We start from the raw sequence: 112,429 nt of genomic DNA on the forward strand, positions 1-112,429 counted from the left end.
CACCAGCAACATCCAACGCACCCAAGCCCTTGACCCATGGCTCAACCACTACAACAATGAACGCATCCACACCAGCACCGGAACAACACCCATCAACCGAGTGTCACCAACGTGATGGCCAGGTACAGTTAGGATCCGAAGTCGACGTCCGCGGTGGCGGTGACGGCTGCAATGCGGCCGGGTGCCCGCTGGAACTGCCAATACAGGTTGGTGTGGGCAATGACCTGCTCCACGGGAGGCGCGCCCCAGTCGGTCTTGTCGCCGGCCGTGTGGGCATCCCCCACCAGCGTGACGTCGTAGCCGCGGGTGAAGGCGCCATGGATCGTGGAGCGGATGCAGGCATCGGATTCCGCGCCTGCCACGATGAGCCGGCCCACGCCGGCGCCTGCCAGCACGTCCTCCAGCTCAGTATCCTCGAAGGAGTCGCCGTACGTCTTGTGGATGAGCGGTTCGGTGTCCAGCCGGAGAAGTTCCGGGACGTATTCCCAGCCCTTGCTTCCTTTTTCCAGGCCGGCGTCGGAGTGCTGGACCCAGACCACCTGCGTGCCGGCGGCACGCGCCTGCTCCACCAGCGAGGCGATGTTGGCAATGACAGGGCCTGGTTGCGGAGCCTCCGCCATGACATCGTTTTGGACATCCACCACAACGAGGGCGGATTTTGTTCGGCCGTGAAGTGTTGTCATGCGGTTCATCTCCTGCGGGTGCGCTGTGGATCTACCGCAAATCACACTACGCCACTGCCGGTGGGCGCAAAACACCCGCCGGGAACCGAAGTTCCGGGCGGGTGTTGTGGCGGCCTACTTCTTGCCGGGCTTGTTCTGGTTGATCGGCAGCGGCGGCACCGTGGTCTGGCGGTTGGCCGTCATGTCGATTCCGAAGTCCTTGGCGAAGACCAGGCGCGTGTTCTTGTAGATGCCGGGGTGGTTTTCATCCATTTCGAAGACCCGGGCCCCGCGCAGGCGGTTGCGGTCGGCACCGGGCAGGCCGTAGGCACCGAAGCCGCTGCCGGGCGCGTAGCCCAGCTGGACGCCGTAGTAGTTGCCCACATAGGTGTTGACGTGGTCGTGGCCCACGAAGTAGCCCTTCACGTCGCCGCGCTCCAGGAAGGCGTTGAACAGGCCGGAGTTGATGGGGCCGGGGCATTCGTCTTCGTTGCGTTCGCCCACGATGCCGTGGCGGGTGACGGCTCGGGCGTGGTCGGCGCTGGTGCGCGAGTCAATGCTGGCGAACCACATGTTGCGGTGTTCGTGGAGGGCAATGTGGCCCCACATGAGCGAAGGCACCTTCTTGCCGTACTTCTTCTCTGTGGCCAAAGACTGTTCGCGGTACCAGCTGACCTGGTCCATGCGGACCCAGTCCCAGCCCGGGTAGCCGGAGAAGCCCTGGCCGTCGATGGCCGAAGGGGCGTAGCGGCCGGTGTCAATGAGCCAAAGGCCGAACGCCGGGTCCTTGCCGTTGGACTTCGAGGACTGGACCAGCAGCTGGGTGTTGGAGGTTCCGGTCAGTCCGGGGATGTTGTCGGCATTGACGTTGAAAGTGTAGGCCTGCAGGAAGTCCAGCATCTTGGCCTCGGTCATGCCGGTCGCCGCCACGGAGTCCTCGTCGTGGTTGCCGAACGTCACGGCCCACGGGATGCTGCGGCTTTCCATGGGGGCCACCACGTGGTTCAGTGCCTGCTTGACCTCCAGCTCATTCACGCAGCCGCCGTTGATGACGTCGCCGTTGATGACCACAAAGTCGGGCTTCTCCGAATCCAGGGTGCGTTCCATGAGCTCAATGGTGCGGCGGTCCGTCTGCTCGTCGTCCTGGGTGTCGTTGAACTGGACCACCTTGAATGTGCCGTCGGCCCGGAAAGCCAGTGTGGGCTTGGGCGCCTTTGCTCCCGGTGCGGCATTGCCGGCCGTGCCCGCAGCCACGGTCAGGCCCAGCGCACCCAGTGTCCCGGCTGCTGCCAGTGCTGCCCTGCGGCTGAGCTTGCCCGTGATGATGTTCTCGTTCATTGCTGCCTTTCCTTGCAGCGGCCCCTTGCGGGCCGCGATCCTCCATGAGGTTAGGGAGCGCATCTGGCCAGCGGGGCAATGCATGGGAACAGACAGGAAAACTGTTGGCTAACGGGCGGCTACCCGTCGCCGCCGTGGAGGTGGGCCCGGCCGCCGTCGTGGTTCAGGATGCTGAGGATCTCCACGGGGCCCTCGTGGGCGCAGATGGCGTGCGGGACCATGGTGGAGAACTCGGCCACCTCGCCCGGGTGGACCAGGATGGTCCGCTCCCCCAGTTCCAGCCGGGCAATGCCGGACAGCACAGTGAACCAGTCGCGGCCGGGGTGGGTGCCGGGCTGCTGCGGGCGGTCAGGGGTGATGCGCAGCTTGGCAACCGTCTTGCCGTACAGGCCGTCTTCACTGGAGAGGATCCAGGTCGTCAGGCCCGGCGAATGTCCGGGCTGGGGACGGATGACGACGTCTTCGTCGCCCGCCGTTTCGACCAGCGCGTCCAGCGTGGTGCCGAAGGCACGTGCAATGGGCACCAGCTGGTCCAGCGCTATCCGGCGGTGGCCAGTCTCAATGCGGCTGAGCGTCGAGGGGCTGAGGTTGCACCGTGTGGCCAGGCTGTCGAGGGACCAGCCGCGTGCCACGCGCAGGGTGCGGATGCGCTGGCGAATTACGGCGTCAACATCGGATTCTTGCGTCATGCGCAATAGTCTATGCGCGTGACGCTACAAGTCGATACCGTGTAAGCATGACTGCACACGGACATGACCACGGACACTCACACGGCAAGCACGGCGGCCACGGGCACGGCGGCCACAGCCACTCACACACGAGCGACGCGGAACTGGCGGAAATGCTGGACCTGGACGCACTCATCCTGGGTTCGTACCTGGAGGAAGCCACCGCATGGACCGCTGAGTTGGCCCCGGCACCGGCCAGCATCATTGATGTTGGTGCCGGCTCGGGCGCAGGCACGCTGGCACTGGCCCGCCGATTCCCTGCTGCAAAGGTCACTGCACTGGACAGGTCCCCCGGCATGCTGGCCCAGACGCTGGCTTCCGCAGAGGCCGCTGGCGTTGCTGCGCGGGTGGCCACACTCGAGGCGGACCTGAATGAGGCATGGCCTGCGAGCGCATCGGCAGATCTCATGTGGGCGTCATCGTCCCTGCATGAGCTGGCAGATCCCGAGCGCACCATGGCGGAGATGTTCGCCGCGTTGAATCCGGGTGGCTTGCTCATGGTCGTTGAAATGGACAGCCTGCCCAGCTTCCTGCCCGAGTCGCTGCCTGGGGGCGGTGCCATTGAACCCGGCCTGGAGGCGCGCCTGCACAAGGCCCTTGCCGGCAGTGGCTGGAACCAATACCCCGAATGGACGGCAGGGCTGGAACGTGCCGGGTTCGCCGTCGAACGCCGCCACTTCCCCACCGAGGGAAGCGCGACGCCGGAACTCGCCGCCCGCTATGCCCGCACCTTCCTGCGCCGCATGGCTTCGGCGCTCGCAGGCACGGCAGCCCCCGCCGACCTGGCCTCTCTCGAGGTTCTCCTGGGTGACGGCCCGGACTCCCTGGAACGCCGCGCGGACTTGGTGGTGCGCGGACACCGGACGGCCTGGGCCGCCCGCAAGCCGTAGCTTCCCGTTCACAGGGAAGCGGGAGCCTGCGCGCTAGGCTGGCCCCATGTCTCCCCTACTCCAGGCCTTGACGCCAGAGGCCCTTCTCGGCGGACCGCGCGGCAGGCGACTGTGCCTGGAAGTCGCCAGCCGGTTGGCAGCGGATTCGCCCATGGTCGATGCGGCGAGAGCATTTGGCCATGCCCGGTTTTACGCAGCCAACGGGCTGGGCCGTGGTGAGTCAACGGTATATTTCAGCCCCACGGCGAAAGTTGAGCCGCCCCGGCCCACGGCTGCCGAGGTGGCTGCCCTGCTGGATGCAGTGCCCCTGTCCAGCCCCTCGGCGGACGCAGTCTTGCACTCATTGGTCGATACCGTAGGTGCAGCGCGCTATTGGCAGGAGCCGGACGGCGATGACGACCTCGCGGCCACGCCCGAGATGCGCCGGGCCCTCCAGTGCGTTGCCCGGGCGGTGGTGGATTCGCCCCACACACAGTGGTGGACTGCCCCCATTGCGGCGGACGCACAGTGGAGCGTTCAGTTCCTGGATGGAACGGGCCGTCCGTTGCCGAAGGGACGGCCTGCCGCACAGGCCTTCGTGCAGGGCCGGCTTGACGCGATCCTTGATGAATTCAATGCCGCCCGCGACCGCCCTGCCGACCCAGCCGCGAATTGGGGCGGAATCTGGTGGTCCCGCCCGGACGGTCTTTCAGGCAGCACACGTGCCATGCCGGGTTTGGGGCCCGTGGGGCTGTGGCTGGTTGAGGACGGCTTTGGCGAGCGGGAGGCTGTGGTGGAACAGCTGGCCCTGCCTCCCACGCTGCGCATCCATGAGATCGACTCCCCCGAGGCGTGGGCGCGGCTGTGCCGGGAGCATTCCCTGGACGTGACAGCATCCAGGCGCCACGACTGGTACAGCACCACGGGCCGCAATGGACCGTGGCTCATACCTGACTGGGCGCGCCTGCAGGAAGCGTACGACGGCGTCCACCTCACCATGGGCGGGTACCTGTCAACGGCGGGCCTTGCCATCCCGCTGGATGGCGGCTTTGCCACAGTATTGGCCGGATGGGAGCCCGACACCACGTATTGGCTGCGGGGCATGCCTCCGGTTGCAGGCACGCGGCAGCAGTGGGCGCAGGAGGGGAACAGCCAGTTTTGGCAGCATGCCTCGCCGGGGGTCGGCTCATGACCGAGCCTGCCAGCCACGGCTGGGCCCCTCGCGACACCGGATTCCGGTCCTTTACGGCAACTGCCCTGGTGGGGCGCGGGGACGAGGCCTGGAATCGTGCCTCCGCGGATGTCCTGCTCTGGAAGGTCAAGACCCGCAGCGGCTTCTGGGTGGAATCCACTGGCCCTGTGGAGTCCGGCCAGCGAACCACTGTAACGGTCAAGGCGCTTGGCGTCACAGTGGTGGAACCTGTGGAAGTGGTCTCGGTGGTTCAGGAAATCAATCGGGTGGGCTTTGCCTACCGCACGCTACCGGGCCATCCCGTCAGCGGCGAGGAGGCATTCATCGTGCACAGGGATGGTGAGAACGTGTGGCTGACACTGCGCTCCCTCACCCGTGCAGCCCCACAGCAACCGTGGCGTGCTCTCTTTCCCCTGCTGTTGGTGGCCCAGCGGATCGTGCGCAGGCGCTACCTGCGCTCGCTCCGCTGACGCCGCGGGGTAGCCATGGACAAGTTCGAATTTATATTCTAACGAGTCTCACCAGGGAGCCAATGACGTCGCCGGATCCAACGGACCGCGTCCGGCCAGCCAGGCCATGAACTCCCTGCGGGCACGTGGGGAGTCCAGCCGCCCGGCGGCGCTGGCAAGCAGGACCGGCAAGTCCCAGGCCACGTATTCCTCCGGCCAGTCGAGGTGGGAATAGCCCAGGCCCAGGTCCACATGGTGCATCTCCACTTCGCGAAGCCTGTGGGCCGGGCATCCGGCAGCACCGTAATCGCCGCCGCCGAGAAAATGCCCGTTGGGCCAGCTGGCTTCCCCGCATTGGTCCAGGAGCTCCTCGAGAGTCACCTGGCTGGCGTGCAGGTCGGCGATGATCTCCGCGGCAGCGCGCCCGGCGCCTTCCTCAATCTCCTGGCTGCGCTGCTCCTGGCCGTCACGGTACTTTGGCACGTCCTCGCCGCGCAACGCCCCGGCCAATCGCCGCGAATGGGCATCCGCGTTGCGGGCAAGGTGGGTCAGCACGTGGCCCACAGACCATCCCGGCAGACGGCTCGGGGCGCGCATGGCGCCGTCGTCCAGCCCTGCCACGCGCAGCAACAGGCGTTCCTGCGCCTCGCGGCACAGTTGGGAGGCCAAGTCCGGATCATTTTCCAGGTTCATGGAATCTCCACATCGGAGCCCACAAGGTGGCGGTTCCGCGATTCAATGAGCCGCTTCATGTACCGGGCCAAAAACATCTTCTCGGCAAGCAGCCCCAGCGGGCCCATCGGTGCCGCAAACTCGATGCGGTCCACCATGGTGGTGACTCCGCCGGACTCGCTGAATTCATGGACGTGCCGGAAGAACTTGAACGGGCCGCTGACTTGTTCATCCGTGAAGCTGTCGGGAGGCGCCATGCGGGAGATCCGGCTTGTCATGCGCAAGGGCAAACCGAAGTGCCACGCACGCCAGGTGACCTGTTCCCCCAGGGAAATGAGACCCGAGGTCACGCCCGCTATGGCCTGCTCGCGGGAGTTCGCCATGGATTCCCGGTGGGCGTCGATGCTGCGGGCAAGGTCAAACAGCCTGGCTTGCGGGGTGCTGGTCCGGGTGGTGCATTCAAAGGAGACGGCCATGGTCAGAGTATGCCAGTACAAGAACGGCTGCCGGAATTCCGCCAGCACAGCCAACCTTGCCGCTAGGGTCTAGTCATGGGATTCAAACCATGCATGGACGCCGCGGCCGCAGACTGGATCGCCACTTCAAGCGTGCCATGGGACAAGCTGGTGGGCTTTGGCCCGGCCGGGTTCGAATCCCATGGCAGGCTGCGCTTCATCCCCGATCCCGCCTATCCGGGCCAGGGTGAAAACGAGGCGGCACCAGGCTCCGGGCAACTATCCGAGACCGAACAGCTGGAAATCGCGCTCAGCATACTGTGCCGTCACACCACGACCCCGGACGAACTGTTCATGGCGTTCTGGGACGGATTCGGCTTCGCCATGCCGGCAGCCGGCTTCGATGTCCCCAACCGCTCCTACTTTCTCTACCGGGGCCGGGCATCAGCCGCAGGGGCGTGGGAAATTGCTCCCGAGGACCAGGCCGCGGGGCAGCGCTGGATGCCGGCGCCCGCATTTATCTGGCCTGCCGACCATGCATGGTGCCTGGCCAAGGATGTGGATCCGCATTGGGCCGGCATCGGCGCCAGTGGACATGCAGTGGCGGACCTCCTGGCGGAGGAGCGACTGGACGTGGTGGCCGCCAACCCGCTGGAACGCCAGCCCTGGTACAGCTAGATGTTGGCAGTTGGCCCAGTCTTGCATGGAACAACTGGCAGGATGGCCCCATGACCAACCACGACACCGAACTATTGCTGATGCCGGAAGTCCGCAATGCCCTGGAAACCCACGGCATTGACCATGAGGTGCTCCCCTGCCCCGACGAGCTCTCCGACACGGCTGCCTTTTGCGACCACTACGGCGTCCCGCTGAACCAGGCTGCCAACACCATCGTGGTGACGTCCAGGAAGACCGAGCCCGCTGTCCAGGCAATCTGCGTTGTGCTGGGCACCTCCCGCCTTGACGTCAACAAGAAGGTGCGCGAACTGCTCGGTGCCAAAAAGGCCTCCTTCGCCGACGCCGAACTGACAATGCAACTCACGGGCATGCAGATTGGCGGCGTCACCCCCTTCGGCGTGCGCTCCGGTGAATCCGGGGAGCTGCCCGTCTACGTGGACACCGCAGTGCTGGGCCAGGATCACGTCATCATGGGCGGCGGCAACCGCACCAGCAAGCTTCGGCTGGCGCCAACTGAACTGCGCAAGCTGCCCGGCGTCGTTGTGGTTGAGGGACTCGCCGCGCTGCGCGGGCCGGAACCGGCGTGATGTGTGGCCAGGCCCCGTGCGCTTCCTGAAGAACGACTAGCCGTCGTGGGCGGCCTGCAGGTCCGCAATCACGAGCCGGCGCATGCCCAGCATGGCCGCCATGGCACGCTGGGAGCCCTCGGCATCGGGCCCGTTGAGTACCTGGGTCAGCATGTTGGGCACAAGCTGCCAGGAGACGCCGAACCTGTCCTTCAGCCAGCCGCACTGGCTTTCCTCGCCGCCGTCGGCCGTGAGCGCGTCCCACTTTTCATCCAGTTCTTCCTGGGTGTCGAAGAAGAGCTCGAAGGAGATGGCCTCGGTGAACTTGAACTCGGGCCCGCCGTTCAGGCCCCTGAAGCTGCGCCCGTCCAGCTCGAAGGCGATGGTCAGGACGGAGCCGGGAACGCCTGGCCCGTCATCACCCCAGCGGGCAACCTCGCCAATGCTGGAGTTGGGGAACAGCCCCACATAAAAGTTGGCTGCTTCCTCTGCCTGGCCGTCAAACCACAGGCATGTTCCAATTCCTGACACGATGCACCACATCCTCTTGCTGGGACAGGCCAAGCACCTTGGCCTGTGAAGAATGCTAGATGGGCCGCGCGCCACCTAACAATGGTTACCGGCCGGTAGCTTGGCTGCCTCGGACAATCCTCCCCGTCAGCGGGGGCGTTTGCGGCGCCGGGCCCGGACGGAGTCCGAGCGCACAAGGTGCACCACAAAGCCACCCATGGCCAGGGCGCCGCCGCCAACAATGGCAACGGCGGGCGGCAGCGCCCCGAGGAGCGTGCGGCCGCCCGTGAGGGAAACCGTCCCGGCAAGGAACAGCAGGGCGCCGCCCCAGCCCAGGACGGCGATGGCGGTGCGGAACAGAAATTCGCGCATGGTGCCTACATCCTCTTCTTGACCTTGGCGGTGGCCGGTGCCGTCCACGGATCCTCGGGCCACGGGTGCTTGGGGTAGCGGCCGCGCATTTCGGCACGCACCTGGGAGTAGGGTCCGCTCCAGAAGGAGGCGAGGTCGTCGGTGACGGCCAGCGGCCGGCGGGCAGGTGACAGCAGGTGGAACAGCACGCGCACCCGGCCCTGGACCAGGAGGGGCGAATCGGCCAGCCCAAAGCACTCCTGGAGCTTGACGGCGGCAACGGGAGGGCCGCCGTCGTGCACGTCAGGGTAGTCGATGCGGATCTGCGAGCCGCTCGGGACGGCCAGTGTCTCCGGGGCCAGCTCGGCCAGCCGCGACGCCTCTGGCCACGGCAGCAGCCGCCGCAGCGGATCGGTCAGCGACAGGGCGGAGAGGGCCCGGCCGGCAGCCACAGACTCCAACTCCGGGCCCAGCCATTCGGGCAGCCGCTGCAGCAGCGCCGCATCGCCCACGTCCGGCCACGGCTCCCCCAGCTCGCGGTGCAGCAGCGCCATCCGCCGGCGCAGGGAATCCGCCGCTCCGGACCAGGGCAGCATGCCCATCCCGTCCTTGGCCAGCGCGGCGGCCACGGCGTCCCTGCCTTGCGCCGGTGTTGCCTTCACGGGCGTCGAGGCCAGGACAATGGCACCGAGCCGACGTTCCCGGCGCGCGGAAACCTTGCCGTTGGCAAACTGTGCGGCGACGGAGTCCTGTACAAGGTGCGCGGCAACAGTTTCCGCGGCGGATTGGCCCAGGGGTGCCGCGGCCCGGATCACCGCACCGGTTCCGGCGGCATCGCGGCCGTCGGCTCGTGCCACCTCGGCCACGGCCAACCATTCGTGCCCGGCCAGCAGGCTGCCGGCGGGAAGGCCGGCGCGGGTTCCCGAGGACAGCAGGTACTGTTGGCCCGCGGCGCCGGGCACGAGCCGGGCAACCCGGTCGGGGAAGGCAAGCCCGACGACGAACCCCACCACGTCCTCCGGCTCCACCGCGCCCCCGGCCGGACCGGAAGTTGAGGATTGCCGGGCAAGGTTTTCCAGCCGCCGCACTTCCTGCGACCAGCGGCGCGCTGCCGGGTCGCGGCCGGCACGCATGGCCTTGAGCAGGCCAGGGAGGTCGGCGCCGGTTGCCCTGGAGTCGCCGGAAACGAGGGCAACGATCTCAGCGGCCGCCTTGGCTCCCACGGAAGGCGCACCGTCCAGGAGTGCACGGGCCAGGCGGGGATCTGCGGGGACGGAGGCGAGCGTGCGCCCCAGGGCTGTGGCGTGCCCGGCGGCGTCAATCGCGCCCAGGCCGGACAGCACCTCGACTGCTGCGGCCATCGCCTGGGCCGGCGGCGGGTCCGGCAGCACGAGCCCGGCCCCTTCCGGGGAGCCCCAGCAGGCCAGGGTCAGGGCAGCCGAGCTGAGATCCGCCACGGCAATCTCGGGCATGGGGTGTGCCGGTGCCGCGGCAAAAGTCTTCTGGTCGTAACAGCGCACCACGGTGCCTGGCCCCAGGCGGGCGGCACGGCCGGCGCGCTGCTCGGCCGACGCCCGGGACGTGGACACCGTCACCAGGCCTGTCATGCCGCGGGCGGCGTCACGCCGGGGCTCGCGGGACAGGCCGGAGTCGATGACGAGCCGCACGCCCGGAACCGTCAGCGAGGACTCGGCCAGCGACGTGGAAACAATGATGCGGGGCGCGCCGCCGGGTTCGCGGGCCGAGACGGCGCGGTCCTGTTCGCGGGCCGGCACCTGGCCGTGCAGCTCCAACACCTCCACATTGTTTGTGGACGCGCGCAGCCGGGTGGCAATGTGCCCCACTTCCCAGGCGCCCGGGGCAAAGACGAGCGCGTCAACGCCGGGGTCTGCGGCCACAGCAACGGCCTGCGCCGCGGCAGCGGTGTCGGCAACGTGGTCAAGGAACGCCCGGGTGATGCCGCGCTGGTCGGTGCGGGCCACAGGGGCCGGCACCCACTTCACCTCAAGGGGGTGCAGCGCGGAGGGGCAGTCGACCACGGGCGCCGGGGACGCGCCGTCGTCCGAGCCCAGAAGCGACGCGAAGCGGGCGGCGTCCAGGGTGGCGGACATGGCGATGAGTGTGAGGTCGCTGCGGAGCTGGCGGACCTCGCCCAGCAGGCCCAGGAGGAGGTCGGTGTCGAGGCCGCGTTCGTGGACCTCGTCAAGCACGACGGCGGCCACCCCTTCCAGCCCCGGGTCGCGCAGGAGGCGGCGCAGCAGGATGCCGGGGGTCAGGAATTCGACGACAGTTTCCTGGCCGCTGTGGCTTTCGCCGCGCACCGTGTACCCCACAGTGGTGCCCAGCGGCGAGCCCGCAAGGGACGCGAGCCGGCGGGCGGCAGAGCGGACGGCCACGCGGCGCGGCTGGGTGACAAGGATCCGGTTGGCGGCAGTTGCCCCGAGCGCGTTGGCAACCAGGGGCGGGACCAGCGTGGTCTTGCCTGTGCCGGGCGGGGCCTGGACCACGGCGGCGGCACCGTCGGGTGCGGCGCGGCCAAGAATACCGGCCAGTTCAGGCAGGAACTGGGCAAAGACCAGCCCCTGCCCGAGCACGGCAAGGTTGAACGGGCCGCCGGGGAGGACGCCCGCGGGGTGATGGGACAAGCGGGTCAGCCGATCTGCAGTTCGCCCATGCTGTCCCAACCGCTGCCGTCCACCTTGCGGGAGACAATCTTGGGCGTGGCTGCCAGCACCGGGCGGATGGCGTCCAGGCCGGCCTTGAAGTGGTCGCTGGAGACGTGGGCACCGGCCGCGTCGTCGTCCAGGAAGGCCTCTACAAGGACGAATTCGTTGGGATCCTCGACGCTGCGCGACCAGTCGAACCACAGGTTGCCCGGCTCGGCGCGGGTGCCTTCGGTGAACTGGGCCACCCGTTCCATGAATGTTTCCGTGTATTCGGGCTTGACTGGGAATTTAACAACGATGAAGTACATGCCCACAACTCTATCGGAGGGCCCGGTGCCCGCTGCGTCTGCCGGGACCACCAACGGATTCCACCATGCGGCATTCGGGCCGGGGCGCTCGACGGCGGCCAGGCTGCCGCCCTACGCTGGGGATGGCCCGGGGCATCCCTCGCGGCCATGCCACTTTTGCCGTCCCGTGAGGATTCCCAGCCATGATCACCCGTGCCGATGTTGACCAGGCCGCCGCCCGGATTGAAGGGCGGGTTCGCCGAACCCCCGTGTTGAAACTGGATGCAGCGAACTCCCCCGGCGAAGTCTGGCTCAAGTGTGAGTTCATGCAGCTCACCGGGACGTTCAAGGCCAGGGGCGCCTTCAACCGCATCCTCGGCTGCCAGGAACGCGGTGAATTGGATCCGGCCGTGGGCATTGTGGTGGCCTCGGGCGGCAACGCCGGACTGGCCAATGCGCACGCCGCCACTGCCGCAGGGGTCCCTGCCACCGTGTTTGTCCCACTCAGTTCACCGCAGGTCAAGGTGGACAAGCTGCGCAAGGCCGGTGCCGCCGTCGTGCAGGAGGGCGCCGAATATGCCGATGCCTATGGGCTGGCCGTGGCCTACGCCGAGGAAAAGGGCGCCGTCTACTGCCACGCCTACGACCAGCCGGACATTGCGGCCGGGGCAGGAACCATTGGGCTGGAGCTCTTGGAACAGCTCGACGGCGTGGACACGGTCCTGGTGGCTGTTGGCGGCGGCGGGCTCATGGCCGGCGTGGCCGCAGCGCTTGAGGGGCATGCCACGGTGATTGCCGTGGAGCCGGAGAATGCGCCCAGCCTGCACGCTGCCCTGGCTGCGGGGGAACCCGTGGATGTAGCCATCTCCGGGATCGCGGCGGATTCCCTCGGTGCCCGGCGCATTGGCTCCATTGGCTTTGACGTGGCCGTGCGGACGGGCGTGCAGAGTGTCCTGGTCAGCGATGAAGCAATCGCTGCGGCCCGCACGTTCCTGTGGGAGAACTACCGGATCGTGCTGGAAAACGGCGCCGCCGCGGCCTACGCCGCCCTGCAGTGTGGTGCCTATGTGCCCCGCACGGATGAGCGCGTGGCGGTCATCCTGTGCGGGGCAAACACCGACCCTGCGGGGCTGTAGGCCGCGGCGGCGGCTCGCTAGCTCTTCGCTTCCTCGGAATCCAGTTCCGGGCGGAGCTGGTGGTTTGAGCCGTTGGTGCCCGTGGCCCCCGTGGCGGACTGTCCGGTCCCGGCACCTGACATCATGCCCTGCAACAGGCCAATGATGTCCAGTCCCGTGGAGTCCTTGATGAGCTGCGTGGTCTGCTGGACACCGTTGGAGACGTTCCTGCTCAGCTGGCTGGCGCCGTCGTTGGAGATGACTGTCATGTCCTTGATGGCCGCCATGGGGGCTGCCACCTCGCGGGCCATGGCCGGCAGGACCTCCAGGACCTTGCTGAGAATGGCGGCCTCATTGAACTTCTCGTAAGCCTCGGCCTGGGCTGCGATGCCGGCTGCCTCCGCGACACCCTTGGCCTCGGTGGATTCGGCCTGTGCCTGGCCCATGGACTTGATGACATTGGCGTCGGCCTGGCCGCGGGCCTGGACCACGGCGGCCTCGGCGTTGCCCCTGGCCGTGGCTGCCGCCGCGTCTGCCTCGGCGGCAACCCTGTCGCCCTCGGCAGTGAGCTTGCGCTTGGCGAGTTCCACTGTGGCCTCGATTTCCGCGGCCTCGGAGGCCCGGCGTCGTTCCTCGAGCTTGGCGTCTGCCTGCTGGATGAGGCGGTACTTCTCGGCGTCCGCGGGCTTGCGGACCTCGGTGTCAAGCTCGCGTTCACGCAACTCGGCGCGGCGCAGGGCCACCTGCTGGTCGCGGATGATGACCTGCTCGTTTTGTTCCGCAGCGGCCAGCGGACCGGCGGCATCTGCGCGGGCCTGGCGGGCGTCGGCTTCTTCCTTGAGTTCGGCGCGCTTGATGATCAGCTGCTGCTGGGCCAGCGCCACCTGCTCGTCGGCGAGGGCCTTGGCCTGCTCGGCCTCCTGGAGGAACTGGGCCTCGGCAATCTTGGCGTTCTTCTCGGCCAGGGCAGCCTCCGGGCGGCCCAGGTTGATGAGGTAGCCGGAATCATCGTCCACTGACTGGATCTGGAAGGTGTCAATCTCCAGGCCCTGGTTGTGCATGGAGTGCTCGGCCTCCTCCTTGACGCTCTTGGCGAAGGTGGCGCGGTCCTTGATGATGGACTCCACCGTCAGCGTTCCCACGATGGAGCGCAGTGAACCGGACAGGGTTTCCTGCGTGTAGTGGTCAATGGCGTCCTGCTGGTTCAGGAAGCGCTGGGCAGCCTTGCGCACGGAATCGGCGTCGCCGCCCACCTTCACCTGGGCCACGCCCGTGAGGTGCAGCTTGATGCCGTTCTGCGAGATGGCCTCGATCTTCAGGGCCACCTGGCGCGAGGCGAGGGACAGCGGGTACGCGCGCTGCGTGAATGGGTTGATGAAGATCCGGCCGAACACCACGCGCTGGCTGTTGGGGTCCGGCTGGGACTTGTTGTCCTTGGAGGAGATGACCAGGGCCTGGTCGGGGCTGGCTATGTGCAGGGCCATGCGGGAGATGACGGCCACGATGATGACCAGCACCACCAGGACCCCCAACCCGACGAAGAGGGGTATGAGTTGCAAGAGTGACAAGGAGAGACCTTTCATTTGTGTCGGCAGTCCGTTGGCTGTCCGGCCTGCCTCCTGACAACGATCCTACGGAAGCCCCGTGGAATATCCACATGATGGAGTAACCTCGCGGCGTTTTGGCCCGTGGCCGGCAGCCGGGCGGTAGCCTGAGTTCCCTGGATCAGCGCGGCGGCACCCGGATGGGCGCTCAGTGAGGCAAGGACAGGTTATGGCTGATACAACCGAGGCAACAATCGTGCTGGAGGGCGACTAGCCTGTCTTCATCATCATCTTCCTGGTGCCGGCACTCATAACCATCTCGGTGCTGAGCCTGGAGAACGGCATCCAGCGCAGAAAGCTTGTGGTGGCACCCGGCGCCAACCAGGAATTGCGCCAGCGCGGCAGGCTGTTTATTTACACGGCCCTGATCCTGGGCGTCCTGACCCTGCTGGTCAACTACGTCCTGGGGATCACGGCCAGCATGGCCGCCGCGCACATTGAGGAGGTCCATGACCCCGTCAGCCTGCTGTCGCTGCCCGGGATCGGGTTCACTGTGCTGATCCTGATCATCTATGTGGCCGCCATCCTGGTCATCGCGGCACTTTACCTGCGGAATGAACGCATAGAGCTTCCCGAGTTACTTGCAGACCTGCACGATGCCAGAAAGTACGGCGCCCTGGACAGCCCGCGCCAGATTGCCCACTACACGGCCGAACTCGAAGCCTTGTGCCGCAGGCGCGACGCCGCACGGGAGCGCCAACACACTTCCGGCGAGTTTGCCGCCCTGTTTACCGGGCAGGAATCGACGGCGCGTCCTGGCCCGCGTGAACAGCTCCGCCACCTGCGTGCCGATCCGCAGCAGCGTGCCCGCAGGCGCCACTTCCACCGGCGGATCCTGCTCAACTACCGGGTTGCGGCCGGGAAGTGGCTGCTGCTGCTGGCACTCACCGCCGCGGTGTCACTCTGGTGTGCGATCCAGGAATGGCTTGCGCCGCAGAATGGAACGGCAGATCCGGAACTGGCCGCCTTATGGGGCGTTGCCTTCATTTTGGCGGTGGCCGCCACGGCAGGCCAGTACCGCTGCGAGGTGGGCAAGTTGCTGTTGAGATCACGCAAGGAGTTCATTGCCAACCAGACCGAGGCCGAGTGCCGCGCCATCCTTGCCGATGCCGCCGTCGTGCCTGCAAATGCGAACGCCCGCGCCGCCGGGGATGGCGACACGGGCGTGCTGCTTCGGATCGGGCGTTGGGAAATGCGGCGCCGCCCCCGGGAAGGCTAGGGGGCCATGCCGGACTCGACCGGCACGTACTCCACGGCGTTCCTGCGGTGGATGTTCTTGGCGTGGCGGTCGAAGCCCTTGGCATCGAGGTTGTTGCCCAGCCGGTAGGCGGCAAGCGCGGCGTCGTATAGCCCGTTCATGCGCAGGCCGGTGTACTCGCCCACCGTACCGTCGTTGAACGTGATCTCGATGACCGTCCTGGCCGGGTAGTGCTGCTTCATGCGGACGTAGCCGTCGGCGTCTTGCTTTAGTTGGATCATTGTTCCGCCCTTAAAGTGTGTTGTGGATGGTGGCCGGTGCTACTGGAGGCGCTTGCGGACCATTTCGGAAACGGCCTTGCCGTCAAAGCGGCCGGCGATTTCCGCCGTTATGGGCTTCATGGCGATGCCCATCTGGCGCATGGACAGCTCACCCTGCTCGGCCTCGAGGGCCGTGATGATGCGGTCCACAATGGCCGCGGCCTCATCTGCGTCCAGCGGCTGGGGCAGGTACGCCTCGATGACCTCTGCCTCGGCAATTTCCGCGGCTGCGCGGTCGTTTTCGCCGGCCTCGGTGTAGATGGCGGCGGTGTCGCGGCGCTTGGCTGCTTCCTTCTGGAGCAGCGCGGTGACTTGGGCGTCGTCGAACTCAACGGGGGTCTTGCCGCCCTTTTCGCGTGTCTCAATCTCGCCGAGGACGTTGCGGACCGTGGTCAGCGCGGTCTTGTTGCCGGCCTTCATGTGCACGACGACGTCGTTCTTGAGTGTTTCCTTGAGCGTGGACATGTGCTCCCCTAAAAGTCTTGTGGTGGTGCCAGCCTTCCGGCCGCCAGTGGCAATTATCCCACCCCGTGGCACGCCTCCGGTGCGGGCTGCCCTTGCGCACTCCCCCGATTCGGCTAGGCTGGCGAAAAGGGGGTGCTTGGCCATGGCGAAGAAGCAATCGTGGTTGGTGCGGAGTGTGTGGATAGTGGCGGGGACTGGGGCGGCCGGCGGGGCGGTGTTCCTGCTGGCAACCGAACCCGGGGCATTGGCAGCATTCCTGGCGCTGGGGCTCGCGGTGGCCATTGCGGCCGGCGTCGCGGTCCGGCTGGTCCGGGCGCCCAAGGGCAGGAGGCTGCGGCAGGGATTTGGGCCGCTCGGCGACGCCGCGGAGCAGTACCAGCAGTTGCTGACTGGCCGCGAGCCGACCGCCGTGGTCATCGAGCGCGCATTTCCGGAGCACGACGACAAGGCCAGCAGCATCTAAGCGCCGAGACCGCAGCAATTGACGCTTTGGCGGCGCTAAACGACATCTGCTGCGGACTCGGCGCTTGCCGCTGATACCCCTGGAGGGTATTCTTTCCCTGTTGCCAGTGCAGCTGCCTGTCGCGGCCAGAATGAACCGACCGCCACCGCAGCTCGTCCCCCAACGCATCCTTCATCCCTTCCGCCCATGGAAGATGACATGCATTGGAGCGGACAGTGAGGCATTCGAACCCGGGACTGGCATTGCGCCGGGCCTCGTTGATGTTTGTGCTGTTGGGCATCATGGCAGGGATCCTGGGCATGCACGCGCTGGCCGCAGGTGGCATGCCGCCTGCGAGCGCAGGGAGTTCCCATTCCCAACATGACGGTTCCTCCCCCGACCTCGACCCTGATTGCTTGGCATTCGGGCAGGGCGGCCACGCCTCCATGCATGTGGGCTGCGACCCTGCGCCCCCTGCCCCCGGCCTGCAGCTTGGGTCCATTGACGGGCAAGGCGGGGCGGCGCCGGCTCACGCGGCTGCCTCCCCGGTTCCCCGAGACCGTGGCAGGATTCCCGCGGCGCCCACCCTTGAGCAACTTTCCGTGAACCGCAGATAAGACACCGGCCCCTCCAGCCCCGCGCTTTTGCGCCCCTGGCGGCACTGTGCCGCCGCACGCCACCATTTAGACGGAGAGTCCCATGCACAACAACAACCCCTTGAACCGCCGTGCTTTCCTTGGCCTGTCCCTGGCCGGCACCGCTGCGGCAGCCCTGGCCGCCTGCTCACCCGCCGCCCCGGATGCCGCGCGCATCCTGCCCGGAGATCCGCTCATCGCGGAATACGAGTCCCGGCGGGTCTCCTCCGGCAAGGTCGTCAACCAATCCCTGGATGCCGCGCCCGTCGCGGCCGCGCTCAACGGACGAGCCATCACGACGTGGGGCTACAACGGCGCCCTGCAGGCCCCCACCATCCGGGCCAGTGTGGGTGACCAGCTCAAGGCCACCATCAAGAACGGGCTCGGCGAGGCCACCAGCATCCACTGGCACGGCCTGGCCCTGCGCAACAACGCCGACGGCGTCCACGGCCTCACCGAGGACGGGACCCCAGCGGGAGGTGAACACCTCTACGATTTCAAGCTGCCGCACCCCGGCACCTACTGGTACCACTCGCATGTGGAGATGCAGCGTGAACGTGCCCTGTACGGCGCCCTCATCATCGAGGACCCCCAGGAACCCCTTGACTACCACAGGGACTGGGTCATTGTCCTGGACGACTGGATCGACGGCGTCGCCACCAAGGACGGCGCGGCAACCACCCCGGACGAGGTCATGAAGGAGCTGTCCGGCGGCATGGGCGGCATGGACCACGGCTCAATGGGACATGGAAGCACGGGAAGCGGCCCCATGCCCATGGGCAACACGCTCATGGGTGCTGTGAGCGAGTACCTGGGCGGGGATGCCGGCGACGTGGCCACGCCCTTTCACCTTTTCAACGGCGCCACCTCCGAGGACCCGGCTGTCTTTGTGGCAAAGGCCGGCGAGCGCATCCGCCTGCGCATCATCAACGCCGCAGGTGACACCGCCTACCGTGTTGGGCTGCCGGGACAGCGGATCACCCTGACCCACAGCGATGGCTTCCCGGTCAAGCATGAGGAGGTTGACGCCGTCGTGCTGGGCATGGGCGAACGCATTGACGCCCTGGTCACAGTCCAGGAGGGGACGACGCCGGTGCTGGCGCTCGCGGAGGGCAAGCGGCAGCTGGTCCACGGCCTCATCAGCACGGGGACGGGGACGGGGACGGGGACTCCCCCGCTGCCGGCGTCGCTGCCCATGGAGCTTGGCGGCACCGTGCTCGACGGCGGCAAGCTCACCGCAGATCCCGCCGTGGTGCTTGCCGCCAGGACGCCGGACCGGGTGCATGAAATGCGGCTCACGGGCGGCATGGAAAAGTACGACTGGGGCATCAATGGCCATCGCTTCGACATGGCCAAACCGTTCGAACGTACGTTCGATATTCGTGCGGGTGAGCGCGTGCAGCTGGCATTCATCAATGACACGGACATGTGGCACCCCATGCACCTGCACGGGCACACCTTCCAGATTGGCGAGGCAGGGGCACGCAAGGACGCAGTGATCGTGCGTCCCGGCGAAACTGTCACGGTGCAGTTCGACGCCGACAATCCGGGACAGTGGCTCACCCACTGCCACAACGCCTACCATGCGGAGCGAGGCATGATGGCGGTGGTTTCCTACATCGCCTAGGCGGCGGCGCTGGCGGGTGCGCGGACGCCCGTGCCCGCCAGCCGGCTGCGGCGTAGACTTTCCCCACCGCTTCCAAAAAGAAACCAGGTGGTCCTGATGCGGGTTGAAATCAGCGACAAATGGGTGCGTGCCATGGTGGACGGCACGGCCGTGGTGGACAGCCGGGCGCCCATGCTGTTCTGGGAGCCAGAGTTCCCCGTTCCCTCCTACGCCTTCGATCCGGCGGACGTCCGCACCGACCTCCTGACGCCGTCGACGGCGGGACCGGACGGGCCGCCGTCGTTCTTCTCCCCCAAGGGGCCTGTGGCCAGGTGGTTCGACCTGCAAGTCGGGGACCGGGTGATTCCCCATGCCGCCTGGACGCGGGACGATCCCGCCCTGGAAGGCCGCATCACCTTCAGCTGGGCGCCAGGGGCCATGGACCGTTGGCTCGAGGAGGAAGAGGAGGTCCACAGCCACCCCCGCGACCCCCACAAGCGCGTTGAGGCACTCCCCAGCTCCCGGCACATCACCGTTTCACTGGACGGGGTGCTGCTTGCGGACAGCAAGGACCCCGTGCTCCTGTTCGAAACGTACCTGCCCACCCGCTACTACCTTCCGCGGGAAGATGTGCGGCTGGAACAGCTGCACGAAGGCAGCAACCACAGCCACTGCCCCTACAAGGGCTTCGCCTCGGACTACTGGGACGCTCCGGGCAGCCCGTCAGTGGCGTGGTCCTACCCGGACCCCTACCCGGCCGTGGCCCGCATCAAGGGCCGGATCGCGTTCTACAACGAATCCGTTGACCTCACCGTGGACGGCGAGCCTGCACCGCGGCCCCACTCCATCTTCTCCAACACCCGGAACCGGCCCGGCGGGGAATAGTCGGCTCCCGTTTCGTGGAGAACAATGGTCCCATGGACTTTGAGCTGCTCACGATTGCCGACTGCCCCAACGACGCCCCCGCAGAGACCCTGTTTGCCCAGGCCCTGGCACTTGAAGGATTCGACGCTGCCGCGCTGTCCGTCAGGGAAGTCCGCAACGACGACGAGGCAGCCGCCCTGCGCTTCCACGGTTCACCCAGCTTCACAGCCAACGGCGTTGACCTGTTCCCCACGGACGCTGAGCCGGCGGTCTCCTGCCGCGTCTATGCAGTGTCCGGCGGGCTGGCAGGGACGCCGGAACTCGAATCCCTGCGCAGCGCCATCAGGACGGCCGCCACACTTTAGGCGCCGGCGCCCCTGTCCCACAGCCCCTTGTCCAGGGCAAAGAGCGTTGCGGTGACCCTGTTGGAGGACCCCGTCTTTTCATAGATGTGCTCCACATGGTTGCGCGCGGTCTTCGGTGCGATGAACAGTGCCTGTGCAATGGCCTTGTTGTCCATCCCCCGGCACAGCAGCCGAAGCACCTCAAGTTCCCTGGCCGTGAGCCCGGCAGCCGTGTCACGCCGCGGAGCCTGCTTCTGGCCGGCCGCAGCGAGAACGGCATCCACGCTGGCCTGGTCCAGCCTGCCCGCAGCAACCTCCGACTGCAGCCGGGCAGCCGCCTCCCCCGGCGACATGGCCGCACGGTGCGGCCTGGGCTCAAGCCAGCTTTGGCACGCGTCGGCCGCGGCAAGGATCCGCTGCAAGGCATCCAGCCCCTCCGCGGTGCGCCCGCGAGGGTAGCCCGAGCCGTCCAGCCGCTCACGGTGGGCACCTGCCACCTCGGCAACGCGGCGCATTCCCGGCACGCGGCCCAGGATGCGCTCGCTCAGGAACGGGTACATGGCCAGGTGCTCCCGTTCCATGGACGTCAGCGGACCGGCCTTGTCCCACAGGCCGTTGGAGACGCCCATGCGCCCAAGGTCGTGGACCCAGCCGGCGCGGCGCACCGTAGCAACCTCCGGCGCCGCGCAGCCCAGCTGCTGGGCGGCGCCGGCTGCGAGAGCCGCAACCTGGCGTGAATGCCCGGCAGTCCACGGCGACTTCAGGTCGGCAAAGTCGCCCAGGGCGGCCAGCACGCCATCCAGCGCTTCCTGCCCCAGCCCGGCTTCAACTGGTGCCGCGGCCAGGGCGGCAGGCCACGGGTCAAGCTCCAGCAGCCCATCCGTCAGCTCCGCCGCCCGGGCACAGAACACGTCAGCCAGCACCGGGTCAAACTGCGTCCCGCGGCGCTCGCCGACGGTCGCCACGGCAGCATCGAGACCGGCGGTGCGCAGGAACACCTCAGCGGTGTCGGCCAGCTGGGCAATGCGCATTTCGAGGGGAATCTCGGCCCCTTTCCGTCCCGCCGGCAGCCCCAACCCGTCCCAGCGCTCAAAGGTGTTGCTGAGGATGGCCGGCATGTCCCCGTCAAGCCCCACCCGGCAGGCGAGCCGCCCGGCCGAGGTGCAATGGGAACGGATGAGTTCCCGCACGGCGGTGTGGGCCGTGGCCGTGAAACGGGCCTGGCCCAGGGTGCGGGTCACGCGCGGCAATCCGGTTCCTGTGTGCCGGAGCATGAGGGAGAGCATGGGCAGGCCGTGGGCGTCGATGAAGTAGTAGTCGGCGCGGAAGGAAATGTCGTCCCCAAACAACGCCGCCAGTTCGTGGGAGTCTGCATGGCAGCCAATCCACGCGATCAGGTTGGCGTAGTAGATGCGCCCGCGCCCGGACTGGTCAATGCCAAGCGCCTCCGCCATGCGCAGTCCCAACAGCGTGGCCCGCAGCATGTGTTCCATGGGCTGTCCCAGCCCGAGGTCGATGGCCAGGGACAGGGCGGCCAGGATTTCACTGCGCCGCGGGGCTTCCTCCCGCAGGCGGGCCCCTTCCGGCGCGGGTCCGGAAGCTGCCCGACTGGTGCTGCCCGAACCGTGCTCAGCCACCCTCCCATTGTAGGTCCGGGAGCGGCCCTGCGGCCGGGGCTCTTCATCCGGTGGCGGGCCAGGCCAGCAGTGCCTCGCGCAGCTCGTCGTCCAGTTCGGGCGGGACGTCCGGCTCCACGGCCAGGGCGTGCAGGGCCCGGCTGAAGTAGTTGCGCGCCGCGGCGGCCAGGGTGATGTCCACAATCTCCGTGTCGCTGAAGCCGGCGTCGCGCAGTGTCCGGGAGTCGGCGTCGTCCATGGCGGCGGAATCCTGGCACAGCCGGGCCGCGTAGACCATCATGGCCTGCTCCGCCGGGGACAGGCCCGGGTAGCCGGGGCCGCTGAGCAGCCGGAGCAGCTCCGTGCGGTCCATGACGGCCAGCGCCTTCTTCCCATGGGCCAGAAGGCAGGCTTCGGAGCCGAGCGAACGGGCCGCCGCAAGGGTCACGAGCTCGTAGCGGCGAAGACCCAGGGACGCCGCGATGGCCTGCTGCAGCGCCCGCCATGCCGCATAGGCCCCGGGGTTCAGGGCCAGCACGAGCGTGTGGCTGGGCACGTAGCCCAGGGCCCGGGCGTCGTCGGCATACAGGGATTCCATGAGCCCGTCGGCGGCACCCACGGGCACTGTGTCCACGATGCTCATGACAGGCCTCCTGCGAGTGGGGACCCTTCGGCGGCTGATTCATGCCGACTGCCCGGCAGGAGTGCCGGCTGCGGGGCCGTGGAGGGGAAGGAAATGGCAAGGTCGGCGAGAAAGAGCCCCCGCTGGGGCAGCCAAAAGTCGGCGAGCCGCTCCTGCCGTGGCAGTGGCTGCGGTGTGCCGGCATCCTCGCCGTTGACCATGGCGCGGCCGCCCTTGACGGCCCACACCCGCAGCGGCCTGGCCCGGAACGACTGGCCATTGGGGACCGCACCGGCCATGGCCATGCGTCCCGTCCGGAGCATGGGCCCCATGGCCGCCCCCATTGCGTTCAGCAGGCTGTCGCTGCGCCACAGTGCCGCCGGCATGCGCCGGGCCATCGCGGTTGCCGCGCCGGTTGTCGATGTGGCGGCGAGTTCCACTTCCCACTGCACGACGCCGGGCACCTCCACCTCGAACCGCCACGGGTCCGACCAGCGGATGGAGACTGCCGAGCGGTGGACCTCGCTGAAGGCAGCACCGAAATAGCGGGCGCAGCTGTGCTCGGCCGGTTGGTCGGCGTGGAACGTCCACCGTCCGTCAGGGTGGCGCAGCCACACTGCGCGGTAACCAGGACCCACGGAGCTGGCCGGGAAACGGCGGAGGGCCAGATAGTGGCCTGAACTGAACGGCATGCCCATGAGGGCATAGCCGGCAAAGCGCTCGCAGTTGCCGGTGGGCAGGAGCTGTGCCGGATCGGCAAGTTCGGACAAGGTTGCGGATTGTTGCGGGGTGGTTCCCATGGCGGACTCCTTCATCTGATGCAAGGAGCCTAGGCGCGGGCGGCCCGTGGCACATGGGGCAAATGACCCATATTCGGGCGGCAATCCTCAGGCCATGGGGCCGGGCGGAAATCCGGGGTCAGGACCGGGTGCGGGGCCAGGAAAAGGTCCCGGATCCGGCGGGGGTGGCGGGAACGGCGGGGGCGGGAAGGGGCTGTCCGGGTCCGGCGGCTGGGTCGGATCGGGGTGGACGGGAGGCCGTTCCGGGTCAGGGATGGAGTCTGCTGCTTCTTTGCCCATGGTCCTACCGTACGCCGGGCCCCACGGCGGCGAAAGGGTGGCCCGTGCAAGACTGTCAGCGAAGGCACAGCGGCATGCTGTTGGGTTCACAGCGTTCGCACAGCGGGCGCTGAAAATATTTCAACAACTTGCAAAAACAATCGAGGGGCCAAGCACATGCGCAAGAAATGGATCATCATCGGGGCATCGCTGCTCGTGCTCATCGCGGCAGTTTGGGGCGGCAGCGCCATCTACGCCAACGTTGAAAACGGCAGGGCCCTTGACGAGCTTGCCCTGTCCACCCCGGCCACCACGTCCGCTGCGCCGGCAACGGCAGGCGCTGCGGCCACGGATGCCCCGGCCACCACCGCCGATGCCACGGACCTCGCCGGCACGTGGACGGTCGCAGACGGCTCGCAGGCCGGATACCGCGTCAAGGAAGTCCTCAATGGCCAGGACGTCACAGTGGTGGGCCGCACCACCGGCGTCACCGGCACGGCAACCGTGGAGGGAACCAGCCTCACCGCCGCCACCGTGACCGTGGACATGAAGAACGTAACCACTGACAACAGCAGCAGGGACGGGCAGTTCCTGGGCATCCTGAAGACCTCCGAGTTCCCCACCTCCACCTTCACCCTCACCGGGCCCGTGGACATTGGCGCCATCTCCAACGGCGTGGCCACCGTCCAGGCCCCCGGCGAATTGACCGTGGCCGGCGTGACGCAGAAGGTCACCGCAACGCTTTCCGCGCAGGTGACGGCCGACGGCGTCGAGGTGCAGGGATCCATTCCCGTCACCTTCAAGGACTACGGCATTGACGCCCCCAACCTCGGCTTTGTGAAGGTCGAAAACACCGGCACGATTGAGATGCTGCTCAAGCTGGGCCGCTGATTTCCTGGCTAGCTGCCTTCGTCGGCTGACTCCCCGGCGAAGGCAGTGCCCCGTGCGGCCAGTTCGCCGCGCAGGATGCGAATGGACTTCGGACCCACGCCGTGAATCTTCAGCAGCTCAGCGGCGGTGACGTGTTCGAGCTGCTCGAAACGTGTGTAGCCTTCCAATGCCAGGGCCCCCGTGGCCGGCCGGCCAATGGAGCGTGGGAATTCTGTTTCGGGGCCGTCGGGCCGGGCGCTGTTCATCAAGTCTCCCTAAAGGTGTCGGAGGAAGCGTTCAGGGGTTTCCAGAAACCTCTTCAAGTTTCCCACCAGGTCCAGGTCTTCCCACAGTTGCGGGCGCAGGCCCCAGGGCCCGACTTCCAGGATTTGCGCTCCCGGCAGGGCCGCGAGAACGGGCGAGTGGGTGGACAGAATGACCTGTGAACGGCCATCGGCAAGGATGTCCTTCAGGACGCCGAGGAGGGCCAGGCATCCGGAGAACGACAATGCCGACTCCGGCTCATCCAGCACCCACAGTCCCGGGCCCCGGAATCGATCCACAGCCAGCTGCAGGAACGACTCGCCATGTGACATCTCATGGAACGGAATGTCACCATTTCTGCCAGGGTTCTCCTCCAGATAGGTGTAGAAGCCATGCATGGTTTCTGCGCGCAGAAAGTATCCGCGCCGCGATGTGCCCGCGTTTCTGGTCAGCTGCAGGTGGTCGGCCAGCACCGACTCGGTGGACCTGGTGGCGTGCCGGGCTCCCGTTGAACCACCTTCGGGTGATAGTCCATAAGCCATGGCGATTGCCTCCACGAGGGTGGACTTGCCAGAACCGTTCTCACCAACAAAGACTGTCGCCGGCGACAAGGTCAGGCCTTGGTCCAACACCTGGGCCACGGGCGGCAGCGTGGCCGGCCAGCGGGCACGGTCCATGGCGTTGGCGCGATGCTCGGACAAGCCCTGGACCGGGTAGTTGGAGAACGACATGTGCCCATTATTGCAATCAGGCGGCAGTGCCGCGGATGGGCGGGCCTTGCTGTCACCGCACGGCCCGTCCGAGGCCCTGGGCATGGACCAGCAAACGGTTCTTTACACCGCGTTTCGCCAGGACTTAGCCTGAAGTTCCGGGAGCGGCTGAGGGAAGGCACGGCGCGATGCGGAAACTGGTCTACGGAATGAATGTGTCCCTGGATGGCTACATCGCCGCGGCCGGCGACGACATCGGGTGGAGCGAGCCGAACGGGGAGCTGTTTCAGTGGTGGCTCGAGCAGGAGCAGGCCATCGACTTGCTGCTGTACGGGCGCAAGCTGTGGGAAACCATGAGTTCCCATTGGCCCACCGGCGACCAGCTGCCCAACGCCACCCCGACGGACATTGAGTTTGCGCGGAACTGGCGGGACACCCCGAAGGTGGTGTTCTCCTCGGTGCTGGAAAAGGTCGACTGGAACGCCCGCCTTTTCACTGGCGACGCCGTCGCGGAAATCACCCGGCTGAAGGACGGGGAGGGCGGGCCCATGAGGGTTGCCGGGGCAACCCTTGCCGGCGCGGCCATGCGGGCCGGACTGGTCGACGAATACACCGTCGTGACCCATCCGGTCCTGGTGGGAGGCGGCACGCCGTTCTACAGCCTTCTTGACAGCTGGAGCCGGCTGAATTTGCTGGAGACACGGACGTTTGCCGGCGGCGTGGTCCTGGCCAGGTACGAGGCGAGGCACTAGTCCGTGGCGGCCAAAAGCTCCAGCAGGTACCCTCCCATCTCCAAGCGGCCAGCCATGTACGCCCTGAGTTCCGCGGAGTCGGGCTCCTGAAGCCTGGGGCTGGCAACGGCAGTCAAGCCGGTGAAAAGCGCCATGGACAGGGCATGGCCGCGCCGCACCACCGACTCCGGCACCGGGGTGCCGGAGTCCGCCAGGCCCTCGGTGTAGGCAGCCACGCAGGCAGGGCCCAGCCGCCCCAACTCCGTGCCACCCATGACGCCGTCGTTCACCAGGCCCGAGAGAAGCTGGCTCAGGTCAAAGCCCGGGCAGGCTCCCCTGAACATGCCCCAGTCGATGACGGCGAAGGTCTGTCCGCCCGGCTGGAGCATGAAGTTCTGGGGTCCCGCGTCGCCATGGGCAGGCAACTGGTCCATGGCCACCATCTCCTCCACCAGGCCATAGGCGCGCCCCGCAACGGCCCGCAGTCCCGCCACGAGCTCCGGTGTCGCAGCGGCGGCCACGGCGGGCACGCGCCACAACTCCTCGCCCCGAAGTGCGGGAATCAAGACCATGGTCCCGACACCCTCCACGAAGAAGCGCAGCTTTTCCGCATCCCGCCCGGCGTCCAGGGCAGGGGCCGCGTCCCGGACGGCCGAGCTGCCCGCCAGCCGGCCCAGCCAGTTGGCCGCGGCGGCAAACGTTTCCTCTGCCCATGGCGCGGAGGTCCCGGACACGTCCTCCATCCAGATGGCCGTGCGCTGCTCGTCCAGCTCGTGGATCGCGTAGACCTGCGGCAGCCGACCGCCGTCGGGGAGGGCCCCCGCCAACTCCGAGGCATAGACCAGGGCCTCGGTGCGCCATGGGTACTGGCGGACCAAGTCGTCGCGCATGTGTGGGGGCACCTGGCCTATGCCCGGCCAGAGCAGCGGCGACTGGATGACCTTGACCACTGTGCTGAAGGGAAGCGCCGCAGCGCCTGCCGGGGAATCCGCCGAGCCCGACGGCAGGGCCGTCCCCTGCACCCGCCACAGCCCGCCGGTTGTCATGTTCAGCTGCGGCAGGGGCAAGGCCCCGGCGTGCGCCGATTCGACGACGGCGCTGGGCCGGCCCAGCGCGGCTGCGGCAATCCCTGACAGGGCAGTGGTGGTGGGGGCGGCGTCGCCCAGCGCCTGCAGTCCATCGGATTCGGTGCTTGTCATGGCTCTCCCTCACGCCGGGGGCGGCGGCCGGCGCACCGCCCTGCCACAATCGTGTGCCCGTGCACGGTCCGCGTCAATGGTTCAGGTGAGCGACGCCGCACGCCGGCCCGCACCGGCATGTCGGTGGCTGGGCATACGCTTGTGGGAGCAGGTTTTGTCCACGTATTGCGGGATCAGAACGAAGAACCCGAGAATGCAAGGACGTGCCCTCATGATGGGAGCCCACCACGCCGCCAGCGGCGCCGCCGTATGGCTGGCAATGACCACCCAGTTCGACGTCGGCCTCAGCGGCCTTGCCCGGGTTGTCCCGGCATTGCCGGAGTCGGTGACAGTTGGCATGGGCCTGTTTGACCTGACTCCCACCGCTGTGGTGGCCGGGGCGATGGTGACCGCCGGTGCCGCCCTGGTGCCCGACGCCGACCACCGCAACGCCACGATTGCCCACTCGCTGCCGCCGCTGTCCAACATGATGTGCATCCAGGTGGGAAAGATGTCCGGCGGACACCGGCACGGCACGCACTCCATCCTGGGCCTGGCCATGTTCGTGGCCATCGCTGCCCTGGCCGGCATGTGGACCGTGCAGCTGCCGGGCTACGGCACCATCTTCCCCGGAGCGGGGATTCTGGCAGTGCTGCTGGCGTCCTTCGCCGCCAAGGCGCTGAAGTTCATTCCCGACACCATGCAGAAGTTCCCGTGGATAGTCGGCATTGCCGTGGGCGCCTTTGTGACCATGTTCGCCCCGCAGGAAGAGTACTGGTTCCCGCTGGCCATGGGCCTGGGCGTGGCCGCCCACATTGCCGGGGACATGCTGACCACCGGCGGCTGCAACCTGCTGTGGCCGTTCCGCATCCGGCCCCCGCGCTGCCTGCGGCGCGTGCCGCTGGTGAAGAACATCTGGCGGCCCAGCGGCAACATTGCCATCCCGGTGCTGGGAAATGCCGGGTCGGTGCGCGAATGGCTGGTCTTGGTGCCCGTGAGCGGATACGTCATCTGGGCCATGGCCGACGCCGTCTTCGCCTAGGGCACACTGCCGCTGTTAACATGGCAGAAGGCCCGGAAGCCGCATGGGGCCCGGGCAACTCGCCACCACCAGGAGTGAAAGCCAGGCATGTACGTCAAGATTTGTGGATTGCAGACACCCGAAACCGTCTCGGCGGCAGTTGAGGCAGGCGCAGATGCCATCGGCTTCGTCTTTGCCCCTGGCAGCCCGCGCACCATCAGCGCCGGGCTGGCCGCCAACCTCGGCCACTGCGTCCCGGAGGGCATTGAGACCGTGGGCGTTTTCCGCAACCAGTCCATTGAGGACGTGGTGGACATGGCCCGGCGCGCATCCGTGACCACCGTCCAGCTGCACGGCGATGAAAGCCTGGCGGATATGGGCCGGCTGCACGAGGAAGGATTCCGCACCCTGCGTGCCTTCTCGGTGAACGCCTACAACGCCCTCAGCGTTGAGGAGAAGCTGGCGTGGCAATCCGAGCGGATCCTGCTGGACGCAGTGGAACCCGGTGCGGGCGTCACCTTTGACGCGTCCGTCCTGGCCGACGGCGCGCCCCACGGCTTTTGGCTGCTGGCCGGAGGCCTGAACCCGGGCAACGTCTCCGCATTGGCGGCAGCGCTCCGTCCCTCGGGCGTGGACGTCTCCAGCGGCGTTGAATCCAGCCGTGGCGTCAAGGACATTGCCCTCATTCGCAGCTTCATTGAGGCCGCCCGGGCCGGCCAGCCCCGACACGCTCAGTAAAGGCAAGAGACTTTACATAAACATTGCCCACTGCTGCATAATGGTGACATCCGGGGCGATTCCATGCCGCCCCTCCATTTGAGACGAAAGGTTGGGGCTGTGCTCACACCCGACGACAGCGCCCTGCAGGCAGTCCGGCGCAGGCACGAACTGCGCGTGTTGGACTCGGTCGTGGCACATGGCAGCCGGACGCGGCGGGAGCTTGAGGAAGACACCAAGCTATCCCGCACCACGCTCTCGGCAATTGTCGGAGACCTGCGCCTGCGCGGCGTGCTGACGGAGCACAGCCAGGAATTCCACGCCGCCGGGCGCAATGGGCGCCCCACCAAGGCCCTTTCACTGAACCCGACTGCGGGTGCCGCGGTTGGCATTGAACTTGGCCGGCGCAGGATCAGCATCTCCGTGCTCGGCTTCGACGGCACAGCCGTGGCCCATGAGCGAAGCGATGTTTCCAGTTCCGTGCCGCTGGACGGGAAGATCGCGCTGGCAGCAGACATGGTGGCCAACCTCATCCGGGACGGCCGCATCAACCCTGAAACCGTCATTGGCACCGGTGTTGGAATTGCCTCCCGCCACGCAAACCCCGCATCGCTTTCCGACGGCATCGACCATCAAAGCGAACCCCGGGGCGCCACGCTGGATCCGCTGCGACAGGTGCTGCCGGCCCCGCTGCTCTGGGACAACAACATTCGCCTGGCCGCCATGGCCTACGAGCGGGACAATGACGACCTGCTGTATGTGGTGCTGTCGGCGGGCGTCAGCTCCGCCATGGTTACCGGCGGGAAACTCCTGCGCGGCGGCAACGGCATTGCCGGCGAGCTGGGCCACATCAGCGTCGACTTCGCCGGCCCTGCCTGCTGGTGTGGGCGGCACGGATGCCTGGAAAGCTTCGTCAATGAAGCCAACATCCTCATGGAGGTGGCCCGCCGCGGCCAGCCCCTTGCCTCCATTGCAGATATGGCAGTGGCTGCGGAGCAGGGCGACGGCATTGCCACCAATGTGGTGTCCTGGGCAGGCGAGCTGCTGGCACGGGCCGTCGTGGGCGCCTGCGTGCTGTTGGACCCCAGCCGCGTGGTCATCGCCGGGGAGCTCTCCCAGTTTGGCGAGCCGCTGCTGGAGCCCGTCCGGCACGCACTCGCCGAGCAGAATTTGGACCTTGGCCCACGGGCCACCGAGGTCACCACGGCACCCTTTGCGCCGAACGCAGGCAGCGACGGTGCCGCCCGGATGGCCCTGAAGCATTGGGCGCTGGCCGCCACCAGCTGAGGCAAAGGTCAGGACCGCCCGCTGTTATCGATACCACCCGGCGGTCCCGATCCCCCGTCCAGCGACTGGCATGCTGCCGGCATCGCCCGGTATTTCGGCCTCGTTGCCTAATATGTCGACTTATGTAAATAGCCTTGACATCATGTGATCCGTGCCATAACTTTGACCCATGGCACCAACAGACTCCACCACCACGGCGTACACACCGCCTGCCGCAACCGGCAGCCCGAGGCGTGGCAACGCGCAGCAAGACTCGTCCCCCACATCGAAAAAGGCCCCGAAGCCGGCCCGCGGCAAGATGAACCGCAAGGCGCTTCTGGCCATCAATGTTGCCTCCGTTGCAGCCGGCCTGGCCGCCTGGGGCATTTGCTCGGCCGCCGGCATTGTGGGGCTCCCCGGCCCCGGCGAGGTCCTGGTCCGCGGCGGCGAGCTGCTTGCCGACGGCACCCTCGCCGAGGACACCGGCGCATCCCTGGCCCGCGTGCTCAGCGGCTTCCTCATTGGCTCCCTGCTGGCAATCCCCGTGGGCTTCCTCATGGGCTGGTACCAGGTGGGCCGGGCCATCATCGAACCCTGGGTGCAGTTCTTCCGCACCATTCCCCCGCTGGCCCTGCTCCCCCTCGTTCTGGTCACCATGGGCATCGGCGAAGCTCCCAAGATCTTCGTGATTTTCCTGGCCGCCTTCCTTTCCTGCGTCATTTCCACCTACCAGGGGGTGGTCAGCGTGGACAAGACGCTCATCAACGCGGCCCGTGTACTTGGTGCCAACAGCTTCACCATCTTCCGCCGCGTGGTGGTGCCGGCCTCCTCGCCGTTCATCCTGGTCGGCATGCGCATCGGCCTCGGCGCCGGCTGGGCCACCGTGGTGGCAGCCGAGCTACTCGCGGCTCCCAGCGGACTGGGCTACCGCATGCAGCAGGCGCAGCAGTTCTACGACATGCCCACCATCCTGGTGAACGTGCTCGTCATCGGCATCCTGGGGCTCCTCATGGACCGCCTGCTGCTGATGATCGAGGCCCACCTGACCCGCTGGCAAGAACGCCGCTAAGGACATCTTCATGACAACCACAACACAGAACGCCATGATCCGCTTCCAGGACCTGCGCCAGGAATTCACGCTCACCGGCCAAACCTTTACCGCACTGGACGGCGTCAACCTTGACATTGCCGACGGCGAATTCGTCACCGTCGTGGGCCCCTCCGGCTGCGGCAAGTCCACCATGCTCAACGCCGCTGCCGGACTGCTGGAACCCACCAGCGGCCGGGTCTTGGTGGATGACCGCGAAGTTGACGGACCCAGCACCCGCACAGGCGTCATCTTCCAGCAGTACGCACTGTTCCCCTGGCTCACGGTTCGCAAAAACGTGGAGTTCGGGCTGGAACTGAAAAAGGTGCCGGCCAAGGAACGCCGCGCCATCGTTGATCACTACCTTGAGCTTGTTGGGCTCGCCCGCTTTGCCGAGGCACTGCCCAAGGAACTCTCCGGCGGCATGAAGCAGCGCTGCGCCATTGCCCGCGCCTACGCCGTCAACCCGGAAATCCTGCTCATGGACGAGCCCTTCGGCGCCCTTGATGCCCTGACCCGCGTCCACATGCAGGAACAGCTCCTGGAAACCTGGACCAAGGAACGGCGCACAGTCATGTTCGTGACCCACGACGTGGATGAATCAGTCTTCCTGGCCTCCCGCGTTATCGTCATGGCGGCCCGTCCCGGACGCATCTACAAGGAAATCAAGATCGACCTCCCCTACCCACGGACTGAGGAAATGCGGCTCTCAGATGAGTTCGCCCGCCTCCGTGCCCAGGTCTGGGAGGCCGTCTACCACCAGCCCGGTGTCGCCGAGGCGCACCAGTAACCACCGCTGAATCGCACCATTTCCCTCGTACCCCCTGCCCAAATTCGGGCAAGAACCCTTCAGGAGAAGCCATGACCAGTAATATTTCACGCCGCAATGTCCTCCAGCTGTCCATGGGTGCCGCCGCCATTTCGCTGTTGGCCGCCTGCGGTGCCAAGTCGGAAGATGCGGGAGCCACGGCAGGCGCCAAGGAAGCCGTGGAAATCAAGGTGGGCTACATTGCCGACTACAACGGCGCGGCCCTCATGGCCGTCGCCGACCAGGAAGGCTACTGGGCCAAGGCCGGACTCAAGCCCAAGTACCTGCCGTTCACCAACGGCCCGCTCGCCATCCAGGCGCTGGGCACCAACAACGTCGACGTCGCCTACATCGGTTCCGGCGCCCTGTGGCTGCCCGCCTCCGGCAAGGCCGAAATTTGGGCCGTCAATTCCGTCTCCAACGCGGACCGCATCATCGCCCAGCCCGGCATCAAGTCCCTGGCCGACTTGAAGGGCAAGAAGGTGGCAGTGCCCACCGGCACCTCCGGCGACCAGCTCTTCAGCCTGGCCCTGGCCAAGGAAGGCCTCAAGCGCGAGGACTTCCAGGTCACCGCCATGGAGCCGCCTGCCATCGTGGCCGCCTTTGCCTCCAAGCAGGTGGACGGTGCAGCACTCTGGTACCCGCTGATCGACAGCGCCAAGAAGGGCCAGCCCGATCTCGTCGAGCTGTTCTCCAACGAGGACTTCATTGACACGCTGACGTTCCCCTCCAGCTTTGTTGCGGCCCCCGGCCGCGGCGCCAAGGACAAGGACCTGGCCAGCAGCTTCATCTCCGTGGTCAAGAGCGCCAACGACTACCGCCACGGCAACCAGGAGAGCACTATCGCCCTGACCGCCAAGTTCCTCAAGCTCAAGGAGGAAGACATGAAGGCGCAGGCCAGCGTGGCCAAGCTGTTCACGTCCAAGGAACTTGACGCCCTGTCCTCCGAGGGCACCGTCTACACCTGGCTTGACGGCCTGCAGGAGCAGTTCAAGAAGGACGGCAAGATCCCGGCCGTCACCGACCCCAAGACGTTCTACAACTCAGAGCTGTTCGTCAGCACCGCGGCGGTCTAGCCCTCAATGACCACCCCGAACCACACGGCCAAGCGCCAGAACATGCTGTTCCTCATGACGGACCAACAGCGCATCGACACCCTTGGCTGCTACGGCAACACCTCACAACACACGCCCAACCTTGACCGGCTGGCCGCGCGCGGCACCACCTTTGACCGGGCCTACACGCCCACCGCCATCTGCACGCCGGCACGTGCCAGCCTGCTCACGGGCCTGCAGCCCTTTGAACACGGGCTGCTGGCCAACTACGAATGGAACTCCGGGCACCGCGAGGAGCTGCCGGACGGCCTGCCCACCTTTTCCGCTGCCTTGCTGGGGCAGGGCTACCGTCTGGGCCATGTGGGCAAGTGGCACGTGGGAAAGGACAGGGGCCCGGAGCACTACGGCTTCGAGGGCATCCACCTGCCCGGCGCCCTGAACGTCTTTGACGATCCCGGCTACGAGGACTGGCTCAAGGCCAACGACTTCCCGGACTTCCACATCTCCTCCCCCGTCTACACCACGCGGGCCGACGGCAGCCAGGGCCACCTGATTGCCGGTGTCACCGACCAGCCCACGGAAGCCACCTTCGAGGCCTTCCTTGCAGACCAAACCATCGCGAAACTGCGGGAGTTTGCCGACGGCGCGCTGGCACAGGAGGACGGCCAGCCGTTCTTCCTGTCCTGCCACATCTTTGGCCCGCACCTGCCCTACCTGATCCCGCAGAAGTGGTACGACATGGTGGACCCCTCCACCATCGAGCTGCCCGGTTCCTTCGCCGAGACGTTCCACGGCAAGCCAATGGTGCAGCAGGCCTACGCCGAGTACTGGTCCACGGACTGCTTCACGGTGGAGGAATGGAAAAAACTCACGGCGGTCTACTGGGGCTACGTGGCCATGATCGACCACGAGATCGGCCGCATCCTGGCCGTCCTGGACGAGTTGGGGCTCACCGACAGCACCGCCGTCATGTTCACGGCCGACCACGGTGAGTTCACCGGCGCTCACAGGCTCAATGACAAGGGCCCGGCCATGTATGAGGACATCTACCGCATCCCGGCCATCCTTGCCCTGCCCGGGGAGGTGGAGCGCCGCGAGGACCGCTTCATCAGCCTCCTGGACTTCACCGCCACCTTCCATGAGATTGCCGGAGCCGACCCTTCCGGCGTCAACGGCCGGAGCCTGCTGCCCCTGGCCACCGGCGCAGAGGTGGAGGGCTGGCGCGAGGACATCCTGTGCGAGTTCCACGGCCACCACTTCCCCTATGCCCAGCGCATGATCCGCAACAAGGAAGTGAAGTACATCGCCAACCCCGAGGGCATCGACGAGTTCTACGACATGATCGCGGACCCCGACGAACTGACCAACGTGATCGACGTCCCTGTCTACCGCGAACGCGTCAGCGCCATGCGCCGGGAGATGTACCGGCAGCTCGTTGAGCGCGGCGACAAGTTTGCCCAGTGGCTGGCCTTTGCCGGCGACATCCCCAGCCACGAGCGGGTCCGGCCGGACACCGCCGTCGAACGCTTCATCACCCAATAGCTCCACCCGATCCGGATGCCTCTTGCGGTCCCAAGAGAAGTAAGTGAGTAATCGATTGAAAGCACTGAAAAGAACGACGACGGCCGGGCTCGCCTGCGCCGCCGCGCTCGGCTTGTTTGCTGCGGTCCTTCCCACGGCATTTTCAGCTCCGCCGGCACAGGCAGCCCCCATTGTGGTGCCGCCTGCCATCCCCGTCCCGTTGCCCGTCAACCTGGCCCTGACCGGAACCGCCACTGCCTCAAGCGTCGAGTCGGCGCTGCCGGGCAACACGGCGGCCATGGCCATCGACGGCAACAGCGGGACGCGATGGTCCTCGAACTATGTGGATGCCAGCTGGCTCCAGGTGGAACTGGCCGCGGCCGGTCCCATCCACCACGTGAAGCTCACCTGGCCCAACGCCGCCGCCCGGGAGTACAAGCTGCAGACCTCCATGGATGGGCTGGCCTGGACTGACGCCAAGTCCATGGCGGGCACCACCGGACCGGGCCGCGTCGACGAGGTGCAGCTGGATGTGGCCAACGCCAAGTTCATCCGCATGCTCGGCGCCAAGCGCTGGTCCACCTTCGGATACTCGATCTCGGAGTTCGAGATTTACGACAAGGCAACCCCCGTGGCCCCGGACAAACTGGCCCTGGTGCCCCTGCCGGCGTCCATGGCTGAGACCGCTGACGGCACCTTCCGCCTGCTCCCCTCCAGCCGCATCGTGGCGACGGGCGACGCCGTCGCCCCCGCCAACTACTTTGCGCAAAAGGCCCGGAAAAGCACGGGCTTTGCCCTGCCGGTGGTTTCCGGAACGGCCACGTCCAGCGACATTGCCGTGACAGTTGCCCCCGGATCCTCCGCCGACAAGCCCGAGAGCTACGCCCTGCAGGCCGACGCCGCCGGCGCCCGCGTGGAAGCCAACACGGCCGCCGGAGCCCTCAATGGCGTGCAGACCCTGCGCCAGCTGTTCCCGCAATGGATTGAATCCGACTCCGTGGTGGCCACACCCTGGACCGTGGCTGGAGTAGTGGTCAGCGACTACCCCCGTTACGAGTACCGCGGCATCCAGATCGACGTGGCACGCTCCTTTTACACAGTTGAGGAGATGAAGGAACACATCGACAACGCGGCGCAGTTCAAGTTCAACCGCCTGCACCTGCACCTCACCGACGACCAAGGCTGGCGCATTGCCATGGACCAGCCAGCCGTGAACCCCTCCGGCATCAAGTACACGGACCTGACGGACATCTCCGGCAAGACGGCCATGACCTACAACGACGCCGGTGACCTCATGGGCACCGAGCTGGGCCACACGGGCTTCTACACCAAGGCCGACTACCAGGAGATTGTCCGCTACGCCGGTGAAAACGGGATGGTGGTGGTGCCCGAGATCGACGTCCCAGGGCACACCACTGCCGCCCTGCACGCCATACCGCAGCTGAACTCGGCCGGCTCCGCGCCGAAGCCGCTGGCGGGACAAACCACGGCACCGCACCAGGGTTCCGGCAACGTGGGCGGCTCCACCTTTGATGCCGACAACCCCGCCACATACGAGTTCACCAAGGAGGTCCTGACGCAGCTGGCCGCCATGACCCCCGGACCCTATGTGCACATTGGCGGCGACGAATCCCACGTGACCCCGCACGATAAATACGTGACCATGGTGGACCGCTTCACCAAGCAGGTCACTGACCTGAACAAGCAGGTCATCGGCTGGAATGAGTACACCTCGGCCAACCTGCCGGCCGGCGCCATTGTGCAGTTCTGGAACGGGAACAAGCAGGCCACGGCGGACAAGATCCTTGCCAACAACCTCAAAGCGATCCTCTCCCCCGCAGAAAAGACGTACATCCCGCAGAAGCAGGACGCCAGCCAAACCGCGGGCGGCACCTGGGCCTGCGGCGGTGGCGGCTGCACACTGCAGAACCACTACGACTGGAATCCAGGCACCTACCTCCCCGGTGTTGGCGACGACCGGGTCCTGGGCGTGGAGACCGTGCAGTGGGGCGAATGGATTCGCGGCATGGACCAGACGGAAACCTACCAGTACCCGCGCACCCTGGCCACGGCCGAGGTGGGATGGTCCCAGCAGGGCGACCGCAACTACACCGACTTCACCAAGCGCACGGCAGCCCTGGGCGGGCGCCTGGCCGTTCAAGACATTGCGCACTTCAAGACTGCGGGCCTGAACTGGACCACCGCACCCGGTGCCCCGGCCCAGACGCCTGCGGCCATTGACCCGGCCACGCTGCCGGCGGTCTCCCCGGTTGACCTTGGTGTCCCTTCGAGCGAATTCAGCGGCGGCGGCTTCGTCACGATGAAGAACCTCCCGGCCAAGGCGTGGCTGCTGCTGAACATCAACAGCTCAAGTGTTGCCCGGGCTGCATTCGGCGAACCGCAGTGGATACTCAGCAATGCCAACGGCGAGGCGCCGTTGAACCTGCCCGCCGGGCTCGCCGCCGGTGGGCACGTTGTGAGTGTCCAGTCCGCGGGCGGAGCGCTCGTTGGCTTCGCCGCCGTCGCCGTTGCCGAGGAGCCGGAACCGACTGTGGAGCCCACGGTTGAACCGACTGTGGAGCCCACCACTGAACCCACGGTGGAGCCCACGGTGGACCCCACCACGGAGGCCACGGTTGACCCGACGGTTGAGCCCACGGTTGACCCCACCACGGAGGCCACTCCTGGCGGGGCGCAGACGCAGGGAACGGCGTCGCCCACGGCTTCGTCACAGGGAAACAGCTCAGATGACCTGGCAAGCACTGGAGCCGCGTCATCCCTTCTGGCCGGTGGTGCATTGCTGGTCCTGACCATGGGACTGCTTCTGTTGCTGGGGGCGCGCCCACGCCCAAGCCAACACTAGGCACCACCTCGAGAGGGGTCATGCGGCCCGGACAGCCTTCCGTCCGGACCGCATGACCCCTCTTTTGCATTCCCGCCCCGTCAACTCGCACTCCTTGCCCATTCCGGGGCCGGATTTGGGCAAGGAGTGCGAGTTGACGGGCGGGGAACGGCGATCAGGTGGCCGCTGGATCCGCTGCGGCTCCTCCACAGGGCGCCTCAGCGCTCAACTTGCCCACAAATACCGCTACCGGACCGCCGGTCAGCGGTCAATGGTGGCTGGATGGACATATGAGAAACCCTTCACCCCTCCCCTGGCAACTTGGCTGGCGTTCCTTCACCGTGGAGGAGGCACGCACGGCAGGACTTTCGCCCAAGCGTGTGCGGGCCCAGGATCTTCAGTCACCGGGTCGGGGCGTCCGGACACCTCGGCAGGCTCCGCCAAACCTGCTGGAAGAATGCCGGGCATTTACCACTGTGGTGCCCAACGGCGTCGTCAGCCATGCAACGGCCGCCCGCCTCCACGGGCTCTTCCTTCCCCCGCGACTGGAAGGGATGACCGGGCTGGACCTGGCCCGCAGGATCGGGGAACCGAAGCCCCGGCGCGCCGGCATGCGGGGCCATCTATTGCTTTTTGGTGCCGGCGACATCGTGATGCTCCAGGGCGTCCCGGTCACCTCGGTGCAGCGGACGCTTGAGGACCTGGCACCGCTGCTGGGCATCGACGAGCTCGTGGACATGGCCGACCAAATCGTGTGTGAACACCACCGATCCTTTGGGCCGCCCAAAGAAGCCATGGTGCCCCTGCCGCGGCTGCAAACCTACGTTGCCTTGCACGCGGGTTCCCGTGGCATGAGGCGGCTCCGCGCGGCCCTGGAGCTGGTGCGCGTTGGATCGGATTCGCCTCCCGAAACCAGGCTGCGCCTGATCATCATGAGGTCGCCGCTGCCCGAATTTGAAACCAATGTTGAAATCCTGGACGAATCCGGCCGAGGAATAGTGGCCCCAGACCTGGCCTGCAGGAAGTATCGGACCTGTGCCGAGTATGACGGCGGCCACCACTTCACGCCCGGGCAGCAATCAAGGGACCACGACCGCGACTACATCACGCGGTCCGTGGGCTGGCACCAGGTGCCCATCAACAAGGACGACATGAAGGCCGGGGAACGGGTGGTGGTCAGCAAGATTGCCCGCATGCTCGTGGTTGCGGGATGGCCCGATCCGCAGGGCCTGGCCGGGCGCTCGCTCGAAGGCCTGTTGAACACGCGCAAGGACCACTGCTAGTCCCCTGCATCCGTGACGTCGCACTTTTCGCCCACTCCGCATCGGCGAAGGGGCAAGGAGTGCGAGGTCACGGGGCCGCGGGTCGCCTGAGGGGGAATAATTTGCGGCGGGCTGCCCTTACACTTGGTGGTCAGCCTGCCGCTGCGGCACCCGTCACGAACGGGCCGCCCGGCACGGCAATTTTCATCCTCAACGGATTTGGGATTCTTATGCAGTCAGATAAAAGCACGGAAGTGCAGGACAAAATGTCCGCCAGGGACCGCACCACCATTACGGTCCTGATCGTGTCGGCCTTCGTCGTGATCCTGAACGAGACCATCATGAACGTGGCGCTGCCGAAGTTGATGCATGAATTCCAGGTGACGCCGTCGGCCATCCAGTGGCTGGCCACCGCTTTCATGCTGACCATGTCCGTGGTCATTCCCACCACTGGCTTCCTGCTGAACCGGCTGCCCATTCGCACCGTGTTCATGCTGGCGATGGGCCTGTTCTCCGCCGGCACGCTGCTGGCCGGCCTGGCCCCGGGCTTTGAGGTTCTCCTGGCCGCACGCGTGGTCCAGGCGTCTGGAACGGCCATCATGATGCCGCTGCTCATGACCACCATCTTGGACCTGGTGCCTTCGCACCGCCGCGGCGCCGTCATGGGCAATGTCTCCATTGTCATCTCCGTGGCACCCGCCATTGGCCCCACACTTTCGGGCCTGATCCTGCACTCGCTGTCCTGGCGCTTCATGTTCCTGCTGGTGCTGCCCGTGGCCATCATTGCGCTCATCATTGGCTCGCGCCTACTGCCCACCGACGGCGAACGCAGCAAGTCCCGGCTCTCCGTTCCCTCGCTGTTGATCTCCATCCCGGCGTTCGGTGGCCTGGTCTACGGCCTCAGCGGCATCGGCTCCCCGGACGCGCGCACCCACACCGTGGCCATGATCGCCCTGGGTGTCTCGATCGTCTTCCTGGTGGGCTTCGTGCTCCTGCAGCTGCGACTCCAGCGCACCGACAGTGCCCTGCTGGACATGCGCCCGTTCCTGCAGCGCCAGTTCACGCTTGCCCTGGCCCTGATGGTCATGGCCATGCTGGCCCTGTTCGGCGTCATCATCCTGCTGCCCATGTACCTGCAGAACGTGCGCGGCCTGGACGTGCTCACCACGGGCCTGCTCCTGCTCCCGGGCGGACTGCTCATGGGCCTGCTGGCGCCGTGGGTGGGCAAGCTGTTCGACAAGGTGGGCGCACGCCCCCTGCTGATGCCCGGTGGCTTGCTCCTTGCGGCTGTCCTGTTCGGTTACACGCAGCTGAATGAAACCACTCCGCTGCTGCTCATCATTGGCCTGCACCTGCTCATGTCGATCGCCCTGGCGTTCATCTTCACCCCCGCCTTCACGGCCGGCCTGAACCCGCTGCCGCACTCCCTGCACTCGCATGGCTCTGCTCTGCTGTCCACGCTGCAGCAGCTCGGTGGCGCGGCCGGAACGGCGTTGCTCGTCGGCGTCATGTCGGCCGGAACCGTGGCTGCCGCTGCCGCCGGCAAGGGCGACATCGAGGCCCAGGCCAGCGGCTTCAGCAGCGGCTTCATGGTGGCCGCTGTGGTCTCCCTGGGCATCGTTGTCATCGCAGCCTTCATGGGCAAGTCCGACGCCGGAGCCTCCTCCGCGCCTGAGCCCGCCGAGGCGGAACTCACCAGCGAAGCGCACTGACACCATAAGAAGGGCCAGGCCCGCCACCAGATTCAGGGGTGGCGGGCCTGGCCCTTTTGTGCGCCTGGATCAAAGCGTGATGGCCACCTTGCCGCGGACGCTCCCGGATTCCAGGTGGCGCATGGCCTGCGCCACCAGCGCCAGCGGATAGCTGCGCTCGAGGCATGGGGTCAGGTGGCCGTCGGCAATGAATCCGCTGAGCTGCTCAAGGTCCGGACCGCGCTCGGCGGCGATCAGCATGAGGAATCTCTGGGGCACAAAGGGAGAAACGGCCAGGGCGCGAAGCTGCCGGCCCAGTCCCGTGAAGTTCCCGCCCTGCTCGCTGCCCCCAATGACGGCGGTGCCGGTGGGTACCAGCGCCCGGCGCAGGCGGGACAGTGTCGGGGAACCCGCGAAGTCGAGGATGAGGTCGTACTTGGGGCCGCCGTCGGCAAAGTCTTCGCGCGTGTAGTCAACGACATGATCGGCCCCCAACGAGCGGACCAATTCCATTTTTGCTGTACTGCACACGCCCGTGACGGTGGCGCCGAAGGCCTTGGCCAGTTGGACCGCGTAGCTGCCCACGCCACCGCCGGCCCCTGTGATGAGTACATTCTGCCCGGCTTGGATTCGCCCGGCATCGCGCAATGCCTGCAGGGCGGTGGCCCCTGAAACCGGTACCACGGCAGCCTGGGCGAAGGACAGCCCGGCCGGCATGGGTGCCAGCTTCCGCTCCTTCGCGACGGTGTACTCCGCGAACGATCCCTGGCCGAAGCCAAAAACCTCATCCCCTTCCCGGAACAGGGTCACAGCCGCCCCCACCGCCGCCACCGTGCCTGCCACATCGAGGCCAAGCACCTGGTTGCGTGGCCGGCGCAGCCCGGTTGCAGCGCGCATGGCATAGGGCTTGCCGGTCATCATGTGCCAGGTCCCCCGGTCCAGTCCTGCGGCACCAACCCGGATGAGCACCTCATCGGCCTTGATGCGTGGCCGGGCCCGCCGGGACTCGTGAATGACATCTGCCGGGCCATAAACTTCCCGCACGGCGGCGCGCATGGAATCTGTTTCGCCCGCTGCCCTCCCATCCGCCTGTGCACCGGCCTGAACCTTGTTTTTCATGGCTTTCCCTCTCAGTGGTTGCCGCTGGAACACTTCACCTTACTTAGTAAGAAATCGTATCTTACGGTGTACGAAAATGCGATAGCCTAGGTGGATGGAAACGGCAGAAGTGGGCGCAGCCGCCCCGGAACGCAACCCCCTGAGCCGTGGGCGGGTGCTCGGAATGGCCGTGGCAATCGCCGACAACTCGGGAATTGCTGCGCTGACCATGCGCTCGCTCGCGCAGGAACTCGGCGTCAAGCCAATGTCGCTCTACTACTACTTTCCCAACAAGGGCGCCATTTTGGACGCCCTCGTGGAACTTGTGTTCAGCGAGGTTTCCCTGCCGTCCGAGGCGGGGTCGTGGCAATCCGAGATGCGGAGCCGGGCAGTTTCGGTCCGCGACGCGCTGCGCCGCCATCCATGGGCCACCGGCTTGCTGGAGTCCAGGACCTCACCCGGGCCGGCGACCCTGCGCCACCACGAGGCAACCTTGGGGGTGCTGCGGCGTGCGGGTTTTTCCGTGGCCCTCACGGCACATGCCTATGCCCTCCTGGACAGTTACATCTATGGCTTCGCCCTCCAGGAGGCGGCGTTGCCCTTCAGGGGAAAGGACACGGCCGCGTCAGTCACGGCTCCCATCGTGGAGCTGTTTTCCACGGGCGAGTATCCATACATGGTGGAGATCGCCACCGAACATGTGCTCAAGCCCGGCTATGACTTCGGGGACGAGTTTGAAATTGGCCTGTCGGCCATTCTTGATGCCTTGTCGCGCTGGCTTCCGGAACCCGCCGGCTGAAACGGCGCGGTCAGTGCGGCCGGGCATGGTTGAGCAGCGCGAGTACGGCTTCCGCCATTTCGGTGGTTGACTCCTTCTCGCCGGCGCGGGAGGTGTCCACGAGCGGGCATTCGTTCGCCGCGGCGATGGCTTTGTATCTGGCTATGTAGTGCCGATGCCAGTCGACGGATTCGGCAGCTTCATCCCGCGTGGCCAGCCGGTCCAGGGTAGTGGGAAGGTCCGCCCAGCACAGGACGGTGGGGATCCACAACGTCCATCGGGCCTGGAAAACGGCGTCATCCACCAGGGACGCCACCGTCAGCCAGGACCTGTCCAGGATGGTTGGTCCCGTGCCGGCCGCGGACTGGAGGGCGTGCTCCAGAGCCGATGCGCCAATGCGAAGGACCGACTCGGTGTCCCCCTCCGCACTGGCCCGGCTCAGGTCCTGCCCGCGGCTGCCACCAAAGGGCCGCAGGTACAACATGCCCAATTGGGCTGCGACGTTGACGGCGATCGTGGTCTTGCCGGTGCCGTCGTGGCCGTCGATGCCGACCACGCCGTCAAACCGCGGCAACGCCTTGCGCGTTACTCCCACGGGTGCAGGGCAACCGTGTGCGATTCGTCGTCGAGTTCAAGGTAGAAGTGGCGCGCCTTGCCTCCCTCGAGAACCTTCAGGGCATCGCCACGGACCTCCATTTGGCCAGCGGGGGAAACCCGGAATCCGCCGTCCTTCGTGGCGGGTGCCAGCAGCACGGCATTGCCCTTGACCGCCACGGTCACGCGCGAGCCGGTCTTGGGCTCCATGCCCAGGGCCTTTCGAGCGGACACCGGCAAGGTGATGACACCCCCGGGCGAAACCTTCGTGCGGGTGTTCTTGATGGTCATGGTGCTCATGATGGCATCTCCTTTTCACTGTTTCGGGTTGACGGGAAGTGATGGCCCAAACAACATGGTGTGGAGCCGGGCGTAGCGTTCAAGAATGGAATCGGGCCCGCCGCCGCTGCGCCACTGGTCCTTGTCGAGGGCCTCTGCATCATCGGCGGCATGGGTGCGCACCCGCATGCAGTCGGGGCTGATTTCCCCGTAGACGGTGCCGCTGTCCTGGTCGATGAAGAAGCAGATGTCGATGAGCTTCAGTCCCCCGGCGGTGAAGAATTCCTCCAGCCAGGCAAAGGTGTCCCGGGCCAGGCGCTTGGCCAGCTGCACATCGCGGGTCCACAGGGCGGCGTAGTCGTCGGGCAGGGGCTCGTCGGCCAGCCGGTTGCCTTCCCGGTCTGTCAGCGGGTGCCGCCAGTCGAAGCAGACAACGGGTTCCGCAAACCGTTCCCAGCGCTGCAGCGCGGGTCCGGCGACGGTTGGGTGCTCCTCGGTGAAGAGGTAGCGGTGGATGGGTGAACCAATGTGGTATCGCTTGACCCGGGTCTCCAGGTTGCACACCTGCACCCTGCGCTCGGCCAGCAGGGGCCCCTGCGGCGATTCCACCAGTGACAGGAAAGCCGAGGAGAGACGGAAGTTTCCCGGGGCCACCGCCATGGACCTGAAGATTTCGGCCGAGAACCTGGCCCGGATGGCCTCCGTCCCCTCCACCACCCCGTACCTGTTGTTGGTGAACGAGTACAGGGTGGGCAGGAGCCGGGCCAGGGCGATCTTGGGTGTCAACAGGCGGATCTCCTTGCTGTCGCCCAGAACGAGAAGCGGCAGCTGGGTGAAATCAAAATGGACCTGCTGCAGTACCTGGTCCATGAAGGAATGCCGCTGGTGGTCCAGGCCAACATGCAGCGGCTCGCCGCTTGGCCCGCTCAGGGTGACCAGTTCCGGTGTGCTGGCCACCAGCTGCACGTCCAGTTCCAGGTCGTGGCATTGGTCAAGGATGAGGCTGGCGGCCGGATTCCTGTGAAGCGTCGATGTGGGCATGGGGTTCTCCTGTCTCAGTGCACAATTGCGGGCCGACAATTCCGAAGAGCTGGTTCAGGGCGCGGAGTGCAGCTCCGGTGGCCACTGCGGATTGCGCCAGGGCACGCCCGGGATCGCCATCGCGTGCCAGTTGCTGCGCCTCAGTGGTGCGGAATCCGCAGATTGATTCCAGCCAGTCATGCACCTGGTTCTTGCTGAGCCGCTGGTTCGCGGCCCCAAAGGTGCCCTTGGCGATGTTGGCCGGAATCTTCACAAAGTATTCGAACAAGTTGTTCAGCCCGTCCGCGGCGTCCGGCCGGTGGGCCAGGGCGGCACCCACCATTCCTAGTTGCTGCCTTTGGCGCACCATGCCGAAGCTGAGGTTTCGCATCATCAGGTCCGCCGTGGCCTTTGCCGGCACGCGCGCCTCTCCGTAGATGCACAGGCCGTAGTCGGCCAGGTTGTCCCCCGACAGGCACTGCATGCGCCACAGTTCCTGGGCAGAGTAGACACCCACGTTGAGCTCCTTCCCGGCAAAGCTGGGAGAAGTGCCATGGAGTTTCCGCAGGACCGATTCGGCATCCCTGACCACCAGGACCAGGTCGTAGTCGGCAAAGTTGTCGCTGTTGATGCTGGATCCGTACACCACAACGCATTCGAGCTCGGGGCCGATCCGCTCCTTCAGCTCCGGCAGGAAGGCGAAACGGGGCCGCAGTCCCGCCGGCACTTCGCCCTGGGTCAGGTGAACCTCGGTGACCTCGCCGGGGCCGTCAAAATGGCTGATGACTTCTTCAAAGCAGCGGCGGATGGCCAGCAGCCTGTCCAGCTCGCCCAGGCTGATCCCGTGGGCCAGGGTTTGCACCTGGTCCATGATGTCCTGCCCGTCCACGCCGGGAATCAGCCCCATCGCCGCGTACTTTCCGGCCTGCCAGAGACGGTCGTACTTGCTGGCCAGCGTTCCGGCGCTGTAGCGCTTCTGGACCACGGCTGCCGAAAGGGTGACCGAGGCCAGAAACATCACCGATTCGAGCCACAGGCGCTCCAGCTCTGCCTGGCCGGTCCCAAAATGAAGTGGCGCGAGTGCCGTCCCGGAGGGCGCCCCCAAACGAACGGCAGTCCGGTAAAAGCGCGGGTGGAAAACCGACGACCAGTCCAGCACGAAGGGCGATATGATCCGCGGGTTTTCAATCCGCTCCGCCGCAGCCCACTTGTGGATGTCCAGCAGTTCAGCCCCGGAAACTTCACGGTCGGTGTAGACATAGTTGAGGTGAAATGGCGTCCCCCGCCACGTGGGTGGCCGCACAACGGAAACCACCTCGCGGACCGCGCCCGCAACGACATCCGCCACCCCAGCAGACATCACTTCCCCCTGCCCCCGGTGGCCCAACGCTCCCCAGCGCCCAATGCCACCTTGCTGTTGATACCCCAAGTTTCCGTCCGGCCGAACTTGCTGTCAATCGTCAAGTTGCAGTGGTGAAAACAGGAGTTCTTCAGCCGTGTTGACCGAGCACCTGCCCGAGGATGCGTGCCCCCTCCGGGAAGGCCCCCGGGTTGGGCCCGGAGAAGTTGAGCCGGAGGTAGGGTCCGGCAGGCTCGGCCGGGAACCATTCGGTGCCGGCGGCGACAAAGACCCCTGCCCGTTCGCAATCTTCACTCACGCGATCCAGGTCGGTGCCATCGGGCAGACGTAGCCAAAGGTTGAGCCCGCCCCGGGGGATTCGGTTAAGATGTGCCTGTGGTGCATGTTCGCGGATGCCGGTGACCAGAAGATCCCGACGCGCCTGGAGCTGCTGCCGGAGGCCCCTGAGGTGGGTTTGCCAACCGGGCTGGGTGACAACATCGAGGGCTGCAGCTTGCAGCAGTCCGCTGACGTACATGGTTTCGGCGCCCCGCTGGGCCAAGATGCGGTCGCGGGCAGGGCCTCGCGCAATGACGGCGGCAACACGGATGGCCGGGGACACGCTCTTGGTCAGGGAGCGCAGGTAGATGACGTGACCGGCGTCGTCCCGGGCGGCAATGGGAACGGGAGTGCTTTCGATGCCAAAGTCGTGGGCCCAGTCGTCCTCGATCAGGAACGCACCGTTGCGGCGCACAATTTCCAGCACCTCTTCGCACCGGGCAGGCGACCACTGCGCGCCCGTGGGGTTGGCATAGTGGGGTTGCGCGTAGAACATCCGGGCGCCGGTGCGGGCAAACGCCCTGGACAGCTCCTCGGGGTCCGGGCCGTCGGGGCCACTGGGCACGGGGACGAGCACGACGCCGGCGTTCCGGGCCGCCAGCATGGCACCCCAGTAGGAGGGCGATTCAATGAGCAGCGGCTGACCGCGGCCCACCAGGCCGCTGAAGATTGAGCTGAGCCCGCTTTGGCTTCCCGGCAGAACAATCACGTCGCTGGGGCTTGGCGGGTTGATTCCTGCCGGCGTGGCGGTGCCCAGTTCCCGTGCAAACCAAGATTGCAGCTCGGGCATCCCGGCCACGGGTGGGCGTGACAGGGCAGCGTCGCTTCGGGAGGCCCGGGCCAGCGCCGCCCGGACAAGACGTTCCGGCAGCAGTTCCCGGTCCGGGTACCCCGAGTGGAAGGAGATGGCCTCGTTGGAAACGCTGCGCATGGTGGTCGAGGCGGATGAGGGCAGCGCACTGGGTGAACCCAGTGCGGCGCTTTGCCACCCGTAGTCCGAAGGGCGGGCCTTCCGGACAGCGCGCACAAAGGTTCCCACGCCGGGGCGGCTCTCGAGCAGCCCCTGGGCGGCCAAAGTAGCCAGGGCCTTCTGCACCGTGACCGGGCTCGCCTGAAATTCGGCAACGAGTGCCCTGGTTGAAGGAAGCTTGGAGCCTGGCGCCTGGGTGGAGATGATTTCCCGCAGTCGTGCCACAATGCGGGAGCTGCTATCGTTGTCCATGAGACTCAATGATAGCGCTACTGTCAATCGCAGCGCAGTGATACCGGACCGCAGCCGCAATGGAATCCTCTGGGGCCTGCTCGGTGTGGCGGCCTTCTCCCTCACAGTTCCCTTGACCCGACTGGCCGTTGGCGGGCTGTCACCCCTGTTTGTTGGTTCCGGACGCGCCGTGCTCGCCGCCATCCTGGCCGCCCTGGCCCTCACGCTTGCCAGGCAGCCACTGCCCCAGGGGAAGCAGTGGCTGCGGTTGGGCGTCATCGCCGCCGGCATTGTTTTCGGGTTCCCCTTGCTCAGCTCAATGGCGCTTGCATCCGTTCCGGCCAGCCACGCAGCGGTTGTCATTGCACTGCTGCCTGCGGCCACGGCAACAGCAGCTGTGCTGCGCGGTCACGAACGCCCGTCGAGGGCCTTTTGGCGGGCCACCGCCGCTGGTGCCGTGGCCGCCGTCGGCTTCGCCTTGCTGCAGCCGGGAGGAATGGGCTCCGTTGGCGGGGCGGACTTGCTGTTGTTCGGGGCCGTCCTGGCCGGCGCGATCGGCTATGCGGAAGGCGGCCTGTTGGCCCGCGAACTCGGCGCCTGGCAGACGGTTTCCTGGGCCTTGGTCATCGCAGCACCCCTCATGACAGTCCTGATGCTGGTGTCCGTGGCCCAGGCGCCGCCGTCAGCCACTGCGTTGCAATGGGCTTCCTTTGCCTACCTGGGCGTGGTGAGCATGTTTCTGGGATTCTTTGCCTGGTACCGCGGGCTGGCGATTGGTCCCATGGCCCAGGTCAGCCAGATCCAGCTTGTCCAGCCGGTCCTGAGCATCATCGCGGCTTGGCTGATCCTCGGTGAGGCCCTGACCTTGAACACCACCCTTGGCGCAGTGGCCGTGATCCTGTGCGCCACCCTTGCCGTCCGCACCCGGGAAAGCAGCTGAACCCATGTACACCCCTGAACACTTCGCCGCCAGCCCCGCCGCCATCCAGGAACTCCTGGGCCGCCCGGGCGCAGCCAACCTGGTCACCGCCACTGCCGGAGGCCTGCTGGCCACGCTGCTGCCGTTCACCCATGATCCATCCATTGGGGAGCACGGGGCCCTGCACATGCACGTGGCCAGGAACAACAGCCAATGGGCCGAAGCTGCGTTGGGCGAAGCCCTGGCCATCGTCCAGGGAGCGGATGCCTACATCTCGCCGTCCTGGTATGCGGCCAAGACTGAGCACGGCCGCGTGGTTCCGACATGGAACTACCTGACTGCCCACGTGTACGGCGAGCTCGTCATCCACGAGGACCCGGACTGGCTCATGCAGCAGCTCAGGGCCCTGAGCAACTTGAACGAGGCGGACAAGGAGCGCCCCTGGACGGTGGAGGACGCCCCTGCCCGCTACGTGGCAGGCCAGCTGCGGGCCATTGTGGGCGTGGAGCTGGTCATCACCAGAATTGAAGCCAAGGCCAAGCTGAGCCAGAACCGGCCCGTCAACGACATTCCGGGCCTCGTGGAGGGATTGCATGGCCACGGAGAGCACGCCATGGCCGCCCTGGTGGCCAATGCCCGCAAAGGTGAGGTGCCCGGCGTCGTACTTTGAAATGGGGGTGTGCAAGCGGCCCGGACAGGACTACATTTGCCCTGCGGGCAGCCGTCCGCCAACACAATCCTGGAGGGACAAGCCATGAGTTACAAGGTGGGCGTTTTCGTGGGGAGCCTGGCATCCGATTCCATCAACCGCAAGCTGGCAAAGGCGCTGGTCAAGCTGGCCCCGCCGGAGCTGGAGCTGGTGGACATCCCGATCGGCGGGCTGCCACTGTACAGCCGCGACTACGACGCCGACTACCCGCCGGAAGGCCGTGCGTTCAAGGACGCCGTGGCCGCCGTGGACGCACTGCTGTTCGTGACCCCCGAGTACAACCGCAGCATCCCGGGTGTCCTGAAGAACGCCATTGACTGGGGTTCGCGGCCCTGGGGGACCAACTCGTTTGCCAAGAAGCCCTCGGCCGTGACGGGAACCTCCCCCGGCAACGTAAGCACCGCCGTGGCCCAGCAGCACCTGCGCAGCATCCTCTCCTTTGTGAACTCGCCCGAGTTGGCCAACCCCGAGGCCTACATCCATTTCACGGAGGGGCTCATTGACGACGACGGCAACGTCACCGACGCTTCGAGCGAGGAGTTCCTGCGCAACTGGCTCAAGGAGTTCCACCTGTTCGTGGCCAAGGTGGTGGGTGCACAGCAGATCACGGTGTAGGCCGCAGCGCCGTTCCTGCCGCCACCCGCCTGCGCCGCGATGCGGCAAGGCGGGTGGCCACTAGGCCGTGTCGCGGGCTGAAAAGGTACACCACGGCAAAGGCCGTGCCCTGGGCCAGCACAACCATGCCGCCGGAGGCTGCATCAAGGTAGTAGCTGGCGTAAAGCCCGACGACGGCGCACGCGGCGGATATTGCCGGCGCAAGCAGGAGCATCCTGCCAAAGCGGTCCGTGAGCAGGTACGCCGTGGCCCCGGGGATGATGAGCATGGCGACCACAAGCACCACGCCCACGGCCTGCAGCGCCACCACCGAGGTCAGTGCCAGCAGTCCCAGCAGGAAAGCTCCCAGCAGGCGCGGGTTCAGGCCGATGGCGTGGGCGTGGGTGGGATCGAAGGCAAACAAGGTGAAATCGCGGCGCTTGAGCAGCAGGATGCCCAGCGTGAAGGCCCCGAGCACCAGGACCTGGACAAGGTCCTGGTGGCTGAGCCCCAGCAGATTGCCGAAGATGATGTGGGACAGGTCCGTCTGGCTGGGCGTGACCGAGATCAGGACCAGGCCCAGCGCAAAGAGGGTCGTGAAGACAATGCCTATGGCCGCGTCTTCCTTGACCCGGCTGGTGTCCCGCACGGCCCCGATCAAGCCCACGGCCAGGAAGCCGAACAGCACGGCCCCCACGGCGAAGGGGATGCCCACAATGTAAGCCAGGACCACGCCGGGCAGCACGGCGTGCGAGACGGCGTCGCCCATGAGCGACCAGCCGATCAGGACCAGCCAGCAGGACAGCACGGCGCACACGACGGCGGCCACCACAGTGACGGCAAGCGCCCGCTGCATGAACACGAAGTCGAAGGGCTCCAGCAGGAATTCGAAGATGCTCACAGCGGGGATCCATTTCGGTTCATGACGTCAAGGCCAAAGGCCAGGGCAAGGTTTTCCGGTTGCAGGACCTTGGACGGCGCCCCGTGCATGAGGACCCGGCGCATGAGCAGCACGGCTTCGTCGGCGAGATCCGGCAGGGCGTGCAGGTCGTGCGTGGAGACCAGGATGGTTGCCCCGTCCGCCGCCAATTCCTTAAGCAGCGTGCAAATGGTGGCTTCGGAGCGCTTGTCGACGCCGGCAAACGGCTCATCCAGCAGCAACGTGGTGGCGCCCTGGGCGATCCCGCGGGCCACGAAGGCGCGCTTGCGCTGGCCGCCTGAGAGCTGGCCGATCTGCCGCTGGGCGAAGTTGGTGAGCTCCACCCGCTCCAGCGCTTCGGCAACCGCCAGCCGGTCGGCCCGGCGGGGGCGGCGCGTAAAGCCCATGTGGCCATAGCGGCCCATCATGACTACGTCGTGGACCGACAGTGGGAACTGCCAATCCACGTCCTCGCTTTGCGGCACATAGCTGACGACGCCGGACTTCCGGGCTTTCGATGGCGGCCCGCCCGATATGGTGACCGTTCCGGCGTCGGGCTTAACCAGCCCCATGATCGCCTTGAACAGGGTTGACTTGCCCGAACCGTTCATGCCGACCAGGCCACAGATTTTGCCCTTGTCGAGCCGCAGGGTGGCCTGGTCCAGGGCCAGCACATCCCCGTAGTGGACGCTGATGGAGTCGACGTCGATGGCGGCGGTCATGGCTTCACTTCCTTGCTTGCGCCGGTCAGGCCCTCGGCAATGACCTTGGCATCGTGGCGGATCAACTCCAGGTAGGTGGGCACCGGGCCGTCGGGTTCCGACAGGGAGTCCACGTAGAGGGTCCCGCCGAACACGGCGTCCGTGGCTTCGACGACGCGCTCCATGGGGGCCGCGGAAACGGTGGACTCACAGAAGACGGCAGGGACGTCGTTGGCGCGGACAAAGTCAATGGCCCCGGCGATTTGCTGCGGTGTGGCCTGCTGTTCGGCGTTGACGGCCCAAATGTACTTCTCGGTCAGGCCGGCATCGCGGGCCAGGTAGGAGAACGCGCCCTCACAGCTCACCAGGGCACGCTGGTTGGCGGGAAGGACCGACAAGTCCTTGAGGAGTTCGTCCTGGACTTCCTGCAGCTTCCCCTTGTACGCGGCGCCGTTGGCCTCGAAGTAGGCGGCGTTGGCCGGGTCCAGGTCCTTGAAGGCCTGCACCATGTTGTCAACGTAGATTTGGACGTTGGCCGGCGACATCCACGCGTGCGGATTGGGCAGGTCCTTGTACTTGTCCTCGGCAATGTCAACCACCTCTATGCCGTCGGAAACCACCACATGGGGCGCGTCAAGGTCCTGCACGAATTTTTCAAACCACGCCTCCAGCCCCAGGCCGTTGTCCAGGATCAGGTCTGCCTTGCCGGCCCGGCGGATGTCGCCCGGGGTGGGTTCGTAGCCGTGGATCTCCGCCCCGGCCTTGGTGACAGACTCGACGGTCAGCTTGTCCCCCGCCACATTCTGGGCGATGTCGGCCAGCACGGTGAAGGTTGTCAACACCACCGGGCGGCTCCCGCCGTCGGCCCCGGCACCATTGGCGGGGGCTCCGCAGGCCGCAAGGGCAAGGGCGCAGGCGGCAATGCCGGCTGCAAGTGAGAGGCGGAGGGGGCGGCGCTGCCCGAGGTGGTTGTGCGTCATGCCATGAGAATAATTTAGGCAAGCCGAAACTTCAAATGGTGGAATCCCGAAATGCGTAATGGTCCGGTTGCGGTGATGCCACCCGCCGCTAAGGGGTGTGCCACCCGCCCACACCCGCAGCCAAGGCGGCCAGGCCCAGCAGAACAACGGAGCCGTGGCCAACGCCGCCGGCCCAGCGACTGGCCCCGGAACCCAAGCGGCCGGAGAATAGTCCTCCAGCCAGGACGAGGCCCGACTGCCACGCAAGGGATGCCAGCGCCACACCTGCCGTGAAGGCGGCGGCCTGGCCCAGCGAACCAGCGCGCCCGCCCAGGCCGGCGGTGAGGGCGATGAAGTACAGCAGCGTGGCGGGGTTGATCGCCGTCAGTGCCGCGAAGGCCAGGAACCGCCGTGTCCGGCCGGCTGCCTGCGGAGCCTTGCCACCGTTGGATGCCTGTGCGCCTTTGAATGTCCTAGCCAGTCCCAAGCCGCCGAGCACCAGAAGCACGGCCCCGCCCAACAAGGCCGGCCACGGGCCAAGGGCGGCAATGGCCGGCGCGGCTGCGGCCCCCAGGACCAGGGCAAGGATGCAGTACGCCGCGTCGACGGACGCCACGGCAGCCGCAGCCGGGGCGGCCGCCCGGTAGCCCCATGCCATGCCTTCCTGCAGCAACAGGATGCCCACGGCCCCCAGCGGGGCAGCAACTCCCAGCCCCGCCACGATTCCTGCACCGAACGCCACAATTGTTTCCATCAAGCCAGCATGCATGCCGAACTCCGCCGTGACAGCAACATCTGCTGTGCTGCCACTAGAATCACTGCATGGATGCCATAGACGAAACTATTCTCAGTATTCTGACCCACGATGCACGCATTTCATTCAGTGACTTGGGGCGGCGAATTGGGCTGAGCACCAACGCGGCCGCCGCCCGCATGCGTCGCCTTGAGAACGACGGGGTCATTGTGGGCTACCAGGCCATCCTGGCCGCCGATCTCCCCGCTGCCGGCCCGGCGCTGGAGGCGTACATTGATGTGCGGCTGGGTGCCGAAGCCGACTCGCAAGCGTTCCTCGCCTGGACCCGGACGGTGTCCGCAGTGCGCGACGCCGTGCATGTCACCGGACCCTATGACTACCTGGTGCACGCCGTGGTGCCCAGCACCAGGGCACTGGACCAGTTGTTGCGGCGGCTCAAGTCCGAGGGCGGCGCGGCACAAACCCAGACCAGGCTCGCGCTGCGCTAGTTCCGGGCATCCTGAAGCTGCCTGGAAGGGGCAACCTGGCGCCGCCCGCGCCGACCCCGCAGGGCTGCAGCCACCTTGTCGATGAACAATCCAAGTGCGCCAGCAACCACGATGGCGATGACCAGGCCCCACACGGGATACTCTTGCAGCCACGCCCCCGCCAAGGCACCAATGCCCACGGAATAGGCACCCCACAGCGTGGCTGACAGGGCCGAGACGGCCGCAAACCGGCGGTAGCGGTAGCCGGTTGCCCCGGCCGTGAGGTTGACGGCCACTCTCGCCACGGGCACAAAGCGGGCCACCAGCAGCATGCTGACGGGCCTCAGTTTCAGTTCCCTGCCCGCCTGGGAGAAGGCGCGCTGCATGAGCGGGCGCCGCATCCACTTGAACCGCGCCGTGCCCATTCCGCGTCCCAGCAGGTACGCAAGGTTGTCGCCCGCGAAGGCTCCGAGCACGGCCGTCAGCAGAAGCAGCCACAGGCCGTGCCCGCCCTGTGATGCCCCGAGCGAGGCCAGGCCAACCACGATGGCCTCGCTGGGGATCGGGGGGAAAAAGCCGTCAATGAGGCAGGCCAGGGCAACGGCCGCGTAGATCCAGGGCTGTTCCGCCGCAGCCAGCAGCATCTCAGTCATGGTGGCGGCCCGCCGGCGTGAAGAATGAGGCTTTGAAGTCCATAAAGACAACGCTACGGACGGGGCGCCCGTGCCGCCATGGGGGAATCCCCCCATTCTCCCCCGGGGAAACCCTGACCACAGGGCGTCCGGCTCGAGCAATCGACGGCGGCGTGGGGCTATGCGGCGTGGACGAAGGTGGGCGATCCCCAGGCGTACTGGTCGTTGTGCTGGCGCACGCGGGCGTAGTACTGGTCACGCGGGGCGCCGGATCCGGCGTCGGCCAGTTCCAGTGCCACGTGCCGTGCCGCGTGGGGCACCGCACGGTGCATGAGCAGGGCTCCGGTGAGGAAACCGCCCAGGTATTCGGATGCGGGGCCGCGGAGCAGTTCGGCGACGGTCCGCTGGACCGTTTTGCCGTTGAACGTCACGGACAGGACCGTGTTGGCGTCGCCCACCACGTGCAGGGCCATTTGTTGGGTGGCGTCGGTGACCACGTTGGGGTTGCCGTTGGTCTCGGTGCCAAAGCTCAGGTGCTGGGCATCCTGCTGCTCCCAGCGGGAGAAGCTGAAGGACTCGGGCTCCTCGGAGCTGGGTTCCACAATGTCGTAGCCGTGGAAGCGCGGCTCCACGCCCTCGATGCGCCCGCCCCGGATTTCAAGCTGGACATCCCACTTGTTCAGCACACCCACCTCGCCCCAGCCGACGCTGACAGCGAGCATGCCGTCGAACTCGAAGGATTCCTTGGCCTGCGGGCCGGCCTTGGCGATGACCTCGTTGTTGCGCAGGACTTCCACATAGTCCACGGTGTCCCCGCCCAGCACCTCGACAGATATTGCCCTGGTTCCGGCGTTGCTGTATTCGGCGCCCATGGGGTGCCCGTCGATGCTGGTGGCCAGCATGATCCGGTCCCCCGTAACTGCGTAGCTGCGGCGGTTCTTGATGGCGTCCCAGATGCCCTCGCGCGTCAGTTCCTTGGCCCAGACCATGGCGCGGCCGTGGCCGTGGCTGCCGGGGTGGGCGCTGTGGTGGTCTGTGGAACCGATGAAGCCAAACGTGTTGCCGAGGTCCAGGCCGCGGTCCGCCATGCTGCCGGCGTCGCGCGGGCCCATGGTGTGCAGGTAGTTCCGGGGCGCGTCGGCGCTTTCGCCGCAGCCGTGCATGGAGACCAGCTCCACCACGGGGGAAAGCTCGGGATCGTAGGTGCCCCAGTTGATGCCGCGCCGGTCGGCGCGGTAGCCGATGTGGTGCGGGATCACGAATGCCTCCAGCCCGGCCGCGCAGAGGCCGCGAAGCACGTCCTTGAGTTCAGCCAGGCTCTGCGCCTGGGCCGGTTCCAGCGGTCCCGTGCCGGACTTGTAGTAGACGCAGTGGTCGCCGTACGTCATGCTGTGCCACTCAAAGGACAGCAGGGAGACAAACTGCCCGTCCACGTTGACCGCCTCGGTCATGCGCTGGACCTCAGGCCAGTGGCCGCGCAGCCGCTCAAAGCCTGCGCTGTGGTAGCCGCTGACGTGCGGTGGCTCGCTGGGCATGTCGTGCCAGGCGGCGTGGCCGGTGACGGTGCCGAAGTCCAGCTGCAGCTGCGCATTCGCGTAGGCATCGGCCAGGGTTCCGTGCCCGTAGCTGATGGCACAGTGGTTGTGCAGGTCCCCCGCGTAGGCGGCCATCCCGGAATAGGCAGCAAGGCCCGAGCGGGGTCGAATCAGTGTCACAAGCAACGCTCCAAGTCTGTGTTTGGAAAAGTGAAATGCTAGAGGCCGGCGGGCTTGGCCTGGCTGTGGTGCGGCTCGTCGCCCACCTCGTGCTGGCGCAGCCAAAGCTTGCGTTCCATGTCCGCCCGGACCTCCGCGTAGGCGGGGTCGTGGTGGACGTTGTTGATCTCGTCGGGGTCCGCCAGGAGGTCGTACATTTCCCATTCGGGGTGGAACACTGCCCCGCTGGTGCCGGGCAGTCCCAGGCCATCGTTGTAGAAGTAAATGATCTTGTAGCGCTCGGTGCGGTAACCGTAATGCGCGGGCGCACGGTGCGCGGCGTCGTCGTTCTCAAAATAGCGGTAGTACATGCCTTCCACCGGCTCGGCCTCGGGCCGTTCCCGCAGGTCCGGCCAGATGCTGCGCCCCTGCATGCGTTCGTGGTGCGGGACGTTGGCCGCATCCAGGATCATCTGGGCCAGGTCAACGTTGGTGGTGATGCCGTGGAACGTCTTTCCGGGTGCCAGGGCGGCCGGGTAGCTGAGCACGAACGGCATGCGCAGAGCCTCCTCGTACATGAACCGCTTGTCGAACCAACCGTGGTCGCCCAGGAAAAAACCCTGGTCCGAGGTGTACATGAGCAGCGTGTCGTCGTACTGGCCCCTTTCCCGCAGCCAGTCGCTCACGCGGCCCACATTGTCATCCACCGAGGCCACGCACGCCAGGTAGTCCTCCATGTAGCGCTGGTACTTCCAGACGGCAAGCTCCTCGTAGCTGAGCCCCTCGGGCGGCAGCTCCTTCAGGTCGTCCATGTTCATGAAATCGGCCACACCCATGGTGGCCCGGTGGGTGGCCGCCGAACGCGTTGCGAGGTCGTCCGTAAACGTCCGCGGCACAGGAATCGGGTCCTTGTACATGCCCGCGTGCTTTTCATCCGGCTGCCACGGCCGGTGCGGGGCCTTGTGGTTGATCAGGATGACCCAAGGCTCCTCCCCCTCCAGCCCCTCGGCCCAGCGCAACGCCAAGTCCGTGATGATGTCCGTAGCATAGCCCTTCTCTGTCCGCCGCCCCTGCACAGACAGGAACGTCGGGTCAAAGTATTCGCCCTGGTCAATGAGCACGTCCCAGTAGTCGAAGCCCCGGGGATCGTGTTCGGGCCCCTCCCCCAAATGCCACTTGCCCACCACGGCGGTGCGGTACCCGGCGTCCTTGAGCAGCGAAATGAACGTGGGTTGCCCCGCATCCATGTGCGTGCTCAGCGTGGTCACGCCGTTGACGTGGCTGTAGGTGCCGGTCAGGATCGATGCCCGGCTGGGCGAGCACAGCGCATTGGTGGCGAAGCAGTTTGCCAGCACCCAGCCGTTCTGGGCAATTTCATCGATCCGCGGCGTCGTGTTGACCAGCGAGCCGTACGCCCCCACGGCGTGTGCCGCGTGGTCGTCGGTGAGGATCAGCACGATGTTGGGACGTTGGCGGGTCTGTGAGGTCAAGGTGGCTGGCTTTCTGATTGGGTCCGGGGCAGGGCGGCAATGATGGACGACGGCGGCACTAGCCCTAGGCGGTGAGCTCGAGTTCCTCTGCGGGGAGCCGGAACGCAAGATCCTCGCCGCGGGACAGGCGGTGTACCTCGGCCACGGTGCTCATGGCCATGCGTTCAAGCTCCGTCCCGAGTGATCCTGCCATGTGAGGGGTCAACAGCACGTTGGGGTGGTCGAAAAGTCCCGAATCTGCCGGCAAATCCCACGGAGTGGTCACATCGAGCACGGCAAACAGCGTGCCCGCCTGGATCCGGGCCAGCAACGCGTCCTGGTCCACGAGTTCCCCGCGGGCCGTGTTGATGAACGTGGCGCCGGACTTGAAGGAGGCGATCAGCTCAGCGTTCACCAAGTTCCGGGTGGATGGCAGCGAGGGTGCATGCAGGCTCACCACGTCCGAGGTTGCGGCCAGTTCCTCAAGCGTCACCTTTGCCACGCCCAGGGCCTTGGCCTCGGCGTCGGAGAGGAACGGGTCGGCCACCACGAGTTCCAGCTCGTAGGACTGCATCAGGCGGATGACGTGGCGGCCAATCTTGGACGCGCCAATGATGCCAACCCGCTTGTTGTAGTTGCCCAGCTCCGGGAACTGCGACTCGGCATGGATCATGTCCCGGAGCCTGTGGACGCTCCGGGCAACTTGCAGCACCCGCTTGTTGGCCAGCAGCACCATGGCCACTGTGTACTCGGCGACGGGAATGGAGTTGGCGTCGGCGGCCGTGCTGACCTGGATGCCGCGGGCCCAGGCGGAGCCGTCCATGTGGTTCTTGACTGTTCCGGCCGAGTGGAGGATGTAGCGGAGCCCAGGCGCCGAGTTGAGCACTGCGCCGTCGATCATGGGACAGCCCCAGCCGGTGATGAGTGCATCGGCCTGGGCCAGCAGGGCAAGCGAACGGTCACTGGAGAACTCGGCCATGGGTTCGCGGCTGAGCAGGGTGGCACCGGACTCCAGGGCGTCCAGTACGTGCGGCGGGAAGATCCTGTGCGCCACGTCCTGGGGCATGGCCAGGGCCACCTTCAGGGCGTTCACTTGACGCTTCCTGCCGTGAGCCCGGACTTCCAGAAGCGCTGCAGCATGATGAAGGCAATGAGCAGCGGGATGATGGAGAGGAAGGATCCGGTGATGACCAGCGGTGCGAAGTCCGGGAAGGCCACCGAGTGGCCCTGCCAGATGGAGATGCCCACACTGACGGGCAGCAGCTGCTGGTTTTGCAGCATGACCAGCGGCAGCATGAAGTTGTTCCACACGCCCACGAACTGGAACAGGCCAATCGTGACGAAGCCGGGCATCATCATGGGCAGGCCAATGGAGAAGAAGGAGCGGATGGGTCCGGCACCGTCGACGCGGGCCGCCTCGAGTGTTTCCATGGGGATGTAGCCGGAGGCGTAGACCCGGGCAAGGTAGACGCCGAAGGGGTTGCACAGCACCGGAATCAGGACCGCCCACATGGTGTTGGTCAGGCCCACCTGTGAGGCCAGCAGGTACATGGGCAGCACCGTGGCGGTGTTGGGCACCAGGACGCCCACCAGGACGATGCCGAAGAAGGATTCCTTCCAGCGGAAGTTGAACTTGTCGAATGCGTAGCCTGCCATGACGGCGATGAGGCCGCCGAGGACCGCGCCGGCGCCGGCGTAGATGATGGAGTTGGCCATCCAGCGGAAGAAGACGCCGCCGTCCTGGGCGGCCACGTTGCCGATGTTCTCGAACAGGGCGAACTTGCCGAAGGAGAAGGCGCTGGTGCCGTAGAGGTCGGCGGTGTCCTTGGTGGAGGCAAAAACCAGCCACAGCACGGGAATGACCATGTAGGCGCAGCCCAGGACCAGGAGTCCGTTGACGGTGAACTTGCTGGCGAAGCCGTCCTCGCGCCTGGACCGCTTCTGCTGCTGGGGTGCGGCCTGCCGGCGGGTCCGTTCCGGACGGGTCAGGGTTTGGGTGCTCATGATTTGTCCGCCTTGTTGCTGAAGCGTGTGACGACGAAGGAGAGAATGGCCGCCAGCAGCGCAATGATGATGGATGCCGCGGCGGCCTGGTTCAGGTTGTGCCGGTTGAAGGCGGCGTCGTAGGCCCACATGTTGGGCACCCAGGTGCTCGTGATGGAGGATGTGGCCTTGGACAGGATCATGGGTTCGGCGAAAAGCTGCAGTGTGCCGATCATGGTGAAGAGCATGATGACGCCCAGGGCCGGGAACACCAACGGGAACTTGATGGCCAGCGAGAGCCGCATTTCGCTGGCGCCGTCAACACGGGCGGCTTCAATGATTTCCCGGGGCACGGCCTGAAGTGCCGTGAAGAGGATGATGACGTTGTAGCCGGTCCACTCCCAGACGGCGATGTTCACGATCGAGGGCAGGACCATGTGCGCATCGAGGAAGCCGATCTGGATGCCACCGCTTTCCAGGGCCTGCACGAGCGGGCTGATGCCAGGGGTGTACAGGTAGGCCCAGATGAGCGCCGCAATGACGCCGGGCACGGCGTGCGGCAGGAAGACCAGGAGCTGAAACATTTTGCGGGCGCGGGCCACTCCTGCGTCCAGGAGCAGGGCGAAGACAACGGCGCCGCCCACCATGGCCGGGATGTACATGGCGCAGTATCCGACCAGGCGCAAAAGGCCGCTGAGGAACGTCTCAGACTGGAGGACCTGGACGTAGTTTTCCATGCCGACGAAGGTGGTCACGGGATTGCCGAAGCCGAGCCCGGACTTCCGCTCGCTGAAGAAGCTCAGCCAGATGGAGTAGATAACCGGGGCCACCATGGCCACGGCAAAGAGGGCAAAGAAGGGGGTCAGGAACAGTGCGGCGGTACGCCCGCTGTTGCCCGTGGCTGTGCGCTTTCTGCGCACAGGTGCTGCTGGTGCCTGTATGGCCATGGTGTTCTCCTAGTGTGGCCGGCTGCCCCGCAGCCGCGGTGCAGCCGGCCGAAGTGCTACTCGGTGACGGAAAGGCCGGTCTGCTTCAGGCCCTCGACGGTGGCCTTCTGCGCTGCAGTGATGGCCCCGCCCACTGTGCCGCCGGTGCCGAGCTTGCCGTAGGCGTCGCCAATGGCGGCCTTGGTGATTTCCCAGTTGGGGCCCCACTGCCAGCCCGGGGTGATGGTCTTGTACGCGGCATCGAAAACCGCGTAGATGTCGTTGCCGAAGAAGCTGGAATCGAAGGCCTTCTGTGCCACGGCGGTCAGGCCGGGGTAGGCGATGACAGCCGAGCCGCCGTTGCCGCGGGCCTCAATGGCCTTGGGGTCGGTGGTCAGGAAGGTGATGAACTTTGCCGCGGCCGCCGGGTTCTTGCTGCCCTTGGTCACGTTGAAGCTGGAGCCGCCGTAGAAGGCACCTGCCGGCTCGCCCCAGGTGGGCATTTCGGCGGCAATCCAGGCACCCTTCTGGTTGGCGTTCTCCACACGCTTCTGCAGGCTGCGGGCGCTCCAGCTGGCGCCGAGGACGCCGGCCACATTGCCCTGGGCCAGGTCCATGCCCCACTCGTCGCTGGCGGCCTGCTGGACCTTGACGATCTTCGCGTCGATCATCTTCTGCCAAAAGTCGGCGACCTTCATGGTGGGCTGGTCGTTGATGCCGATCTTCCACTGATCACCTTCGGTGGTGAACCACTTGCCGCCGCCCTGCCAGGCGAGGGCGGCGGTGATGGGAACCTCGTTGGGGTTGAAGCTGGCGAGGTAGCGCTCGGGGTTGACGGCCTTGAGCTTCTTGCCCGCCTCCTCAAACTCGGCCCAGGTGGTGGGAACTGCAGCGCCGGCTTCCTCCAGGAGGTCCTTGCGCAACCAGAGGATCTGCGGTGCCGCATCGTAGGGCAGGCCGTAGATGCTGTCGCCGAACTGCACCTGGCCGCGGATCTGCTCGGACAGCTTGTCCACCGTGGCGGCCGTGTCAATCAAATCGTTGAGGGGAAGCAGGTGGCCGTCGCTGACAAACTGGGGCAGCTGCGGGTATTCGACGGTGGAAACGTCCGGGCCGTCGCCGGCGGTGATGGCCGTGGCCAGCTTGGCGTAGCCGCCGTTGACGCCGTTGGGGATGGTCTCGAACGTGACCTTGATGTTGCTCTGGCTGGCGTTGAATGCCTCGGTGACCTTGTCCAGGCCGGCCAGGGAGGACCAGAAGGTGATTTCACCCTTGGGTTCCGTGGTGGGCTTGTTGGCGGCCGCGGGCTTCTCGGTGGTGCCGCAGGCGGTCACGAGCAGGCCGGTGCCGAACAGGCCTGCAGCCCCGAGGATGAATTGACGACGCTTCATGAGTGTTCTCCCTTGAATTCCAAAACGAAGTGTGATGGTCATGTGCGCTGTGCCACATGAGCTATGTCCATGAAACACTCAAACATGAACAATGTCAGCGAAGTAAACACAACTGAACATCAAGGGATAACACTGCCGGCTGGGCGGCCTAGGGATGCCCGGAGGATTCCCTCACCACAAGTGCAGGCGACAGGCTGACCTGGCGCAGGGCGGTGGGCTTTCCTGCCGGAGAGTCAAGGCGGTCCAGGCACATCTGCAGGGCCTGGTAGCCGACGTCGAACTTGGGTGGCGCAATGGCGGTCAGGGGCACGGCGCCCATGGAGGCCACCTCGTCGTCGTAGGCCACGATGGCAAGGTCCTCCGGGATGCTGATCCCACGGGACTGGCAGCTGTCCACGAAGGTGAGTGCGTCCTGGTCGTTCAGCAGCAGCACCGCAGTCAACTCCCCCGCCATGATCTTCTCAAGCGCCTCCTCCAATTCCGCGCGAAGGGATTCGGGCTCCTCCTGTTTGCTCCCGAAGGAATGCTCATCGCCAGGGTTCCAGGGCAGCCCGGCACGTTCCAGGGCCCGGCGGTACCCGCTGCGCACTCCCGCCGTCGTGGGGCTGTTCCGCCGCGTGCAGAGTGCAATCCTGGTGTGCCCCAGGCCAATCAGGTGGTTGACGGCAACTTCGGCCCCGCGCACGTGGTCGCTGCGCACTGATTCCAGCAGAAGGTCATCGCGGACATCGTCGATGGGACGTTCGGCAACAACTATGGGAATGTCTGCCGATGCCAGCAGTTCCAGGGTGCGTGAATTGGCCAGGGATTCGGCACTGAAGGTCACAATGAGCCCGTCCACCTTGTTGGCCAGCAGCCGCTCAATCTGCCTCTCCTCCTCCAGTTGCGAGTAGTTGGAAACGGCCAGGACCAGGCGGGCCCCCATGTCCCGTGCCGCGGCTTCGGCACCCCTGACCACTGTTGCAAAGTAGTACCTGGCATTCGGCATGACCAGGCCGATGGTCGGCACTGCCATTCGGCCGCCACGGGCACCTTGCGGGGCATGCGGGGCTGCGCCGGGCATGCGGCGAAGACCCGTTCCGGCGCCGGCGTGCTGCCGTCCCGCGGGCGCGGCAACTTGAACGGGGATGGCCCCGCCGTGGACGCGCTGGAGCAGGTTTTCGGCTTCCAGTGCGGCCAGGTCCCGCCGCACGGTCATGCCGGACACTCCGAGGTGTGCGGCAAAATCCGCAACACTGAAAGAGCCCTTGCGGTGCAGTTCGCGCAGGATCAGCGCACGGCGGTCATCGGTCAACATGCGGCCAGTCCCCTAGTTGTTTGTTTGTGTGCAGTTGTTCACTATGAACTACAGCGGACTGGCGGCAGGAAGTCAAGGATGTTCGGGAAACCACGCCCCCCGGGGGGGTTGGCGGAAAACCGCACAAAGCCGCGTCGTGTGCCTTCCTTCGGAGGGCACACGACGCGGCATCTGGCGCGGGGTCAGACACTGGCGGTGTAGCCCACCACCTTCGTGCTCGACACTGCCTCGCCTGCCATGACTGCATTGGCACGTACGGTGACTTCCCCTGCGGGCAGCGCAGCGGAGTGCACCGTGAAGCGGTGAAATGCGCTGGTGCCGGGTTCGATGCCCGTGAACTTCCTGCTGCCAAAGGCGGTTGTCAGGTCAACATCGACAGGGACGGCTTCGGTGTTGCTGACCTCCACCTGTATCTGGGTGTTCCTTCCCACGGGGCGAGCTGTGACCTCAACGGCCACGGCCGGGCGGCCGGGCACCTCGATGCGGACCAAGTTGCGCCCGCGCAGGGAGTAGATGTTGCCGGCCTCGTCGTTGGTGAGGTGCGAGCCGCTATACCAGCCGCCCTTTGTGTCGGCCAGGACGGTTTCCACGGCAAAGTTGAAGGGGTCAAAGCGGAACACGTTCGTGTCGGAGACGCCGTAGACCACGCCGTTGTTGGTGACCATGGCACCGAAGCCGTAGGACAGGTTCTTGATGCTGGCCTGGTGGATGGGTAGCCGGGTGCGCACATCAATGACGGTGATGGTGCCCTTGCGGGAGAGCGCGTACAGATTGTGTCCCTGAATGGCCAGGGCCGCCGTGCCGGAGTCCTGAGGGGCAATGCGCCATAGCTCGGTTCCTGCGAGCGGGTCGAACGCAACGATGGTGCCGCCGTCGGGAATCTGCGGCCCTCCGCCGCCCAGGTAGGCCACACCGTCCTGGGCCACCACGGCCCGCAGCAACTGGGTGTTGTCGATGGGGTTGATGAAGTGCCTTGAGGCGCCCGTCGCCGGATCATGGGACCACAGCGAACCGCCGGCCTCGGTGTCCGATTGTGCGCCGACCAGGACAAGTCCGTTCGTGGAGTCCCAGGTTACGTCAAGCGGCCGGTTCTGGGCCTTGGGAAAAGCTGCTGCCTGGGTGATCGGCAAGCCGTCGTCGGGGTTGTATTTCCAGATGCCCTGGCCGCTGTACATCCCCGCGTACAAGGTGTTGCCGACCATGATGGCGTCCTTGGCCTCGCCGGGTGCGCGCAGGTAGGTGACCGGCTCACCCGTCATCGAATGCCGGGCAATGGAGCCGTTGCCGCCCACGTAGACGTAGCCGCCTCCGGCGGCCATGCCCATTGCGGTCTGTGCCTGGACGGGAGCGCCGGCCGCGGCAAGGTCGGTGACGGTGCAGCTGCCGGCCAGGGGGTCAATGGCCGCGACAAAGCCGTAGGCCGAGGTGACAATGACTTTCCCGTCCAAGGCGTCCACGCCCCAAATCTCGCCCAGTTCCGGCCCTTTGAAGGACACCGGGGTGACGGCGTTGGTGGTCAGGTTGTACTGGAGCAGGCCAATCTCGTTGGCGAAGTAGACTACGTCACCGATGCGGGCGAAGGCCTTGGCTGTGATGCCGACGGAGGTGGCAACCCGGTAAGAGGACACGTTATCCAATTCAAGGGCTGCCATCTTGGACTGTTCGGTGGAAGCCGCCGTTCCCACGATGAGTTGGTTTCCGAAGATGGCCAGTTCACGGATGCTGGGATCCGTTTCCAGTTCCCGCGGCGTCACCCGGGTGAACTGCCCGGTGGCCCGGTTGTAGGCGAAGAGGCAGGCACGGCTTGCATTACCACCGCCGTTGAGGGTACTGCCGGCCCCAAAGAAGACGGTGTCATTGGTGGCAGCCACTGCACGGGCCAGCGTTGCGCCGGGTTCCGGGATGCCGCGGCTGACAAATTTGCCCGCCGCCGCATCGAATTCCCACAGGGCCGGTGCAGAGGCCGAACCCCCGCCCACGGCAAAAACGGTGCCGTCCGGGGCAACGCTGATGTCGCGCACATCGCGGTCCCCAATGGTGCCGAACCCAGTCGCTGGCTTGCCCAGATCCCTCAAGTCCCAGCTGTACACATTCGCCTGGGGCCCGGAACTCTTTTGCAGCATGCCTGCGTAGAGCGTACGGCCCTCGGCATCAGCCGTGAGCGTTTGAACGGAATGGCCCGTGGCAAGTTCCGTTTGTGCCACCACAAGGCCGGTTGCAACATCCAGGGCAACAATGCGTGCCGGCTCAACGTTGCGTGAGCCAATGTAGAGCGTGTTGCCAACCAACTGACCACTCATCAGGGAGAACTGGACAATGGCCGGCCCGAGGTCAAAAACCTTCGGCCCGTCCTGCGCGGGGCTGCTTCCGAGTGGTGCGAACGTGGCTGCGGAGGCATGGCCGGCGCCACTGGCGGCCAGAATTGCCGCCAGGCCGGCTGTGCCGCCGGCCTTGATGACGGTGCGGCGGGACAAGTATGAATTCTGCATTGAATTTCCTTTGCTTGGAGGCCTGTTGCTGCCCAACGCCATTCACGTGCTGTTCGATCCAGCGTCCCGTGCCGCGAGGCTCCCCCGCTTGCGGTGCCCGGTTGAATGCCCTGTCACCAGGGAAAGCGTTCTCCAGAAGTATGGCCCAGGTCACCCTTGGGCTGTCCAGCAAATGCGATCAACTGAACAGCAAATGAACACATGACTGTTCTTTTGGGCGGCGTGGCCATGCCCGACTCAGGCAGCAGGGTGCTGCAGGCGAACGCGCCTGTAGCCGCGGTCCACGAGGCCGCCGGTGATACCCGCAATTGCTGCTGGCAGGGCCGCAAGGGCGGCGAGGTGGCGGGCCAGGCCCTGCGGCATCAGCACGGCCACCCCGCCGACGAGCAATGCCGGGGCAGCGACGCACACCGTCACCCAATGCGGGTGGCCCCGCCGCCATGACAAGAGTGCCGCTGCCAGCGAGGCCGCGGCTCCGCCCAGGATGTGCAAGTTCCCAACGCGTGTTTCTTCATCGAACACGGGGTCCGGGCCAAACAGGATGAGCGTTGATATGGAGAGGCCCCTGACCATCAGCACGATCGACAGGACAACCAGCAGTGACCAGAGGATTGCTCCGGCCCAGCCGCGACGTTGGATTGCCGAAGGGCCCGGGACGGTCACGGCAGCGTCAATTCCACAAGGACCAGGCTGCGGTTGCGGTTGACCTCGGTGAATCCAGCGGAGACGAAGGTGCTCAGGATGCCGGTGAAAAGGTCCGCGTTGCTCTTTTTGGCCATGGCAGTGTCCGAGGGGCGGGCCCGGAGCACGCCGGCACCATGGTCCCGGGCGTGCTCCACGGCTCCGTGCAGGAGTGCCGTGGCGACTCCTGTGCCGCGGTGGCCCACACGCACAACAAAACAAGTGACCGCCCAAATGGCGTCCTCGGGTACGTGGCCGGTGGGCTTGAACCTGGGGAATCGAGAGCTGGGGCCAACCTGGATCCATCCCACCGGCTCGTCATCCTTGTAGGCGAGCAGCCCGGGTACCGGATTCAATGAATCCACCTGCCCGCGGAGGGATTCCCTGTTGGCTTCCTTCCCGCGGTTCCCCTGGGTATCGATGAAGTACTGGCAGGCGCACCATGACGGATTGCCGCGGGTTCCGAACACCTTGGCCACATCATCCCATCGATCCGGCGTGGCCGGGTGGACGGTGATGGTCATGGTGCACCCGGTTCCGCGTGTCCGCCCCTGGCCCCTAGCGTCTGCCTTCCCATCAGTCCATTAGATGGTGGCAGCACCGTGGCGTCAAGGAACTCACCGCCGTGAACACGCAGTAGCTGCCCCCAAACTCAGGTTTGGGGGCAGCTACTGCGTGTTCACGAAGATGTGATGGTCTACGGGACGATGCCCACCCGGACATGGCCTCCCGTTGCCGCCTCCGTGATGGCCTCGTCCAGCTCGGACAGCGGGAACGTGGTGCCCACCAGCATCGCAAAGGGATACGCGCAGTGGCGCTTCTCCAAGTACTCCACAGCGTCAGCCAGGTGGCGCGGCGTGTAGTTGTGGACGCCGCGGACGGTCTTGAGCCCTCGGACCATGGCCTCGGGATCCATGGGCACCCGGCCCACGGGGTGGACGCTGCCCACCAGCACCGCCACTCCCCCAATGTCCAGGCAGGCAATGGCCTGCGCCACGGCCGGGGCCGAACCGGAGGCCTCGATGGCCACGTCAAGGCCGTCGTCCAGGCCCAGCGATGAAAGCACTGCAGCAAACGCCGTGGGTGAACCGGGCGGAAGCAGCGGATCAACCGTTGCCACGGCACCGAAGCGCAGCGCCGTGGCCCGTCGCAGCGGGTCGGGGTCCGAGACGATGACCCGGGCCCCGCGGTCTGTGGCAATGGCCGCCGCCGTCAGGCCCACCAGGCCGGCGCCTGTCACCAGCACGGTGGCGCCGTCCAGTTCCGTGACCGCAGCCGCAGCATCCACCGCGGCCATGGCCGTCGCGGATGCACAGGACAGCGGAGCGGCAATCTCGCGCGGCATGGATTCGGCCACGGGAACAATCGCCGTGCCGGCCCGCAGGTGCGTGTGGGTGGCGAATCCGCCGCTGAGCTCCCAGCCGTGGCGGACCTGTTCGTGTCCGTACTTGGCCAGCGTTCGGCACTTCTGCGGCAGGCCGCTGAGGCAGCGGTCGCACTCCGCACAGGAAACCATGATGGACCAGATGACCCTCTCGCCCAGGCGCAGGGGCGTGCCGTCGGCCCGGACGGCGCCGGCGCCCAGGGCAGCCACGCGTCCCACCTGCTCATGCCCCAGCACCAGCGGCACGGGGGCCGAGCGGCGGCCAGAAACCGTGTGGAGGTCCGAGCCGCACACCGTGGCGAACTCAATCTCCACGAGTGCATCCCCGGGTGCGAGGCAGACCTCCGGCACGGCCATGAGCTCGTGCGGGACGCCAACCTTCATCCAGGCCATGGCCGTGGGCGGCGGTGAGAGTGTGATGCGGGCGGTGGGCCCAGGCTCGACTACTGGGGCCGGCTCGACCACCGGGGCCGGCGATTCCTGGACAACTGGTGATGCACTCACTTGAACACCTTCCGCATCCACATGGCCAGGCCCTCAACCACCAGGACAGTCACCAGGATCATCAAGACAATGGCAGTGACCACGCCGTACTTGGAGCCCTGCCCGGCGTTGAGCAGGTAGTAGCCGATGCCGCCGCCGCCCACAATGCCCAGGATGGTTGCGGCACGGATGTTGGTGTCGAGCATATAGAACGTGTGGCCGATCAGCGACCGCACGCCCTGCGGGAACGTCGCCCCGAAGAAGACCTGCAGGCGGGTGGCTCCCGTGGCAGAGAGCGCACGCTCCGGGCCAGGGTTCACCTCTTCAAAGGAGTCGGCAATGAGCTTGCCGAGAAGTCCGACGCCGCAGATGGCCAGGGCCAGGGTTCCTGCCTGCCCGCCCAGGCCCGTGATGACGATCAGCACGATGGCCAGGATGATCTCCGGAATGCCGCGGATGATGACCAGGACCAGGCGCGATGAGCTGCGGACCAGCCCGTTGGGGGCAACATTCCTGGCTGCAAGGGAACCGATGACCACCGAGGCCACAAGCGTCAGCAGCGTCGCAGCCAGCGCAATGGCCACGGTTTTCCACATGGCCTCCAGCATGGTGGCGTAGTCGTAGTTGCCGAAGCTCGGCGGCCAGAACTGCACGGCCACGGCGGGAATCTTGCCCCACACGGTGAGGAAGTCGCGCCACTGGATCTCGCTGACAAACACGCTGCCCACCACCACCAGGACCGCCGCGGCCCCCCAAACCGCATTGCGGCGTCGTGCGTGGTTCCAGGGACGGTGCATGGCCGCCTGGGGGTTGGCGAAGCGGACGACGTCGGCCAAGGTGGCCTGCGCCGTCTTCTTGCCAAAGCGGCGGACCAGACCGTCGCCGATGCCGCGGCCTGTGGGTGCGTGGCCCAGCATGGCGGAGCGGACGGCGCTGGACACGATTTCCATCAGCACGCACAGGGCGAAGATGACGATGGCGTAGCCCATGCCCAGAGAGTAGTCCATGGCCTTGAACGCGTAGGACATTTCGCGGCCCAGGCCAATGATGCCCACGTAGCCGAGGATGACGGAGCCGCGCAGGTTGATGTCGTTGCGGTGCAGCACGGTGGCCACCCAGGAGGGCAGCACCTGCGGCAGGATGCCTGAAACGAATTCCTGGGTCTTTGTGCCGCCGGCGGCGCGGATGGCCAGGCGCGGGCCCTCGTCGACCTGCTCAATGGCGTCGGCGAACATCTTGGAGATCATGCCGATGGAGTGGATGCCGATGGCCAGGATGCCCGGCAGGGCGCCCAGGGAGAACATGAGGACAAAGACCATGGCCAGGACCACGTCGGGGATGGCTCGGGTGAGCACGCCGACGAAGCGCCCTGCCATGCGCCAGGCCGGGCCGGGGGTGGTGTTGGAGGCGGAGATGATCGCGACCGGCACAGAGATGGCGGCAGCCAGGAGCGTGCCGCACAGCACCAGGCCCACCGTGAGGGCTGTCAGGTGAATCAGATCGCCCAACGGCGCAAAGGTCACGCCGCCAACGCGGGCAAAGAAGCGTTCGGCGTTGTCCATGCTTTCGAGCATGGCCGTGGGCGAGATGCCGATGCCCTGCAGGGCCTGGATGGCCAGGAGGAACAGGACGACGAGCGTGATGGTGGCGCTGATGCGCTCGGGGGAAGCCTTGCGTTTGGGGGCGCGGGCCTCAATGCTGTTTTTGGAGGCACGTGTGCCCGGGGTCAGTGCTGCGGAGCTCATGGTGTTGTGGGCCCCGTCCCGGCTGCTGCCTTTTCCTGGGCGGCGGCGAGGTCGCGGGCAATCCGTTCGCGGTGTCCGGGGGTGTCGAGTTCCTCGGCGATGGCCTGGAACTCGCTCGTGATGCTGGTGGGCTCAACCTGGCCGTAGATGCCCATGGCTTCCTCGCGGGTCATGTTTTCGGTCAAGGTGTTCAGGACCACCTTGCCGTGGCGCAGGCCCACGATGCGGTCCGCCCAGGACAGGGCCAGGTCCACCTGGTGGAGGCTGCACACCACGGTGAGTCCCTTGTCGCGGGCAATGTCGCGGATGAGGTTCATGACCTGGTCGCTGGACTCGGGGTCCAGGGAGGCTACGGGTTCGTCGGCGAGGAGGATTTCCGGTTCCTGCATGAGGGCGCGGGCAATGGCCACACGCTGCTGCTGGCCGCCGGACAGGGTGTCGGCTCGCTGGTAGGCCAGCTGGAGCAGGCCCACGGTTTCAAGATGTTCGAGGGCGCGCAGGCGGCGGGCCTTGCCGTAGCCAAAGAGGCCCAGGCGGGGTCCGCGGACCGCCGCGAGCGAGCCGGTCAGCACATTTTCCAGCACCGTCAGTGAGGGCACCAGTTCAAACTGCTGGAAGATGAAGCCAACGCGGCTGCGCAGGCGGCGAAGTGATGCACCGTTCAGGGCGGCAAGGTCCTCCCCCAGCACCTGGACGGCGCCGGAAGTGGGAACTTCCAGGCCGTTCAGGTGCCGCAGGAGGGTTGACTTGCCGGAGCCCGAGCGGCCGAGCAACACCACGAGTTCCCCGCGGCCTGCCTCGAAGCTGACGCCGTCGAGTGCCGGGTTGTCACCGAAGCGCTTGACGATGTTGGCTACTTCTACTGTCCTGTCGCGTTCAATGCCGGCAGTGGCAGGTGAAGGCATGCTTTGGGTGTGTCCCATGGTGTTACTCCTTATGTCCAGGAATTGCGGTGGTGGCTATTACTGGCACTGCTTGGCGTTGGTGGTCTTGCAGATGTCGCGGATGGTGTCGTAGTAGTCATCCGTGACGGGCTTGGTCTCGTGGAAGACGCTGCGGAAGGCCTCGGAGTCGGCGTTCTTGATGCCGGCGGCGATGATCTGGTCGATCGTGACGTCCTTGAGGGTTTCGGTCAGCTTGGTCTGCAGGTCCGCCGGGAGCGTGGAGGACATGACGACGGGTGCGCCGGGAACCTTTGTCTCGCCGATGACCTGGACCTTGTCGCTCTTGGCAACTTCGCTGTCCTCGGCGAAGCCTGCCTCGCACTCAGCACCTTCAGCCGTCTTCTGGACGCTGACATCGTGCTTGCCGGCGAAGACCGGGGTGATGTCCTTGGCGGGGTCAACGCCTGCCTTGAGCAGGTTGTAGCTCGGGAAGAGGTAGCCGGAGGTTGAGGACGGGTCAACGAAGCAGATCTTCTTGCCCTTCATGTCCGCGTAGCTTTTGATACTGCTGCCCTTGGGGACGATGGCCTGGGAGAAGTAGCCGGGCTCTTCGCCTGCCTTGGTCACGATGGAGGAGATGGGTGTCAGCTTGGCGCCCTGCTTGGTGGCGGTGACGTAGGTGAATCCGGAGAAGGAAGCGACGTCGATCTTGCCGGCGTTGGCGGCTTCAATCAGTGCGGCGTAGTCGGTGGACTCGTGGTACTGGACCTTCTTGCCGGTCTGCTTGGCGATGTAGTCCATCAGGGGGGTGTAGTTGGTCTCGGTGTCCACCGAGTCGGGGACAACACCAAAGACGAGGGTGTTTGCATCAACGGCAAACTTTCCGGCCGAAGCTCCTGCGTTGACATCGGAGGTGGCGTTGTCCGCGGGGGCGGAGCATCCGGCCAGGGTTCCGGTGAGGAGCGCCATGCTCAACAGTGCTGTGGAGACAGAGCGGCGTGAGAGTTTCATGAGGTGATGGAGCCTTTCAAGGTCTGCAAGGTCTGCATGCCGGAGGGATCTTCCCTGGACCGGCCTCAAGAATGCTATGCATCACTTGCTAACGCTTGACCAACACAAGAGCACCTGTTGGTGAACATTTGTTGGGGAGGTGTTCATGTTCATACAAGTTCAATTGGGGCGGCTTGTGGCTGGGGCGGTGATAGCCGCCGGGGCTCTGGCGCCGAGGGGCAAGTTGTTCATACAGGCCCGGCATGGCTGCCCTTGGTGCGGGCCGGCCTGCCCCTGCCCGGCAGCCAAAAGGACACAACGCAGAACCTTAACGCTAATGATTCTCATTTAAGTTATGCTGTGGCATGTGAAGCAAACAACAATGTCATCCGGGCGCCCCTGGCCCGACGCCGCAGCCACCACCGCTCATCGGGGGCCGTTTCGTAGGCGAAGGAACATGGCCGCCCTGCTGCTGCTTCCCGGCCTCGGCGCAGTTCTTCTGGTTTCTGCCGCCACCGGACCGCTGGCAACCACTGTGCATGAGTCGTGGCTCATCATGATTGGGCACCTGCTGCCTGGCATGGGCTGGATGGGCGATGGCACCATCACCGTCGCCCAGGACCAGGCTGTCTGGAACTTTCGCCTGCCGCGCGCACTGCTGGCCGGGATCGCCGGAGCCAGCCTTGCCCTGGCCGGGGCATTGCTCCAGTCCAACGTCCGCAATCCCCTCGCCGAGCCCTACATCCTTGGCATATCAGCAGGTGCCGGCGTCGGCGCCGTGCTGGCCATCGTGGCCGGCTCCACGGCCGTGGCCGGACTGGGCCTGAATGCCGCCGCGTTTGCCGGCGCCACAGTTGCCACCGTGCTGGTCTACTTGCTGGCCCGGCAGGGCGGGGCAATTGCCCCGTCCCGGCTCATCCTGGCGGGCGTTGCCCTTGGCTCCCTGCTTGCCGCCATCACCAACTTCCTGACCATCAGCACCGAGGCACAGAATGTCTACAGCGTGCTCTTTTTCCTGCTCGGCAGCGTATCGGCGGCCAGCTACCCCCAACTGGTCCTGCCGGCCTTGAGCCTGGCCGCCGTCGTCCTGTACTCCATGCTCCGCTCACGGGCGCTCAACGCCATGCTGGCCGGGGACGAGACGGCCTCGGCGCTGGGTGTCAATGTTCCGGCCATGCGCCGCAACCTCCTGCTTGCCACGGCATTGTTGACGGCCACAACGGTGGCGGTGTGCGGCGGCATCGGCTTTGTGGGACTGGTTGTTCCCCATGCCACCCGACTCCTGGTGGGGGCCGACCACAGGGCCACGTTGCCGCTGACAGTCCTCGGCGGCGCATTTTTCCTCATGGTGGCCGACCTGCTGGCGCGCACCATCGCCCAGCCCGCCGAAATCCCGCTTGGCATCCTGACGGCCGCGGTGGGGGCACCATTCTTCCTGTGGCTCATGCGCACCCGGGGTGCAACGGCCGCAGGGGTTGACCAGTGAGGGTCACATTCGAGGACGTCGGCGTCCGTATCGGGGAGCGCTGCCTGTTTCGCGGTGTCAACCTGGAGGTGCCCAGCGGTTCGGTGCTAGGCCTTCTGGGCCCGAACGGCTGCGGAAAGTCGACCCTGTTGCGGACCCTCTACAGGAGGCACAAACCCACCTCCGGGGCAGTTCGGCTGGACGGGATCGACGTGCGCGCCCTGGCCGGGCGCGAACTGGCGCGGCGGGTCGCAGTCATGGCACAGGAAACCAGCCACGACTTTCCGGTAACAGTCCATGGAATGGTCATGTTGGGGCGCGTGCCGTACCAGCGTGGATTCGGCGCCGACTCCGACGTCGACAGGGGGCTGGTCGACACGGCCCTGCGTGAGGTGGGTGCACTGAAACTGGCCGGCCGCCAGTTTGCCGGGCTCTCCGGCGGAGAGAAACAGCGCGTCCTGCTGGCCCGCACATTGGCCCAGCAAACGCCTGTGCTCATCTTGGACGAGCCCACCAACCACCTGGACATCTCTTTCCAGCTCGAACTCATGGCCCTGGCCACAGGGCGCGGCCTCACCGTGCTGGCCGCCCTCCACGACATGAACATTGCCGCGGAATTCTGTGACCACCTGGCACTGCTCCAGGGTGGCGGGATTGCCGCCGTCGGGCCTCCCGGCGACGTGCTCGGCGAGGACACCATCCAGGCTGCCTTCGGGGTCCGGGCACGCACCCTTGCCCACCCGCTCACGCAGCGCCCGCTCATCGCCCTTGCCAGGCCAGCACCGGATGCGGCGGCCATGGCCCACCAACCCGCAAGACCCAATGAACCATAGTTAAGGAACGCCATGAACAAGAAATGCCTGATGATGCCCCCCGCAGTGATACTGGGGACAGTCCTGCTGGCCGGATGCGGCCAGGCCGTGGCTGGCAAGACAACCGCCGGCCACGTGGATGGGGCCACCACGATTGAGAATTGCGGCCGTACCCTCACCTTCGCCACCGCCCCGCAACGCGTCGTCGCCATGACCCCGGGCCAGTCTGAGCTGCTGGTGCGGCTCGGCCAAGCAGGCAAGGTGGTTGCCGAGGCACAGAGCAAGGGCCGTGAGCTGCTGCCCGAATTGGCGGCAGCCGGGCAGGCCACGCAATTGAGCGAGCAGGGGCCGCCCTCACGTGAGGTGCTGCTCGGGGTGGCGCCCGACCTGGTCCACTCGCCCACGGGCTACGAGTTTACGGCCGAGCAGGGCTTTGCCAGCGTGGAGCAATTGAAGTCCAGCGGTGCCGAGTCTTACATCGCAACAGCCGGTTGCCTGGAGCGGCGCAGCAGTGCGGAGGTGCGGGACCTGCTCACGGACATCGCCAACCTTGGCACAATCTTCGGGGCCACGGAGCAGGCGGCGAAACTCGGCGCGGAGGCGCAGGGTGCCTTGGATGAAACGCAACAGCGCGTTTCCGGAAAAGTCAGGCCCACTGTGGCCGAACTGTTTGTGGAAGGCAACACCATTTCAGCCATCGGGGCCGGCATCGAGCACAACATGATCGACATCGCCGGAGGCAGGAATGTGTTTAGTCCCAGCGACGCGGCCTTCGCGCAGTTCTTCTCGGCCGTCATCTCGGCGGAGACACTGGTGGAAAAGGACCCCGAGGTCATCGTTTTCACCACGATTGACGAAGCCCACGGGCAGGCGACACGGGACTTCCTGAAGCAAAAGTTCCCGCATGTCCAGGCCGTGAAAAACGACCGCCTGGTGGCACTGGACTCCGACGACGTCATGCCGGGGACCCTAGGCAACATCCGGGCCGTGGAGCAGGTTGCCCGCGCCCTTCATCCGACCGCCTTCTAGGCACCAATCCGACCGTCCGGGAGGCCCAGCCGGCCGCCCGGACCGTTCACGAAGACAGGACTTCCGTGCTGATCAACAAGCGGCTGATGGTCATGGCCCGCAACCATGACACATCCCTGAAGGCGGCAACGGCCACGCTCTGCCTTGGCACAGCCACATACTGGGCGCAGGCGTGGTTCCTGTCCCACGCACTGGCCGCACTCCTGCCGCCGTCAGGCCCGGTCCCCGGCGGACCAGCGGCGGGGGCTGCCGCGGCAGGCCTCCTCTCCGCCGTCCTGGCCTGCGGGCTCGTGCGCGGCGCCATCGCACAGTTGCACGTGCGCCATGCCCGCGCCTTGGGTGCCGCCGTCCGCCTTGACGTGCGCGACACCCTCGCAGCTGCCATGCTGGATCCAGCCAGGCTGCACCTCACCGCCGAGCGCAGCGGTGCCCGCCGGGTTGCCCTCAGCGATGGTGCGGACGGGGTGGACAGCTACATCACCGCCTACATACCCCACGCCCTGCAGTTGCGCATACTCTGCCCGATCCTGCTGGTTGGCGTGGCGGCATTGAACCCGCTGCTCGCGGCGGCGCTGTTGCTGGCGGCCGCCATCGCCCTGGGTGCTCCCCGCCTCTGGGACCGCATAATGGCCAGGCGCAGCAGCACCCACTGGGACTCCTACGAATCCCTGGGCGCCGATTTTCTTGACGCCCTGCAGGGCATGCGGACACTAAAAATCCTTGACGCCGTCCCCCGCTTTAGAACGCGCCTGGACCGCCGTTCCACAGAGCTGCACCGTGCAACAGTGGCCACGATGCGGCTGTCCCTGGCGGATACGGCCCTGACAGACTTCGGCATCCAGGCCGGGCTCCTGGCCGCAGCGGCCCTCACGGCACTTTCCTGGCTCGGCCTGGTGCCGCCCGGCGTGGTTTCAGACCCGGCCATGGCCTTTCTGGCACTCATGCTGGCATCGGAGCTCTTCAGGCCCGTGCGCGACCTCGCACGACAATGGCATGCAAGCTACGTGGGGCTCGCTGCCCTGGCCGGCATTGAAGCGGCCGGGGCGCAGGGATGTGCGGCAACACCCGCACCGAAGTCCCCCGCGCCCCGGCACAGCGGGCAGGCGGCACAGCCTGGCCACGGCACACCGGCCCGGGACCGCCGGCTTGTTCTGCAGGACCTGCGGTTTCGTTACTCCACCGAACAACCGTGGGTGCTCGACGGCGCATCCGCCGAGCTGCGGCAGGGCGAAGTGACGGTCCTTGCCGGCCCATCGGGCGCGGGGAAATCCACGCTCTTTGACGTCATCCTCGGATTTCTCCCCGCGGAAGGAAGGTGCCTGTTGGACGGGGCAGCCCTCACCGCAGACGATGTCGGCGTGGTGTCCCAGCACAGCTACCTGTTCCCGGGAACCATCCGCAGCAACCTGGCTGCCGTCAACACCTCCGCCGGCCCCGAACAGATGCGCCGTGCACTCGTGCAGGCCGGGCTGCGGCGTGAACTCGCCCAATGGCCGCTGGGCCTGGACCAGGCGGTGTCGGAGGCCGGGGATTCCCTGTCCGGCGGCCAGAGGCAACGGATGTCCATTGCCCGTGCCATTCTTGCCGAACGCCCCGTGCTGCTGCTGGACGAGCCCACTTCGGCACTGGATCCATCCTTGGCCGCCGAACTCATGGCGGCGCTTCGCACCCTGGCGTCCCAACGCATAGTCTTCGTGATCGCCCACCGTGCAGAGACCCTGGCTGCCGCCGACAGGGTGCTTCACCTAAGAGATGGCGCCCTGTGCGAACTGTCCGATACCGCGCTGCGGCGGTCGCCGTGAGGCGGTGGGCGGCCCACCCGGTACTGGGCCTGCTTCCGCACTTGGCCGGGCAGCGCGCCGCCGTGGCGTGGACCGGCATCGTGGACCTGGCCAACAATGCGGCGCTGGTCTTCCTGGCCGTGGCCGGCTCCCATTGTGTGGCGCTGGCCGTGCTCCACCGCGAGCTCGCGGCACCACCATGGTGGCTTGCCGCAGCAGTGGCCGTGGTGTTGCGGGCGGCGTTGACCTGGCATGAGATGGACCTGTCCCATTCCGTGGCCTACCGGGTGCTTGCGGCGCTGCGCATGGGACTCTTTGACGGTTTCGCCCGGGGCGTGCCGGCACGCAGGCCGGGGCTGCACACCGGCAAACTGGCGGCGACAGCCATGGGTGACGTGGAACGGCTCGAGTTCTTCTATGCGCACACCGTGGCGCAACTGTCCTCCGCTGGGGTGTTGCTTCTTGGCTGCTCGGCAGCCCTGCTGGGCATCTCCCCCGGCATGGCGGCCTGCCTCGTTGCCGGCGTCGGCGCGCTCGTGCTGGTGACCGTTCCGTGGCTGCGGGGCAATGCCCGGCTGGGCGGGCTTGTGCAGGCTGCCAAGGCGGACGTGTCCGCCACTGCAGTCGACATTCTGCAGGGCAGCCGCGAGATTGCCAGCTACGGCCTGCAGGGGCAGGTCCGGCTGCAGCTGGCCGCTGCAAGCCGCACAGTGGAAGAGCTTGAGCGGCGCCTGCGGGTCCGCGAAGCTGCGGCCTCGACACTTCGGGAGCTCAGTTCCCTGGCCATCCTGGTCGCCGTCTTCCTGATGGCCTGGCATCAACCGTCCCTGGATCCGGCGTGGATACCGCCGCTCATTGCCGGAACCATGGTGGCCCTGTCCCCGCTCGTGGAGGCTGTGGCCATGATGACCCAATTGCAAGCCCACCACGCCAGTGCCAGAAGGGTGCTCGAGGGCATCAACTTGCCACCGGAGGAGCCGCCCAACACGGGAATCTGCACACTGGACCCCCGCGGTCCGCTCGGCATCCGCGTGCGCGGGGCGTCTTTTGCCTACACCGGCGCGGCGCCCGCCCTGGCGCCGCTGTGGTTGACTGTGCGCCCCGGTGAACACCTTGGCATTGCCGGCAAGTCCGGCGCGGGCAAGTCCACCTTGGCGCGCCTGCTCATGGGGCTCTGGGCAACCGACTGCGGCACGATCGAGCTGTTGACGCAGCACGGAACGCCCGTTGACCTGCACGCAGTGGACAGAAGCGACTTCCGGTCCCAGGTGACACTGGTGGAGCAGGACACCGTGGTGTTCCACGGCTCCCTTTTGGAGAACCTGCGCCTGGCAGCACCCCATGCCAGCGAGGAAGAGGTTGCATGGGCGCTTGAACAGGCCGGGCTGCCGCTGGATGGCGGCACCTGGCCCGTTGGCATCCACACCCTGATCGGCGAGGGAGGGACCGGCCTGTCCGGAGGGGAACGAACGCGGATCGCCCTTGCCCGTGCGCTGGTGCTGCGGCCCCGTTTGTTGCTGCTGGATGAAACCACGGCCAACCTGGACGCGGATGCTGAAGCCAGCGTACTGGATGCCATTGCACGGCTTGCCGGGACCACCACAGTGATCACCATCTCGCACCGGGAATCGACCCTGCGGCGATGCGACCGCCGGGTGGACATCGGGGACCTCCAGAAACCGGGAGGCCGGCCCGTCCAATGACCGTCAGGCGCTGCGTTCCTCGACGTCGTCCGGACCGGTAAGGTCCATCGCCATCAGAGGAACAACCTTTGACCGGGTGACATACCAGTGGACAGCCCAGAGGCCCAGAAAGATCGGGATGCCGATGTAGGCGGAAAGCACCTCCATGGCGCGGCCGGCCAGCACGGCCTCATAGTTCTGCCCGGCAATCACCAGGATCAGCACGGCGAAGGCCAGCAGCGGTCCGAAGGGGAAGAACGAGGCCTTGTACGGCAGATCGCTGGCCTTGTTGCCCTGGGCCAGGAAGGCGCGCCTGAACCGGTAGTGGGACACGGCGATGCCGGCCCAGACAATGAATCCGCAGAGGCCCGAGACGTTGAGCAGCCATGCGTAGGCCGAGCCCTGCCCAACGATCGCGCTCAGGAAGCCGAAGAGGCCCACAGCTGAAGTCGCCAGCAGGGCGGCAATGGGAACGCCCCGGGAGTTGGTGCGGCCGAAGATTTTGGGCGCCTTGCCGTCGTGGGCCATGGCGTACAGCATGCGGGTTGAGGCGTAGAGGCCGGAGTTGCCCGCGGAGAGGATCGCGGTCAGGATGACAGCGTTCATGAGCGAGGCTGCGAAGGCAATGCCAGCACGTTCAAAGACCAGGGTGAAGGGTGACGCGGCGATGTCTGCCTCGCCGGAAGCCAGCAGGCTCGGGTCGGTGAATGGAATCAGGCAGCCGATGATGAAGATGGCGCCGATGTAGAAGATCATGATCCGCCAGAAGACGGAACGGATGGCGCGCGGGACCTCGCGGCGGGGGTTTTTGGCTTCGCCGGCGGCAACACCCACCAGCTCGGTGCCCTGGAACGAGAACCCGGCGATCATGAACACGGAAATGATGGAAACCCAGCCGCCGTGGAACACATCCTCGCGGTTCTTCCAGTTGCTGAGCCCCTGCGGGCCATCGCCAAGGATGCCGAAGATCATGAGCGTTCCGGCCACCAGGAACAGGATCACTGCCACGACCTTGATGAGGGAGAGCCAGAATTCGCTTTCACCGAAGGCCTTGGCGGAGAGCGCGTTGATGCCCGTCAGGACCACCAGGAACGACCCGGCCCAGACCCATCCGGGAACGTCCGGCAGCCAGAAGCTCATGATGATGCCCGCGGCAACAAGTTCCGCGGCAACGGTGATGGCCCAGTTGAACCAGTAGTTCCAGCCAATGGCAAAGCCAAACGACGGCGACACGAAGCGGGTGGCGTAGGTCTGGAATGACCCGGCCACGGGAATCTTGGCCGACATTTCGCCCAGGGACTGCATCAGCAGGAACACCATCAGGCCCACCAGGGCATAGGCGAGCAGGGCGCCGCCCGGGCCGGCCTGTGCGATGGTGCCGCCGGAAGCCACGAAGAGGCCCGTGCCAATGGCTCCACCAATGGCGATCATTTGGAGGTGCCGGCTGCTCAGGCCGCGCTTGAGCTCGTTGTCCGGCAGCGCGTTCTTGTTGGACGGCTTCGGCGAGGCCAAGTCTGTGGCCGGATCTGCGGAAATCTTGCTCATGGGTGTTGGACTCCTGCCCGGGACGGTGAATTCTGCCAAGCCGGCGAGGTCATGCCGAAGCGACCCGCGTTGCCGCCCTGCGGCATAGCAGGCAATCGTGTCCTGGCACACGCCGAGGAACAGTGGTTCTGATGCATTCGTGGCTTCCTGGCCCGCGGTCCAGAGAATTGCTGACCGGGCAAAATTCGCGCATTCCTGAGCAGAGGCCCGGAACGCTTCGTGGAGATTCGTAGCTGGACCCCAGAATTCCGGGCCCAACAGTCCATTATGACGGTGATTTAACATAAAGCGCGAATCGGTGGTGTGCGTCACGCTGATCGACCGAATTACTGCACCACACGCACTGACTTTGCCTCTGACCCCAAGAGTTCCTGTTGCTCAGCCGCCCGGCCACACTTAAAAGACAGCGGCCGGCCGGCGCCCAAAGGATGGGGCGCTGGCCGGCCGCTGTCTTGGCGGTTTCACACGGGGATGCCGCTACTTGGCAGCCTTGGTCTTCGCTGCGTACTCTTCCTGCGTCAGTTCAAGGGCAACGTTGACGTAGGAATCAGCGGTCATGGTGCCGGCGGCCGGATCCGTGGAGGCCACCTTGACGTCGTCCCAGGGGCTTCCCGTGATCCAGGTGGCGCCTGTCTTGTCTACGAGCTGGGCGAAGAAATCGTCCTTGACCAGGGTTTCGTAGGCTTCCTTGTAGGTCATGCCGACTACGTTGGGGACGGCCCGCTCGGCCTGGGCCGTGGTGGCCGTGGCGCTGGGTGATTCGCTGGAGGTGTTGGCGGGGGCGGTGGTGCCGCACGCTGCAAGTCCGGCAACAAGGATGGCGGTGACGGACAGCTGGATAAGTTTCTTCATGGGCCTAACTTCTTTGTTCATGGTGCGGGGCGGCGCAATGTGCCGCCCGGGTGCTTTGCAACCATCAATCCTAGCCCGTGACGCCACTGTCGATGGGTCGCCCTTCCCGTGGGTAGATTGTGCGCAATTTAATTGTGTACACTTGAACCATGCCCAACAACGATTACAGCCTTGACTCCATGGTCTGCTTTGCCATCTACTCGGCGTCAAATGCCGTGGCCAAGGCACACAAGGCGGTCCTGTCCCCGTGGGAGCTGACGTACACGCAGTACATTGCCTTGCTGGAGACGGATGCGTCCGCCGGGGGCATCACCGTCAGTGACCTGGGAGCCAGGATGAATCTCGATTCGGGCACCCTGTCCCCCCTGCTGAAGAGGCTCGACGCGCGGGGGCTGGTAACCCGGTCCCGGACGTCACCCGATGAGCGGGTGGTGACCGTGGCCATTACGGACGCCGGCGCGGACATGTTGGGGGAACTCCGCGGAAGCTTGGCAGGGCTGCGCGGCGCCTACGGCTTCGACAGCCAGGCCCAGGCCGACGCGCTGGTTGCGGAACTCCACCGCATCACCGAAGGCATGCGCCACCTTGCCGCGTCCAGCGGGGCACAGGCAATCCTGCCCCATGAACCATCAGAAAATGCAACGAAAGGCACCAAATGAACGCGCTGTACACCGCCGAAGCACTCGCCACCGGAGCCGGCCGCAATGGCCATGTCCGTTCCTCGGACGGCCGCATTGACCTGGGCCTTTCCGTCCCCGAGGCAATGGGCGGCGCGGGAACCGGTTCCAACCCCGAACAATTGTTCGCCGCCGGCTATGCCGCATGCTTCCATTCGGCACTTCAGCTCGTGGCCCGCACACAAAAGGTGGACATCACTGATTCCTCCGTGGGCGGCCAGGTCCAGATCGGCTCCAACGGCAAGGGCGGATTTGAACTGGCAGTCCTGCTCGAAGTGGTGCTGCCCGGTGTTGAGGCAGTGGCGGCGCAGGCACTTGCCGATGCAGCACACCAGGTGTGCCCCTACTCCAACGCCACGCGCGGCAACATCGAGGTCACCATCAAGGTTTCCGAAGACTAAAGCGCCCGCGAGCGGCGCCAACCAAGTGCCGCAATCCCCCACACCACCAGAAACAGGCCCACCAAGACCAGCCCGGCGTGGCCGAGGTCCAGCTCGGCCAGCCAGGTGGTGACGGGGTCGCCCAGGCCGAGCACATCGTGCAAGATGGCGGCCATGGTCAGCAGCGAAATGAAGAGGGCTGAGGTGGCCGACAGGCCGGTGATGACCATGTTGAAGCCAATGCGCCGGGCCGGGTTCATCACCGCCGAACGGTACATCTTCATCATGGCCATGCCGTTGGCGGTGTCGCACAGGGTCATGGCCGCCGTGAACGCCAACGGCAGGGCAAGGAGTGCTGCGGGCGAGATGCCTGCCAGGGCCGCCGACGCCGTCAGCAGCAGGAACGCAATCGTCGAGGCGGTGTCAAAGCCCAGGCCAAACAGGAATCCCAGCACGTAAATGTCGCGGGGACGCTTGACCTTCGAGAGCGGCTTGTCCATGAGCCGGGCCACCATGCCGGTCGGGGCCAGTTCCTCGTCCCCGACGGTGCCTCCGGCGCGGACCCGGCGGAAGAGGACGTTTGCCTTCAAGAATGCCGATCCGTTGAACAGGCCGATGGCCAGCAGGAACAGGGCCGAAACACTGGCGCCAAACAGGCCCAGGGCCATGTTTGCGCCGGATCCCTCATCCAGCACGGCGCCCATGATGCTGGCCCCGCTGACCACTAGGATGCCGGCAAGCATGACCACGGAACTGTGGCCCATGCTGAAGGCGAAGCCAACACTCACCGGGCCCCTGCCCTGGGCCGCAAACTTGCGGCTGGAGTTGTCGATCGCGGCAATGTGGTCCCAGTCGTAGCTGTGCTTGACGCCCGCCAAATATGCCGTGATGACCAGGCCAATGGCCAGCGGGTGGACATCGCTCAGCAGCGAGAACACCATGAGCCCCACAACTGCGATGTGCAGCAGGGCAACGGCCAGAAACGTGGCGCCCATCCTTCGGGCCACCGGAAGCTTTTCGCGTTCCAGATATCCAAGGCGGGCAACGGCAGTCATTAGTACTTCCTTAAGTTCAGGGGTTTTTGCGCGTACCACCGCCCGCGGAGCAGGTCCACGGCGGCGGCAAGCATTTCATTCAACGTTTCGGTCGAGTGGGACAGTGCCCTCACGGCAATTCCGGGACCGTCCAACAAGGTGATTCCCAGCTGGCCGGCCGGGTCCAGCGGCGCCATCAGGGCGTGGAGTTCGTCAACCAAGGCCGGCTCCACCCGGGCATCCAGCACAAGCAGCGAGCCCAGATGCGTGTATTCACGCATGAAGCAGCTGCTGTCCACGGGCGATCCCGTCCCGGGACGGATCAGCAGGTTGTCCAGGACCATGAGCCTGCCGTTGATGGAGATCTCGTTGCGCATCCGGATCTCGTCATAGCGGAACAGCTTGCCGTCGGGTGACCAGCCCGGCGTGACCACCTCGGCCATGACCAGCGAGGCCGTGGGATCCATCTCGACCTGCGTCACCTGCCCGTACGTGGCCTCGCGGTACGCGATCAAGGGATCGGGCAGCAGTTCCATCCGTGCGCCTGCGCCCAGCGTGATGCGCATGTGCTGCTCGGCCCGGTTGCCGGGCGTGCGGTACACCTTGGTGGCCGACTGCGTGGTCAACAGCAGGTCGGCGCCGTTGGCTACGTCCACCTCGATGAGGTACTTGTCGCCGCCCAGAAACGCGCCGCCCGGGTTGATGACCACATAGCAAACTTGCCCGGAATCATCCAGGTAGTGCGGGCGCAGGATCCGCAGCGCGCCGTCGTGGAACTGCTTGACCGCGATGTTGCGGCCTTCGCGCCGGTCGATGGACAGCTGCAGCGTGCCGGCCCACTCGAGAGGTGCACCGAGCCGGCCGACGGTGGCGGGGATCTCGACAGGCTCGATCACCGGTTGCTGCTCGATCACCGGGCGCGCCTCGATCGCCGGTTGCTGCTCGATCACCGGGACGGCTTGGGTCACCGGGGTTCCAGGTCGAGCATCAGCACGTCCCGCCGCAGCCAGTTCAGCACATGCTCCAGGCCGTCGTCGGTCTTCAAATTGGTGAAGCAGTAAGGCTTGGGGCCGCGGAACTCCAGGGTGTCGGCCTCCATGACTGACAGGTCGGCACCAACATACGGAGCCAGGTCCGTCTTGTTGATGATGAAGAGATCGCTCTTGATCATGCCCTGCCCGGCCTTGCGCGGGATCTTCTCCCCCTGTGCCACGTCAATGATGTAGATGGAGAAATCCACCAGCTCGGGGCTGAACGTGGCCGAGAGGTTGTCGCCGCCGGACTCGATGAAGATGACCTGCAGGTCCGGGTGCCGGGCCTCGAGCTCCTCCACGGCCGCCGAGTTCATCGACGTGTCCTCGCGGATTGCCGTGTGCGGGCAGCCACCCGTCTCAATGCCAATGATGCGGTCCAACGGCAGCACGCCGTTGGCGGCCAGGATCTTCGCGTCCTCGATCGTGTAGATGTCGTTCGTGATCGCGGCACTGGAAACTTCGCCGTCCAGCGCACGCGTCAGGCGCTCCACGAGCTGCGTCTTGCCGGCGCCAACCGGTCCGCCAATGCCAATCCTGATCGGCTTCATGTTTCTCTCCTTCAATTCGTAATTTAAGACATGAACATGCGCGCACGTTGGCGCTCATGCTGCATTTGGGCAATTTCCAGTCCTGGTGCCGTGATCCCAAAGTCCTCGCGCCCCAACTCCTGGATGAGTACGACGGCGTCACCCACCTCTTGGTGTGCGGCGGCCAGGACACGCTGGCCGGCACTCTGGCCGATCGGGATGCCGCGGATCGCGTTCTGCGTCAGCGAGGTGACAGTGGAAAACAAGTACGTGGTCAGCAATTCCTCGAAGGGAACGCCCAGGTTCTTTCCGGCCACCGCAAATGCCAGGGCCGGGTGGCCCGAGCACTCCCCCGCCTTCACGGCGGCCGCATAGGCCGCCAGTTCCGCGCAAGGGAAGACGGAACCGGCAATGTCCAGCATGCGCGCGCCCATCTTGACCCCGGCCTCCCGGATTTCCCGCGGCAGGGCGGCCGCATGCAGCTCCCGGTCCACCCGGAAGAGCTCCGCCTCCGTCTGCGCCTCGTAGGCGAAGCGGATGGCCAGGCCGTCCGAGTGGACCAATTGGATGCGGACGAACTGGGTCAGCCAGTTGGCAAACGTGGCCTCGTCATGGACGATTCCCTCGTGCAGGTGGCTTTCCAGCCCAAGTGAGTGGCTGAAAGCGCCGGTGGGCAGGGCCGAGTCGCTCAGCTGCAGCAGCGGCAGCAGGTAGCTGGGTGCGGCCCCCATGCTAGTGCGTGTGTTCTGCGTGGCGGAACGGAACGGGCATGACGCGCTCCTGTCGGGAGTACGGCACGCCAACATGCTTGAGGTAGTCCTCCACGGTGTGGTCGTAGGCGAGCACCATGACCTGGGCGCCGTATTCACTGTCCTCGCCGAAGAACTGGGCCTGCATGTGCCGGTTGCCCAGGTTGTGTGCCACGACGCCCATTTCCTTGATGGAACCCGGTGCAATCACCAGCACGTCGCTGTGTTCCACGGAAATGACAATGGCGTCCTTCCCATCAATGAACAGGACATCTCCGTCGCGCAGGTCCGCGTTCGTGTTTCCGGTCAGGCGGATGCCCAGTTCCCGGCCGTGGTCGGTGGTGACGCGCTGGATGCGCTTGACCAGCAGGGCCGAGGGCAGCACAACGCGCTCCTCGTGCAGCTTTTCCAGGGCGGCGGGGTCGAATGACTCCGTGGCGTCGTCAAATTTGTTGCCAAGGATGGCTTCAATAATCAAGGGTTCTCCTTTTAGAACAGGAAGTATCGCTGCGCCATGGGCAGCACGCTGGAGGGTTCGGCCGTGGCTACAACGCCGTCAACACGAACCTCATAGGTTTCGGGGTCCACCTGGATGTCGGGCATTTCGCCGTTCAGCTTCATGTCCGCCTTGGTGAGGTTGCGGATGCCGTGGCACGCGCGCACCTCGTGCTCCAGGCCCAGTTCCGCAGGAACGCCTGCGTCCACGGCTGCCTGCGACATGAAGGTGATGGAGGAGGAATGCACTGTCTTGCCCAGGGTGGCAAAGTTGGCGCGGAAGGTGCGTGGCTGCGGGGTGGGGATGGAGCCGTTGGGGTCGCCCATGATGCTCATGACCATCTGCCCGCCCTTGATCACCATCTCCGGCTTCACGCCAAAGAACGCCGGTTCCCACAGGACCAGGTCGGCAAACTTGCCTTCCTCGATGCTGCCCACGTAGTCGGAGATGCCGTGCGCAATGGCCGGGTTGATCGTGTATTTCGCAACGTAGCGCTTTAGCCGGGCGTTGTCGCCAACTTCGGGGTCGTTGCTGAACTTCCCCCTCTGGCGCTTCATGGCATCGGCCACCTGCCAGGTGCGCAGGACAACCTCGCCCACGCGGCCCATGGCCTGCGAGTCGGAGGAGGTGATGGAGAAGACGCCCATGTCGTGCAGCACGTCCTCGGCGGCGATGGTCTCCTTGCGGATGCGGGAGTCTGCGAACGCCACGTCCTCCGGGATGTCGGGGCTGAGGTGGTGGCAGACCATGAGCATGTCGAGGTGCTCGTCAATGGTGTTGACCGTGAAGGGCAGGGTGGGGTTGGTCGACGCCGGCAGCACGTTGGGCAGGCCCGCCACCTTGATGATGTCGGGGGCGTGGCCGCCGCCGGCGCCTTCGGTGTGGAAGGTGTGGATGACGCGGCCGTCGATGGCCTTGATGGTGTCTTCCACGAAGCCGAACTCGTTGAGGGTGTCGGAGTGAATGGCGACCTGGATGTCGAATTCATCGGCGATCTTCAGCGACATGTCGATCGAGGAGTGCGTGGCGCCCCAATCCTCGTGGACCTTCAGGCCAATGACGCCGGCACGAACCTGCTCGGCGAGCGGCTCGCGGGCGCTGGCGTGTCCCTTGCCCAGCAGGCCAACGTTGATGGGCAGGTTGTCCACGGCCTGCAGCATGCGGGCAATGTGCCAGGGGCCCGGCGTGACGGTGGTGGCCTTGCTGGCCTCTGACGGGCCGGAGCCGCCGCCAATGAGCGTTGTGACGCCGCCGGCCAGGGCCACGGGGACCTGGTCGGGGCTGACAAAGTGCACGTGCGTGTCGATGCCGCCGGCGGTCATGATCTTGCCTTCGCCGGCAATGATGTCGGTGGCGACGCCGATGGTGATGTTGACGCCGTCGGAAATGTCCGGGTTGCCGGCCTTGCCGATCTTGAAGATGTGGCCGTCGCGCAGGGCCACGTCGGCCTTGTAGATGCCTGTGTAGTCCAGGACGATCACATTGGTGATGACGGTGTCCGGGATGTCTTCATCGCGGGTGCGCTGGCCGTTTTGGCCCATGCCGTCACGGATCACCTTGCCGCCGCCGTAGACCACTTCCTCACCGTAGGTGGTGTGGTCCTTTTCAATTTCGAGGAAGAGTTCGGTATCAGCGAGGCGGATGGCGTCGCCCGTGGTGGGTCCGTAGAGGTCGGAATATTGCTTGCGGCTGAGTTCGAAGCTCATTTTCCGTCCTTTTCTGCGGTGGTGGCTGCGGGGGCCTGCCCGGCACCCGGGTGGGCTGATCCGGCGTCGAGCTTGCCATTGACGCGGTCGCGGAAGCCGAAGACCTGGCGGGTGCCCGAGTAGTTGATGAGGTTGACCGTCTTGGCGTCGCCGGGTTCGAAGCGCACTGCGGTGCCCGCCGGGATGTCCAGGCGGCGGCCGTGCGCGGCGTCGCGGTCAAACTCCATGGCGTCGTTGACCTCGGCAAAGTGGTAGTGGGAACCCACCTGGATGGGCCTGTCGCCGCGGTTGGTGACTGTCAGTGAGATGGCGTCGGAGCCGGCGTTGCACTGCACGGGCTCATCACGCAAAACGTATTCCCCAGGTTTCATGGGAGGACTCCTTGTGGCGCGTGGGGATTTTTAGCGGATGGGGTTGTGCACGGTGACGAGCTTGGTGCCGTCGGGGAAGGTAGCCTCGATTTGAACGTCCTTGATCATGTCGGCCACCCCTTCCATGACGTCGGAGCGGGACAGGATGGTGCTTCCCCAGCTCATGAGGTCCGCAACTGTTCGTCCGTCGCGGGCGCCTTCGATCAGCTCATAGCTGAGAATGGCGACTGCTTCGGGGTGGTTCAGTTTCAAACTGCGGGCTTGCCTGCGCCTGGCCAAATCTGCGGCGACGACGATCATGAGTTTTTCCTGCTCACGGGGCGTCAAATGCATGTATTCCTCCTCAGGGAACTAACGGATTCAAGTGTCCACCCGTTATCTGCAACCGGCAAGGGATTGCGCCGGGAGGTCCGTGGAATATGGCTAGATTAGCACCTTGGATTCTGGGAGCAAAACTCGCATTCTGGCGCGGGATTCCGGGGCAACCCGGGTGCGCAATTGGTGTCTGGCCGGGCGGATGTTTGTGTCGGCGATTGTGGCAGGTCCTGGGGCGCCTGGCCTTCCCGTCCCCGCTCAGGCGTAGGCTGGCGGACATGGAGCAGGCACAGTTCTCGGCAATGGCCGGCAGGGTGGTCGCGGCATTGCCGGATGTTGAGCCCGTGGTTCCCGGCTGGTGGACGGTGGTTGGAGCATTCACGCCGGTTGTTGCCCTGGCTGCTGCGGTGGTGGCCGCCGTGGTTGGCTACCGCAACCTGCGGCAGCAACAGGCCGCAGTCGCGGCACAGGTGGCCGCCCATGAACAGACCCTGGCGCAGAAAACGGCGGCCGACGCCCGCAGTGAGTGGTGGCGGCGCACCGAGTGGGCACTTGAGGCGGCCGCTTCGGCAAACCCTGCCTTGTACGCCTATGGGACGGGAATGCTGGGCCTGCTGGCCACGAGCACGTTGGCGGACGATGCCGACAAGGAGCTCCTGGATGCCGTGTGGAGAAACAGTTCCACGGGCTTGCGGGATGCGGACATTGAACGGCTCCTTCTTGCGGCAGATGCGCCACCCGGCCTCGCGGCAGGCGCGGAGGGGCCGGTGGGCAGCGGGCAGCTGCTGGAGACCCTGAGACGCGAGATCCTGGCCGCCCGGTTGAAGGTGACGCTGGACGACCAGCTCCGCCGCGGGACGTCACAAACCGTCAAGCACCTGGCGGAGATGACGCTGCCACCCATCCCTGTATTGCCCTAGGGATGCACCAGGGGTCCGCACCTGCCGGCGCGGACCCCTGGTGTGACTTTACTGGTGGCCGAGGCGGCGGTGGGTCCACCGGTTGCTTTGCCCATCAAACTCAACAATGCAGGCGCCGGGGGTGGTGCTCGCAATGGCGATTTGGTCCAGCAGGGATTCAGTCATTTCCTCAGTGCCTGAAACGTCGCGGCGATACAGCGGAACGCCCTGGGAAGTCCCGTGGTCCATCCGGATGAAAGAATTGTTTGCCACGGTGGCGATCTCGGTGGCATTGACCACCAGTGACGGCAGCTTGACCCAAACATTGGACATGGTGAGTTTCCTTCAACTAGGTGTGAGCCCACGTTATAGGTGCCCGGCGGGTGGGGCCAGAGGCAGCTGCCCAATTGGCGCCCGCCCTAGCCGATGAGCTCGGCCATGACGGCGGTGCGGACCACCATCTTGCCCGTGTTGGCGCCCTTCATCATGGCCAGGAAGGCGTCCACGGCGTTGTCGATGCCGTCCACCACGGTTTCGTCGAAGGCGATCTTGCCTGCCGTGAACCACCCGGTCATGTGGCCGTTGAACTCGGGGGCCAGGTCGAGGTAGCTGCCCAGGGTGAAGCCCTTGAGGGAAAGGCCGCGTGTGATCATGTTGACCATGTTGTCCGGGCCCACCTTGCGGTCGGTGACGTTGTAGCCGGCGATCGCGCCACACAGGGCTGCCCGGCCGCCGGGGTTGAAGACGTCCAGGGCTGCTTCAAGGTGGTCCCCGCCCACGTTGTCGAAGAACACGTCGATGCCGTTGGGTGCGGCCGCGGCCAGCAGCTCGCGGACGGGGCCGGACTTGTAGTTGAACGCGGCGTCGTAGCCGTACTTTTCCGTCAGCAGTGCCACCTTTTCGTCACTGCCGGCGGAGCCGATCACGCGGCCGGCACCCAGCAGCCGGGCGATCTGGCCGGCCGCCGTGCCGACGGCACCTGCAGCTCCCGAAATGAAGACAGTGTCGCCGGGCTGCATGTTGGCAATGGCCGTCAGGCCCACATAGCCGGTGAAGCCTGTCATGCCCAGGATGCCCAGGTAGACCGAGAGCGGCACGCCGGGGATTTCCGGAACCACCTTGAATCCGGCGGCGTCCTCCTGCACAACGTCGCGCCAACCGAACTGGTGCAGCACCACGGAGCCAACTGGGATGCTCTCGCTGGCGGACTCCACCACACGGCCGATGGCCCCGCCAGTCATGGTCTCACCCAGGGCGAAGGGGGCCGAGTAGCTCTTGGCTGCGCTCATGCGGCCACGCATGTAGGGGTCAACCGACATGAACTCGTTGACCACCCGAATCTGGCCGGGCTGCAGTTCCCCCAGCTCCACCTCGACGGAGGAGAAGTCGGCGGCGGTGGGCCAACCAACGGGGCGGGCGGCGAGCTGGATGTGGGTGCTGACTGTGGGGGTCACGGTGGGCTTCCTTTGGGGTGGCGGGGCCAACGGCTCCGTGCTGCCTGGATTCGCCGCACGTGGCCTATAATGGATTGACTGTTCCACTATATAGTGGACTGACCGATTCACAAAAAAGGGGCCCTCGTGGGACGCACACAATTGTTTGATACGGACCAGGCCGTCCGCTCCGCCCGGGCGGTGTTCTGGGAGCGGGGCTACGAGGAGGCGTCCCTGCCCGAGCTGGAGCGAGCCACGGGCCTGAGCCGCTCTAGCATTTACCATGCCTTTGGCAGCAAGCGCGGCCTCTTTGACGCCGCCGTGGCCAGCTACCTGAGCGAGATCATCCGCCCCCGGCTGCTCCCGCTCACTCCCCCGGACGTTGCCCCGGATGCGGTCACCAACTACTTCACCGGCCTCCGCGCGGCCCTCGCCGCGACGGGCACGGAGCAGTCCCACAATGGCTGCCTGCTCCTGAATGCCGCAGGGGCGCCCATCTCCCACGAAGCCGCCGTCAGCGGCGCGATCGCCGGGTACCGCGAGGAGCTGCAGTCTTCATTGGGTCACGGACTGGCCGCCGCGCGTCCCGCCATGGACGACGGCGCCCGTCACCAGCTGGCCACGGTGCTCAGCTCCCTCGTGGTTGCCGCCATGACGCTGTCCCGCGTGGACAACGCGCAGGCACTGGCCACGCTGGACACTGCCCTGGCGCTGCTGGCGGACTAGTCAGGCTGGACGTTGCAGGGCGAACTTGATTTCCCAAAATCCGAAGACGAGCAAGCCCACGACAAAGCCAGCAATCCACGACATGACACTGTCATTTGCGCCAGCCAGCGCGCACATCACCGGGTTGGGAGGCTCGGGAAGACGGCCAAGAAAGTCACTGGACGGGGACATGAATGGTGGCGGGCAGTTGGTTTGCCCTATCCATTTGAGCAACAGGCCGGTGCCCACGAAACCGCCTACACCGCTGCCGATCTCCCAGCCGCGTTCTGACGCTGTTGTTCCCGACATCGTGCCTCCCTGGGGCAGCTTCCAATCAATGGTTGCGCCTGTGCACAATTTTGCGCCCACAACCTGCTCTGCACAACAGCCGCAGGCACCAAGCTGCTGCAACTACCAGATGTGGCCGATGTGGTGCAGCGCCCGGACCATGTGGCTGACCGCCTGGGGCATGTGGGCCTCCCCCGTGGCGGCAAAACCGATCAGCAGCGCGGGCCGCCCGCCGCCGTCCAGGTAGTAGTCCCCGAGGGCATAGGTGTAGATGCCGCGGTCGGCCAGCTGGGCCGCCAGCAACTGGTCGTCCACGTGCTCCGGCAGCCAGCCGATCACGTGCATTCCGGCATCCACCGGTTCCGCCGTGATGAAAGGGTGAAGCTGGTCCCGCAACGCGGCCAGCAGGGCATCCTGGCGGGCAAGGTAGAGCCGGCGCGTGCGGCGGATGTGGGCGTGCAGGTGGCCCTCGCGGATGAAATCCGTGGCCACGGCCTGCAACAGGGTTGACGGGGTGCGGCCAATGACCTGCACCGCCGCCTTGAACGGTTCCACCAGGTCCGTGGGCAGCACCGCGTAGCCGATCCGCAGGGACGGGAACATGATCTTGCTGAAGGTGCCCACGTGGATCACGTGCTGGCTTCGGTCCAGCCCAAACAAGGTGGGCATGAGCGGGCCGCGGTAGCGCAGTTCGCTGTCGCAGTCGTCCTCAATGATCCAACTATTGTTCTCGTTGGCCCACTTGATCCATTCCATGCGGCGCCCCAGCGACATGGACACACCCAGCGGATGTTGCCGGGACGGGGTGACGAACATCAGGCGCCCCGGTTTGTGGAGGGCCGCCCCGGCGGCCAGGTCGGCGCCGTCGGCATCAATGGGGATCCCGCGCACAGTGCAGCCGTTGGCCAGGAAGGCGAGACGGGCCGCAATGTGCCCGGGATCCTCCATCCAGACCTCATCGCCGGAATCCACCATGAGCAGGGCCAGCGCATTGAACGCCTGTTGCGCCCCTGTGCAAATCACCACTTGTTCAGCCGTGGCGCCAATCCCCCGGGCATCGTTGAGGTAGTCGGCAATCGCCTCGCGCAGGGGGCGGTGTCCGAAGGGATCCCCGTAGCCGAGCATGTCCACGTCGCGCCGCTCGCCGTGCCGGGCAAGCAGCCGCTTCCACGTCCGGACGGGAAACGCGTCCACGCCCACCTGGCTGGGCACAAAGGATTCGGCGTCGTCCGGGTTCCAGGATGCGGGTGCGTGGCTGGTGAGTTCACTGCCCCTGGACGAGGTGGTGGCCGAGGCCCGGGCCGAGAGCACTGGCCGCTCCGGCGCCGGCTCGGCGGCAAACTGGCTGCGCCATTCCTCGCCCACATAGGTGCCATCCCCGGCGCGTGAGCGCAGGAAGCCCTCGGCGCACAGCTCTTCGAAGGCGTTCACAATGGTAATGCGTGAGACCCCCAGCTCCGCCGTCAAGGTGCGGGTCGAGGGCAGCCGCGCCCCGCCCGGCAGCTGCCCGTTGAGCACGTGGGTTCGGATCTGCAGGTAGATCTGCCGGTGCAGCGGCGTCTCGCTGGTCCTGTCCAGCGCAAAATCACCCAGCAGGCGCCCGCCGGTTTCCTTCACCACGGCCGGCTCCGGGCGGATTCACGCGTTTTCATGGACTCGATCCTAGTTGAACGGCAAAAGCACGACGGCGTCCGGGCCACCGGGGGTGGGCGGGCACGCGGGCGCCCGCCCCCGGGGGGGGGGCCGCACGCCGTCGTGCATTTTTGGAGCGGCGCGATGCTAGGCGGACACGGCCGCCAGGGCCTTGTTGCGCTTGGCCATGCGGGCCAGGCCCATGGCGACTGTGCCACCGAGGACAGCCAGGGCACCCATGATCATGAAGACCAGGTGGTAGCCGGCCGCACCGGGGTTGGCGTCGAGGATGGCGCCGTAGATGAGGAAGCCGAACATACCCGGGGCGTAGCCGATCAGGCAGGCCACACCGAAGGCGGTGCCGCTGATTTCCTCGGGGATGCCCACCTCATCCATGGGGGCCCAGAACACGCCGCGCATGGTGAAGACAATGAGGGAGAACAGCAGGCAGGCGGCCATGGCCACGATGCGGAACGTCTCGCCCTGCGGCATGAGGATGATGATGGCCATGACGGGGATGAGGGCGAAGAAGGCCAGGCCCAGGTAGCGGCTGGCGCTGCCCACCTTCTTGTCGGCGAGGTAGCCGCCCAGGGGGCCGCCGGCAATCTTCAGGCCGTACTGGTTGATGATGCCGAACACGCCCACCAGGGCAACGGGCAGTCCGTAGACGTGGGAGAGGTACGGGATGAAGTACGTCAGGCCAACATAGACGATGTAGACCATGAAGACGGTGGCGCTGACCAGCCACAGCTGGGGCATCTTGGCAATCTGCTTCAGGGCGTCCAGCACATGCGGCTTCTTTGCCGCGGCCGCAGGCACTTCCCCTGCCTCGCTGCGGGCGGCCGCGTTCTTGCCCAGCAGGAAGAACAGGAGAACACCGATGGCAACGTCGATCAGTGAGTAGGTGATGATGGCTGCGCGGAAGCCGCCCATGCCCGAGCCCATGGCGACGAAGATGCCCAGGGCCGAGAAGGCCACCAAGGTGTCGACCACGCCGCGGCCGCCCTCAAGGAAGCCGAACATGCGGCCTTGTTCCTTGCTGTCACCCAGTGCGCGCACGCTCTTGAGCAGTGCCGGCCAGAACAGGCAATCGGAGCAGACGGCCAGCATGGCAAAGAGGATGAGCAGCTGGTTGTAGCCGGGAAAGGTGCTCATGTACAGGCCAATCGCGCCCGATCCCACCAGGCCCAGGGCAATCACGTTGCGGGTCTGGAATCGGTCTGCCAGGTAGCCGCCCACCACGAACAGTGCCGTGGCCACAATGGAGTTGATGCTCAGCAGCATGCCGATCTCGGTGTTGCTCAGGCCCAGGTGTTCCTGCATGGGGACGTAGAAGACGTCCTTGAGGTTGGCCAGCTTGTAAATGGTTCCCCCGCCCATGACGAGCAGGGCAAACCTGGACCACTTCGCTTTGTCGAAGGTTTTCATGATTGGCTCCAGTTGGTTGTTGCGCCGGTGCCGGCTGCAGCCATTGCAGCGGATTCCAGGCGGCATTCGGCAAGCTCGCGAAGTTGCGCCAGCACCGATCGGACGTGGGTAAGTTGGTTTACTGCCCATTGGGGTTCCTGCACCAGCATCTCTGCCAGGCTCAGCCCCTCCGGAAGGTCGGTTGTGCTCATGTCCCGGTAGGGGATGAACGGGTTCGGGTCTTCGTCCCGCAGGCGGAACGCCGGTGCCCGGTAGTGGTTTTCCTGCTCGAGTGCGAAGGCGATGAGCTGGGGTTCGCTGTCGCCGAGCATCAGCAGCTCAAAGAGCATGCGGGGGCCGGGGAGATCGTCCTCGGCGCCGCCCTGAAGGACGCCGCGGTGGCCGAAGCCATTGCCTTCGGGGATGATCTTGATCCCCTTCAGGTGCACCTGGCGGATATGTGGGGCAAGTTCGGCCAACGCATCCATGGGGCGCTCACAGGCGTTGACCATGTTGCCGAAGTCAAAGAGCGCGTGCAGGCGGGGGTGGTTGATTTTCTGCAGGGCCGCTGCAATCTCGCCGCTCTTCAGTTCCTCGTGCTGTTCAAAGTAGAACTGGAGATCGTGGGTGTCGGCCAGTTCGGCCAGGTACGCCAGGTCCTCATCCACCCTGACGAGCACCTCTGACAGGAAGCCCTCATAGCGTGAATAAGCCCGGATGTGCGTCACGCCCAGGATGAGGGCAATGCGCACCACCTCGTCGACGTCTGCCTTTTCGGTGCTGCTGATTTCCAGGTGGACGTCCAGCCCCAATGCCTTGGCCTCGGCACCGAACTCCAGCAGCCCGGCGTCGTCCATCTTGCCCAGGCCGCGCTCCTCGCCGTCCAGCAGGTGGATGCAGACGCCCTTGAGTTCGTGATTGTGGGCGTAGACCAGAAGATCCCGGGGCCGGAGCGTGCCGTAGGTGAAGTTTCCCAGCAGCGAGTATGCGTGGGCAAAGAGCGGGATGCCGTCAATGCGTTCAATAAGCGTCCGGGCCAGTGCCGGCGTCAGCTCCGGAATTCCAGCGACCTCGCCGGCATCGAGATTTGGCGCCAGTGCGGCGGCGAATCGTGATTGTAAGTGCGGCATGGGGACTCCTTGAAGGCAATGTGTTCGACGTCACCCGCGAACGGGTAACTCAATTTTTAGCAAACAAATAGTCGGTCAGGTAGCGCCATTATTGACTCAGTCCTTAAGTCCATTTGGGCGGTGACGGGCGCATGGCGGAGAGCGGGCTCCCGGGCAGTAAAAAGATCCCCCTCCGCTGGCAGAACGCGAAAGGGGGATCTTTGGACAGTGCGGCAAGGCAGCCTACAGCAGTGGGACCACCGCCCTGTAGCCCTGGTCCATGAGCGTGCTGGGGGCGTCGAACACCTTGGTCCGGGACCGGTCGCCATACTGCGGCCAGCCGGGATCGCCCGTGGCCAGGAAGCTCTGTGCGGCCGAGTGCACGTCGTCGGCCAGCCCCTGCGGCGGGGCACTGCCGGCAACCTCGGCCACGCCGGGACGATCCAGGATGTCAAAGAAGAACGGCACCTCGAGGCAGTGGAAGGCGCAATCGTGGACCGGCGACCGCCAGGAGAAGCGGTACACCCAGGTTGGTGCAGTGCCCCGGGCGGCCAAGAACTCCACTATGAAGGTGCGGAAGATGGAATCGGTCAGGTACCGGCCCATGATTGCCGCGGTGCCGCCCGCCCGCACATCAGCGTTGGCCAACAGGTAGTTGCGGCGCTTGTCTCCCCGCAGCCCGATCCGCCCGAGCATGAAGGACGCGGGGATCCACTTGAGCTTGTTTTTGGCGTCGGCGAAGATCATGGAGAATTCATCGTCGTTGGCGCCGATGACCAGCGGCTTGCCCGCCCCCACACCTGCCCGGACGGACTCAATGGTGGGCTGGCTGATGAGATCGCCATCAATGACCGGGCCCAGGTTCAGCCCGTCCTGGGCCAGCGACTGCAAGGCCTTCAGGGGCGGCCCCGCCGGCATGACAGCCTTCTTTTGCAGTTCAAGCAGCGTTTCCTCCGGCACGGATTCAAAGCCGGCGCGTGTGGCTTCGACACCGGCCTGCCCCGCCAGTTTCCGGGCAAAGGCCTGGGCCGTCGCCGGCTTCACGTCGGCGGCAACGCCCGAGGAGCAGTAGACAGCGCTGAACAGGTGCTGGGCACTTGGCATCCCCAGCAGGGTCAGCACGGCGCCGCCGCCGGCCGACTGCCCCGCGATCGTGACCCGGTTGGGGTCCCCGCCAAAGGCGGCAATGTTGTCCCGCACCCATTCCAGGGCCAGGATCCAGTCCAGGACGCCACGGTTGTGCGGTGCGCCCTCAACCCAGCCGAAGCCCTCAAAGCCCAGGCGGTAGGACAGCACCACAGTAACGGCGCCGTCGCGGGCAAAGGAGCTGCCGTCGTACCAGAGGCTGGCCGGGGAGCCGGAGGTGAATCCCCCGCCGTGGATGTAGACCAGCACGGGCAGCCCGGCATCCGTGCCGGGAGATGGTGTGAACACGTTGACGTTCAGGGTTGACGGGCCGGGAACCGAGGGTTCCGGGATGAGCGTGATGCCGTTGTCGCCGCGCTGCGGCGTGGCCCCCATTTCCAGTGCATCACGCACCCCCTCCCACGGTGCGTGCGGAACAGGCGCGGCAAATCGCAGCGGACCCACGGGCGGTTCGGCGAAGGGGATGCCCAGGAACACGGCGCACTCGTTGCGCCAGGCGCCACGGACGGGACCCGCCGTCGTGCCCGCCTCAACATAGGTCTCCGTGGCCTTCACAGTGTGATCCCGTGGCCGAAGGGGAACAGCGCATCTGCGGTGTCGGAGGGCATGTCGGACCTGCTTTCTGCAACGGCAGCCATGCTCGAGGGAAGTTCGAACGGCAGGCGGCCGCGGGCGGGGCTGTCACCGAACAAGACGTCCAGGACAGCGTGGTCGGAGGCGCCGAAGTCCACAACAAGGGCTGCGGCGGTGCCGGCAAACGGGGTGAGGATGGCCGGACGGTCCAGGTAGATCTCCAGGACCGTTGGAACGGCTGCGCACACGGCATTGATGCGCTCGATTTCCTCCTGCGGGAACGCGAGAGAGCCCTGGTGGAAGAAGCTTTCAAAGACACCAGGGCGTGGTTCGAACGGCGCCGAGAGGCGCAGGAGCGCAACGTCAGCCTCAGCCGGTGAGTCCACGATCGTGCCGTAGCCGGCGGCCGTGGCGGGATCCAGTCCTTCGGCGTAAATGCGGATGCCGCGGGCCAGCGGCAGGGTGGGTCCGCCGTCGCCTCCGTTGGCCAGGACCGTGAGGGCCTCGCGCTGGGCGCGCTCCCCCGCGGCCCTGCATTCAGGGCTGCCGACGATCCGCGCGGCCGCCTCGACATCCACGAACGGGGCGTCGAACAGGCCCAGGATGAACTTTTCTCGCAGCAGCCGGCGGGCGGATTCATCCAGCCGCGCCTCCGCGATGGTGCCGTCCTGGACCAGCTGAACCAGAACTTCGGGGATGGCCTCGCCGCCAAACTGGTCGACGCCGGCCTCGATGACCTTGGCCATCCGCTCGGCCACCGAAAGGTGCTCCACGCCCCAGGCACGTGCCGGGAAGGGTTCGCCCATGATCTGGGCATCGCTGAGCAGGCCCCAGTCGGTGCAGACGATCCCGTCGAAGCCGTAGCGTTCACGGGCCAGCCCGGTGATGACCGACTTGTTGAAGCCAAAGCCCACTTCCTCGTGTCCGGTGCCCACCGGCATGCCGTAGTACGGCATGAGCTGGCTGGTGCCGGCCTCGAAGGCCGCCTCAAAGGGCTTGAGGTGGTACTCGAAGTTGTCGCCCGGGTACACCTGCTCGCGCCCGTGGGCAAAGTGCGGGTCTTCGCCGTCGAGCTGCGGGCCGCCGCCGGGAAAGTGCTTGGTCATGGTGGAGACGGAATCCGGGCCAAGGGTTTCCCCCTGGAAGCCGCGGATGTAGGCGGCGCCGAGCCTGGCCGTCAGTTCGGCGTTCTCGCCAAACGTGCCGTTTTGGCGGCCCCAGCGCGGCTCGGTGGCGAGGTCGATCTGCGGGTGCAGCGCCACGCGCAGGCCGACGGCTGCGTATTCCTGGCGGGCGATGTCGCCAAAGCTCTCCGTCAGTGCCTCATCGTCCAGGGCGCCGAAGCCGAGGGTTTCCGGCCACTGGGAGAAGGGCCCGGCCAGGATGGAGGCGCCGGGGTTGTTGGAGAAGTGGTGGCGCGGGTCGGTGGACAGTGTGACGGGGATGCCCAGGCGTGTGCCGGCGGCGAGTTCCTGCACGGCGTTGTGCCAGGCTGCCAGCTCGGCGCCGGAGGGGGCTGAACCCAGTACATTGAAGTGCGTCATTGCCTTGTCCACAACCATCTCGGTCACGCCCGGCAGCTTGAACGGGGAGTCGCTGGGCTCCAGCGTCCCGTTGCCGCCGGGGACCACCATGGTGTGGAAGAACAGCCCGGCCTTTTCCTCCAGGGTCATCTGTCCCAGCAGGATCTCAACCCGCTCCGCCACCGGGAGCGATGCGTCCCGGAAGCTGGTGTCGACGGCCTGGGCCTGCGGATCTTCATTGTTCACGCGTGCACTCCTCAAAGGTGGATGTTTGAAAACAGTAGCCCGCTCTGTTTTCAGCGTCAAGGGTTTTTTGTGCCCTAAGCTGGCTTCATGGCTGCACGAGGATCATATGCAAAAGGCATCGCCAAGCGCGATGAAATTCTGACCACCGCGCTGCGGGTCATTGCCGAACGCGGCTACCGCAAGACGTCCCTGCGCGAGCTTGCCGCGGCAGTTGGCCTGAGCCAGACAGGCCTGCTGCACTACTTCGGCACCAAGGAGGACCTGTTCATTGCGGTGCTCCGCAAGCGCGACGATGTGGACACGCAGACGTACATCGTGGAGGCCGGGGAAACCGAACGCATCAAGGGCTTCTTCAATGTGATCCGGCACAACGCGGATGTGCCCGGCCTGGTCCATCTGTACACCCAGTTTTCCGCCGAGGCCTCAGAGGCCGAACACCCCGCCCACGGTTACTTCCAGGAACGCTCGGCATATTTCCGCCAGATCATGGTCGCCGCAATCCGGGAAGACCAGGACCTGGGCCGGCTGCCGGCCTCCCTTGACGCTGACGGCATCGCCCTGCTCATGCTGGCGGCCAGTGACGGCCTCCAGAGCCAGTGGCTGCTGGACAGCACCGTGGACATGCAGGCCCACCTTTCCCTTCTTTGGGACTCACTGACCCGGGTATAGCAGCCACCAGGCTGCCCGGGCCACTGGACCTGCGCACCGTTTAGCCGCCAACCGCGCGCCACTCATGGAGTGGCGCGCGGTTGGCATTTAATGGTGCGCCGCTGCCGTGAATCCATGCAGCAAAACCCTTGTGCGCCGAAACCGAGCGATGTACGGTATTCACACACGGCTCAACGACGAGCCCCTTTTACCGAGGACTACCGACATGGCAATGACGTCCCAAGCAACTGGTGTGATGGATGGGCTGGCGGATCCGCCGCCACTGGTCAAGGGCAGCGTAAAGCGCCTTCTGGGCTGGATCATCCCGGCCAACATCAGCATTTTCATCATCTGGGGCGCGGTCCCCGGCATTCTTCTCCCGCTGCAGGTCGCAGGGGTGGACCCGGCCAACAAGATCGCCAACCTCGGCGTCATCTCCACCATTAGCTCCTTCGCCGCCATGCTGGCCCAGCCCATTGCGGGCCTGATCTCCGACCGCACGCGCTCACGGTTCGGGCGGCGCGCCCAGCTGATGGTGGGCGGCACGTTGATTGGCGGCCTGGCCCTTATCGGCATGGCCATGGCCAACTCGCTCGTGCAGATCGGCATTGCCTGGGTCATTGTCCAGGTCGCCTACAACTTCACGCAGGGCCCGCTCAGCGCCATCCTCCCGGACCGCGTTCCCCGCGCCGCCCGCGGCACGTTCTCGGCACTTGCCGGGCTGGGCATGATGCTTGGTGCCATTGGCGGGCAGATCGTCGGCTCCATGTTCGCTGCCAACATCCCCTTTGGCTACATGTTCTTTGCCGGCCTGGCCGTCCTGGTGATCACCCTCTTTGTGGTCTTCAACCCGGACCACGCCAGCAAGGACATGAAGCGTGAACCCTTCTCGCTCACGGTGTTCCTGAAGACGTTCTGGGTGAACCCCATGGCCCACCCCGACTTCTTCTGGGCCTTCACCGGGCGCCTGCTGCTCTACACCGGCTACTTTGCCGTCACCGGCTACCAGCTGTACATCCTTTCCGACTACATCGGCCTGGGCGACGGCGCAGCCGCAGCCATCCCGCTGTTCGGCCTCGCCAGCCTGGCCGGCATCATCACGGCAACCCTCATTGCCGGCCCCATGTCCGACCGGATCGGCCGCCGCAAGATCTTCGTCTTCGTCTCCTCCGTGCTCGTGGGTCTGGCCCTGATCATCCCCATGGTCATGCCCACCTTCACCGGCTGGCTGCTGTTCACTGTCATCTCAGGCCTCGGCTTCGGCGCCTTCCAGGCAGTTGACCAGGCACTCATGAGCGAGGTTCTCCCCTCTGCCGATTCCTTCGCCAAGGACCTGGGCGTGGTGAACATTGCCGCGACTCTGCCCCAGACCCTCGCACCGGGATTGGCCAGCATTGTGATCCTCACCTTCGGCGGCTACATTGCCCTCTTCCCCATTGGCATTGCCCTGTCCATCCTGGGCGCTTTTGCCGTCTGGTTCATCAAGGGTGTGCGCTAGGTGCCGGCCACCCCGAGCCGGACGACGCCGGACCGTCGCCGCCTGCTCGCCTCAGGCCTTGCGCTGCTGCTCGCCTTTGCCGTCTTCGCCTGGTTTGTGTCGTTGAACGTCAACGCCCCGTTCGTCCAGGGCCTCGATGATGCCTGGCGGGGGCTGGTGGGATCGGGGCCGGGTCCGGAAACGGCGCCCCTGCCCATGTTCTACCAGCACCTGGGCCAGGGACTTGGTGCCCTGCTGTTCATCGTCGTCATCCCCGGCCTGCTGTTCCTTGCCCGGCGCTGGCGTTCTGCACTGTTTGTGTTGGCCTCCATGGTCGGTTCAACTCTGGTTGCCCAGGTCGCCAAGAACCTGGTGGACCGCCCCCGCCCCGCCGCCGATGAGGCCAACGGGCTGTACGGGCCCCTGTTCCAGGTGGACCACGGCTCGCTGCCCTCAGGGCACTCGGTCACGATGGCGTTCATCGTGGTCGCCATGGCCGCACTTCTTCCGCCGGCCCGCCGTTGGATCTGGTGGATCGCCGGTGGACTGCTATCCGTAGGAATGGTGTGGCAGCGGACCCTCATCAACGCCCACTGGTTCTCCGACACCCTGGCCGGACTGGCCGCAGGCGCGGGCGCCACCCTGATCCTGTGGTGGGCGTTCGCGCCCCTGCTGGAGAAGGACCGCGGCAAGCCCCTGCGCAGGGCGAAAGCCCCCATCGATTCCCGACTGAAAACCACCGAAATTGGAGCATCATGACCAACCCCACCCCCGAACAAACCGTCGCGGCCCTCACCCTTGAGCAGAAGGCCGGACTGACCAGCGGCGCGGATTTCTGGACCACCAAGGAAGCCCCCGGCGTTCCCTCCATCATGTTGACGGACGGCCCGCACGGAGTCCGCAAGCAGGACGCTTCCGCCGACCACCTTGGCCTGGCCGGCAGCGTCCCGGCCACCTGCTTCCCCCCGGCCGTGGCGCTCGGTTCCAGCTTTGATGAGGATCTTCTGGTGCGGGTGGGCGAAGCCCTCGGAGAAGAGGCTCGGGCTGAAGGCGTTGGCGTGCTGCTTGGCCCCGGAGTGAACATCAAGCGCTCGCCCCTGTGCGGACGCAATTTCGAGTACCTCTCCGAGGATCCGCTGCTCTCCGGCGTGCTCGGTGCGGCACTGGTCAACGGGCTCCAGTCCCAGGGCGTGGGTGGCTCCCTGAAGCATTTTGCCGCCAACAACCAGGAAACGGACCGCATGCGCGTCTCCGCGGACATTGACGAGCGACCCCTGCGCGAGATTTACCTGCGCGGATTCCAGCGGGTGGTCCAGGATGCCCAGCCGTGGACTGTCATGTGCTCCTACAACCGCATCAACGGCACGTACGCCTCCCAGGATCCGTGGCTGCTGACCTCCGTGCTGCGCAACGAGTGGGGTTTCGCGGGCCTGGTGGTGTCCGACTGGGGCGCCGTGGTGGACCGCGTCGCCTCCCTTTCGGCCGGCCTGGACCTGGAAATGCCGTCTTCCAGCGGCCGCACGGACGCGGAACTGGTTGCGGCCGTCACTTCTGGCACCCTGGATGCAGCCATCCTTGACACTGCCGCCGCCCGCGTGGCGGAGCTGGTGCAGAAGGCGGTTGCCGGCGCGGATGCCAACGCCAGCTACGACGTCGAGGCCCACAATTCCCTGGCCCGCGAGGCTGCGGCGGCCAGCGTTGTGCTGCTGAAGAACGACGGCGTCCTCCCCCTTGCGCGCTCGGCCTCGGTCGCCGTGGTGGGCCACGTGGCCCAGGCGCCGCGCTACCAGGGTGCGGGCAGCTCGCAGATCAACCCCACCCGGCTGGAGAATGCGCTCCAGGAAATCCGTTCCCTGGCCGGCACCGAGGTCCCCTTTGCGCCCGGCTACGGCGAGGACGGCGTGGGGACGCCTGAGCAGACGGCCCAGGCCGTGGCTGTTGCGGGGGCTGCTGAAACCGTGCTGCTGTTCCTGGGCGTCCCCGCCAGCCAGGAGTCCGAGGGCTTTGACCGCGAGCACCTTGAACTGCCCGCGGCCCAGCTTGAACTGCTGGAGGCTGTCCTGGCAGCAAACCCGCGCACAGTTGTGATCCTCTCCAACGGAGGCGTGGTCCGGCTCTCCGGCTTTGCCCACCGCGTGCCGGCACTCGTGGAGGGATGGTTGCTGGGCCAGGCCGGTGGCGGGGCCATCGCCCAGGTGCTGTACGGCGTCGTCAATCCCTCCGGCCGCCTGGCCGAGACCATTCCGGTGCGGCTCGAGGACACCGCGGCCTTTGGCAACTTCCCGGGCGAGCATGGCCACGTCCGCTACGGTGAGGGCCTCATGGTGGGTTACCGGTGGTTCGACGCCCGCAACATGGAGGTGTCGTACCCGTTCGGGCACGGGCTCTCCTACACAACGTTCGAGCTCTCAGGTGCCAGCGCCGTGGCGGACGGAGCCGGCATCACCGTTTCGCTGACCGTCACCAACACGGGCGACCGCGATGGTGCCGAGATCGTCCAGGTGTACACGGGACTGGCCTCCTCCGCCGTTTCGCGGGCGCCGCGTGAGCTCAAGGGCTTCGCGAAGGTCCACCTTGCCGCCGGCGAAAGCCGGGCCGTGCAGTTGTTGCTTCGCCGCGAAGACCTTGCCTACTGGGACACGCGCGTTTCGGCATGGAGCGTGGAAAGCGGCAGCTACACGGTGGAGATCGGGGCCTCCAGCCGCGACATTCGTGCGTCCCTTGCCGTGGATGTTGCGGGCGATGAAGTCCGCGTGCCGCTGACTACCGACTCCAGCATTGGCGAGGTCATGGCGCACCCCGTGGCCGGCCCGATCATGACGGCAGCCATGGGCAGCGGCAGCAATGCTGGGCTCATGAGCGATCCCTCGATCCTGAAGATGCTGGCCTCGGCCCCCATTGGACGCATGATGGGCTTCCCGGGCTCTGGCGTTGAGCCGGAGCAGCTGGAACAGCTCCTGGCCATGGCCAACGCGAGCTGATTGATCCCCTCGTTTCCCCTCCCTGGCCACGGCCGGGGAGGGGAAAGCTGTCTAACGCCCCCCGGCTCCTACTTGCTGCGGAGTGTGTAGGCGCCCTCGGCACAGGCAGCCAGCTGCCAGCCCCCGGGGACCTGCGTTGCCTTGATGTCCGTAACCCCGGTGCCTTCCACCGCGGGCTGGGCCGATCCCGGTATCCACATCTTCAGGCCACAGTTGCGTGCCGTCGTGGTTCCGGCCAGCTGGAATGCCGGCCCCTGGGCGGCCAGGGAGGTGAGCTTGCCGGGCGTACGCATGGGATAGGCACGGCTCAGGTGGTCCAGGATAACCGTTTGCGGTGCAGCGTCACCGCCGGTGGCGCAGTCCTGGACCATGAGCCCGTTGCCCGTGGAGCCCACGCCGTTTTGGGGGTCGCCGCAGGCCTGCTTCCACACCCAATAGGCGCTACCGAGCATGTGCTGGTCCTCCGTGGCGGCGTAGCGCGCCATGCGGGATTCCACATCCGCAGACTCGCCCCAGTAGCCGTACTCGCCGGACCAGAGCGGTGCCCCGTAGCTGTCCGCCACGCGCTGCGCCAGCTGGAACTGGCGTTCCATGCCGACGATGGGCGGGATGCCGAGGTCGCGGTCCATCGTGATGGATTCGGCGTAAAGGTGCGGGGAGAAGACAATGTTGGGATCGTCCGTGAAACCGGGGATGGGTCCGGTGTCGAAGCCCAGCCCGGACCACAGGATGCTCGGCTCGATGAACACCATCTGCGGTGCGCCGGCGGCGCGGATCTCCGTGATGGCCCTGTCAAAGAAGGCGCCCAACTGGTGGGCCGTGGTGACGGGGGCCGTTTCGCCGAAGCCGGGCTCATTGAGGAGGTCGAAGCCGGCCACCATGGGCTCGTCCTTGAACTCCCCCGCAAGCTTGCCCCAGGTCTGGGCCAGCGCTGTTTGGATGCCGTCCGTGTCGAAGTAGAAGTGCTGGAACGCACGGTCGCCGGCGGGTGAGATGTCGCGGCCCGTGAACTGGCAGCGCGGCGCGCCGTCGGTGATGGTGGCCCATTCGGGCGCCCCGTCATAGCCCCACATGGGCTCGGTTCCGGGCCGGCATGCAACGTCCTCGGGGCTGGGCCCGTTCCACCACCCGTCCTGGTGCATGTCCAGCACGGTGTAGATTCCGTGCTGCTTGCCCCACGCCACAGCCTGCTTGATGCGGCCCAGGTACTCGGCGTTGACGGCACCGCGCACCGGTTCGAGGGCCGACCACGAAATGTTAAGCCGCACCACGTTGAAACCGTGGGAGGCCATGTCCGAGTAGTCCACTTCCGTGAGGGGGCGGACCACGGGAAGTGCGGAGTCGTACTGGTAGAAGTCCACAAGCTGGTTTACATTGGCGCCGCGCAGCAGCACCTGATTGCCGTCGCCGTCGGCAATGATGCTGCCGTCGGCACGCAGGAAGGGCGCCGGCATGGCGGGCGCGGCCGGATTTTTCGCCCCGTCCACACCTGTTCGTGGCATGATGCCCGGGAGCCCGAGTGAGAGGACCAGCGCCACCGCACCGGCGGATGCAGTTGCGGCAACCGCCACCCGAGCCGGCAGCGCCACCCGGCGCCTGTCCAGGGCCACGGCCACCAGCCCCACCATCCAGCCCGTGCACGCACCAAAGGCGAGTCCGTCGGCCACCGCAACATACAGTGCCATGAGGGGCCAGATGTCGCCGCGGAAGCCGCCGTCGACCATGAACCCCACAACGCCCTGCACCACACCCACCGCCCCGCCGGCCACGAGTGCCGCGATCCAGCCGCCCAGCACGCCGGGAACCCGGGCGCGGACCAGACGCAGCGCGGGCAGGGCGCAAACAGCCAGCAGGAGCATCGCCACAAGGCTCGAGGTGAACCCCCTGTCAATGCGGGCCACGGGGATTCCGGGCGCGTAGACCGCCCCGGTCCACCAGTGTCCGGCCAGCAGCGGCGCGGCAACGGCCAGGACTGCGGCGGGAATCCACAGCGAGCCGGCGTCGTGGCCCACCAGGTTCCGCTGCCCGCCCAGCCAACGGGTCACGAGAGCCACGATGAGCGCGGCGGGCACGGCCTTGGCGGCCACAAACCCTGCGGCCCAGCCCGCGACGGCCGGGTCCCACGTCATGGCCAGGCACGCGGCAGCCTGGGCCAGCAACACGGCGAGCACCAGGCCGGCCACGTGGGTCCAGAAGCGGTTTCCGGCCCGGAGCGTGGTCCACCACGTCATGGCCAGCAGGACGGGAATGAAGACGAGGTATGGCGCCAGCGGCCACAGGCCAAGGTCAAACCGCAGCTCCGCCCCCTGCCATCCCACCAGGGCCAGCAGGCCTGTTGGGTCGGCCGCGGCCTGGAGTACCACTAGAAGGACCATGGCGGCGAGGGCAACAGCGGTGCGGCGGACCGGATTCATGACACTCCATCGTGGCAAAAGCGTGGCGGGTTACCCGCCCAGCATCTCCCGCCGCAGGCACCCCGTCAATCCCGAGCGGCAATAGGTTTCCATGCCACTGCCAGCCCCGGACGACGTCGGCGCGTCAGTTGCGCTTTCCGCGGTCCCTGCGCGGGGCCTGAAGCCAGGGACGGAGCAGCCGCGTGCTCAGCGGCAGGAACAGGTACGTCATCATGGGCGTCAGGAGGCAAACGTTCAGGAGCACGGACAGCGGCAGCGGCCAGGAACCGGTCAGGGGGTGCAGCAGGAAGTTGGCCAGCAGGCTCAGCGGGAAGAAGGGCAGGAAGATGCTGATGGCCTGCTTCCAGCGCGGGGGGACCACGGTTTCCGGGACGCTGATGCGGGAGTCGCCGGGCTGGTCAAACCAGCCCTCGATGCCGGTGCGGTGTTCCACGCGCGTGATTTCCATGATGCTGCCGGCGCTGTCGATCCACCACTTGCGCTCATCGGAGTCGTCCCAGGCCCGCAGCGATTCGGCGTCGGCGAAGCGGTACATGGCGTGCCATTCATCGGAGTCCGGGGCAGTCCGGACCCAACCCGAGCCGAGGTAGCCGGGCCATTCGCGGGCCAGCTCCTGGCCGGCATGCGCCCAGGCGGCAAACTGGCGGTGGTAGCCGGGCTGCACGGAGCGGGCGATGGAAACGGTGACGGGCTGGGAATTCTGCACTGCACCATGTTAGAGGATATTCGCAAGGGCCGCCCGCATGGCGGACGCGGGCGCCGCAGGGCGCTGACTCTAGTGGTGCGTCTTCCCGTATGTTCCGTGCGTGGCGATCAAGCCCATGATGACCGTGACCAGCACGATGCATCCAATGGCAATGGCAAGCCCCATCATGTCCATGGTGTTCAGCTCCTTGGTACGGGCCGGGTGTCCGGCTGTTTCCATCATCCACCCGCCGAGGGGGCGTGGCCAGAGCTGTGCGGCCCGGTTATGATCAAGGAAATCCAACAAGGAATGGAGCACCCCATGCAGCTCGGCGCATTCTCAGTCAGCCTCGCGGTCAAGGACATCAAGGCCTCCGTGGCATTCTACGAAAAACTTGGATTCACCAGCCATGTGGGCGACGTTGCCCAGAACTGGCTTGTCATGAAGAACGGGGAGGCCGTGGTGGGGCTGTTCCAGGGCATGTTTGAGAAGAACGCGCTCACCTTCAACCCCGGCTGGGACCAAAACGCCCAGGCAGTGGCACCCTTCACCGACGTGCGCGAGCTCCAGGCGCAGCTCAAGGCAGACGGTGTCGAGTTCATTGCGGAGGCCGACCCGGACACCACCGGTCCGGCGAGCTTCGTCATTGCCGATCCCGACGGCAACCCCGTCATCGTGGACCAGCACGTCTGACCGGCCGGCCGAGCCAGGAGCACAGCCATGAAACTGACCTTGACGGAATTTGTGAGCCTGGACGGCGTCTCCCAGGGGCCCGGTTCGCCGGACGAGGACACGAGCGGCGGCTTCACCGGCGGCGGCTGGTTTGTCCCCCACATGGACCAGGATTTCATCGACCAGGCCGCCACGTGGCTCCAGGAGGCGGACGCACTCCTGCTGGGCAGGAAAACCTATGACGCGTTCGCCCGCGACTGGCCGGAAATCACCGACCCGAACGACCCCTTCACGACACTCATGAATGGGCTGCCCAAGTACGTGGCCTCCAACACCCTTGCGGCAGGATCGTGGAACCCCACCACTGTTCTGTCCGGTGACATTGCCGGCAAGATCCGGGAGCTCAAGGCCGGCCCCGGGCGGGAAATCCAAATCCACGGCAGCTCCATCCTTGCCCAGTCCCTGCTGGCCGAGGGGCTGATCGACGAGATCCGCCTGGTGGTTGCCCCTGTGGTGGTGGGCAGCGGCCGCAGGCTGTTCCCCGACGGCGTTGCCCCCTTGGGCCTGCGCCTGATCGGCACCACTGCAACCCCGGGCGGCCTGGCCCTGCACAGCTACCAGGTCACGGGCAGCGCGGGCCACGGCACGTACACGGGCGTTGGCGACGTCCCTTCCTGATCCACCACGGCGGTTGCCGGCTGCCAGCACAAGCCACCTCCCGTCGTCGTGCTTGGGCAGGAGTCAGTGCAGCCCCACACCCAGCGTGGGTTCGGCAGTGGCCGGCGCAGCCACCTTCGGCTCGCGTCGCCCGGTCCGGGTGGCCCCGATGCCGGCCGCGATCACGAGCACGATCCCGGCGAGGGCAGCCGGGCGCGGCACCTGGCCCAGGACAAACAGGCCGACCACGAGGGCGATGGCCGGTTCCAGGCACATGAGCGTGCCGAAGGCCGCGGCCGTCAGCCGGCGCAGCGCCAGCAGTTCCAGGCTGAAGGGAATGACCGGCAACAGCAGGGCCAGGGCAAATCCAAGCAGGAGCAGTTGCCAGTCGAGCCGGGCGATCGTGGCCGGCCCCACCACGAGCGTGGCGGCAATGGCGGCCACGGGCAGGGAGACGGCCAGGGCGCTGATGCCATGGACGGAGTCGCCGGCGCGCTGGGTCAACAGCACGTAGACGGCCCAGCACGCTGCCGCGCCGAGTGCGAACAGCACACCGGCCAGGTCTGCGGCCCCATGCCACGGCTCCGTCAGGAGAAGCACGCCCGCTGCCGCGGACAACGCCCACCAGCGGGCCACTCCCCTGCCCTGGATGACGGCGATGGACAGCGGGCCCAGGAACTCAAGGGCGCTGGCCGTGCCCAGCGGGATGGTTTCCACCGCGAGCATGAAGCACAGGGTCATGCCCGCGGTCGCCACGCCGAGCAGGGCCAGCATCAGGAGGGTCCGGGCAGTGAATTTGTGGCGCCACGGCCTGGCAATGGCCACGATGATGACGGCAGCCCAGGCCAGGCGCAGCCAGCCCACTCCCTCGGCGCCCAGCTGGCCGGTCAGGCCAACCGAGGCGGCAAGGCCCAGCTGCACGCAACACATGGCGGCGAAGGCCATCAGGGTGCCGGTGCCTGCGGAGTTCCTGGTCAAGGGGGATGTCATTGCCCAAGTACACCGCGATTCATCTGTCCACGTCCACGTGAGAAATAGGACTATATTGTTCGCAAATCATGGACAATAGACCTATGGAAACCAGGCGGCTGCAATATTTGCTGGAACTGTCCCGTGTGGGCTCGATGCGGGCTGTCGCCGAGCAGCTCGGGGCCACCACCTCCACCGTCTCGCAGCAGATTGCCATGCTGGCGGCCGAAACGGGTGCCCAGTTGCTGGAACCGGACGGCCGGGGTGTCCGCTTGACCCCTGCCGGGCGGAGGCTGGCGGAACACGCCAGGGTGATCCTTGCCGCCGTGGACGCGGCGCGCCTGGACCTTGACCCCGCGGCCGAGCCCTCGGGCACCGTGCGCGTTGCCGGCTTCGCCACGGCCATCCGCAGGGCGCTCATGCCGGTGATCCACGAGCTGGCCCTGGAGCACCCGGCGCTGGACATCGTGGTGTTGGAGCATGAGCCGGCCGAGGCCATGAAGAAGCTGGCTGCGGGCCACATAGACCTGGCCCTGACCTACGAATACAACCTGGCACCCGAGCCGCCCTGGCCCGGCATTGACACCTTGCAGTTGTGGACCACTCCGTGGGGGCTGGGCGTGCCGGCGGCCTCTGCACCGCTGGCCGGGGCGGAAGCAAATGCGGCCGGGGTGCTCTCCGCATTCCGCGGCCACGACTGGATCGGCAACTCACGCAACCAGGCCGACGAGACCGTGTTGCGGACGTTCGCGGCCATGGCCGGCTTTGAACTGACACTGCGCCACCAGTCCGACAGCCTGGATTTGGTGGAGGACCTCATCGTGGCCGGGCTTGGCGTGGGGCTGTTGCCGCTGGACAGGCCGCCGGTTCCCGGGGTCTCCATCATTCCGTTGGAGAATCCTGGCCTGCAGCTGCGCGCCTTCGCCAGGACGGTGCAGGGCCGCAGCTCATGGCCTGCGCTGGCCCTGATCCTGGACAGGCTGGTCCGGGCCGCATGATCCGGACCTGCTAGCCCGCGTCCAGGAACGCCAGGGCGGCAACCACCAGGGCCCGGACGCCCACGGACAAGGTCGGATCGGGCACCGGGGCGAAGAATGGCGAATGGTTGGCCGGAATGTCCCTGTCAACCGTTCCCGCAGCAACGGCGGCGGAGTAGGCGGCGGGGTCCGAGCCTCCCAGAAACCAATAGGTGTACGGGGCCCCGAAGGCATCGGGGACGGCGCTGAAATCCTCCGAGGCGGTCTGGCGCTGCGCACCCTGCACCGACCGCGGTCCGAAGTGCGCCGCAAATGCTTGGGTCACCGTTTCCGTGGTCCCGGGGTAGTTACTGGTCAGCGGGAACTGGTCGTAGTACTCAAAATCGGGTTCACGGGGTGAACCTGCCGCAGCGCATTCGCCCCGGACAATCCGCTCAATGGCCGCCAGGACGCGGCGGCGCACGGCGTCGTCATAGCTGCGGATGTTCAGCAGCAAGGTGGCGCGGTCCGGGATGATGTTGGACTTGGTGCCGGCGTTGAGCGCGCCCACCGTGACCACGGCAAACTCCCCCGGCTTGGTCTCACGCGAGACGATTGTCTGCAGCTTGAGCACGATCGAGGCGGCCAGCACCACGGGATCCACCGACATGTGCGGCATGGAGCCGTGTGATCCCACGCCGTGGACGGTGACCTTGATGGAGTCGGCGGCCGAAAGGACCGGGCCTGCCGCCGTGGCCAGGGTTCCGGCCGGCAGTGGCATGACGTGCTGGCCCAGTACGACGCCGGGGCGGGGCACCTTGTCTGCCAAGCCGTCCCCAACCATGGCCCGGGCACCGCCGCCAGCCTCCTCCGCGGGTTGGAACAGGGCGATGAACGTCCCCCGCCATGCGCTCCTGGCCTGCCCCATGAGCTTGGCTGCTCCGAGCAGGGCCGTGACGTGGACGTCGTGCCCGCAGGCGTGCATGACCCCGTCGGATTGGGAGGCGTAGGGCAGGCCCGTGGCCTCGGTGACGGGCAGGGCATCCATGTCGGCGCGCGCCATGGCCACAGGGCCGCTGCCATTGGCCAAAACTCCCACCACGCCGGTGCCGCCAATGTGCTGCACCGCGAAGCCGAACCGGCCAAGCGCCTCCGCCACCATCTCGGAGGTGGCATGCTCCTGGAAGCTCAGCTCAGGGTGCGCGTGCAGCTGCCTGTACGTTTCGCCAAGCCAGTCCAGTTCATTTTCCAGCCCTGCGAGGACGGATTCCTCCACCGCTGAACGGTCCACGCCACCACTCCCTTTCCCGCCGGCGGCCGGCCGGCCCGCTTGCTGACGAGTTCCACCCTAGACCCCGTTGCCTTGCGTGCACTGGGCGGCCGCTAGGCTGTTGCCATGAAACGTACGACGGCGGTCCTGCTGGCGGCAGGTGCCGGGACCAGACTAGGGCTGGGCCCCAAGGCCTTGCTGCCATTCCGTGACGGCACTCTTCTGGCCCACGCGGCCCGGCAGCTGCTGGACGGAGGGTGTTCCGAGGTGGTCGTGGTGGTTGGCGCCGGTGCCGCCGAGGTGCGGGCCACTCCCCTGCCGCCGGCCTGCAGTTTTGTGGAGAACCCGCGTTGGGGCGAAGGAATGGGCAGTTCCTTCGCCGCAGGGGTCGCCGCTGCCGGCGGCGGACAGGTTCTCGTGGCGCTCGTGGACCAGCCCGGAATGACGTCGAAACTCGTGGCTCGGCTGCTGAACAGTCAACAGCCCGGGCGAATCACGGCCGCGGGCTACGCCAACGCGTTTGGGGCCCATGGTGACGGATCCCTGCGGCGAGGAAATCCGGTGCTGTTCCCGGCAGACCTTGCGGCTGCGGCTGCCGACTCAGCCACGGGTGATTCCGGGGCACGGGAGTATCTCGCGGCCCACCGGGACCTGGTGGACGTGGTGGACTGCTCAGACCTTGGCGACGGGGCCGACGTCGACACCCCCGCCGACCTCCATCTTTTGGAAGGCCACCCCGCATGACCCAGGCGCCTCCCAATGCTCCGCAACATGAACGCACAACGATGTGGCGGAGGCTTGCGCAAAAACCGCTGCTGTGGGCGCTGCTTTGTGCCGCCGCAATGCTGCCCTGGGTCCTGTCCGGCAACGGCATGGACTTCCCGCCCTTCCTGATCGGGCTCGTTGGCGGCTGGCTGTGCGGCTTTGCGTTTGTCAACGCAACGCTCGAGATGGATAACCCCAGGATCGGCGCGCTGGTCCACCTGGCCGGTGCCGTGGTTTTCGGCCTCACCCTCCACTGGCTCGTGTTCGAGGGCAGCGGCAAGCTCAATGACCTGCCCAGTGTGGTGAAGTCTGTGCTGCATGCCGCGCAAATGGCAGCCATTCCGGCGGTCGGATGGATCTGGCTGGGGCTCATTCACCGTCTCAGCCACTTCGTGTCCAGGCCGTCCGCCCGCCGGAAGAAGGCGACGCCCGCAGCGCCGGAATGGCAGCTTGAAAACCCTGGCAC

The 112,429-nt window shown here is 66.2% G+C and carries 113 protein-coding genes (1 of these 113 cut by a window edge); 47 read left to right on the top strand and 66 right to left on the bottom strand.

The genetic code is table 11. The annotated features are described in order from the left end of the window. Positions 1–128 precede the first annotated feature (128 nt). The 3 genes from PCK14_RS00010 to PCK14_RS00020 all read right to left on the bottom strand — a co-directional run bounded on the left by PCK14_RS00010 (position 129) and on the right by PCK14_RS00020 (position 2,689). Positions 129–683, bottom strand: coding sequence for an isochorismatase family protein (locus PCK14_RS00010; protein WP_269936400.1), 555 nt, complete (start codon positions 681–683; stop codon positions 129–131). A 114-nt stretch (positions 684–797) separates the two neighbouring features. Then, entirely contained in the window at positions 798–2,000 is a 1,203-nt protein-coding gene (locus PCK14_RS00015; protein WP_269936401.1) for a metallophosphoesterase family protein, read from the bottom strand. Between the two features lie 119 nt (positions 2,001–2,119). Then, entirely contained in the window at positions 2,120–2,689 is a 570-nt protein-coding gene (locus PCK14_RS00020; protein ID WP_269936402.1) for a helix-turn-helix transcriptional regulator, read from the bottom strand. Positions 2,690–2,736: 47 nt separating this feature from the next. On the opposite strand from PCK14_RS00020, the gene PCK14_RS00025 reads away from it, so the two are divergent. The 3 genes from PCK14_RS00025 to PCK14_RS00035 are packed head-to-tail and all read left to right on the top strand — an operon-like array spanning position 2,737 to position 5,259. Next, complete coding sequence (locus tag PCK14_RS00025; RefSeq protein ID WP_269936403.1) at positions 2,737–3,618, top strand: class I SAM-dependent methyltransferase; 882 nt, start codon at positions 2,737–2,739, stop codon at positions 3,616–3,618. Positions 3,619–3,664: 46 nt separating this feature from the next. Further along, a complete protein-coding gene (locus PCK14_RS00030) occupies positions 3,665–4,789 on the top strand; it encodes a hypothetical protein (RefSeq protein WP_269936404.1) in 1,125 nt (374 codons plus the stop codon). Further along, positions 4,786–5,259: a DUF1990 family protein gene (locus tag PCK14_RS00035; protein WP_269936405.1), complete on the top strand. Its 474-nt coding sequence runs from the start codon at positions 4,786–4,788 to the stop codon at positions 5,257–5,259. Before PCK14_RS00030 ends, PCK14_RS00035 begins: the two co-directional genes overlap by 4 nt. A gap of 48 nt (positions 5,260–5,307) precedes the next feature. Here the strand turns inward: PCK14_RS00035 and PCK14_RS00040 are convergent, their stop codons facing one another. Beyond that, positions 5,308–5,931 carry a maleylpyruvate isomerase N-terminal domain-containing protein gene (locus tag PCK14_RS00040; protein WP_269936406.1) on the bottom strand — a complete coding sequence of 208 codons (624 nt, stop codon included), beginning with the start codon at positions 5,929–5,931 and terminating at the stop codon, positions 5,308–5,310. Further along, positions 5,928–6,386 (bottom strand): SRPBCC family protein, encoded by a 459-nt coding sequence (locus tag PCK14_RS00045; RefSeq protein WP_269936407.1) that lies wholly within the window; start codon positions 6,384–6,386, stop codon positions 5,928–5,930. Before PCK14_RS00045 ends, PCK14_RS00040 begins: the two co-directional genes overlap by 4 nt. 75 nt (positions 6,387–6,461) lie before the next feature. On the opposite strand from PCK14_RS00045, the gene PCK14_RS00050 reads away from it, so the two are divergent. After that, positions 6,462–7,043 carry a hypothetical protein gene (locus PCK14_RS00050; RefSeq protein WP_269936408.1) on the top strand — a complete coding sequence of 194 codons (582 nt, stop codon included), beginning with the start codon at positions 6,462–6,464 and terminating at the stop codon, positions 7,041–7,043. A 50-nt stretch (positions 7,044–7,093) separates the two neighbouring features. Continuing rightward, positions 7,094–7,630 carry a YbaK/EbsC family protein gene (locus tag PCK14_RS00055; RefSeq protein WP_269936409.1) on the top strand — a complete coding sequence of 179 codons (537 nt, stop codon included), beginning with the start codon at positions 7,094–7,096 and terminating at the stop codon, positions 7,628–7,630. 36 nt (positions 7,631–7,666) lie between these two features. On the opposite strand, the gene PCK14_RS00060 is transcribed toward PCK14_RS00055, so the two are convergent. The 4 genes from PCK14_RS00060 to PCK14_RS00075 form a co-directional block, all read right to left on the bottom strand. Beyond that, complete coding sequence (locus PCK14_RS00060) at positions 7,667–8,140, bottom strand: VOC family protein (RefSeq protein ID WP_442864640.1); 474 nt, start codon at positions 8,138–8,140, stop codon at positions 7,667–7,669. Positions 8,141–8,266: 126 nt separating this feature from the next. Further along, on the bottom strand, positions 8,267–8,491 hold the full coding sequence (locus PCK14_RS00065) for a hypothetical protein (RefSeq protein WP_269936410.1): 225 nt from the start codon (positions 8,489–8,491) through the stop codon (positions 8,267–8,269). Between the two features lie 5 nt (positions 8,492–8,496). Continuing rightward, complete coding sequence (hrpB, locus tag PCK14_RS00070) at positions 8,497–11,115, bottom strand: ATP-dependent helicase HrpB (RefSeq protein WP_269936411.1); 2,619 nt, start codon at positions 11,113–11,115, stop codon at positions 8,497–8,499. A gap of 5 nt (positions 11,116–11,120) precedes the next feature. After that, positions 11,121–11,444 (bottom strand): putative quinol monooxygenase, encoded by a 324-nt coding sequence (locus PCK14_RS00075; RefSeq protein ID WP_269936412.1) that lies wholly within the window; start codon positions 11,442–11,444, stop codon positions 11,121–11,123. 182 nt (positions 11,445–11,626) lie between these two features. On the opposite strand from PCK14_RS00075, the gene PCK14_RS00080 reads away from it, so the two are divergent. Continuing rightward, positions 11,627–12,559: a threonine/serine dehydratase gene (locus PCK14_RS00080; RefSeq protein WP_269936413.1), complete on the top strand. Its 933-nt coding sequence runs from the start codon at positions 11,627–11,629 to the stop codon at positions 12,557–12,559. Positions 12,560–12,576: 17 nt separating this feature from the next. Here the strand turns inward: PCK14_RS00080 and PCK14_RS00085 are convergent, their stop codons facing one another. Next, positions 12,577–14,106 carry a flotillin family protein gene (locus PCK14_RS00085; protein WP_269936414.1) on the bottom strand — a complete coding sequence of 510 codons (1,530 nt, stop codon included), beginning with the start codon at positions 14,104–14,106 and terminating at the stop codon, positions 12,577–12,579. A 274-nt stretch (positions 14,107–14,380) separates the two neighbouring features. On the opposite strand from PCK14_RS00085, the gene PCK14_RS00090 reads away from it, so the two are divergent. Next, positions 14,381–15,361, top strand: coding sequence for a hypothetical protein (locus PCK14_RS00090; RefSeq protein WP_269936415.1), 981 nt, complete (start codon positions 14,381–14,383; stop codon positions 15,359–15,361). Here the strand turns inward: PCK14_RS00090 and PCK14_RS00095 are convergent. Both PCK14_RS00095 and PCK14_RS00100 read right to left on the bottom strand, forming a co-directional pair. Continuing rightward, a complete protein-coding gene (locus tag PCK14_RS00095; RefSeq protein ID WP_269936416.1) occupies positions 15,358–15,621 on the bottom strand; it encodes a hypothetical protein in 264 nt (87 codons plus the stop codon). The genes PCK14_RS00090 and PCK14_RS00095 overlap by 4 nt on opposite strands. Before the next feature lie 39 nt (positions 15,622–15,660). Then, entirely contained in the window at positions 15,661–16,125 is a 465-nt protein-coding gene (locus tag PCK14_RS00100) for a GatB/YqeY domain-containing protein (RefSeq protein ID WP_269936417.1), read from the bottom strand. Between the two features lie 142 nt (positions 16,126–16,267). On the opposite strand from PCK14_RS00100, the gene PCK14_RS00105 reads away from it, so the two are divergent. The 5 genes from PCK14_RS00105 (at position 16,268) to PCK14_RS00120 (ending at position 20,037) form a co-directional block, all read left to right on the top strand. Beyond that, positions 16,268–16,588, top strand: a complete 321-nt coding sequence (locus PCK14_RS00105; protein WP_269936418.1) for a hypothetical protein — start codon at positions 16,268–16,270, stop codon at positions 16,586–16,588. A 281-nt stretch (positions 16,589–16,869) separates the two neighbouring features. After that, positions 16,870–17,184 (top strand): DUF6153 family protein, encoded by a 315-nt coding sequence (locus tag PCK14_RS19325; RefSeq protein WP_442864650.1) that lies wholly within the window; start codon positions 16,870–16,872, stop codon positions 17,182–17,184. A gap of 82 nt (positions 17,185–17,266) precedes the next feature. Continuing rightward, positions 17,267–18,829, top strand: a complete 1,563-nt coding sequence (locus PCK14_RS00110) for a multicopper oxidase family protein (protein WP_269936419.1) — start codon at positions 17,267–17,269, stop codon at positions 18,827–18,829. A 96-nt stretch (positions 18,830–18,925) separates the two neighbouring features. Then, positions 18,926–19,693 carry a DUF427 domain-containing protein gene (locus tag PCK14_RS00115; RefSeq protein WP_269936420.1) on the top strand — a complete coding sequence of 256 codons (768 nt, stop codon included), beginning with the start codon at positions 18,926–18,928 and terminating at the stop codon, positions 19,691–19,693. 32 nt (positions 19,694–19,725) lie between these two features. After that, positions 19,726–20,037: a hypothetical protein gene (locus PCK14_RS00120; protein ID WP_269936421.1), complete on the top strand. Its 312-nt coding sequence runs from the start codon at positions 19,726–19,728 to the stop codon at positions 20,035–20,037. Here PCK14_RS00120 and PCK14_RS00125 read toward each other — a convergent pair. Genes PCK14_RS00125 through PCK14_RS00135 form a run of 3 tightly spaced genes read right to left on the bottom strand, consistent with a single transcriptional unit; the run spans position 20,034 to position 23,054 of the window. Continuing rightward, positions 20,034–21,653 carry an HD domain-containing phosphohydrolase gene (locus PCK14_RS00125; RefSeq protein WP_269936422.1) on the bottom strand — a complete coding sequence of 540 codons (1,620 nt, stop codon included), beginning with the start codon at positions 21,651–21,653 and terminating at the stop codon, positions 20,034–20,036. The genes PCK14_RS00120 and PCK14_RS00125 overlap by 4 nt on opposite strands. A 43-nt stretch (positions 21,654–21,696) precedes the next feature. Beyond that, entirely contained in the window at positions 21,697–22,275 is a 579-nt protein-coding gene (locus tag PCK14_RS00130; RefSeq protein WP_269936423.1) for a carboxymuconolactone decarboxylase family protein, read from the bottom strand. After that, positions 22,272–23,054, bottom strand: coding sequence for a hypothetical protein (locus PCK14_RS00135; protein WP_269936424.1), 783 nt, complete (start codon positions 23,052–23,054; stop codon positions 22,272–22,274). The genes PCK14_RS00130 and PCK14_RS00135 overlap by 4 nt, the downstream gene beginning before the upstream one ends. Before the next feature lie 435 nt (positions 23,055–23,489). Here PCK14_RS00135 and PCK14_RS00140 point away from each other — a divergent pair, with 435 nt between their 5' ends. Beyond that, entirely contained in the window at positions 23,490–24,203 is a 714-nt protein-coding gene (locus PCK14_RS00140) for a YceI family protein (RefSeq protein ID WP_269936425.1), read from the top strand. 8 nt (positions 24,204–24,211) lie between these two features. Here the strand turns inward: PCK14_RS00140 and PCK14_RS00145 are convergent, their stop codons facing one another. Continuing rightward, the gene (locus tag PCK14_RS00145; protein ID WP_269936426.1) at positions 24,212–24,448 is read right to left on the bottom strand and encodes a hypothetical protein; all 237 of its coding nucleotides are present in this window, start codon (positions 24,446–24,448) and stop codon (positions 24,212–24,214) included. 9 nt (positions 24,449–24,457) lie between these two features. Beyond that, positions 24,458–25,177 carry an AAA family ATPase gene (locus PCK14_RS00150; RefSeq protein ID WP_269936427.1) on the bottom strand — a complete coding sequence of 240 codons (720 nt, stop codon included), beginning with the start codon at positions 25,175–25,177 and terminating at the stop codon, positions 24,458–24,460. Between the two features lie 167 nt (positions 25,178–25,344). Here PCK14_RS00150 and PCK14_RS00155 point away from each other — a divergent pair, with 167 nt between their 5' ends. After that, positions 25,345–25,908 carry a dihydrofolate reductase family protein gene (locus PCK14_RS00155; protein WP_269936428.1) on the top strand — a complete coding sequence of 188 codons (564 nt, stop codon included), beginning with the start codon at positions 25,345–25,347 and terminating at the stop codon, positions 25,906–25,908. Here PCK14_RS00155 and PCK14_RS00160 read toward each other — a convergent pair. After that, entirely contained in the window at positions 25,905–27,086 is a 1,182-nt protein-coding gene (locus tag PCK14_RS00160; RefSeq protein WP_269936429.1) for a phosphotransferase, read from the bottom strand. The two genes, PCK14_RS00155 and PCK14_RS00160, sit on opposite strands and share 4 nt — an antisense overlap. 211 nt (positions 27,087–27,297) lie before the next feature. Between PCK14_RS00160 and PCK14_RS00165 the strand changes: the two genes are divergently transcribed. The 10 genes from PCK14_RS00165 (at position 27,298) to PCK14_RS00210 (ending at position 40,356) form a co-directional block, all read left to right on the top strand. Beyond that, positions 27,298–28,107: a metal-dependent hydrolase gene (locus PCK14_RS00165; protein WP_269936430.1), complete on the top strand. Its 810-nt coding sequence runs from the start codon at positions 27,298–27,300 to the stop codon at positions 28,105–28,107. 87 nt (positions 28,108–28,194) lie between these two features. After that, complete coding sequence (locus PCK14_RS00170; RefSeq protein WP_269936431.1) at positions 28,195–28,824, top strand: phosphoribosylanthranilate isomerase; 630 nt, start codon at positions 28,195–28,197, stop codon at positions 28,822–28,824. A 99-nt stretch (positions 28,825–28,923) separates the two neighbouring features. Then, positions 28,924–30,090, top strand: a complete 1,167-nt coding sequence (locus tag PCK14_RS00175; protein WP_269936432.1) for an ROK family protein — start codon at positions 28,924–28,926, stop codon at positions 30,088–30,090. Positions 30,091–30,259: 169 nt separating this feature from the next. Beyond that, complete coding sequence (locus tag PCK14_RS00180; RefSeq protein ID WP_269936433.1) at positions 30,260–31,138, top strand: ABC transporter permease; 879 nt, start codon at positions 30,260–30,262, stop codon at positions 31,136–31,138. A gap of 10 nt (positions 31,139–31,148) precedes the next feature. Continuing rightward, the gene (locus PCK14_RS00185; RefSeq protein WP_269936434.1) at positions 31,149–31,946 is read left to right on the top strand and encodes an ABC transporter ATP-binding protein; all 798 of its coding nucleotides are present in this window, start codon (positions 31,149–31,151) and stop codon (positions 31,944–31,946) included. Between the two features lie 71 nt (positions 31,947–32,017). Beyond that, complete coding sequence (locus PCK14_RS00190) at positions 32,018–33,040, top strand: aliphatic sulfonate ABC transporter substrate-binding protein (RefSeq protein ID WP_269936435.1); 1,023 nt, start codon at positions 32,018–32,020, stop codon at positions 33,038–33,040. Between the two features lie 6 nt (positions 33,041–33,046). Beyond that, complete coding sequence (locus PCK14_RS00195; RefSeq protein ID WP_269936436.1) at positions 33,047–34,561, top strand: sulfatase-like hydrolase/transferase; 1,515 nt, start codon at positions 33,047–33,049, stop codon at positions 34,559–34,561. Between the two features lie 43 nt (positions 34,562–34,604). Beyond that, on the top strand, positions 34,605–37,403 hold the full coding sequence (locus PCK14_RS00200; RefSeq protein WP_269936437.1) for a family 20 glycosylhydrolase: 2,799 nt from the start codon (positions 34,605–34,607) through the stop codon (positions 37,401–37,403). 269 nt (positions 37,404–37,672) lie between these two features. Continuing rightward, positions 37,673–38,665, top strand: a complete 993-nt coding sequence (locus PCK14_RS00205) for a hypothetical protein (protein ID WP_269936438.1) — start codon at positions 37,673–37,675, stop codon at positions 38,663–38,665. Between the two features lie 233 nt (positions 38,666–38,898). Then, a complete protein-coding gene (locus PCK14_RS00210; protein WP_269936439.1) occupies positions 38,899–40,356 on the top strand; it encodes a DHA2 family efflux MFS transporter permease subunit in 1,458 nt (485 codons plus the stop codon). A gap of 69 nt (positions 40,357–40,425) precedes the next feature. Here PCK14_RS00210 and PCK14_RS00215 read toward each other — a convergent pair whose 3' ends face one another. Next, complete coding sequence (locus PCK14_RS00215) at positions 40,426–41,454, bottom strand: NAD(P)-dependent alcohol dehydrogenase (RefSeq protein WP_269936440.1); 1,029 nt, start codon at positions 41,452–41,454, stop codon at positions 40,426–40,428. Positions 41,455–41,548: 94 nt separating this feature from the next. On the opposite strand from PCK14_RS00215, the gene PCK14_RS00220 reads away from it, so the two are divergent. After that, a complete protein-coding gene (locus PCK14_RS00220; protein ID WP_269936441.1) occupies positions 41,549–42,232 on the top strand; it encodes a TetR/AcrR family transcriptional regulator C-terminal domain-containing protein in 684 nt (227 codons plus the stop codon). A gap of 10 nt (positions 42,233–42,242) precedes the next feature. On the opposite strand, the gene PCK14_RS00225 is transcribed toward PCK14_RS00220, so the two are convergent. From PCK14_RS00225 to PCK14_RS00245, 5 genes are all read right to left on the bottom strand, one after another. After that, the gene (locus PCK14_RS00225) at positions 42,243–42,806 is read right to left on the bottom strand and encodes a hypothetical protein (protein WP_269936442.1); all 564 of its coding nucleotides are present in this window, start codon (positions 42,804–42,806) and stop codon (positions 42,243–42,245) included. After that, positions 42,797–43,105, bottom strand: a complete 309-nt coding sequence (locus PCK14_RS00230; RefSeq protein WP_269936443.1) for an AbrB/MazE/SpoVT family DNA-binding domain-containing protein — start codon at positions 43,103–43,105, stop codon at positions 42,797–42,799. Before PCK14_RS00230 ends, PCK14_RS00225 begins: the two co-directional genes overlap by 10 nt. Positions 43,106–43,120: 15 nt before the next feature. Next, a complete protein-coding gene (locus PCK14_RS00235; protein ID WP_269936444.1) occupies positions 43,121–44,125 on the bottom strand; it encodes a phosphoribosylaminoimidazolesuccinocarboxamide synthase in 1,005 nt (334 codons plus the stop codon). Then, positions 44,076–45,464 (bottom strand): hypothetical protein, encoded by a 1,389-nt coding sequence (locus PCK14_RS00240; protein WP_269936445.1) that lies wholly within the window; start codon positions 45,462–45,464, stop codon positions 44,076–44,078. The genes PCK14_RS00235 and PCK14_RS00240 overlap by 50 nt, the downstream gene beginning before the upstream one ends. A gap of 130 nt (positions 45,465–45,594) precedes the next feature. Next, positions 45,595–47,004, bottom strand: a complete 1,410-nt coding sequence (locus tag PCK14_RS00245; RefSeq protein ID WP_269936446.1) for an aminotransferase-like domain-containing protein — start codon at positions 47,002–47,004, stop codon at positions 45,595–45,597. Between PCK14_RS00245 and PCK14_RS00250 the strand changes: the two genes are divergently transcribed. The 3 genes from PCK14_RS00250 to PCK14_RS00260 all read left to right on the top strand — a co-directional run bounded on the left by PCK14_RS00250 (position 47,003) and on the right by PCK14_RS00260 (position 49,226). Then, a complete protein-coding gene (locus PCK14_RS00250) occupies positions 47,003–47,923 on the top strand; it encodes a DMT family transporter (RefSeq protein WP_269936447.1) in 921 nt (306 codons plus the stop codon). The genes PCK14_RS00245 and PCK14_RS00250 overlap by 2 nt on opposite strands. A gap of 4 nt (positions 47,924–47,927) precedes the next feature. Then, the gene (locus PCK14_RS00255) at positions 47,928–48,572 is read left to right on the top strand and encodes an FMN-binding negative transcriptional regulator (protein WP_269936448.1); all 645 of its coding nucleotides are present in this window, start codon (positions 47,928–47,930) and stop codon (positions 48,570–48,572) included. Between the two features lie 84 nt (positions 48,573–48,656). Next, entirely contained in the window at positions 48,657–49,226 is a 570-nt protein-coding gene (locus tag PCK14_RS00260; RefSeq protein WP_269936449.1) for an NADPH-dependent FMN reductase, read from the top strand. Here PCK14_RS00260 and PCK14_RS00265 read toward each other — a convergent pair. From PCK14_RS00265 to PCK14_RS00280, 4 genes are all read right to left on the bottom strand, one after another. Further along, entirely contained in the window at positions 49,216–50,061 is an 846-nt protein-coding gene (locus PCK14_RS00265; RefSeq protein WP_442864651.1) for a metal ABC transporter permease, read from the bottom strand. The two genes, PCK14_RS00260 and PCK14_RS00265, sit on opposite strands and share 11 nt — an antisense overlap. Positions 50,062–50,102: 41 nt before the next feature. After that, positions 50,103–50,846, bottom strand: a complete 744-nt coding sequence (locus PCK14_RS00270) for a metal ABC transporter ATP-binding protein (protein ID WP_269936451.1) — start codon at positions 50,844–50,846, stop codon at positions 50,103–50,105. Continuing rightward, a complete protein-coding gene (locus PCK14_RS00275; RefSeq protein ID WP_269936452.1) occupies positions 50,843–51,805 on the bottom strand; it encodes a metal ABC transporter substrate-binding protein in 963 nt (320 codons plus the stop codon). The genes PCK14_RS00270 and PCK14_RS00275 overlap by 4 nt, the downstream gene beginning before the upstream one ends. 88 nt (positions 51,806–51,893) lie before the next feature. Continuing rightward, a complete protein-coding gene (locus PCK14_RS00280; protein ID WP_269936453.1) occupies positions 51,894–52,538 on the bottom strand; it encodes a LysE family transporter in 645 nt (214 codons plus the stop codon). A 68-nt stretch (positions 52,539–52,606) separates the two neighbouring features. Between PCK14_RS00280 and PCK14_RS00285 the strand changes: the two genes are divergently transcribed. After that, a complete protein-coding gene (locus PCK14_RS00285) occupies positions 52,607–53,026 on the top strand; it encodes an Lrp/AsnC family transcriptional regulator (RefSeq protein ID WP_269936454.1) in 420 nt (139 codons plus the stop codon). Here the strand turns inward: PCK14_RS00285 and PCK14_RS00290 are convergent. From PCK14_RS00290 to PCK14_RS00360, 15 genes are all read right to left on the bottom strand, one after another. Beyond that, on the bottom strand, positions 53,023–53,658 hold the full coding sequence (locus PCK14_RS00290; protein ID WP_269936455.1) for a DedA family protein: 636 nt from the start codon (positions 53,656–53,658) through the stop codon (positions 53,023–53,025). The two genes, PCK14_RS00285 and PCK14_RS00290, sit on opposite strands and share 4 nt — an antisense overlap. A 158-nt stretch (positions 53,659–53,816) precedes the next feature. Then, the gene (locus PCK14_RS00295) at positions 53,817–55,352 is read right to left on the bottom strand and encodes a DUF3604 domain-containing protein (RefSeq protein ID WP_269936456.1); all 1,536 of its coding nucleotides are present in this window, start codon (positions 55,350–55,352) and stop codon (positions 53,817–53,819) included. 38 nt (positions 55,353–55,390) lie between these two features. Next, entirely contained in the window at positions 55,391–56,821 is a 1,431-nt protein-coding gene (locus tag PCK14_RS00300; RefSeq protein WP_269936457.1) for a sulfatase family protein, read from the bottom strand. 64 nt (positions 56,822–56,885) lie between these two features. Next, the gene (locus tag PCK14_RS00305) at positions 56,886–57,893 is read right to left on the bottom strand and encodes a hydroxyacid dehydrogenase (RefSeq protein WP_269936458.1); all 1,008 of its coding nucleotides are present in this window, start codon (positions 57,891–57,893) and stop codon (positions 56,886–56,888) included. Further along, complete coding sequence (locus PCK14_RS00310; protein ID WP_269936459.1) at positions 57,890–58,804, bottom strand: carbohydrate ABC transporter permease; 915 nt, start codon at positions 58,802–58,804, stop codon at positions 57,890–57,892. The genes PCK14_RS00305 and PCK14_RS00310 overlap by 4 nt, the downstream gene beginning before the upstream one ends. Beyond that, a complete protein-coding gene (locus PCK14_RS00315) occupies positions 58,801–59,730 on the bottom strand; it encodes a carbohydrate ABC transporter permease (RefSeq protein ID WP_269936460.1) in 930 nt (309 codons plus the stop codon). Before PCK14_RS00315 ends, PCK14_RS00310 begins: the two co-directional genes overlap by 4 nt. A 56-nt stretch (positions 59,731–59,786) precedes the next feature. Continuing rightward, on the bottom strand, positions 59,787–61,100 hold the full coding sequence (locus PCK14_RS00320) for an ABC transporter substrate-binding protein (protein WP_269936461.1): 1,314 nt from the start codon (positions 61,098–61,100) through the stop codon (positions 59,787–59,789). A 148-nt stretch (positions 61,101–61,248) separates the two neighbouring features. Continuing rightward, positions 61,249–62,397 (bottom strand): substrate-binding domain-containing protein, encoded by a 1,149-nt coding sequence (locus PCK14_RS00325; RefSeq protein WP_269936462.1) that lies wholly within the window; start codon positions 62,395–62,397, stop codon positions 61,249–61,251. Positions 62,398–62,579: 182 nt separating this feature from the next. Next, the gene (locus PCK14_RS00330) at positions 62,580–64,886 is read right to left on the bottom strand and encodes an outer membrane protein assembly factor BamB family protein (RefSeq protein WP_269936463.1); all 2,307 of its coding nucleotides are present in this window, start codon (positions 64,884–64,886) and stop codon (positions 62,580–62,582) included. Between the two features lie 237 nt (positions 64,887–65,123). After that, positions 65,124–65,549, bottom strand: a complete 426-nt coding sequence (locus PCK14_RS00335) for a hypothetical protein (RefSeq protein ID WP_269936464.1) — start codon at positions 65,547–65,549, stop codon at positions 65,124–65,126. Next, the gene (locus PCK14_RS00340; RefSeq protein ID WP_269936465.1) at positions 65,546–66,091 is read right to left on the bottom strand and encodes a GNAT family N-acetyltransferase; all 546 of its coding nucleotides are present in this window, start codon (positions 66,089–66,091) and stop codon (positions 65,546–65,548) included. The genes PCK14_RS00335 and PCK14_RS00340 overlap by 4 nt, the downstream gene beginning before the upstream one ends. A gap of 173 nt (positions 66,092–66,264) precedes the next feature. Then, entirely contained in the window at positions 66,265–67,455 is a 1,191-nt protein-coding gene (locus tag PCK14_RS00345) for a zinc-binding dehydrogenase (RefSeq protein WP_269936466.1), read from the bottom strand. Then, a complete protein-coding gene (gene phnE, locus PCK14_RS00350) occupies positions 67,452–69,179 on the bottom strand; it encodes a phosphonate ABC transporter, permease protein PhnE (RefSeq protein ID WP_269936467.1) in 1,728 nt (575 codons plus the stop codon). The genes PCK14_RS00345 and phnE overlap by 4 nt, the downstream gene beginning before the upstream one ends. Then, the gene (phnC, locus tag PCK14_RS00355) at positions 69,176–70,102 is read right to left on the bottom strand and encodes a phosphonate ABC transporter ATP-binding protein (RefSeq protein ID WP_269936468.1); all 927 of its coding nucleotides are present in this window, start codon (positions 70,100–70,102) and stop codon (positions 69,176–69,178) included. Before phnC ends, phnE begins: the two co-directional genes overlap by 4 nt. 39 nt (positions 70,103–70,141) lie before the next feature. Beyond that, entirely contained in the window at positions 70,142–71,074 is a 933-nt protein-coding gene (locus PCK14_RS00360; RefSeq protein ID WP_269936469.1) for a phosphate/phosphite/phosphonate ABC transporter substrate-binding protein, read from the bottom strand. A gap of 436 nt (positions 71,075–71,510) precedes the next feature. Between PCK14_RS00360 and PCK14_RS00365 the strand changes: the two genes are divergently transcribed. The 5 genes from PCK14_RS00365 to PCK14_RS00385 all read left to right on the top strand — a co-directional run bounded on the left by PCK14_RS00365 (position 71,511) and on the right by PCK14_RS00385 (position 77,843). Then, positions 71,511–72,539: a FecCD family ABC transporter permease gene (locus PCK14_RS00365; RefSeq protein ID WP_269936470.1), complete on the top strand. Its 1,029-nt coding sequence runs from the start codon at positions 71,511–71,513 to the stop codon at positions 72,537–72,539. Further along, positions 72,536–73,351, top strand: coding sequence for an ABC transporter ATP-binding protein (locus PCK14_RS00370; protein ID WP_269936471.1), 816 nt, complete (start codon positions 72,536–72,538; stop codon positions 73,349–73,351). The genes PCK14_RS00365 and PCK14_RS00370 overlap by 4 nt, the downstream gene beginning before the upstream one ends. Before the next feature lie 12 nt (positions 73,352–73,363). Then, the gene (locus tag PCK14_RS00375) at positions 73,364–74,359 is read left to right on the top strand and encodes an ABC transporter substrate-binding protein (protein ID WP_269936472.1); all 996 of its coding nucleotides are present in this window, start codon (positions 73,364–73,366) and stop codon (positions 74,357–74,359) included. Between the two features lie 65 nt (positions 74,360–74,424). Next, entirely contained in the window at positions 74,425–76,161 is a 1,737-nt protein-coding gene (locus PCK14_RS00380) for an ATP-binding cassette domain-containing protein (protein ID WP_269936473.1), read from the top strand. Then, positions 76,122–77,843 (top strand): ATP-binding cassette domain-containing protein, encoded by a 1,722-nt coding sequence (locus PCK14_RS00385; RefSeq protein ID WP_269936474.1) that lies wholly within the window; start codon positions 76,122–76,124, stop codon positions 77,841–77,843. The genes PCK14_RS00380 and PCK14_RS00385 overlap by 40 nt, the downstream gene beginning before the upstream one ends. Before the next feature lie 3 nt (positions 77,844–77,846). Here PCK14_RS00385 and PCK14_RS00390 read toward each other — a convergent pair whose 3' ends face one another. Next, positions 77,847–79,367: an amino acid permease gene (locus PCK14_RS00390; protein WP_269936475.1), complete on the bottom strand. Its 1,521-nt coding sequence runs from the start codon at positions 79,365–79,367 to the stop codon at positions 77,847–77,849. Between the two features lie 477 nt (positions 79,368–79,844). After that, positions 79,845–80,219 (bottom strand): PASTA domain-containing protein, encoded by a 375-nt coding sequence (locus PCK14_RS00395; protein ID WP_269936476.1) that lies wholly within the window; start codon positions 80,217–80,219, stop codon positions 79,845–79,847. Positions 80,220–80,368: 149 nt separating this feature from the next. Between PCK14_RS00395 and PCK14_RS00400 the strand changes: the two genes are divergently transcribed. Next, positions 80,369–80,878, top strand: coding sequence for a MarR family winged helix-turn-helix transcriptional regulator (locus tag PCK14_RS00400; RefSeq protein WP_269936477.1), 510 nt, complete (start codon positions 80,369–80,371; stop codon positions 80,876–80,878). Further along, positions 80,875–81,297: an organic hydroperoxide resistance protein gene (locus PCK14_RS00405; protein ID WP_269936478.1), complete on the top strand. Its 423-nt coding sequence runs from the start codon at positions 80,875–80,877 to the stop codon at positions 81,295–81,297. The genes PCK14_RS00400 and PCK14_RS00405 overlap by 4 nt, the downstream gene beginning before the upstream one ends. On the opposite strand, the gene PCK14_RS00410 is transcribed toward PCK14_RS00405, so the two are convergent. From PCK14_RS00410 to PCK14_RS00445, 8 genes are read right to left on the bottom strand one after another with little or no spacing between them, the layout of a single operon-like run. Then, positions 81,294–82,331, bottom strand: coding sequence for a HoxN/HupN/NixA family nickel/cobalt transporter (locus PCK14_RS00410; RefSeq protein WP_269936479.1), 1,038 nt, complete (start codon positions 82,329–82,331; stop codon positions 81,294–81,296). The genes PCK14_RS00405 and PCK14_RS00410 overlap by 4 nt on opposite strands. Beyond that, positions 82,331–83,278 carry an urease accessory protein UreD gene (locus PCK14_RS00415; protein ID WP_269936480.1) on the bottom strand — a complete coding sequence of 316 codons (948 nt, stop codon included), beginning with the start codon at positions 83,276–83,278 and terminating at the stop codon, positions 82,331–82,333. Before PCK14_RS00415 ends, PCK14_RS00410 begins: the two co-directional genes overlap by 1 nt. After that, positions 83,275–83,892, bottom strand: coding sequence for an urease accessory protein UreG (ureG, locus tag PCK14_RS00420; RefSeq protein WP_269936481.1), 618 nt, complete (start codon positions 83,890–83,892; stop codon positions 83,275–83,277). Before ureG ends, PCK14_RS00415 begins: the two co-directional genes overlap by 4 nt. A gap of 23 nt (positions 83,893–83,915) precedes the next feature. After that, positions 83,916–84,602, bottom strand: a complete 687-nt coding sequence (locus PCK14_RS00425) for an urease accessory protein UreF (protein ID WP_269936482.1) — start codon at positions 84,600–84,602, stop codon at positions 83,916–83,918. A gap of 1 nt (position 84,603) precedes the next feature. Continuing rightward, complete coding sequence (gene ureE, locus PCK14_RS00430) at positions 84,604–85,098, bottom strand: urease accessory protein UreE (protein WP_442864641.1); 495 nt, start codon at positions 85,096–85,098, stop codon at positions 84,604–84,606. Positions 85,099–85,109: 11 nt separating this feature from the next. Beyond that, positions 85,110–86,822, bottom strand: coding sequence for an urease subunit alpha (gene ureC / locus PCK14_RS00435; protein WP_269936483.1), 1,713 nt, complete (start codon positions 86,820–86,822; stop codon positions 85,110–85,112). Beyond that, positions 86,819–87,193: an urease subunit beta gene (locus tag PCK14_RS00440; protein ID WP_269936484.1), complete on the bottom strand. Its 375-nt coding sequence runs from the start codon at positions 87,191–87,193 to the stop codon at positions 86,819–86,821. The genes ureC and PCK14_RS00440 overlap by 4 nt, the downstream gene beginning before the upstream one ends. 30 nt (positions 87,194–87,223) lie before the next feature. Continuing rightward, entirely contained in the window at positions 87,224–87,526 is a 303-nt protein-coding gene (locus tag PCK14_RS00445; RefSeq protein ID WP_269936485.1) for an urease subunit gamma, read from the bottom strand. A gap of 260 nt (positions 87,527–87,786) precedes the next feature. On the opposite strand from PCK14_RS00445, the gene PCK14_RS00450 reads away from it, so the two are divergent. Then, positions 87,787–88,428, top strand: a complete 642-nt coding sequence (locus PCK14_RS00450; RefSeq protein WP_269936486.1) for a hypothetical protein — start codon at positions 87,787–87,789, stop codon at positions 88,426–88,428. A gap of 48 nt (positions 88,429–88,476) precedes the next feature. Here the strand turns inward: PCK14_RS00450 and PCK14_RS00455 are convergent, their stop codons facing one another. Together PCK14_RS00455 and PCK14_RS00460 are read right to left on the bottom strand one after the other, a co-directional pair. After that, a complete protein-coding gene (locus PCK14_RS00455; protein WP_269936487.1) occupies positions 88,477–88,740 on the bottom strand; it encodes a hypothetical protein in 264 nt (87 codons plus the stop codon). An 86-nt stretch (positions 88,741–88,826) separates the two neighbouring features. Beyond that, positions 88,827–89,861 (bottom strand): NADP-dependent oxidoreductase, encoded by a 1,035-nt coding sequence (locus tag PCK14_RS00460; protein ID WP_269936488.1) that lies wholly within the window; start codon positions 89,859–89,861, stop codon positions 88,827–88,829. Positions 89,862–89,987: 126 nt separating this feature from the next. Here PCK14_RS00460 and PCK14_RS00465 point away from each other — a divergent pair, with 126 nt between their 5' ends. Continuing rightward, the gene (locus PCK14_RS00465; protein WP_269936489.1) at positions 89,988–90,566 is read left to right on the top strand and encodes a TetR/AcrR family transcriptional regulator; all 579 of its coding nucleotides are present in this window, start codon (positions 89,988–89,990) and stop codon (positions 90,564–90,566) included. On the opposite strand, the gene PCK14_RS00470 is transcribed toward PCK14_RS00465, so the two are convergent. From PCK14_RS00470 to PCK14_RS00495, 6 genes are all read right to left on the bottom strand, one after another. Beyond that, the gene (locus tag PCK14_RS00470; protein WP_269936490.1) at positions 90,567–90,854 is read right to left on the bottom strand and encodes a hypothetical protein; all 288 of its coding nucleotides are present in this window, start codon (positions 90,852–90,854) and stop codon (positions 90,567–90,569) included. Between the two features lie 102 nt (positions 90,855–90,956). Next, positions 90,957–92,453 carry a MocR-like pyridoxine biosynthesis transcription factor PdxR gene (gene pdxR, locus PCK14_RS00475; protein ID WP_269936491.1) on the bottom strand — a complete coding sequence of 499 codons (1,497 nt, stop codon included), beginning with the start codon at positions 92,451–92,453 and terminating at the stop codon, positions 90,957–90,959. Between the two features lie 159 nt (positions 92,454–92,612). Continuing rightward, complete coding sequence (locus tag PCK14_RS00480) at positions 92,613–93,893, bottom strand: MFS transporter (RefSeq protein ID WP_269936492.1); 1,281 nt, start codon at positions 93,891–93,893, stop codon at positions 92,613–92,615. Further along, complete coding sequence (locus tag PCK14_RS00485; RefSeq protein WP_269936493.1) at positions 93,890–95,002, bottom strand: sugar phosphate isomerase/epimerase family protein; 1,113 nt, start codon at positions 95,000–95,002, stop codon at positions 93,890–93,892. Before PCK14_RS00485 ends, PCK14_RS00480 begins: the two co-directional genes overlap by 4 nt. A gap of 222 nt (positions 95,003–95,224) precedes the next feature. Next, positions 95,225–96,682 (bottom strand): carboxylesterase/lipase family protein, encoded by a 1,458-nt coding sequence (locus PCK14_RS00490; RefSeq protein ID WP_269936494.1) that lies wholly within the window; start codon positions 96,680–96,682, stop codon positions 95,225–95,227. Beyond that, complete coding sequence (locus tag PCK14_RS00495; protein WP_269936495.1) at positions 96,679–98,469, bottom strand: glycoside hydrolase family 3 protein; 1,791 nt, start codon at positions 98,467–98,469, stop codon at positions 96,679–96,681. Before PCK14_RS00495 ends, PCK14_RS00490 begins: the two co-directional genes overlap by 4 nt. 87 nt (positions 98,470–98,556) lie before the next feature. Here PCK14_RS00495 and PCK14_RS00500 point away from each other — a divergent pair, with 87 nt between their 5' ends. The 4 genes from PCK14_RS00500 to PCK14_RS00515 all read left to right on the top strand — a co-directional run bounded on the left by PCK14_RS00500 (position 98,557) and on the right by PCK14_RS00515 (position 103,575). After that, positions 98,557–99,138 (top strand): TetR/AcrR family transcriptional regulator, encoded by a 582-nt coding sequence (locus PCK14_RS00500; RefSeq protein ID WP_269936496.1) that lies wholly within the window; start codon positions 98,557–98,559, stop codon positions 99,136–99,138. 211 nt (positions 99,139–99,349) lie between these two features. After that, positions 99,350–100,615 (top strand): MFS transporter, encoded by a 1,266-nt coding sequence (locus tag PCK14_RS00505; protein WP_269936497.1) that lies wholly within the window; start codon positions 99,350–99,352, stop codon positions 100,613–100,615. Then, on the top strand, positions 100,616–101,353 hold the full coding sequence (locus tag PCK14_RS00510; RefSeq protein WP_269936498.1) for a phosphatase PAP2 family protein: 738 nt from the start codon (positions 100,616–100,618) through the stop codon (positions 101,351–101,353). Then, entirely contained in the window at positions 101,350–103,575 is a 2,226-nt protein-coding gene (locus PCK14_RS00515; RefSeq protein ID WP_269936499.1) for a glycoside hydrolase family 3 C-terminal domain-containing protein, read from the top strand. The genes PCK14_RS00510 and PCK14_RS00515 overlap by 4 nt, the downstream gene beginning before the upstream one ends. 68 nt (positions 103,576–103,643) lie before the next feature. On the opposite strand, the gene PCK14_RS00520 is transcribed toward PCK14_RS00515, so the two are convergent. From PCK14_RS00520 to PCK14_RS00530, 3 genes are all read right to left on the bottom strand, one after another. After that, positions 103,644–105,989: a glycoside hydrolase family 5 protein gene (locus tag PCK14_RS00520; protein WP_269936500.1), complete on the bottom strand. Its 2,346-nt coding sequence runs from the start codon at positions 105,987–105,989 to the stop codon at positions 103,644–103,646. A 124-nt stretch (positions 105,990–106,113) separates the two neighbouring features. Beyond that, positions 106,114–106,695 carry an antibiotic biosynthesis monooxygenase gene (locus PCK14_RS00525; protein ID WP_269936501.1) on the bottom strand — a complete coding sequence of 194 codons (582 nt, stop codon included), beginning with the start codon at positions 106,693–106,695 and terminating at the stop codon, positions 106,114–106,116. Between the two features lie 69 nt (positions 106,696–106,764). Then, positions 106,765–106,917, bottom strand: a complete 153-nt coding sequence (locus tag PCK14_RS00530) for a hypothetical protein (protein ID WP_269936502.1) — start codon at positions 106,915–106,917, stop codon at positions 106,765–106,767. A gap of 66 nt (positions 106,918–106,983) precedes the next feature. Between PCK14_RS00530 and PCK14_RS00535 the strand changes: the two genes are divergently transcribed. Together PCK14_RS00535 and PCK14_RS00540 are read left to right on the top strand one after the other, a co-directional pair. Further along, the gene (locus PCK14_RS00535; RefSeq protein WP_269936503.1) at positions 106,984–107,367 is read left to right on the top strand and encodes a VOC family protein; all 384 of its coding nucleotides are present in this window, start codon (positions 106,984–106,986) and stop codon (positions 107,365–107,367) included. 27 nt (positions 107,368–107,394) lie between these two features. Beyond that, positions 107,395–108,024, top strand: coding sequence for a dihydrofolate reductase family protein (locus tag PCK14_RS00540; RefSeq protein WP_269936504.1), 630 nt, complete (start codon positions 107,395–107,397; stop codon positions 108,022–108,024). A 63-nt stretch (positions 108,025–108,087) separates the two neighbouring features. Here the strand turns inward: PCK14_RS00540 and PCK14_RS00545 are convergent, their stop codons facing one another. Next, complete coding sequence (locus PCK14_RS00545) at positions 108,088–108,993, bottom strand: EamA family transporter (protein WP_269936505.1); 906 nt, start codon at positions 108,991–108,993, stop codon at positions 108,088–108,090. A gap of 83 nt (positions 108,994–109,076) precedes the next feature. On the opposite strand from PCK14_RS00545, the gene PCK14_RS00550 reads away from it, so the two are divergent. Continuing rightward, positions 109,077–109,970, top strand: coding sequence for a LysR family transcriptional regulator (locus PCK14_RS00550; RefSeq protein WP_269936506.1), 894 nt, complete (start codon positions 109,077–109,079; stop codon positions 109,968–109,970). Positions 109,971–109,980: 10 nt separating this feature from the next. Here PCK14_RS00550 and PCK14_RS00555 read toward each other — a convergent pair whose 3' ends face one another. Then, on the bottom strand, positions 109,981–111,219 hold the full coding sequence (locus PCK14_RS00555) for an amidohydrolase (protein WP_269936507.1): 1,239 nt from the start codon (positions 111,217–111,219) through the stop codon (positions 109,981–109,983). A gap of 105 nt (positions 111,220–111,324) precedes the next feature. Between PCK14_RS00555 and PCK14_RS00560 the strand changes: the two genes are divergently transcribed. Both PCK14_RS00560 and PCK14_RS00565 read left to right on the top strand, forming a co-directional pair. Beyond that, positions 111,325–111,942, top strand: a complete 618-nt coding sequence (locus tag PCK14_RS00560; RefSeq protein WP_269936508.1) for a nucleotidyltransferase family protein — start codon at positions 111,325–111,327, stop codon at positions 111,940–111,942. Further along, positions 111,939–112,429, top strand: partial view of a hypothetical protein gene (locus tag PCK14_RS00565; protein ID WP_269936509.1) — the beginning only. Its footprint extends 538 nt past the window's final position; the window shows 491 of its 1,029 coding nt (coding positions 1–491); its start codon is at positions 111,939–111,941; its stop codon lies off the right edge, out of view. The genes PCK14_RS00560 and PCK14_RS00565 overlap by 4 nt, the downstream gene beginning before the upstream one ends.

Origin of the sequence: Arthrobacter sp. HY1533, from assembly GCF_027568515.1 — a bacterium.
Taxonomy (GTDB): Bacteria; Actinomycetota; Actinomycetes; order Actinomycetales; family Micrococcaceae; genus Specibacter.

Coding starts and splice junctions, on each gene's coding strand:
- PCK14_RS00340 (WP_269936465.1), bottom strand. CDS start 66,091: ATGACCATCACCGTCCACCCGGCCACGCCGGATCGATGGGATGATGTG.
- PCK14_RS00040 (WP_269936406.1), bottom strand. CDS start 5,931: ATGAACCTGGAAAATGATCCGGACTTGGCCTCCCAACTGTGCCGCGAG.
- PCK14_RS00100 (WP_269936417.1), bottom strand. CDS start 16,125: ATGTCCACGCTCAAGGAAACACTCAAGAACGACGTCGTCGTGCACATG.
- PCK14_RS00325 (WP_269936462.1), bottom strand. CDS start 62,397: ATGTTGACCGATGACCGCCGTGCGCTGATCCTGCGCGAACTGCACCGC.
- PCK14_RS00220 (WP_269936441.1), top strand. CDS start 41,549: ATGGAAACGGCAGAAGTGGGCGCAGCCGCCCCGGAACGCAACCCCCTG.
- PCK14_RS00140 (WP_269936425.1), top strand. CDS start 23,490: ATGCGCAAGAAATGGATCATCATCGGGGCATCGCTGCTCGTGCTCATC.
- PCK14_RS00120 (WP_269936421.1), top strand. CDS start 19,726: ATGGACTTTGAGCTGCTCACGATTGCCGACTGCCCCAACGACGCCCCC.
- PCK14_RS00045 (WP_269936407.1), bottom strand. CDS start 6,386: ATGGCCGTCTCCTTTGAATGCACCACCCGGACCAGCACCCCGCAAGCC.
- PCK14_RS00015 (WP_269936401.1), bottom strand. CDS start 2,000: ATGAACGAGAACATCATCACGGGCAAGCTCAGCCGCAGGGCAGCACTG.
- PCK14_RS00155 (WP_269936428.1), top strand. CDS start 25,345: ATGCGGAAACTGGTCTACGGAATGAATGTGTCCCTGGATGGCTACATC.
- PCK14_RS00450 (WP_269936486.1), top strand. CDS start 87,787: ATGGAGCAGGCACAGTTCTCGGCAATGGCCGGCAGGGTGGTCGCGGCA.
- PCK14_RS00265 (WP_442864651.1), bottom strand. CDS start 50,061: ATGCAGCGGGCGCTTGCCGTCACTGTGGTGGCCGCCGTCGTGTGCGCC.
- PCK14_RS00470 (WP_269936490.1), bottom strand. CDS start 90,854: ATGTCGGGAACAACAGCGTCAGAACGCGGCTGGGAGATCGGCAGCGGT.
- PCK14_RS00105 (WP_269936418.1), top strand. CDS start 16,268: ATGGCGAAGAAGCAATCGTGGTTGGTGCGGAGTGTGTGGATAGTGGCG.
- PCK14_RS00500 (WP_269936496.1), top strand. CDS start 98,557: ATGGCTGCACGAGGATCATATGCAAAAGGCATCGCCAAGCGCGATGAA.
- PCK14_RS00270 (WP_269936451.1), bottom strand. CDS start 50,846: ATGACCGCCGCCATCGACGTCGACTCCATCAGCGTCCACTACGGGGAT.
- PCK14_RS00115 (WP_269936420.1), top strand. CDS start 18,926: ATGCGGGTTGAAATCAGCGACAAATGGGTGCGTGCCATGGTGGACGGC.
- phnE (WP_269936467.1), bottom strand. CDS start 69,179: ATGAGCTCCGCAGCACTGACCCCGGGCACACGTGCCTCCAAAAACAGC.
- PCK14_RS00245 (WP_269936446.1), bottom strand. CDS start 47,004: ATGGACAACGATAGCAGCTCCCGCATTGTGGCACGACTGCGGGAAATC.
- PCK14_RS00160 (WP_269936429.1), bottom strand. CDS start 27,086: ATGACAAGCACCGAATCCGATGGACTGCAGGCGCTGGGCGACGCCGCC.
- PCK14_RS00020 (WP_269936402.1), bottom strand. CDS start 2,689: ATGACGCAAGAATCCGATGTTGACGCCGTAATTCGCCAGCGCATCCGC.
- PCK14_RS00075 (WP_269936412.1), bottom strand. CDS start 11,444: ATGTACTTCATCGTTGTTAAATTCCCAGTCAAGCCCGAATACACGGAA.
- PCK14_RS19325 (WP_442864650.1), top strand. CDS start 16,870: ATGGCAGGGATCCTGGGCATGCACGCGCTGGCCGCAGGTGGCATGCCG.
- PCK14_RS00205 (WP_269936438.1), top strand. CDS start 37,673: ATGAGAAACCCTTCACCCCTCCCCTGGCAACTTGGCTGGCGTTCCTTC.
- PCK14_RS00455 (WP_269936487.1), bottom strand. CDS start 88,740: ATGTCCAATGTTTGGGTCAAGCTGCCGTCACTGGTGGTCAATGCCACC.
- PCK14_RS00280 (WP_269936453.1), bottom strand. CDS start 52,538: ATGGAAACAATTGTGGCGTTCGGTGCAGGAATCGTGGCGGGGCTGGGA.
- PCK14_RS00240 (WP_269936445.1), bottom strand. CDS start 45,464: ATGTCTGCTGGGGTGGCGGATGTCGTTGCGGGCGCGGTCCGCGAGGTG.
- PCK14_RS00135 (WP_269936424.1), bottom strand. CDS start 23,054: ATGGGAACCACCCCGCAACAATCCGCAACCTTGTCCGAACTTGCCGAT.
- PCK14_RS00150 (WP_269936427.1), bottom strand. CDS start 25,177: ATGTCGTTCTCCAACTACCCGGTCCAGGGCTTGTCCGAGCATCGCGCC.
- PCK14_RS00030 (WP_269936404.1), top strand. CDS start 3,665: ATGTCTCCCCTACTCCAGGCCTTGACGCCAGAGGCCCTTCTCGGCGGA.
- PCK14_RS00185 (WP_269936434.1), top strand. CDS start 31,149: ATGACAACCACAACACAGAACGCCATGATCCGCTTCCAGGACCTGCGC.
- PCK14_RS00445 (WP_269936485.1), bottom strand. CDS start 87,526: ATGCATTTGACGCCCCGTGAGCAGGAAAAACTCATGATCGTCGTCGCC.
- PCK14_RS00410 (WP_269936479.1), bottom strand. CDS start 82,331: ATGACTGCCGTTGCCCGCCTTGGATATCTGGAACGCGAAAAGCTTCCG.
- PCK14_RS00310 (WP_269936459.1), bottom strand. CDS start 58,804: ATGAGCACCCAAACCCTGACCCGTCCGGAACGGACCCGCCGGCAGGCC.
- PCK14_RS00145 (WP_269936426.1), bottom strand. CDS start 24,448: ATGAACAGCGCCCGGCCCGACGGCCCCGAAACAGAATTCCCACGCTCC.
- ureG (WP_269936481.1), bottom strand. CDS start 83,892: ATGAAGCCGATCAGGATTGGCATTGGCGGACCGGTTGGCGCCGGCAAG.
- PCK14_RS00195 (WP_269936436.1), top strand. CDS start 33,047: ATGACCACCCCGAACCACACGGCCAAGCGCCAGAACATGCTGTTCCTC.
- PCK14_RS00110 (WP_269936419.1), top strand. CDS start 17,267: ATGCACAACAACAACCCCTTGAACCGCCGTGCTTTCCTTGGCCTGTCC.
- PCK14_RS00170 (WP_269936431.1), top strand. CDS start 28,195: ATGTACGTCAAGATTTGTGGATTGCAGACACCCGAAACCGTCTCGGCG.
- PCK14_RS00215 (WP_269936440.1), bottom strand. CDS start 41,454: ATGAAAAACAAGGTTCAGGCCGGTGCACAGGCGGATGGGAGGGCAGCG.
- PCK14_RS00505 (WP_269936497.1), top strand. CDS start 99,350: ATGACGTCCCAAGCAACTGGTGTGATGGATGGGCTGGCGGATCCGCCG.
- PCK14_RS00260 (WP_269936449.1), top strand. CDS start 48,657: ATGAGTTACAAGGTGGGCGTTTTCGTGGGGAGCCTGGCATCCGATTCC.
- PCK14_RS00165 (WP_269936430.1), top strand. CDS start 27,298: ATGATGGGAGCCCACCACGCCGCCAGCGGCGCCGCCGTATGGCTGGCA.
- PCK14_RS00405 (WP_269936478.1), top strand. CDS start 80,875: ATGAACGCGCTGTACACCGCCGAAGCACTCGCCACCGGAGCCGGCCGC.
- PCK14_RS00275 (WP_269936452.1), bottom strand. CDS start 51,805: ATGACGCACAACCACCTCGGGCAGCGCCGCCCCCTCCGCCTCTCACTT.
- PCK14_RS00285 (WP_269936454.1), top strand. CDS start 52,607: ATGGATGCCATAGACGAAACTATTCTCAGTATTCTGACCCACGATGCA.
- PCK14_RS00360 (WP_269936469.1), bottom strand. CDS start 71,074: ATGAAACTCTCACGCCGCTCTGTCTCCACAGCACTGTTGAGCATGGCG.
- PCK14_RS00540 (WP_269936504.1), top strand. CDS start 107,395: ATGAAACTGACCTTGACGGAATTTGTGAGCCTGGACGGCGTCTCCCAG.
- PCK14_RS00235 (WP_269936444.1), bottom strand. CDS start 44,125: ATGCCCACATCGACGCTTCACAGGAATCCGGCCGCCAGCCTCATCCTT.
- PCK14_RS00320 (WP_269936461.1), bottom strand. CDS start 61,100: ATGAAGCGTCGTCAATTCATCCTCGGGGCTGCAGGCCTGTTCGGCACC.
- PCK14_RS00390 (WP_269936475.1), bottom strand. CDS start 79,367: ATGAGCAAGATTTCCGCAGATCCGGCCACAGACTTGGCCTCGCCGAAG.
- ureC (WP_269936483.1), bottom strand. CDS start 86,822: ATGAGCTTCGAACTCAGCCGCAAGCAATATTCCGACCTCTACGGACCC.
- PCK14_RS00255 (WP_269936448.1), top strand. CDS start 47,928: ATGTACACCCCTGAACACTTCGCCGCCAGCCCCGCCGCCATCCAGGAA.
- PCK14_RS00560 (WP_269936508.1), top strand. CDS start 111,325: ATGAAACGTACGACGGCGGTCCTGCTGGCGGCAGGTGCCGGGACCAGA.
- PCK14_RS00055 (WP_269936409.1), top strand. CDS start 7,094: ATGACCAACCACGACACCGAACTATTGCTGATGCCGGAAGTCCGCAAT.
- PCK14_RS00050 (WP_269936408.1), top strand. CDS start 6,462: ATGGGATTCAAACCATGCATGGACGCCGCGGCCGCAGACTGGATCGCC.
- PCK14_RS00080 (WP_269936413.1), top strand. CDS start 11,627: ATGATCACCCGTGCCGATGTTGACCAGGCCGCCGCCCGGATTGAAGGG.
- PCK14_RS00065 (WP_269936410.1), bottom strand. CDS start 8,491: ATGCGCGAATTTCTGTTCCGCACCGCCATCGCCGTCCTGGGCTGGGGC.
- PCK14_RS00440 (WP_269936484.1), bottom strand. CDS start 87,193: ATGAAACCTGGGGAATACGTTTTGCGTGATGAGCCCGTGCAGTGCAAC.
- PCK14_RS00375 (WP_269936472.1), top strand. CDS start 73,364: ATGAACAAGAAATGCCTGATGATGCCCCCCGCAGTGATACTGGGGACA.
- PCK14_RS00365 (WP_269936470.1), top strand. CDS start 71,511: ATGGCCGCCCTGCTGCTGCTTCCCGGCCTCGGCGCAGTTCTTCTGGTT.
- PCK14_RS00025 (WP_269936403.1), top strand. CDS start 2,737: ATGACTGCACACGGACATGACCACGGACACTCACACGGCAAGCACGGC.
- PCK14_RS00485 (WP_269936493.1), bottom strand. CDS start 95,002: ATGCCGCACTTACAATCACGATTCGCCGCCGCACTGGCGCCAAATCTC.
- PCK14_RS00425 (WP_269936482.1), bottom strand. CDS start 84,602: ATGGGGGCCGCACCCAGCTACCTGCTGCCGCTGCTGCAGCTGAGCGAC.
- PCK14_RS00130 (WP_269936423.1), bottom strand. CDS start 22,275: ATGAGCATCGTGGACACAGTGCCCGTGGGTGCCGCCGACGGGCTCATG.
- PCK14_RS00515 (WP_269936499.1), top strand. CDS start 101,350: ATGACCAACCCCACCCCCGAACAAACCGTCGCGGCCCTCACCCTTGAG.
- PCK14_RS00095 (WP_269936416.1), bottom strand. CDS start 15,621: ATGATCCAACTAAAGCAAGACGCCGACGGCTACGTCCGCATGAAGCAG.
- PCK14_RS00250 (WP_269936447.1), top strand. CDS start 47,003: ATGAGACTCAATGATAGCGCTACTGTCAATCGCAGCGCAGTGATACCG.
- phnC (WP_269936468.1), bottom strand. CDS start 70,102: ATGGGACACACCCAAAGCATGCCTTCACCTGCCACTGCCGGCATTGAA.
- PCK14_RS00480 (WP_269936492.1), bottom strand. CDS start 93,893: ATGAAAACCTTCGACAAAGCGAAGTGGTCCAGGTTTGCCCTGCTCGTC.
- PCK14_RS00190 (WP_269936435.1), top strand. CDS start 32,018: ATGACCAGTAATATTTCACGCCGCAATGTCCTCCAGCTGTCCATGGGT.
- PCK14_RS00180 (WP_269936433.1), top strand. CDS start 30,260: ATGGCACCAACAGACTCCACCACCACGGCGTACACACCGCCTGCCGCA.
- PCK14_RS00545 (WP_269936505.1), bottom strand. CDS start 108,993: ATGACATCCCCCTTGACCAGGAACTCCGCAGGCACCGGCACCCTGATG.
- PCK14_RS00520 (WP_269936500.1), bottom strand. CDS start 105,989: ATGAATCCGGTCCGCCGCACCGCTGTTGCCCTCGCCGCCATGGTCCTT.
- PCK14_RS00230 (WP_269936443.1), bottom strand. CDS start 43,105: ATGAGCACCATGACCATCAAGAACACCCGCACGAAGGTTTCGCCCGGG.
- PCK14_RS00400 (WP_269936477.1), top strand. CDS start 80,369: ATGCCCAACAACGATTACAGCCTTGACTCCATGGTCTGCTTTGCCATC.
- PCK14_RS00290 (WP_269936455.1), bottom strand. CDS start 53,658: ATGACTGAGATGCTGCTGGCTGCGGCGGAACAGCCCTGGATCTACGCG.
- PCK14_RS00010 (WP_269936400.1), bottom strand. CDS start 683: ATGACAACACTTCACGGCCGAACAAAATCCGCCCTCGTTGTGGTGGAT.
- PCK14_RS00535 (WP_269936503.1), top strand. CDS start 106,984: ATGGAGCACCCCATGCAGCTCGGCGCATTCTCAGTCAGCCTCGCGGTC.
- PCK14_RS00035 (WP_269936405.1), top strand. CDS start 4,786: ATGACCGAGCCTGCCAGCCACGGCTGGGCCCCTCGCGACACCGGATTC.
- PCK14_RS00330 (WP_269936463.1), bottom strand. CDS start 64,886: ATGCAGAATTCATACTTGTCCCGCCGCACCGTCATCAAGGCCGGCGGC.
- PCK14_RS00530 (WP_269936502.1), bottom strand. CDS start 106,917: ATGATGGAAACAGCCGGACACCCGGCCCGTACCAAGGAGCTGAACACC.
- PCK14_RS00550 (WP_269936506.1), top strand. CDS start 109,077: ATGGAAACCAGGCGGCTGCAATATTTGCTGGAACTGTCCCGTGTGGGC.
- PCK14_RS00315 (WP_269936460.1), bottom strand. CDS start 59,730: ATGGCCATACAGGCACCAGCAGCACCTGTGCGCAGAAAGCGCACAGCC.
- PCK14_RS00395 (WP_269936476.1), bottom strand. CDS start 80,219: ATGAAGAAACTTATCCAGCTGTCCGTCACCGCCATCCTTGTTGCCGGA.